This is a genomic window from Nocardia sp. NBC_00416 (assembly GCF_036032445.1).
GTDB lineage: Bacteria > Actinomycetota > Actinomycetes > Mycobacteriales > Mycobacteriaceae > Nocardia.
Genome location: NZ_CP107932.1, coordinates 2,501 through 117,843, shown reverse-complemented (window position 1 = coordinate 117,843; position 115,343 = coordinate 2,501). Strand labels below are relative to the sequence as shown.

Here is a 115,343-nt window from a genome sequence, read left to right as displayed (position 1 = left end):
CCTTCCCGGACACGATCTGGGCGAGCAGACCCAGCGCGGCGGTGAGGCCGGTGGAATTGTCGGCGGACGAATAGCCGGGCAACGTGGGCGGTCCGGCCGGGTCGCCGGTAAGGGCGGCGACTCCGGTGGATGCCTGCACCACGTAGTCGAACGCCGGGTCGTCGCCGTTGTCGAGCCCGAAGCCGGTGAGGGCGACGCAGACGAGACGGTCGTTGTGCCGGCGCAACGCCTCGTAGGTGAGTCCGAGCTTGCGGATGACCGACGGCTTCAGATTCACCAGCAGCGCATGCGAATCCGCGGCCAGCTCGCCGAGCCTGCGCTGTCCCGTGTCGGAGGTCAGGTCCAGGCAGACGCTGCGTTTACCGCGGTTGAGACTGGCGAAATAGTAATCGCCGACCTTGCGCGAGATATCCCCGCCGGGCGGTTCCAGTTTCACGACCTCGGCGCCGAGGTCGGCGAGCATCATGGTGGCATAGGGACCGGCCAGCATGGTGCCGACCTCCAACACCCGGATACCGGCCAACGGCCCCGCATTCACGGCAGCTCCTGCGTGGCGGGCTCATACGGCCCGCGGAGGCCGGAGCGAAGCCGGAGGTATCGCATCATGGCAGCTCCTTCGGGGCGGGTTCATGCGGCCCGCGGAGACCGGAGCGAAGCCGGAGGTATCGCATCATGGCAGCTCCTTCGAAGCGGGCTCATACGGTCCGCGGAGACCGGAGCGAAGCCGGAGGTATCGCATCATCGCAGGTCCTTCGCGATCTCCGCGATCATCTCGCGGGTCCGGCGCTTGGAGGCGACCAGTTCGTCACGATTGTCGCCGATCGGCAGCAGACGCACCGACAGGTCGGTCGCCCCGGCCTCGGCGTATCGGCGCAGACCGGCGGCGATCGCCTCCTCGTCACCGGCGATGCAGATATCCCCGATATCGCGGGCCTCGCCCTTTTCCAGCAGCCGCTGATAGTTGGGCGAGACCTCGGCCTCGCCGAGGATCCGGTTGGCCCGCTCCCGGGCGGTGTCGATGTCGGCGGCGGCGCACAGGCAGATGGGCAGACCCGCCACGATGCGCGGCGCGGCGCGCCCGGCGTCGGCGGCGGCCTTGGTGATCCGGGGGACCACATGGTCGGCGATGGCGCGTTCGTCGGCCATCCACAGGATCGTGCCGTCGGTGTGTTCACCCGCGATCCGCAGCATGACCGGTCCCAAGGCCGCGATCAGCACCGGCAAGGGCGCCACCGGGCCGACATCGAGCGGGTTGTGCACCGTGAAGCTCCCGTTCGACACCTGGATCGTGCCGGGACCGTTCAACGCGGGCCCGAGCACCTCGAGGTAGTCGCGGCTGTACGCGGCGGGCTTCTCGTACGGCAGCCCGAGCATGTCTTCCACGATCCAGTGATGCGACGGCCCGACCCCCAGCGCGAGCCGTCCCCCGGCCACCGCGTGCGCCGACAGGGCCTGCCGGGCCAGTGCGATCGGATGCTGTGCCTGCAACGGGACCACCGCGGTTCCGAGTTCGATCCGTTCGGTCACCGATCCCAGCAGCGCGACAGTGACCAGCGCGTCGAAATCCGTGGGGATCTGCGGAATCCAGGCAGTGTCCATCCCGGCCGCCTCGGCCCATTTGATGTCGTCGACCATCCGGGCGGCCTTGCGCGCGGTATCGCCACGCTCGGGCCCGATCATCACACCGATCCGCACGATTCCTCCACTCTCATGTTTCGGGTGGAGCCGCCGCCCACCGTCCTGGCGGCGGCTCCCGGCCCGGACGCCGGGCGTCCGGGAGTCAGGACGGCGCCGATGTTCCGGTGAGCGCCCGCATCTCGGTGACCAGCACGTCGAGCGCGGTGCCGGTCGGGAAGACCGCGGCCGCGCCGACGGCCCGCAGTTTCTCGATATCGCCTTGCGGGATGGTGCCGCCGACCACGACCGCGATATCGGCCGCGTCGGCTTCGCGCAGCGCGTCGACGACCCGTTTCGTCAGGGCGACATGGGCGCCGGACAGAATGCTCAGCCCGACCACCGCGACGTCTTCCTGGACGGCGATGGACACGATGTCCTCGATCCGCTGCCGGATACCGGTGTAGACGACTTCGAACCCGGCGTCGCGCAGGGTGCGGGCGACGATCTTCGCGCCACGATCGTGGCCGTCGAGGCCCGGTTTGGCGACCAGTACGCGCGCGGTCATCAGAACACCACCGGCTGCTGGAATTCGCCCCAGACCGCTTTGAGGGCGGCGGTCATCTCGCCCACCGTGCAGTAGGCGTTCGCGCAGTCGATCAAGCGATGCATGAGGTTGTCGTCTCCTTCGGCGCCGCGCGACAGCGCGGCCAAGGTGTCGCGCACGTCCGCGGAGTCCCGTTCCGCCTTCACCTTGGCCAGGCGTTTCAACTGGGTCTCGCGACCTTCGGAATCCATTTCGTAGGTGGCGATCTCGGGGGCGGGTTCGTCGGAGACGAACCGGTTCACGCCGACCACCGGTTTGACGCCGGATTCGATGTCCTGGTGCAGGGTGTACGCCTCGTCGGCGATCAGCCCCTGCAGGTATCCGTCCTCGATCGCCCGGACCATGCCGCCCCGGTTCTCCAGGTCGGCCATGATCTCCTTGATGGCCTCTTCGGTCTTGTCCGTGAGGGCTTCCACGAAATAGGAGCCGCCCAGCGGATCGGCCACCCGGGTGACGCCGGTCTCGTAGGCCAGGATCTGCTGGGTGCGCAGCGCCATGGTCGCCGATTCCTCACTCGGCAGCGCGAAGGGTTCGTCCCAGGCCGCGGTGAACATCGACTGCACGCCGCCGAGTACCGCGGCCATCGCCTCGTAGGCCACCCGCACCAGGTTGTTCTGCGCCTGCGGGGCGTAGAGCGAGGCGCCGCCGGCCACACAGCCGAAGCGGAACATCGAGGCTTTGTCGGTGGTCGCGCCGTAACGTTCGCGCACGATGGTCGCCCAGCGCCGCCGCCCGGCCCGGTATTTGGCGATCTCCTCGAAGAAATCTCCGTGGGTGTAGAAGAAGAACGAGATCTGCGGTGCGAACTGCTCGATACTCATCCGGCCGCGTTCGACGACCGTATCGCAGTAGGTGACCCCGTCGGCGAGAGTGAACGCCATCTCCTGGACTGCGGTCGCGCCGGCGTCGCGGAAATGCGCCCCGGCCACCGAGATGGCGTTGAAGCGCGGAACTTGCGCGGCGCAGAATTCGATGGTGTCGGCGATCAGCCGCAGCGAGGGCTGCGGCGGCCAGATCCAGGTGCCGCGTGAGGCGTATTCCTTGAGGATGTCGTTCTGGATGGTGCCGGTGAGCTTCTCCCGGGGCACGCCCTTCTTCTCCGCCGCCGCGACGTAGAAGGCGAGCAGGATCGCCGCCGTCCCGTTGATGGTGAAGCTGGTGCTGATCTTGTCCAGCGGGATTCCGTCGAACAGGATCTCGGCGTCGGCCAGGGTGTCGACCGCGACGCCGACCCGCCCGACTTCCTCCCCTACTTCGGGATCGTCGGAGTCGTATCCGCACTGGGTGGGCAGGTCCAGCGCCACCGACAGGCCGGTGCCGCCCTGTTCCAGTAGGTAGCGGTAGCGCCGGTTGGACTCTTCGGCCGTGCCGAAGCCCGAATACTGCCGGAAGGTCCACAGCCGTCCCCGGTATCCGGTGGCGTAGTTGCCCCGGGTGAACGGAAACGCGCCGGGCGCGGGTGGTTCGGTACGCCGGTCGTCGGGCCCGTAGACCGGATCGAGGGGGATACCCGAGGAGGTATGGACTGCGTCGTTCATCGTTGAATACGATACTTGCATAAAATGAGAATGCCAATACCGCTTCATGCGAACGCATAATCGACCAGGAGTGCCATGCCGACCGAACAGCAGATCTTCACCGACCGGACCCTCGTGGTATCCGGAGCCAGCCGCGGGATCGGACTGGCCGTCGCGCTCGCCGCCGCCCGCCGCGGCGCGAACGTCGTATTGCTGGCCAAGACGGCACAACCGCATCCGAAGCTCCCCGGCACCGTCCACACCGCCGTCGCGGAGATCGAGGCGGCCGGCGGCAAAGCCGCCGCCGTGGTCGGCGACGTCCGGGTGGAGGAGGACGTCCAACGCCTCGTCGATACCGCGATCGAGCGGTTCGGGCATATCGACTACTGCGTGAACAACGCGAGCGCCATCGCCACCGATCCCACCGAGCAGCTGTCGGCGAAGAAATTCGACCTGATGCAGCAGATCAACCTGCGCGGCACCTTCCTGCTGACCCGGGCCTGCCTGCCGCACCTACGGAAGGCGCCGAACCCGCATGTGCTGACCATCGCGCCCCCGCTGAACACCAGCCCCCGCTGGCTCGGCGCACACCCCTCCTACACGCTGTCGAAATACGGGATGACCCTGCTGACCCTCGGGTGGGCCGCCGAATTCGCCGACGCCGGCATCGCCGCGAACTGCCTGTGGCCGCAGACCTACATCGCGACCTCGGCCGTGGCGAACCTGCCGGACGGGACCGCAATGCTGGAATCTTCGCGCAGCCCGCAGATCATGGGGGACGCCGCCGCGGAAATCCTCTCGCGCGAGGCGAAGTACCACACCGGGACGTGCTATATCGACGCCCCGACGCTCATCGAATCCGGCCGCACCGATCTCTCGGAATACGGCGGCGGCGCGAACCCGATCCCCGATATGTTCCTGGACTGAGCCGGTGGGCCGCGACCACCGCGGCCGCGGCCCGTACGCGCTCAGGAATCGAGTTCGCCGACCTGCACCAGGGCCTTGCCCACCTTCTCCCCCGTGAACAGGCGGGCGTAGGCGTCGAGGGTGTGCTCCAGTCCGGAGGTCACCTCGAAGGCCATGCGGACCTTGCCCTCGTCGTACCAGGGCAGCATCCGGCGATTCAGGTCCGGGCCGCGGTGATAGAAGTCCGGCGAGAAGAAGCCGCGCATGGTCAGCCGCTTCATCAGGATCTGGTCGAAACGTCCCGGTCCGGGCCCGGACTCGTCGCGGTCGTAGTGGGTCAGCAGCCCGCAGACCGCGACCCGGCCGAACAGCGCCATTTCGCCCAGCACTTCGTCGAGGACCGCGCCGCCCACATTGTCGAAGTAGACGTCGACCCCCTGCGGACAAGCCTCACGCAACGCGGCGCCGAGCTCACCGGCATTACGGTCTATCGCGGCGTCGAACCCGAGTTCGTCGGTGAGCCAGGCGCATTTCTCCGGCGAACCGGTGATCCCGACGACCCGGCACCCGTGCGCCGCCGCGATCTGCCCCGCCAGCGCACCGGTCACCCCCGACGCCGCCGAGACGACGAACGTCTCCCCCGGGCGCGCCTCCCCGTATTCCAGGACACCCAGGTAGGCGGTCCAACCGTTGGCTCCGAAAACACCCAGGTGCTGGCGCGGGTCGTCGAGCGCACGGCTCACCCGTTCCACGTACACCTCGTCCGGCCGGGAGATCGAGAAATCCGCCCACTGACCGTAGGCCCGCACCAGATCGCCGGCCCGATAGTCGGGATGCCGGGAGGCCACCACCGAACCCAGCACCGTGCTGATGACCGGCGAACCCAACGGCGTCGGGGGTGAATAGGAATCCTCCCGCGGCCCCATCCACATCCGGGTTCCCGCGTCGAGCGAGAAGTAGATATTGCGGATCAGCACATCGCCGGCGGCGAGATCCGGTGTCTCGCCGTCGCGCAATTCGACCGCGTTCGCGTACTCGTTGCCGGCCGGCCGCCGGACCAGGACCCATTGCCGATTCTTCTCACCCATCACAACACCCTCGATCCGCGGCACCGGCGCCGCGAAAAGGAGACTATCCGGTACGCGGATCACCGGCATCCGGAGTGGGAGCGCTCGCCCGGCAATCCGGCCGCCGCGCCGACGCCACCCGACCCGAAGTGGCCAGCAAGATCATCCGGCTACGCCGGAAACAGCACTTCGGGCCGGCGGCGCGAGGTCTCCCAGCACCGCGGACGTGCGCGGGAGCCGATCAGAGCTTGCCGCCTCCGCCGATCAGCCAAGGATTGAAGGCGCACTGCAGCGGCTGAGCGGGATCCAGGGTGTTCAGGATTATCGACAGCACCCGCGGGGAGTACAACATCGTCAGGTGATCGGACAGGTCCTGCTCGCATCCGTCCTGGATCGTGACATTGCGGACCGTCGCCCCCGGCCCGGGTGTCAGGAAGGTCGAATCGTACGGGGTGGTGATCTCGTCGTAGCGGCTGCCGACGACCGTGTAGTCGACTCCCGGCACCGTGTCGCCACCGGCGTTGAGGTTGTTCACGAAGTTCGAGCCGACGGTCTGCTGGATGCCGGAGTGGCCCACGAAGATCTCGACCAGACCGAGCACGTCGATGCCGAAATTGTTGATCGCGCGCCCCAGCGCACCGATGCCGACCAGTGTGGTGCCGTGATTCGTGGCGCCGAAGGTCATCAGGTGGCGCACCTTCGGCGCGCCGCCCTCGAATTTCAGGTACTGCCGCGATACCGGGCCGCCCTGGGAGTGGGCGACGATGTTCACCTTCTGCGCGCCCGTAGCCGCCAGCACCCGGTCCACGAAGACCGCGATCTGCTTCGCCGAATCCTCGATGTATCCGGTGCCGTTGGCACCGGGCAGGACCGAACCGAGCCCACCGCCTTGGACGAGGTTGGACCTGCCGTAATTGAAGGTGAAGACGCAATGACCGGCGTCGTGGATGGGCTGGGAGACGAACGCGAAGTTGTCGTAGGCGTTCTCCCACGTGCCGTGGATCAGCACGACCGGCTCAGGATGTTCGGCGCTCGGTGTGCAGTGCCAGTCGTTGGCGCCCGGCGGGGCCACATCGGGATTCAGCAGACTGTGGCCGAACGCCGCGAGGAACGCAGTGGACGGCGGGCCGAACCCCACAGTGTCCGAGGAGTACCCGCCCGACAGACCCGAGCTGGACCCGGAGCCCCCGTAGCAGTCGCCGGAGCCGTTGCCCGAGCCCGCGCCACTGCCCGAGTTGCACGCGGAACCGGAACCCGCGCTACCGGTTTCGGCTATCGGCCGCGCCGCCGGATCTTTCAGCCCGTCGGCGATTACATCCGCCAGCTGCTGCTCGGTCGGAGCCGGAACGGGCTCGGCGTTGACTCCGGCACCGGGCAGCCCGACTACGAGAATCGCCGCACCGGCCACGACGGCGGCGCGCAGGGTCCCGCGGAGGGTAGTTCGCTTCATCAGTCACCTTTCCGAACAGGTGTGTCCCGGTCCGCCGGGCAATTGGGTGAATACGTCCCCACACCTGAAAACACCGATGACGCTAGAGCCGGTCACCCACCAATTCGGCGGGCCGCGGAATAGTTCGTGGAGGTCACTACGCGAGGTTTCCGCCACTCGGGATCCCCCACAGAAAGAGCCCGAAAGGGATCGTGCGTCGACCGGTTTTCGTGGCCGTACCCGGAAAATCGGAGCCGACCGCCGCCGGAACAGCCGAGGAATTCCGTCGACCCGCCGCGGGTAATCGAACCGATTCCGGGCGGACGCGGACCCCCCGAATGAGAGAGTGTGTGTGAATCGCGGTAACTGGTTCTATCTCGCCGAGGAGGTAGTGGATGGACGATCCGATCCCGTCGGGCCGCCTGGCGCGGGCCGGCATGCTGGGACGTCTGACAGCCGGGCAGACGGCACGTGGGGTGGGGACCCGGCTGGCGATGATCGGACAACCCGAACAGGCCCGCCGTGTACTCGCCGAGCGGTCGACGCTCCAGGCCGCACAGCAACTCGTCGCGGTCCTCGGCAGCATGAAAGGCGCGGCGATGAAGCTGGGGCAGATGCTGTCGGTGCTCGACACCGATCTCGTCCCGGAATCGCATCGAGAGCTGTTCCGGGCGAAACTGGCCGAACTGCGCGACCGGGCGCCGGTCGTGCCGTTCGCGGCGATGCGGGCGGTGCTCGAGCACGACCTCGGACCGATGGCACGGGTCTTCAACGACTTCGACGAGACACCGGTCGCGGCGGCCTCGATCGGTCAGGTGTATCGAGCGGTGTTGCGGGACGGACGCGCGGTCGCGGTCAAAGTGCAGTATCCCGGTGTCGCCGAGGCCGTCGACGCGGATATTCGCAATCTGCGCTTCTTCAGCAAACTCTGGAAATCGGCACTGCCGAGCGCGGCGGACGCCGCGGTACTCGACGAGATATCCGAGAACCTGACGCGCGAACTGGACTATCTGCGCGAAGCCCGTTCGCAGCACAGCGTCGCCGTGCGATACCGCGGACACCCGCTGATCACGGTCCCCGACGCCGTGGCAGCGCACTGCACACCGCACGTTCTGGTCACCGGATACGTCGAGGGGCATTCCTTCGAGCACATCCGGACGCTGCCCCAGGACGAGCGCGACCGGGTCGGGGAACTGATCTGCCGCTTCTACGTCAACTCGTTGTTCACCGACTACGAGTTCTGCGGCGACCCACACCCCGGCAATATCCTGCTCGCGGCCGACGGCAGAGTGGGTTTCGTCGACTTCGGGCTCTATCACCGGATGGACCCCGCTGACGCCGACTTCGAACGCCGGTGTCTGCGCGCCGCCGGCGAGCACCGAGCACAAGATCTCCACAACAATTGGACCGGGCGCGGGATCATCGATCCGGGCGCGGGCGTGAGCGCCCAGGAGTGCCTCGAATACGTGTGGGCCGCGGCAGGCTGGCACCTACTGGACGAAAACGTCACGATCACTCCCGAACTCGCCACCGGCGCACTGGTGCTGGCCGCAGATCCGCGAGCAACCCGGTTCCGGGGCATGCGCCGCCAGCTGCTGCCCGCCGAGCACGTGTTCTCCCGGCGGGCCGACCTGTTCACCTTCGCCGCGCTGGGACAGTTGGAGGCCGGCAACAACTGGCACCGCATCGCCCGCGAATGGCTCTACGACGAGCCGCCGACCACCGATATCGGGCGCGCGGAGGCGCACTGGCGGGCGAACAGCCGCGATCTCGGGCGGGCCGCCGGCAGCGGAACAGGATGAAGTGACCGGGAAGTGCCGCGGTCCGAACCGATATCATGAGCGCCGCGCGGGTGGCGACCAGCAGGCAGGAGTATCCGATGCCGTCGAAAGCGGTCGGCCATCGCCGGCGCCCGACTCAAGAGCGCGCCAAGGCCACCCGAGAACACATCCTCGACACGGCGGCACGATTGTTCGGCCAACGCGGCATCGCCGACACCTCCACCAACCGGATCGCCGCCGAAGCGGGCTTGAGTATCGGCACTGTCTACCGCTACTTCTCGGATCGTTCGGTCATGGTCGAGGAACTGCTACGACGACTGTTGGAGAACATCGAGCGTCGCATCACCCAGCAGGTCTCCGGGCTCCGGCAGAAGGACACCGAACGACTGTTCGCCGACATCCTGCACACCATCAGCGAGGAACTCGTCGAGAACGCCGACCTCGTCCGCGCGCTGGTCGGCGGCGTCCAGTTCTACAGCAGCGGCCTTCCCGAATTCGAGCCGCGCCTGCGCCTGCTCGTGAAGGTGGCGCTGATCCAGATCCTCGGTCCGGGCGACGATCACCGATACGACGTTATGACCTTCGTCATCATCAACACCGGATTCGCCGCGGTACTGCGGGCGTCCGCGGTCGGGGTCGGCAGCGACGACCGCCGCGAGGCGATCGACACGACCGCGCGCATGCTCGGCTGCTGGATCGACGCCGAAGCAAAGAGTCCCTAGCCATTCGGGCCCTCCCGCCACGCCGGGTCTCGGTACCTCGAACCCGTCCGGCCACCGCTGAACTGCGGACTGTCATCCGGCAGCGACCAGCCAGGCCACCGCACGGGCCCAGATCGGGCCGGTAAACCGTCGCAGGATCGAACCGCCGAGGTACTCGGCGGCGTTCTCCCGCGACCCGAGGCTTGGGAGACGGCACCGTCCACGGCGTGGTCCCGAAAGTGAGCGGTTGCAGGCTATTCCCGCACCCGGAACGGGATCGCCCTCTTCTTCATCGCAAAGGTCCAGTTCACAGCTAGTTATTTCCCTCGGACCACGGCATGTCAGGAACGAGTAGAAGGTGAGTTGATTTCATGTTTACGCTTGGCTTCTTCCGTGCGGTTCGCCATCGAGGCAGTGGCTTTCGAGGAAATCCACGGCCGGGAATCCGGCGTAGCGGCCGGGATGTCGGTCGGTGCGCCCACCAGCGCACGGCAGGCGAGGACCGAGGAAAGGAGTTCTCATGATCGTCGCCCTCACCCCCGGTGCCGACACACGAGACGGTGTCGAACCGGCCACTGTGACGCCGAGTAAGGCAATAGCGACTCGATTGGCTCGACTGGTCATGGAGCAAACGCGTCCCCCGGCCATTTCGGGCGCGGCCACCACCACGGTGGAGACCCGCGCCCGCCGGTGCGTAGAGTCGGCGGCGAAACTACTGCTCGACTCCGGCAACGCCGCGGCACTGGCACAGCTGACCGATGCCGCCGAGGTTTCGGCGCAGGAGGGTCTGCCTCTGGCCGCGATCCTGAACCGGGTCAACGAAATTCTGCGCGGCTGTGTCCATCGGCTCGCCGCGAACAGCGAGGACTACCGCAGCGTTCTGGTGGGCACGCGCTGCATCGTGGACATGCTCGACTCGGTCAGCGTCGCGCTGGCCCGTGCGACTGTGCGTGAGGTCAAGGCCACCGCCGGCGAGAGTCACACCGCCGTCCACCGGCTGACCTCCGCACTGCTGGCGGGACACCTCCATCACCCGCGGGTGATCGAGGCCGGAATCGGTCGGCACGACTCCTACGTGGTGCTGGCGCTGGCGATACCCCCGCATCCGGACGAGAACGATCCTGCCCTCGATGCCGCCGTCATCGCCCGCCGCACGCTGCGCCGAGTCCAGTCCGAGCTGGCGGAACGGCCTGGCCCACAGGCACTCCCCCTGCTCAGCCCGGTCGGCGGGACGCTGCTGCTCCCGGGTGAACCGGTCGACAACACGGAGATCGAAGACCTGGTCGCCGCCCTGTCACGGGCCGCCCGGATACCGGTCACGGCAGTGATGGTCACCACCACTGCCGAACACATACCTTCGTCGGTCGACAGCGCACACACCGTCCTGGACATGGTGCGACGCCTTTCCCGTGCCCCGGCCCTCTACACGTTCGCGGAGTTCGCGCTCGAATATCAGCTGACCCGGCCGGGTCCCGGAGGGCGAGCCCTGGAGACCCTGCTGGATCCGCTCGACGCGCACCCCGAGCTACTGGACACGCTGCGACAGCACATCGGCAACAACCTCGCCCGTAAAGTCACCGCACGTGAGATGAGCATCCATCCCAACACGGTCGACTATCGTCTCCGCCGCGTGGAACAGCTCACCGGCCTCGATCCGGCCCAGCTGTCCGGTAGCTGGCAGGTGCAATCGGCGCTCATCGCACGCTCGCTCCGGTCCGGCCGCAACCCGGCCGTACGCGGCGTCGCGTCGCCGCGTAGCGGCCGGCGGCGAGTAGGCCGGTGACCACGCGAACGGGTGGACCGCGCGAACCGTCCCGGCGAATACGCGCGATCCACCCGCTCTTCTGAAGGCGACCTCCCCTGGTCGCCTCAGCCGGTGAATGCCGGCATGCTCTCCCAACCGCGAACGGTGGAGGTCGGCGAAAGTCTGGCGTTCGACAGGTCGGCCTCCCAGTCCGGGAAGCGTTTCAAGATCTCCTCCAACGCGATCCGGCCCTCCAGCCGCGCCAGCGCCGACCCCATGCAGAAATGGGTGCCCACACTGAAGGCCAGATGCGGTTTGGCCTCCCGGTGGACATCGAAGACATCCCCGTCCGGAGCGAACTGCCGGTGGTCGCGGTTGGCGGCGCCGATCAGCATCATCATCGCGCTGCCCGCGGGCACGGTCTGCCCGTAGTACTCGATATCCCGGGTCACATACCGGGCGACATGCGGCGCCGGCGGTTCGTAGCGCAGCAACTCCTCGATCGCCGCCGGGATGAGCGACGGATTCCGCGCGAGCTCGCGCCGCTGGTCCGGATATTCGGACAGCACCTTGCCCGCCCAGCCGATCAGCCGGGTCGTGGTCTCGTTACCGGCCCCGGAGACGACATTGATATAGGTGAGCAGTTCATCACGGGTGAGATGGCGCACGGCGCCGGTCTCGTCCGCGAACTCGACACCGAGCAGCTCGGAGATGATGTCGTCGGACGGATTCTCGGTCCGCCAGTCGACATACTTCTCGAAGATCTCGCCGCTGACAATGCCGTCCTCCGCGGCCTTCATCGGCTTGCCCTCTTCGGTGCGCATCTGCTCGTTGGCGAAATCGCGGATGGCTTCCTGGTCCTCTTCGGGAATGCCGAGCAGCATCCCGATGGTGCGCATCGGCATCTGCGCGCCCAGGTCGGCGATGAAGTCGATGCGCCCGGTGCCGACCAGCGGATCGAGGCTGCGCCGACAGAACTCGCGGACCTTCTCCTCGAGCGCGGCGATCTTGCGCGGGGTGAACATCCGGGCCAGCAGTTTCCGGTGCACGGTGTGGATCGGCGGATCCTCGAAGATGAGCACGCCCGGCGGGATCTCGATATTCGCCTTGATGAGCTCGATGATCGCGCCGCGGGCCGAACTGAAGGTGTCCTTGTCGATCAGCGCGGCGTTGACATCGGCGAAGCGGCTGATCGCGTAGAAATCGTGGGTTTCGTTGTAGTAGAGCGGTCTTTCCGCACGAAGTCGCCCGAACATGGGGTACGGGTCGGCGTTGAGCTCGACATCGTAGGGATCGTAGTAGACGTCGCTGGGCGCAGTGGTGGTCACAGGTCGGTCTCCTCTCGGAAGTGATTCGACGCGGTCACCACGTCACCGGTAGGCGGTACAGGCCGTAGGCCAGCTTGTCGTGCTTGAATTCGACGTTTTCGACCGGAATCGCCAGGCGCATAGCGGGAATCCGGGTCAGCAGGGTTTTGAAGACGATCTGGAGTTCCACCCGGGCCAGCTGCTGGCCGACGCACTGGTGCGGACCGAAACCGAAGCCGACGTGCAGCCGGGCCGGGCGGGTCAGATCCAGCTTGTCCGGTTCCGGGAACTGATGCGGATCCCAGTTGGCGGGCGCGAGGTCGATGATCACACCCTCACCGGACTTGATGGTGTGCCCGCCGATCTCGATATCGTCGAGCGCGACCCGGCGCTGGCCGTTCTGGATGATGCTGAGATACCGGAGCAGTTCCTCGACCGCGCCTCCGACGACCTTGGGATCGTCGGTATCGCGCAACAGTGCCAGCTGGTCCGGGTTCTCGAGCAGCGCAAGCGTACCGAGCGAGATCATATTCGCGCTGGTCTCGTGACCCGCGATGAGCACCCCGGTGCCGATCTGGGCGGCTTCCTTCATGGAGATCTCACCGGCGGTGACCCGTTCGGCTAGTTCGGTGACCATATCCTCGGCCGGGTTCTCCATTTTGGACTTGATCAGATCGATCAGGTACCGGGCCAGCCCGACCCGTCCGTCGGCCGCTTCCTCCTTGGTGGCGTAGCGGGAGACACCGGTCGTCGCGTGCTGCTGGAAGAATTCGTGGTCCGCGTAGGGCACGCCCAGCATTTCGCTGATCACCAGCGACGGCACCGGCAGGGCCAGCGCCTCGACCAGGTCGGCGGGCTTGGGACCGGCCAGGACGGCGTCGATATGGTCGTCGGTGATCTGCTGGATCGCCGGACGCAGTGCGTCGACACGCTTCACCGTGAAGGGTTTGGTCATCATCCGGCGGAACCGGCTGTGTTCCTCGCCGTCGGTGTTGAACACCGACTTGGCACGGTGATTCACCAGATCGAGCATGCCCTCGTTCCAGTGCGGGAAGCCCGGATGATGGTCCTCGACGCTGATCCGCGGATCGGACATCAGCGATTTGAGTTCGGCGTAACCCGTGACCAGCCACGGTGTGCTGCCGTCCCAGATCCGGACACGGCTCAGCGGTCGCTCGGTGATCAACCCGAGGACCTCGGGCGGCGGCGCGAACGGGCAGCCGGGCGCGCGGTCCAGCGGGTAGGACAGGATGTCCCCGGTATCGGGTGCGTGGGTCGAGGTCTCGGACCCGGATGTATTCGACACAACTACTCCTCGTGGACGTGGATGGCCATGGCGGGGCACACAGCGGCGGCCTCGCGCACCTCGTCGGCGAGCTCGTCCGGCGGATTCTCGTCCAGCAGCACGACGATGCCGTCGTCCTCACGCTGATCGAACACCGCGTCCGCCGCCATCACGCAATGCCCGGCGGCAATGCATTTCCCTTGTTCGACAGTCACTTTCATGACGTTCTCTCCCTGATGGTGAAGATCGGGACCCGGTCGGCTCACGACGATCCCGCGGAGGCGGGGGCGGAACCGTTGGCCGCCGCATCGGGTCTGCGAGCGCGCAGCGGTTTACCGGCGGTGGTGCCGCCGTCGACGGTCAGCACCGTGCCGGTCAGATAGCGGGACCGGTCCCCGGCGAAGTAGACGGCCGCCTCGGCGACGTCCTCGGGGGTCCCCTCACGCGGCAACGGCCGGTCCTGGTTCATCATGTCCCGCATGACCCGGGTCATCCGTTCGGCCTTTTCCGGCGACATCGTGGTGGAGGCCTTGGCCAGCAGGTCGGTGGGGATATTGCCGGGCGCGATGCAGTTGACGCGAATCTCGTACTGCGCCAGTTCGATCGCCGCGGATTTGGTGAAGTGGATGACCGCGGCCTTGGAGGCGCGGTAGGTCATGACACCGCCGCCGGCCTGGACCCCGCCCACCGAGGAGAGGTTGATGATCGAACCGCCGCCGTGTTCGGCCATGTATTGCCCGGCGAACCGGGTGCCCGCCATGACACCGAGCACGTTCACCGACATCACCCGGTGGAAATCGGCGAGATCGTCGTGCAGGAGGCTCTTGTGCATCCGGCCGGAGATACCGGCGTTGTTGCACATGATGTGCAGTCCCCCGAAACGTTCCACGGCCAGATCCACGAGGCGGGAGATCTGGTCCGGTTCGCCGACATCGGTGACCTGGAACAGCACATTCGAACCGCAGCGTTGCACCACCGCCGCCCCGCCGTCGGCGTCGAGATCCCCGACGACCACCCGCGCGCCCTCGGCGACGAACCGTTCGACCATGGCGCTACCCAGTCCGGACGCGCCGCCGGTGACCACCGCGACCTTGCCCGCCAACTCGTTGCCCATGCGCTGCGTTTCCTTTCGTCCGACAATCCGTGCCCCGTGACCTGCTTCCGATCGTTCACTGCGAGGCCGTATCCCTTGTGCCCTGCGCGCTATCCCTCATCCGCTGCGCGCGTAGGCCTGTGCCGGACGCGATTGCCGGTCCAGGAAATCCAGGAGCAGTTCATTGACCGCTTCGGGGCGTTCGAGTTGCGGGCAGTGCCCGGCGGCGTCGACCACCGCGGAAGACGCCTCCGGGATACGGGCGGCGATCTCGGCGGCCCACCCCCGGGGCAGGAGTTTGTCGGCTCCGCCTTCGACCACCAGGGTCGGGACCCGGATACGTTCGAACGGCCGGTCGCCCGGTCCCGGGGGCGTGGGCGCACCGGGCCGACGGAACCGGGCCGACGCGAGCGCCTCCCAGGCGCCGGGCGCGACGGCCGAATCGAACCGGCGCCGCACGTAATCCTCGTCGGCCGGGTAGGCGGGCGAGGCGAACAGTGCGGTGACGATCTTGCGCATGGCTGGGAGGGTGGCGTCGAAATCGTAGAGAGCCTGCATATGCTCGCCTGCCTGGATCTGCCCGCCCCCGCAGATGGTCACCATGGCACGCACCGGCAGTACCGGATGCTCGGCGGTGGTATCGGCCAGCAGATTGACCGCGCCCATGGAATTGCCGACGAAATAGGCCGATTCGATGCCGAGCAGCGCGCAGAACCGCGCGATATGCCGGATACGCAGGCCCCGGCCGTCGGTGAAATCGACAACTTTCGCCGATTCGCCGAAGCCGAGCATATCCGGCGCGAGTACGCGGTAATGCCGTGCGAGGACGGCGATGGTGTGTTCCCAACCGATTTCGGCGCTCGCCCCGAATTCCCCGCCGTGCAGCAGCACGACCGGTTCCCCCGAGCCCGCCTCGAGAAAATGGGTCCGCAGCCCGTCGACCTCGATCATCCGATGCTCAAACCCGCTGGCCTGGCAGCTGGATTCGCTCATGCTCTACCCTCCCGTTTCGTCGTGATCGGCGAGGGGCCCCGATTCGGACGCGGAGGCCGCAGCGACGACGAAAGTATTGCAGTATCGGGCCTTTTGGCGGACGCTCCAACATCCGGACGCGGAGGCCGCAGCGAAGGCGGAGGAATCGCAGTATCGCATCATGGGCCGGTACCGATCGCCCGGGCACTGGTGAGCACCTGCGCGGCGAGTAGTTCGAGTTGTCCGATCACCCCGGTATCGACCAGGGCGCCGGTCTCGTCCCAGATCTTGTCCGCCGAATTGATCGCGACCCCGATGGGTGTGGGCCAGGCGCGCAGGGCGTGACCGATCCCGCGCAACTGGCCGAGAGTGCCGACAGCGGCCTGCCAGCCGTAGGCGCAGGTGATGCAGCCCCAGGGTTTGTTGTCCAGGTAGACCGTGGGATCGGTGCGCATATCTTCCACGTAGTCCAGCGCGTTCTTCACCAGACCGGAGATCGCGCCGTGGTAGCCGGGTGATCCGACGATCACCGCGTCGGCGGCGCGCAGCGCTTCCACCAGCGCGACCGCCTGCGGGGTGCGGGCGGGATCGTGCGGGTTGTACATGGGCAGAGTGATATCCGCGCCGCTGAACAGGGCCGTGCGTCCGCCCCGGCGCTCGACCTCGTCCAGGCAGTGCCGCAGTGCGCGTTCGGTCGAGGAGTTCGCCCGCAGGGTCCCGCCGAGTCCGACGACGAACGGCCGGGCTTCCGTGCCGAGTTCGGTGCGATCCACCATTGTGCTTCCCACGGTCATGACCGGCCTCCCTATTTGATGGCGATCGGGTTGATCGGCGAACCCACCGCGCCGACGACACGCAGCGGCGGGGCGATGAGCTGGAATTCGTAGACGCCGTCGGCGGCGCAGTCGGCGGCGAGAGCGGTGAAATCCCAGTACTCGCCGAGCATCAGCCCCATATCGCGGAGGCAGAGCATATGCATCGGCAAGAAGGTGCCCTCGACGGCGGATACCGGGTCCTCGACCATCAGGTTGTCCGCGGCGACCGCGGCGATCTCGTGCTCGTGCAGCCACTGGGCGCAGCGCCAGTCCAGCCCGGAATAGGGTTCGGCGCCGTTGCGGGCTTCGAGGAAGCGGTTCCACCAGCCGGTTCTGACCAGCACGATATCGCCGGATTCGATGGTCACGCCCTGCCGGGCGGCGACCTCGTCGAGTTCGTCGGGGGTGATCGGTTCGCCGGGGGCGAGATAGGTTTCCGCGCCCCGGTGTTTCACCACATCCAGCAGGACCCCGCGGCTGGTGATGCCCTTGCTGTCGACCTTGTCGATACCGCAGTAGAACGCGCCCTGGCTGGTGACCGAATTCGCGGGGAAACCGTTGTAGAGCTTGTCGTCGTAGTAGACGTGGGAGAAGGCGTCCCATTGGGTGGCCGCCTGTAACGGCATGATGATCATATCGTCGTTGAAGCGGAACGGATTGTCCTGGAAGAATCCGCTCAATTCGCCGGCGACGGAATTGCGCAGCCATTTCGGCCCGTATTCCACCAGCGTTTCGGCGTCACCGCCGTCGACAGTCATCACGTGGGTCGGATTCTGCCGGAACTGGAAGGCGCCCTGTGGTCCGGCGGAACCGAAATCGATACCCAGCGGGAACACTTTTCCGTGCCGCACCAGTCCCGCGGCCGCGGCGATCTTGGCGGGGGTGATGAAATTGAGGGTGCCGAGTTCATCGGCCGCGCCCCAGCGCCCCCAGTTGCGAACACTGTCGCCGACTTTGCGGAAATCGGTCAAAGACGCCACGGTGCGCCACCTTTCACAGTTCTCGGTTGTTCTCCGCCGGCATTCATTCGGGCCCCGGGGGTACGGCACCGGCCAGTTCGTTCGCCAGGCGGCCGGCGATATTCCCACCGTCGACCCACAGGACCTGGCCGGTGATATAGCCCGCGGCCCGGCTGTTCAGGAACAGCAGCGCCGACGCCTGTTCGACTGGATCGGCGGCCCGCCCCAGCGGTTTCGGGATCCCGTCGAGATAGTCCTGGCCGTAGGCGGTGCGCAGTTGGTCCAGGATGGGTGTTTCGGTGACACCGGGTCCGGTGCAGTTCATCCGGATACCGCGGGCCGCCAGTTCCACCGACTGCCGCACCGTGTAGAGGATGATCGCTTCTTTGGAGAGCCGGTAGCCGCCGTCGGCAGTCGATTCGGGATTTGCTGTGGCCCAGCGAATTCCGTCGGCCATGGATTCGGTCTCCAACAGGCCCTTGACCGCCCACCGGTTCTCCAGATACCCGGCGGCGGCCAGCGACGAGACACTGACCACCGCTGACCCCGGCGCCATCTCCGGCACCAGGGATTCGGTGAAATGCCGCAGTCCCAGGAAATTGATGGTGAGTACGCGCAGCGGGTCACCGATCCCCGACGAGACGCCGGCGATATTGAACAGCGCGTCCACCCCCGACCCGACCCTGCGCACGGCGCGGTCGATGGATTCGGGGTCGGCCTGATCCATTTCGTGGAACTCGTCGAGTTCGGTGCCGGGGCGGAGCAGATCGAGGCCGACGATCTCGGCGCCCAGATGTCTGAGCTGATTCACCACGCAGGCGCCGATGCCGGAGGCACACCCGGTCACCACCACGCGTTTCCCGTCGAAACGCCACCGTTGGTCGATCGTCTCCACCTCCGGCACCTCGCTCTCTGTCGCATCCGGCCGCGGGTTGGCACCCGCGGATCGGGTCAGCCCTGCTGTTCGTCTTTGAGCCGCTGCGCGGCCTGCACCCGGCCCTCATTGATCTCGGCCATCGCCTCGGGAATCTCACTGGCGGTGAATTTGCCGCCGCGACCGGTCGGCAGACCGCCGAACGAGTACTCCTCGTCGAATTCCGGGGAGGCCGGCGGACGCCGCCGCTTCTCCACCTTCTCGAGCACAGGCTCGAGCCGTTTGGCCTTGGCGGCCAAGGCTTTCTCGTCCCGTTCGATGAATTCGGGCAGGATCTCCCTGCCCATGATCTCGATCGATTCCATGGTGCCCTCGTGGCTGCGCGGATTGAGCAGCAGGATGATCTCGTCGACCCCGCTCTCCTCATAGCCGCGCAGGAACTCGCGCACGGTGTCCGGGCCGCCGATCGCACCGCGCCCGGGGCCGTAGGCCAAGGTCTCGTCCTCTTTCACCGCGTCCAGGTAGCGATCCCACACTCCGGTGCGGCCGGGGACGTGCATCCCGGTCATGTAGTAGTGCATGATCCCGAACGAGAAGAATCCGCCGCCCACGCCGAGCCGTTTCACGGCCTCCTCGTCGGTCCGCGCCACCATCATCGACAGATCGCCGCCGATGGCCAGGATGTTCGGATTGAGCTGCGGCACCGTCGGGGCCGCCTTCTCCTCGAACTCCTCGTAGTAGCCGCGCACCCGGTCGCCCAGCGGGCCGGGCCCGGTGTAGGCGAAGCTCAGCGCACCGATACCCTTCTGCGCCGCCATCTGTACCGAGGACGGCCGGGTACAGGCGACCCACAGCGGCGGATGCGGGGTCTGGCGGGGTTTGGGGATGATGTTGCGGGGCGGCATCTCGATGTGCTGGCCCTTGAACCCGGTGAACGGGGTCTCGGTCATACAGCGCAGGGTGACGTCGAGCGCCTCTTCCCACTGGCCGCGTTTATCGGCGGGGTCGATATTGAAACCGCCCAGCTCACCGACCGACGACGATTCACCGGTGCCGAATTCGACGCGGCCGCCGGAAAGATGGTCGAGGGTCGACACCCGTTCGGCGACGCGGGCCGGGTGGTTGATACCCGGCGGCAGGTGCATGACGCCGAAGCCGAGGCGGATGTTCTGCGTCCGCTGGCTGGCGGCGGCGAGGAACATCTCCGGCGCGGTGGAGTGGCAGTACTCCTCGAGAAAATGGTGTTCGGTGAGCCAGACGGTGGAGAAACCGGCTTTATCCGCAGCTTCTACCTCGGTCAGCCCATCCTGGAACATCTCGAATTCGTCGTCGTCGCTCCAGGGCCGCGGCAGGGCGAACTCGTAGAAGAGGGATATTTTCATCGATTACCTCCAGTGGTTTCGATCGTCACGTCATCTCCTGCGGCCGGCCTTCCCACCCCTTCGCCGGTCTCCCCCGCTGCTCCGGACCGTGTTCGCCCGGCGCAGTGCTCCGCGGCGATATATCCGAAGGTCATGGCCGGGCCGATGGTGGCGCCGGCGCCCGCGTAACTCCGGCCCATCACCGCGGCCGAGGCATTACCGACGGCGTACAGCCCGTCGACCGCCGACCCGTCGGCGCGCAGCACCCGGGCGTTCTCGTCGGTGCGCAGGCCGCCGGAGGTGCCGAGATCGCCGAGGACGATCCGGAACGCGTAATAGGGCGGTTTGCCGATCGGGAACAGATTCGGGTTGGGCAGCGTGGGGTCGCCGTAGTAGTTGTCGTACACGCTGTCGCCGCGCTGGAAATCGTCGTCGTGGCCGCCCAGCGCGAGTTCGTTGAACCGGGCCGCGGTGGCCTCGAGTTCGGCGGCGGGTACGTCGATCTTCCCGGCGAGCTCGGCGAAACTGCCGGCGGCCTTCACCACACCGGATTCCAGCCAGGCCTGCACCATCTCGAAACCGGTCGGCACCGGCGCGAACGGCACTTTCGGGATCGGCAGATGACCGCCGATCACGTATTTGTGCCAGGAGCGGTGATCGGTGATCAGCCAGCACGGGATATGCGTGACTCCGGTGCGCTGGCCCTCGATCATGGCGTGCCCGAAGTCCATATAGGGCGCGGCCTCGTTGATGAACCGCTTCCCCGCCCCGTTCACGATGAACTGCGCGGGCATCATGCGCTCGTTGAGCATGAACTGCATCCGCCCGTCGGGCCACTGGATGGCCGGGAACCACCAGGCCTCGTCCATCAGGTCGGTGGCCGCACCGGCGTCCTGTCCGGCCCGGATCCCGTCACCGAGAGCCACCGGGTTGCCGAAACTCCAGTCCTGGTCGACCTCCGGCAGTTCCTCTTTGCGCCAGGTCATATCGTGGTCGAACCCGCCGGTCGCCAGGATCACGCCGCGGCGCGCGCGGATCCGCACCGGTTTCCCGTCGCGGGTGATCACCGCCCCGGTCACCTGTCCGTCGGCGCCGGTGATCAGCGAAGTCATCGGCGAGCTCAGCCACAGCGGGATATCGCGTTCCTTCATGGCCAGGCGCAGCCGGGCGATCAGGGATTGGCCGATGGCGGCGATCCGGTCGCCGAACACATGGGCCCGGAACATCCGCCAGATCAGTTTCAGCATCACCGCCTTACCGCGCCAGTTCTGCCGGACCTGATAGAACATCCGAAGATCCTTGGGCCCCAGCCAGATCCCCTTCGGCGCCAGCGCGAGCGGTGTGAGGAGTTTCTCCTCCTCGTCGCCGAGTTCCCGCAGGTCGATGGGCGGCACATTGATGGTGCTGCCCTGCTCCGACCCGCCGTCGACTTCCGGGTAGTAATCGGCGTAGCCGGGTTTCCAGACGAATTCCAGCCAGCGGCTGCGTTCCTCGAGGAAGGCCATCATGTCCGGTGATCTCTCGACATAGGCCCGCAACCGTTCCTCGGCGACCAGCCCGCCGGTGATGGTGCGCAGATAGCCGATCACCGCGTCGGGGTCGAGGGCGAATCCGTCCCGCTGTTGCGCGGGGGCGTTCGGCACCCAGATACCGCCGCCGGAAAGCGCGGTGGATCCGCCGTAGTAGTCGGCCTTCTCCACCACGAGGGTGTCGAGCCCCAATGCTTCGGCGCGTAGCGCGGCACTCATCCCGCCGCCGCCGGAACCGATCACCAGTAGATCGACGGTTTCGTCGAAATCCGTCTCGTCGGTGCTCACTCATCGCCTCCTGTGGTCGATCGGCTCATCGGCCGGGCGGGCCGTACGGACGGCGAAGCCGGCGATGAGTTCTGGTGCGGGCCGGTAATAGCGGACGTCCGTCCGATAAGGCCCCTGCGCCCCGAGCGCCGCGAAAGCCGCCACCCAGGTCCTGACCTCGTGTGCCGAATTACCGGCGACCCTCGTGATCTCGTTGTTGTCCCAGTCGTCGACTGCGGCCAGGCCACCGGTATCCACCAGGTCGAGGAACGCCCGGTCCCATTCGGGGTTCAGCGCCTGTAGCGGACTGTCGCCGGTGGCGAAATCGCGGGCGGCGGCGATCACCGCGGTCTGGCGGGCGGCCCGCTGTTCGGTGGTCATCGGGCGGCCCTGCACGATCCGCTGCAATACCGGCTCGGGTGCGGTCGCCCGCTGCGGAACCGGTGGGTCGTGCGACAGACCGCCCGACCCGATGATCAGCACCCGCTTTCCGAGGGTCGCGAGGTGACGGCCGACCGCGGTACCCAGCGCCCGTACCCGGCGCAGCGGGCCCAGCGGGGTCGCCACGGAGTTCACGAAGATCGGGATCACCGGCCGGGCGGCGGCGTCGCCGAACAACCGCTGTAGCGGCTGCACGGTGCCGTGATCCACCGACATCTCTGCCGAGGTCGCGAGATCGATTCCGGCCTCGAGCAGCGCCTCCGCCAGCCCCAGCGCCTGATCCTCCGGAACGCTCAGCGGCCCGGCGTGGGTCCCGTAGTCCCCCACCGCGGTGGCCGCGGTGCCGAGACAGAAGGGCGGCATGAGCTTGTAGAAGAACCCGTTGTAGTGGTCCGGGGCGAACAGCACCACCAGTTCCGGATCGAAGTCCCGCACGAAATCCCGGGCCCGGTCGAGCGCCGCCCCGACCTCGGCCCGCAGTTCCGGACCCGGACCCGGCAGCTCAAGGAGCGGGCTGTGCGAGACGCAGCACACGGCCAGCGGCATCGGAACCTCCCGGGGAGAGTTCGAGGGTTGTGCGCACCGCGGCGCCGAGTTCGGGTGCGTGCTGGGCGATACAGGCGCCGGCGATGCATCGGTCCGGCCGCAGGAACAGCACCGAATCGAGCTGGCCGTCGAACCATTTCTTCAGTGCTCCGGTGTGATCACCGACCACCAGCACATCGGGGTCGTCGTGCCCGGTCCAGTGCAACTGGGTCGCGGGCCGCGCTTCCACGAAACGAGCGCCGAGACCCTTCCATCGGGCGAATTCCTCATCCCCCAGCAGTTTCCGGGGCTGGTTGTTCCAGCACAGCACCGCGAACCAGGGGCCCAGGGTTTCGTCGAGTAGCACGTCCGGCTGCGCCCGGGTCGCGACCCGCGGCTGGATGAACAGGGTGCCGACCGCCGAATTCGGTGACCTCGACCAGCCGTGCACCACCGCACCGCGGTCGTAGCGCGGCATGGGTTTGAACCGCATCCCGAGCACGTACCGCTTCAACGGCGGCACCAGGGCCAGTCCGCGTACCGCCACATCACGGACCGCGGCGACCCGGTGGTTCGTCGGCGAGATGACCCGCCCGACCGTGGTGGACAGGTCGATCATGGCCCGCGCGTGTTTGCGCCGCTCCTGGTCATAGGTGTCGAGCAGGCCGGCACCGGCGACTCCGGTCACCACCGCCGCCAGTTTCCAGGCCAGATTCGCCGCGTCCCGGATCCCACTGTTGTAGCCCTGGCCCTGCCAGACCGGCATGAGATGCGCGGCATCGCCGGCCAGCAGCAGCTGGCCTCTCCGGAATTCACCGGCGATCCGGGAATGGTGGGTGTAGACCCGCCGCCGGATCACATCCAGGCGTTCCGGATGCGGTACGAAGGGCGCGAGCAGCCGGGCCAGGAATTCCGCGGTCTCGGCTTCGGAGTCGGATTCGTCGTCGTGCAGCAGGAATTCGAACCGCCGGATCCCGTGGGCCAGCGAGATCGAGACATTCGGCCGCGCGGGATCGGCCCCGACCTCCACATTCGGATGTCCGAGCGGATCGCCGTCGATATCGACCACCAGCCAGCGGGTCGGGGAGGTGGTGCCCTCGAAACTCACGCCCATCGTGCGCCGGGTGGTACTGCGACCACCGTCGCAACCCACGACGTACCGGGCGCGCACCTGGTGCGGGCCGTTCGCGGTGTCGAGCTGCACCAGGACCTCGTCGCCGGTGTCGTCGCAGTCGCTCAGCGCGGTGGCCCAGCGGATATCCACACAGTCGAAGCGGTCCAGCCCGGCCAGCAGTTCGGCGTCCACCAGGGGCTGGATGAACCCGCTGCGCTTGGGCCAGCCGAACTGCTGCTCGGTGGGCGCGATCTCGGCCAGTAACCGGCGCTGCCCGTCGACGAACCGCATGATCTGGTTCGGGTTGGTATGCGGCAGGATCCGCTCGACCAGTCCGGTGGCCTGCATGGTGCGCAGTGATTCGTCGTCGATACCGACACCGCGCGGATAGTCGATGAGGCTGGGCCGTTCCTCCACCAGCAGGGTGTGCACGCCGTAGCGGCCCAGGGTGTTCGCGATGGTCAGCCCCACCGGTCCGGCGCCGACGATGACGACGTCGAAACTCTGCGGCCCGCTGCCGTTTCCGTGGTCCATATCAACCGCCCAGCAGGAATTCGAGATGGAGTGCGTCGAATGCCGCGGGTGATTCGTACTGGGGCCAGTGCCCGCAGTCCGGCAGCACCTCGAACCGGGCGCCCGGGATCATCGAGGCGATCCGTTTGCCCTCGGCCACATCGGCGGTGGGATCGTCGCTGGTCCACACCACGAGCGTCGGCGCGGTGATCCCGCCGTACTCCTCGGGGCCGAGCAGATTGCGTGCCCGGATCTGCGGATCCTGCAACGCCATGATGTCGCGCATGGCGTCGACGAAACCTGGCTGCCGGTACACCCGCTGCCGGCTGGCCACGATATCGGCGTAATCCCTGGATTTATCCGCCATCAGCCATGTGATGCGTGCCTGCACCGTCTCCCAGGTGGGATCGGTGGCCGCTGCCATGGACAGCGTGACGATCCGCTGCATGACCTCCGGGTCGGCCTGTGAACCGCCCGCTGTGTTGAGCACCAGTTTGTCGACCCGGCCCGGATGGTCGTAGGCGGTCCGGGCGGCGACCCAGCCGCCGAGCGATTCCCCGCTGATATGAGCGTGGGCGGCACCGATGGTGTCGAGAAACGAGATCAGATGACGCACATAGTGTTCGATCTCCAGCGGATGCCCGGGTTTATCGGTGTACCCGTGGCCGAGCATATCGATCGACCAGGTGGAGAAATGCTCGGCATGCGCCGCCAGATTCCGGACGTAGGCCTCGGCGTGCCCGCCCGACCCGTGCAGGAAGACCAGCGCCGGTCTGCTCCGGTCGCCGGCGTGCAGATAGCGAGTACGCACCCCCTCCACATCCAGGTATCCCTGACTGAACGCGACACCCTGCAGGTCGCACCACACACTCTCGTATTCCGACACTGCTACCTTCCGCTCTGTCCACTGGCCCGGCGCCGGTCCGCCCGGGCCCTCGGGCGCACGCGCCACCTCACTGCCCGCAAATGTTCAGTACTTCACCGATTCGCCGGTGGCCGCGTGATGACCTGCGCGCAACCCCCAGACCATTCCGGGGCCGATGGTTCCGCCGGCGCCGCCGTAGGCACGGCCGGTCACCCCGGCCATCGCATTACCGGCCGCGTAAAGCCCGGGGATGACGGCACCGCTGATATGCCGCACCCGGGCGTCGCGATCGGTGCGCGGCCCGCCCTTGGTACCCATGGCGCCGACGGTCACGGGCACCGCGTAGTAGGGGCCGGTGTCCAGTGGTCCGAGGGTGCGCCCGGCGACCGTCTCGGCGTCCGGGTCGCCCCAGTAGCCGTCGTATTCGCTGGCGCCGCGGCCGAAATCGGGATCGGCGCCGTCGGCGACCGCACGGTTCCAGCCGGCCACGGTGCGCCGCAGCCCTTGGGGGTCGATGCCGGTGCGCGCGCCCAATTCGTCGAGGTCGGCGGATTCGCAGAACCATTCGGGGGCCGCGCCACCGGGCTCGACACCCAGGAATCCGTACCGGCGCAGATGTTCGGCGTCGAACACCATCCAGCCGGGATTGTTCACATAGCCGCCGCGCGGATCCAGGTAGTGGAAAGCACCCGCCATGGAGTTGTATTCGGCGGCCTCGTTGACGAATCTCTTACCGGCCCGGTTCACGATGATGCTGCGCGGGCGGGTGCGTTCGAGCCGCACACTGCGGCTGCGCTGTTCGCCCTCGATGGTGTCGCCGGGCAGCTGCACCACCGGGACCCACCACGCCTCACCCATGTTCGCGAGGTCGGCGCCGTGCGCCATGGCCATCCGCAGACCGTCGCCGGTGTTGTTCGGCGGGGACACCGGTCCGGTCATCGGCCCGCGCAGGAATGCCTTGACCAGTCCGGGATCCCATTCGAATCCGCCGGTGGCCAGCACCACGCCGCGCCGGGCCCGGATCGCGCGCCGGTCACCGTCGAGTTCGACCAGAACCCCGGTCACCGCTCCGCCCTCGGCGATCAACTCCACACCCCGGGCTCCGGTACGCGGGGTGATCCCCGCGGCGAGGACACCTTCGAGCAGCCCGGCGACCAGCGCCTGTCCCGCTACGCAGACATCTGCGGTGGCATCGCCGAGCACGGCCCGCAACCGGGCCCGGGTCTCGGCGTCGAATCCGACATTGCTCCAGTCGAGCGGGAAGGTGGTGATCCGGTCGCGCCATTCTCCGAGGCGGGCCAGATCGTAGGCGGCGGGGCCCAGCGACCGGCCACCGGCGGGCTGTCCGCCGGGCAGTTCCGGTTTGTAGTCCGGGAACCCTTCGGCCACTTCGAATTCCACCGCGCTGTGCTCTTCGACGAAATCGAGCATCCGCGCACCCGTGCGCACGAACACCTCGACCAGCTCGTCATCCATCGAGTCCAGTGACTGCGCGGTCAGATAGGCCAGCGCGTCGGCGACGGTGAGTTCCCGATCCGCCCGCGCGTGGGCGGGGATCCAGGCCAATCCACCGGACACCGCACTGGTCCCACCGACGGTGGCCGCTTTCTCGAACAGCGTGACCGCCGCTCCCCCGACGGCGGCGGCGAGCACCGCGGTGAGCCCGGCGGCTCCGGTGCCCAGGACGACGACGTCGGTCTCCTCGTCCCAGCTGGTCGACGGATCGGGTTCGGCAGCCGATGGCTGATGCGATGGCACTGCGCTGTCCTTTCGGCGAGCAGGCGGAGAGGCGCCGGTCCCGGCGGGCTGCCGTGCCGAAGCACGGGCCGAGTCGGCGCGAGTAAAACGATAATCTCCCTTTTCGAGAATACTATTCTCGCTGGATGGATGCCGCAATACCCTCTCGGATCAAATGTTTCTGGATCTTGCCGCTGGGAGTCCGCGGGAACTCCGTGGCCTCGAATAACCGCTCCGGAAACTTCTGCCGCGCCACCCCGGCCCGCTCGAAGAAGGCCCGCACCTCCTCCCGGGAGGGCAGGACACAACCGGGCTGTACGCGCAGCACCGCGCCCACCACCTCACCGAAACGCTCGTCGGGCAGGGCGATCACCACCGATTCCGCCACCTGCGGCATCGCGTCCAGGACATCCTCGACCTCCCGGGCCCCCACGTTCTCGCCACCGCGGATCACCACATCGGCCTTACGATCGGTGATGGTCAGACAGCCGTCGGCATCCAGAACGCCGATATCACCGGTGTGATACCAGCCCTCGTCGTCGAAGGCCCGCGCCGTGAGCTCGGGATCGGTATAGCCGAGGCACAGATCCGGCCCGCGACTGAGGATCTCGCCGTCCTCGGCGAACCGGATCTCCACCCCGGGCATCGGACGGCCGTCGGTGGTGAGCCGCTCCCGCGCCGGTGCGTCGAGTTCGGAGGCGGTGACGGACGGATGCTCGGTACTGCCGTACGCGCGGAACGCGATCACCCCCAGCTCGGTCAGCATCCGCGTCACCGCGGACGGCACCGCCGAACCGCCCAGCCCCACATAGCGCATATGCGCGAGATGGCCCGGGGTGTAGTCGGGATGTTCGACCATGCTCGAAACGAAATACGGTGGGCCGCCGCCCACCACGAGCCCGTCGGATTTCATCAGCGCCAGCGCCCGGCCCGGATCCCATACATCGAGCAGGTGCACCGGCCGACCGTGCAGCACCGGGAGCAGGCACGCCCCGACCATCCCGATGAAATGCCCCACCGGGGTGGCGGTCAGCTGATCCCCACGGTCGGCCTTGTTCCGTTCCGCGAGCTGCAGTGATTCACAGCCGAGGGTTTGATGACTGTGCACCACGCCTTTGGGCGCGCTGGTGGTCCCGGAGGTGAAGGCGATGAGTGCGGGAGCGGTCGGGTCGGCGGGCAGCACACCCGGCATCGGCTCGTCGGCGAGCAGCTCGTCGAAATCCCGGCCCACCACACCGACGATCGGCACCTCGGCCGATACCGCGGGATCGTGGACACTGCGCCCGAACTCCGCCATGGTGATGAACACCTTCGGCCGGGCGACCCGCAAGATATGGCCGAGTTCGCTGCGACCGTAGAAGTGCACGATCGGCACCACTGCGGCACCCAGGAACGAGGCCGCCCAGAATGTCGCGGCCGCCTCCATCCAGTTCGGCAACTGGAACGCGAGCACATCACCCGGCCCGACCCCGCGAGCCCGCAACCCCGCCGCCAGCCGTCGCGCCACCCGCTCGACCTCGGCGAACGTACCCCGCCAGGGCCGGACGTCGGAGTAGACCCGGAACTCCGCGTCCGGCGCGGCGGCCAGACCGCGACTCAGCAGATCCCCCATGGTGTCGCGGGTCCACCAGCCCTCCGCCTCGTAGCGGGCGCGCAGCTGCTCGGGAACGACGCGGGTCACCGGACCCCACCTCGAATACGCCGGTCGGACATATCGGTTCACCCCTTCCGCGCCGGCGGGGTGCTCGGCACCCGTACGAGGCACCTCCGCGAGCGCGTCTGAGTTCGTACCGCCGACTGGTGAAAATAGAATTCTCTTACAGTGCGAACGATATATTCGCGAGGAGCTTCCGGCAGCCAGGATCCCGATATCGGTCGCCAACTGCCGAAATGCCACCGGAGCCCGAATTGATCAATCGACCAGGCTTCTTCCGAAACCTTGCCGCCGAGCCCACAGGTAGAGTACCGTTCTCGTATGCGAAAACGCAGTTCTTTTCGCATACGAGAACAGCCGTATGCCCGGAGCCGGTACCCGGCGGTGCTGGGTCGACACCGAAACGGGTCCGCGGCCGGATCGACGCGCGGCATTCGCCGCGCACCCTGCCCGGTGCCGACCGCCGCCCCCCGGCGACGGTCGGCGCACCGGGCAGGTGACTCCGAAAACAGATCGAAAGGGATTGCTGTGGGACGTGTTGAGGGCAAAGTCGCATTCATCACGGGCGCCGCGCGCGGTCAGGGCCGTAGCCACGCCGTCCGGCTGGCGGAGGAAGGCGCCGATATCATCGCCGTCGACATCTGCGAGAACATGTCGACCATCGGATACCCGCTGGCCACGCCCGAAGACCTCGAGGAAACCGTCCGCCTGGTCGAGAAGACCGGCCGCCGCATCATCGCGAGCAAAGCCGATGTCCGCGACGCCGTCGGCCTGAAAGCGGCGCTCGACGCCGGTGTCGCGGAGTTCGGCAAACTCGATATCGTGATCGCCCAGGCCGGTGTGGCCGGCATGAAGGGCCAGCCCGATATCCAGGCGTGGACCGATGTCATCAACACCAATCTGGTCGGCACCATCAACGCGATCCAGGTCGCACTGCCGCATCTCGGCGAGGGCGCGGCCATCGTGGCCACCGGTTCGACCGCGGCGATGGTGGACGTCAGCAAGATGGACAACCCCGGTTCGGATCTCGGCGGTATGGCCTACGTGCACTCCAAGCGGGCACTGTCCTACTACATCTTCGATATCGCCCGGCACCTCGCGCCCCGCGGTATCCGGGCCAACGCGGTCCACCCCACCAACTGCAACACCGATATGTTGCAGAGCGAGCCGATGTACCGCTCGTTCCGGCCCGATCTGGAGAACCCGACCCGCGCGGACGCGGAACCGGCCTTCCACGTCCAGCAGGCCATGAAGACACCGTGGATCGAACCGGTCGATATCTCCAACGCCATCCTGTATCTCGTTTCCGAGGAAGCCCGCTACGTCACCGGTATGCAGATGCGGGTCGACGGCGGCGGTTACCTGAAGTGGTACGACCACAAACTCTGACCCCACCCGGCCACGCCGGTGCGGGCGGCGCGCGAACGCAGGCGATCGATACGCGCGCCGCCGCACCGGTGGCGAGTCGGCACCCGACTCCCGGAGCGGCGCAGAGTTCCGGGCCCCCGGCGAAGGTTCGCCGCACCCAGTGACCAGCAAAGGGACTACAGACCGTGACATCAACGGATAACGACCAGCGCAAGCAGAACCGGTACCACTTCGATCGGCACACCCCCGAATACCGGGAGCAGTTCACCGAGATCACCCACGAGATGCAGGCGAAATGCCCGGTGGCGTGGTCGGATACCTACGACGGGCACTGGGTCGCCGCCGGTGGTAACGCAGTCTTCGAACTCGCCCGCTGCCCCGAGGTGTCGGTCGATCACGACGTGCACAACGAACGCCGCGGCTACCAGGGCATCTCGATTCCGAAGGCGCAGCGCGCCGCGATGGTGCGCGGCGGCATGCTGGAAATGGACGAGCCCGAACACCGCACCTACCGCTCGGTCCTCAACCCGTATCTGTCCCCCGCGGCGGTGAAACGCTGGCAGCCCTTCATCGACGAGATCGTGCGGGCCAGTCTCGACGAGAAGATCGAAACGGGCCGGATCGATTTCGTGGACGATCTGGCCAATATCGTCCCCGCGGTCCTGACCCTGGCGATGCTGGGGATTCCGCTGAAGAAGTGGTCGGTGTACAGCGATCCGGTGCACGCCTCGGTGTACACCCCGGAGAACTCCCCCGACGCCCCCCGGGTCGCCGAAATGCACCGGACCATGGGTATCGATATCCTCACCAGCCTGCACGAGGCCAAAACCGACCCGCGCCCGGGTCTGATCAAAGCCCTCACCGAACTGCGTATCGACGGCGAACCGGCCCCCGATATGGAACTGCTCGGGATGATCGGTCTCCTGATCGGCGGCGGTTTCGACACCACCACCGCGCTCACCGCGCATTCCCTGGAATGGCTGTCGGACAACCCGGATCAGCGCGCGGAACTCAGCCGCGACCGCGACGATCTGCTCGATCCCGCCACCGAGGAATTTCTGCGCTTCTTCACTCCTGCCCCAGGTGACGGCCGCACCATCGCCGACGACTGCACCTACCAGAACACCGAGTTCAAAGAAGGCGAACGATTGTGGCTGTCCTGGGCGATGGCCAACCGCGACCAGAGCATCTTCCCCGATGCCGACGAAATCGTCATGGACCGTAAGGGAAACCGGCACTTCAGCTTCGGGCTGGGTGTCCACCGGTGCATCGGCTCGAACGTGGCGCGCACGGTGTTCAAATCCATGCTGCTCGCGGTACTGGATCGGATGCCGGACTACAAGTGCGATCCGGCGGGCACTGTCCACTACGACACGATCGGCGTCATCCAGGGGATGCGTAATCTGCCGGCCACCTTCACCCCGGGCAAACGGCTGGGTCCCAGCCTGGACGAGACCCTGGAGCATCTGCAGCGGATCTGCGACGAACAGGGCCTGGCGGCACCGGTCACGGAGCGGCCCGATGCCGCAGTGATCGACTTCGAGTACTGACCGAGAAGCGCCGGCCGATACCGCGGGGTGCGGCCGGCACTTCCCTCTCCGACGAGGAACCGCGATGAAGGATCTGCCCGACGGCACCCGCACTCCGGTGATCGATACCAGCGTGCACATCTTTTTCCGCTCCAACGACGATATGCGCTCCCACCTGAACGAACCGTTCAAGAGTCGCGGTATCCCGGACGCGGAAATGGACTGGTACGGCGCACCGGGCGGTGAGTACGTCAAGGGTGCCCGCGGTCCGCACAAGGGGTACCCGGGATCGGATCCGGAATTCGTGGCGCAGCAACTCTTCGAAGAGCGCGGCGTCGACGTGGCGGTGCTGCATCCGATGACGCGGGGGATCCTGCCCGACCGCCACCTCACCACTGCGGTCCTGTCCGCGCACAACGACATGATGGTGTCGCGCTGGCTCGACAGCGGCACCTATCACGATCGGTTCCGCGGCACGCTGCGGGTCAACCCCGAGGATCTCAGCGGCGCACTCCGCGAAATCGATCGACTCGGCGACCATCCGCAGATCGTGCAGCTCGGTATCCCCCTGCAATCGCGGGAGGTGTACGGGAAACCCCAGTTCTGGCCGCTGTGGGAGGCCGCAGCGGCGGCGAACCTGCCGGTCGCCGCGCATATCGAGACCGGCGAAAGTATCGGGTTGCCGCCCACCCCGTCGGGGCACACCCGGACCTACGAGCAGTACTACGGGTTCGCCGGACTGAGCTATATCTACCACCTGATGAACATGATCGCGGAGGGCGTCTTCGAGCGGTACCCGGGCCTGAAATTCGTCTGGGCCGACGGCGGCGCCGATCTGCTGACACCGTTCACCTGGCGGATGGACACCTTCGGCCGCCCCCATCTCGAACAGACCCCGTGGGCGCCTCGGATGCCGAGCGACTACCTACCCGGACACGTCTATTTCGTCCACGCCACGATCGACGGCCCCGGCAATGCTCCCTTCGCGGCCGAATGGCTGGACTTCACCGGCAAGGACGACATGCTGATGTTCGGGTCCAGTTACCCGCACTGGCACAGCGGCGATACCGACACCCTGCCTGCGGCACTCAGCGCACAGCAGCGCGAAAAACTCTACTGGCGCAACGCCGCCGACTTGTACAGCATTGATATAGACGCGGTCACCGCGGTCGGCTGATGCTGCTGCTGCGGGGCGGGGCGATACCTCCGCCTTCGCTGCGGCCTCCGCCGAACATATGTAGCCCTACAAAGGAGGCGTGATGAGGCGATACCTCCGCCTTCGCTACGGCCTCCGCCGACCACATGCAGCCCCTACGAAGGAGGCGTTGTGACGCGATACCTCCGCCTTCGCTACGGCCTCCCCTGACCACATGCAGCCCCTACGAAGGAGGCGTTGTGACGCGATACCTCCGCCTTCGCTACGGCCTCCGCCGACCACATGCAGCCCCTACGAAGGAGGCGTGATGAGGCGATACCTCCGCCTTCGCTACGGCCTCCCCCGACCACATGCAGCCCCTACGAAGGAGGCGTTGTGACAGCAGCACAGGTGCGGGCGCGGGTTCCGTCTACGGAACTCGTTCCGGTACGGGTTGTCGATTCCGATGTCCATCCGGTCCCCCGGCGGGGTGATCTGGTGGACCATATTCCGGAACCGTGGCGTACCTCGTTCTTCCTCAGCCACCGGGTCGGCGACACCATCATCTACGACGCGCCCGACTACGCCCATTCCAAGGCGATGCGGGTGGACACCTTCCCCGCCAACGGCGAATTCCCCGGTAGCGACCCGGATATGGCGTTCCGGCAGCTCATCATGGAGGCCGGTTCCGATATCGTCATCCTCGAGCCGACGGTGAAGGCGACCCGGCTGCCCGAGGCGACCGCCGCGATGGCGACCGCGGTGAACCGGTGGCTGGACGCGCAGTGGCTGGACGCGCACAACAACTGGCACCGGCGCTGGCGCGGTTCGATCTGCGTGGCCATCGACGATCCACAGACCGCGGTCGCCGAAATCGAGCACTGGGCCGGCCACGAATACATGGCGCAGATCCTCATCAAGGCCGAACCGCGGCCGTCGTGGGGCGATGCCCGCTACGACCCGATCTGGGCCGCCGCGGTGAAACACGATATGCCGGTGAGCTGCCATCTGAGCCGTGGCGCCTACGAGACCATGCCCATGCCGCCGGTCGGTTTCCCCAGCTACAACCACGATTTCATGGTCACCTATTCGCTGCTGGCGGCGAATCAGATCATGAGCCTGATCTTCGACGGCGTCTTCGATCGTTTCCCGGCGCTGCGCATCGTCTTCGTGGAACACGCGTTCACCTGGATCCTGCCGCTCATGTGGCGGATGGACGCGATCTACGCGGCGCGCGGTTCGCATATGTCGATCAAGCGCAAACCGTCCGAGTACGTGAAGGAACACATCAGGTTCACCACTCAGCCGCTGGACTACCCGGAGGACAAGACCGAGCTCACCCGGGCGTTCGAATGGATGGAGGCGGACAAGATCCTGCTGTACTCCTCGGACTATCCGCACTGGACCTTCGACGACCCGCGCTGGCTGGTGAAACATCTGCCGACCGCGGCCCGGGAGAAGGTGATGTTCCGCAACGGCATCGAGACCTATCATCTGCCGGAGACTGTTCCGGAGCTGCCCGGACAGATACGGGTGCACTGATGGCGGAGGGAATCGAGACACCCGGTACGGGCGGCCCGATGCCGGAAAACCCCGCGGCGGGCACCGGCGCGCGGGCGGTGAACACCGGACTACGCGGGGCGGGCGCCGGCGAGCCGGTCCGGCTCGCGCAGGGCCGGGAACATGTGGTGGCCACGGTGGACGAGATACCGCCGGGTTCGTCGAAGGTGGTGCCGATCGGCCGGCACGGGGTCGGTGTGTACAACGTCAACGGCACCTTCTACGCCATCGCGAACTATTGCCCGCACGAGGGCGGGCCGCTGTGCGCGGGCCGGACCCGGGGACGCACGGTGGTCGACGACTCCGTGCCCGGCGACTCGGTGATGGTGCGGGACAACGAGTTCATCTACTGCCCCTGGCACCAGTGGGGTTTCGAGCTCGCCACCGGCACCACGGCGGTCAAGCCCGAATGGAGCATCCGCACCTACCCGGTGCGAGTGGTCGGCGACGACGTGCTGGTCACAGCCTGATCCGGCACATCCGGACAGGACGACGACGCGGCCGGTCCACCGGCCGGAAACGGGAGTGCCCAGCGGGTCCGCTCCCCGAACCTTCAGGAGTGTGCGATGCCCGCGATAACGGTCAACGGTGGAAAGGTCGTCTACGAGATACTCGGCACGGACGGCGAGCTCATCGTGCTCACCCCCGGCGGCCGCTACAGCAAGGACATTCCGGGACTCCGGCCGCTGGCCGAGGCGCTGGTCGACGGCGGCCATCGGGTCCTGCTGTGGGACAGGCCCAATTGCGGCGCGTCCGACGTCCAGTTCTTCGGGCAGACCGAATCGCATATGCGCGCCGAGACCCTGCGCGGACTGTTGACCGCACTCGATACCGGTCCGGTGATCCTGGCGGGCGGTTCCGGCGGCGCCCGGGATTCGATGCTCACCACCATGCTGTACCCGGAGCTGGTCACCGATCTGGTGCTGTGGAATATCGTCGGCGGCGTCTACGGCACATTCAACCTCGGCGCCTACTACGTCCTGCCCAGTCTCCAGACCGTACGCGCGCTCGGCGTCGAAGGCCTGCCGCGGATGAAGGAGTGGCGGGAGCTGATCGCGGCGAATCCGGACAACGAACAACGCTTGCGCGAACTGGATTCCGCGGAGTTCGTGAAATTGTCGCTGCGCTGGCTCAACGCCTACGTGCCGAAACCCGGCCAGACCATCCCCGGTGTGGACGACGAGATGTTCGAACGGATCCAGGTACCCACCCTGATCATCCGTGGCGGCGCACAGGATATGGACCATCCGAAACGGACCTCGCTCGAGGTGAGCTGCCTGATCGAGGGTTCGACCCTGATCGATCCGCCGTGGCCGGAGGACGCCTGGGAACGCGCCATGGAAGACCGCGCCCGGGGTCGGGTGCAGCAGTACAACATGTTCGACACCTGGGTCCTCGCCGCGCCGGAGATCCTGAAGTTCCTGGGCGGGCGATGAGCGAGCCGACCGTGTCCTCACACCGTACGGATGCGGACCTCGCAATTGGTCGACGCTTCCAGCGCGGTGTGGATCCGGCTCTCCGGCACCCGCTCCAGATCGGATTCGCGCAGGCACACCTGCAGAATGTCGTAGCCCTCTGTCCCCGGTACCCGAATGATCTCCCCGGTCACGCCGAACCCCGCGAGCACACCGTGGGCATCGGCGTCGGTTCCACGGCTCACATAGGTGACCACACCCGGCACGGCCGAGGTGCCGAACGCGCCCGCGCAGACCGCCACCACCCGCGCCGTATCGGCCTCGGCGTCAGCGGTGTCCAGCAGCACCTGCACCTCACGCCGGGTGCGGGGCGCGGCGGCGAGATCACGGTCCAGCACCTGGGCGCCCGATCCCGCCAGACCCGCCACGAGCTCGCCCATACCGTGTGCCAGCGATTCGACAGTGAGTTCACCGGCCGGGTCCACGTTCACCCGCAACACCGCAGTTCGCATGCGGATCAGCCTAACCGGCGCAACTGGGCGCGGCCCAGCCTCGCGGCCCGCGCACGGCCGCGGCGAAGGCGGCCGCGCACCCGATACCCGCGGCCGGACGCCGCGTCCACTCAGGAGGGACGATGCAAGACAGCTTCTCGTCGGCCGGGGGCCTCGCGGTGGTCCCGTACCCCGGTAGCGATCCACGCCTTCTCCTCGCCTCCGGCGCGGAGACCGCATACGAGTACCGTGACCGGGGCGGATACCGTCCGATCGGGTCGGTGACGGCACTGGCCGACGCGGTCGAGCGCAGCGGGTTACGCGGGCGGGGCGGCGCCGGCTTTCCGTTCGCGGTGAAAATGCGCAGTGTGCGCGACAGCGGCCGGGTGGGTGCGGGCGCGCCGGCGGGCTGGACGGAATCGGTGGTCGTGGCCAACGGCGAGGAGGGCGAACCCGCCTCGTTCAAGGACCGCTGGCTGCTGCGCAACCGCCCACATCTGGTGCTCGACGGGCTACGACTGGCCGCGGCGCTGGTGGAGTCGCGCCGCGGATACGTCTACGTCTCGGATCCGGAATCCGCGCGCTCGATCACGGCGGCCCTGGAAGAGCTCGGGGGGGCATCGGCCGAAGGCCCCGAGATCGCCGTGGTGCGGGTGGATCCCGGCTATGTCGCCGGTGAGGAGACAGCGGCCGTGCGGGCGATCAACGGCGGCCCGGCCAAACCCACCGATAAACCCCCGCGTCCCTTCGAATCAGGCGTCGCCGGGCTGCCGACACTGGTCAGCAATGTGGAGACGCTCGCGAATCTGCCGTTCCTGGACCGCTGGGGCGCCGACGCGTACCGAGCGGCGGGAACCGCACTGTCTCCCGGCACCTTCCTGTCCACCGTCACTGCCGGAGGACGCCCGCCCACCCTCTACGAGCTACCGCACGGCCTGCCCTTCGCAGACCTGCTCGCACTGCACGGGATCGCGGCGAAAGATTTGCGGGGCGCGCTGATCGGCGGCTACTTCACCGGCCTCCTCGACCGCACCGTCCTGAACCTCACCCTCGACCACGAGACGCTGCGCCGGGCAGGCGCGGGTCTGGGCTGCGGCGCCATCGCACTCATCACCGACGAATGCCCGGTCACGGTCGCCGCCGGGGTCCTGAACTATTTCGATCGGGAAAACGCGGGACAGTGCGGATCCTGTTTCAACGGCACCGCGGCCATGGCCGCGGTGGCCACCGCCCTGGCCGAAGGACGCGCCGGCGCCGATGATCTGCAACGCCTGCGCCGGTGGTCGGGAGTGCTCCGGGGGCGCGGCGCCTGCGGCACCCTCGACGCCGCCTGCAATACCGCGGCGAGCCTGCTGGACCGGTTCCCGCGCGAGGTAGCCGCTCATTTCGACAACCGGTGCCCGGACTGCGCGGCCGGGCCGGCGACCGGCGAGGCTCCCTATCGGGTGGAAACGGAGGCACTGCTGTGAGGATCAAACTGGACCGCACACTGTGCGACGGATTCGGGATCTGCGCCAAGCACGCACCCGAGCACTTCCCGCTCGACGACTGGGGTTACGCGTCGCTGGCCGGCGGTCCGGCCATCGCCCCCGGCGACGAGGACGCCGTGGCCCGGGCGCTGCTCGACTGCCCGGTGCACGCGATCACGGTGCTGGCCGAGACGAACCGGGCGAAGTCCGACGCGGCGACGGGCCAACCGCACGACCGGCATGACAGCCGGCGGTGCGGGGCGCCGCCGAGCGGGAATCCCCAATGATCATCGGCACATCGCGGCGATGAGTTCCGGGAAGGCCGGAAACTCCGCCCGCGCTCCCGCCACAATGTCCGCAGCGGGCCGGTCCCGTCCCGGTGCGTATCGCTCGGCGACGGCCCGGAACGCCTCGTTCGGCCGCGTCGCGCGACTCGGGTCGGCGAACGCCTCAGCGGGTCCCAGATCATGCGCGAACAGCCAGAGCAGATCACCGAGATCCGCTGCTACTATGCCGCATTCGCCCTCCGACCCGATATAGACAACGGGCTGTTCGGTCACCGGCGCATCGGGACGAACCAGCCAGAAGCCCGCATAGTCACCTGCGCCGGTCGCGCCGAAGAAGCGGAATTCGCCACCGTCTGCCTCGTCGTTGCCCGTCCACAGGCGGAACCACCGCGCGGTCCGCTCCGGCGCCTCGAACTGCTGGTAGGGCTCGAAGTCGCAACCGGAAGCCTCATCGGCGTCCTCGTCCCATTCCCACTCGAAGCCGAGGCCGGCCACCTCGGCCAGCGCAGCGGGCAGGACCAGATCTCCGGGCGTCGATGTCGTCATATCGGAAGATCGAACCAGCCCATGGTTGTGTCCTCGGAACCGGGGATCACCAACTCCGAGCCCGTCTGCCTGCACTGGACCGACAAGGCGTGCCGACACGATCCACGAACAGCGTACAAAGAAGTGGTCTCAGCTAGGCCGGGAGATCGAGGATGCCGTCGCGGCGACCATGACCAGGACCGCTCTAGCGGTCCCGATCGAGACCACGACCGCGGTCCCTGCCGGGCGCTTCCCTGGTCGAGCCGACCCGGGGGTGCTCCCGACGCGGAGACTCGTACCCCGGAGTCGGACGCACCCGAGTACCAGACGTTCCACACCCCGTTGATCGTTACGCCGCCTCCCCAGTCGATGCAGACCCTCGCGGCGTTCACCTTTACCGGGCCGGCGTAGGTGGTGAATTTGCCGTCGTCGTTGACGTAGTCGAGGAAGCTTCCTTCCGCGTTCTGTTTCGCGATGGCGGCAAGCACGCGGATCGCGGTGCCAGGGTTCTTCCTCCACGTGACCACGCAATTGGTGGAGCCGTTGTAGAGCAGGCGGATGGTGGCGACGCTCCCCAGGTCGTGGTGGTCGATTTCGTGGTAGCTGCCGCCACCGCACGCCGCGATCGGAGAGGACGCCGCATTCGCCGGGCCGGCCACGGTCAGCGATCCGGCGAGAACCACCGCTCCGGCGCTTTCGGTTTCGTCGGCTGCGCGGTAACTTCGCCCGCTACCGCACCTCGTCCCAGCCACAGGGCATTCCGCAGGTGATCAGCGTTTCGCTCTCGGTCGCGCCGTCCGCGTAGGTCCGCACAGTCGCCGAAGCCTCGGCCGGGTAGCCGCAGCGCGGGCAGGTGGAGAAGTGGTCCAGGACCGGATACACCGTGACGAGGACCGGCGCATCGGCACGCACTCGCAGCGGACGCTCGCCCACCGCCTCGGGGGAAGCGGTCAGACGGGATCGAACGACGAGATCAGCCATGAGTCTTCTACCTTCGACAGGGTCACGCGGACGCTGCTCGCCGCCAGCGCGGGGTCCGGTTTCTCGGCACTGGTGGTCGTCTGGTTGATGAACAGCAGCGCGACCGCCGAATCCGAGTGGAGTTCGGCCACCGCCGAGCGCACGATCGTCGCGGTGGTCTTCACCGACTTCTCTTTGGCGGCGGGTGCGATGACCTTTTCGGTGAACTGGTTGTAGTAGGTGAGGAAATCACCGGTCATCCGGGATTTCGCGGCGGCGAAATCGTTGTCCAGCGATTCGGGTGAATAAGACAGCAGGGCGACGGTGCCCTCGGTCGCGGCCGAGAGGACTTCGTTCTTCACCGCGTCACCGTGGTTGTCCGGACGGTATTGGAAGAGCAGCAGGGCGGCGGCCACCGCCACCGCGACCACGGCGACCAGGGTGAGCAGCACCGGCTCGCGGGAACGGCGGGCCGTCAGGAGAGAACTGGGGAATTTCACGGCACGAACTCCACTTTCGACATCTTCAATTCCGAACCGTCCCGGGTGACCGTGACGCTCAGCCGCCAGGCGCGCGGTTCCTGCTGTGCGCCTGCGGAATTGGTGATCCGGGAGGCGGCCGAGACCAGCACCACCGCCGATTCGTCGGTCATGGATTCGACGGCCGACGCCGTGATCTCGCCCTGGGTGGCGACCTTGGACTGTTCGACGACCTTGGCGAAGTCCTCGGCGCGGGTCTGGAAGTCGGTGCGGAACGCGCCGGTGGAGTGATCGAGTACCCGCTGCACATCGTCGGCGGCGCGACTGGAATCCATGCTGGTGAGCGCGATGACACCTTCCCGGGCGGCGTTGAGGTACTCGTCCTCGCGCGCCTGCTGGACGCCGACCTCGTGGTGGTTCCACATCGAGAACCCGCCCACCACGAGGGCCGCGACCACGACCAGCGCCGCCAGGACACGACCGAGAGTACGGCCGCGTGGACGACGGATCGTGGGCAGCGGCCGGCCGCGAACCAGCTTTCCGAGACGAACCCGAGGCTTGTCCTCGGCCGGTTCGGCGTCCGGGGTCGAGTTCGCATCCGACGCGGAGCCGGAACCGGCATCTGTCACGAGGGCGAGGCCGGCGTCTGTCACGGAGTCGGAGTCGGGGTCGGTCGCGAGGTCTGGGTCGGACACCGCGTCGCCGGACGCGCCGGGGTCGGCGGTTGTCGGCGGCGCCGGATCCACTGCGGGTCCCGTCTCGGGCGAAGCGTGATCGGAGGTCTTCGAAAGACTCTCGGCCACCGGTTTCGCTTCGCCGGAAGCGCGGGAGCCGGGCGGCTCGCCCACGCTTCCGGCCTCCCGGCGTAACCGGGCGGCCCGAGCTCGCGCCCGGGCTGCCGTGGCGGAAGCCTGCGCGGCGACCGCCTCGGCGTCCGCGGCCGCCGCCTCGGCGTCGGCTTCCTCCGCCGCCAAGATCAGCGGGTCGGTGGTGGCCTGGGTCATCTATCCCACCTCGATCACTCGTCTAGTCGCTAGCGGGCAGCGGCTTTGCTTCCTTGATGGTCAGCGGCGTGGTGCCGACACTCAGCGTGCCCGCACCGGCCTTGGTCACGAGAACTTCGGCGCCGCCGTCGTCGACGTAGCGTTTGCCGATCAGATTGCCGTCCGTGAAACCCTCCTGCGGGCTACCCGCCGGGGCCGCGGCGCCTCCATCGATGGGCACCATCGGCACCCCGCCGGCGCGGAGGTCGTCGAGGCTGTCGGCGGCCCGGACGATGATCACCTGGGTATCGCACACCTGGCTCCGTAGCCGGGTACCGGTTTTCACCATGAGCGTTGTTCCTTTCGAGGCGGCGCGGCTACGCGCCGGCGGTTTCGCTGGTCAACTCGGCGACGAGTTCGCGGCGCAGGATCTTCCCGGTGGGCGTGGCGGGCAGTTCCGCCCGGAACACCACCCGGTCCGGGGTGCGGGAGCCGCGCAGCCCGGAGCGCACATAGGCACGCAACTCCTCGGGATCGGGCGTGCTCGCGGGGTCGGCGAGGACCACGACCGCGACGATGATCTGCCCCCATCCGGCATCCTCGACCCCGACCACCGCGACATCGTGCACGGCCGGGTGTTCCACCAGGACGTCTTCGATCTCGGCCGGCGCGATGTTCTCGCCGCCGCGGATGATGGTGTCGTCACTGCGACCGTGGATGAACAGGTATCCGTCGGCGTCGAGGACCGCGAGGTCCTTGGTCGGGAACCAGCCCTCGGCGTCGAGCACCGAGCCGATGCCGGTGTAGCGGCCCGAGACCTGAGGTCCGCGCACGAACAGCTCACCCGCGGTACCGGCCGGTACCGGCGCGCCGCCCTCGTCCCGGATCTGCACTTCGATTCCCGGTACGGGCTGCCCGACCGAGCCGAGCCGCCTGGTCACCTTCTCGTCATCGGAGGCCAGTGCCGCCCGGTGATCGTCGGGGCCGAGCACCGCGATGGTGGAACTGGTCTCGGTGAGCCCGTAGGCGTTGACGAAGCCGACCTCGGGCAGCAGTTCGAGCGCGGTGCGCACCAGCGGCAGCGCCACTTTCGAGCCGCCGTAGGCCAGGGTGCGCAGCGTCGGCAGCCGCGCGCCGGTGGACTTCAGTCCGGTGACGATCCGGTCCAGCATGGTCGGGACGACGGTCGCCGTGGTGACCCGCTCCGTCGCCACCAGACGAATCCATTCCGCGGGGTCGAAGCTGCGCAGGTACACCACTTTCCGGCCGGCGTAGAGGTTCGACAGTGCCGCGCTCACCCCGGCCACATGGTAGGGCGGCACGCAGATGAGCGAGACGTCGTCGGGTTCGGCGGCGGCGAATTCCACGGTGCCGGTGATATAGCTGACGAGATTGTTATGCGAGAGTTCCACGGCCTTCGGCTGCGAGGTCGTGCCGGAGGTGAACAGGACGACGGCGGCGGAGTCGGGATCCGGTTCCGCCCCGGCCGGTTCCGTGGACCGGGCCCGATCCACGAATTCCACGGACTTCCACAGTTGGTCGGCCGTCCCGTCGACCGCGGCGGCGTAGTCGTCGTCGTGCACCACCAGCGGCGCGTCGAGCCGGGCGATGAGCTCGGCGAGTTTGTCGCCGCTGAGCCGGTAGTTCAACGGGGTGAACGGCACTCCGGCCCGGGCCGCGGCGAAGATCAGCAGCGGCAGCAGCGCGCCCCCGGTACCCACGTAGGCGACACTGCGCGCGCTCGAGGCCACGATCGCGCCCGCGCCGCCGTGGGCCAGCGCGTCCAGTTCCGCTCCGGTCCAGCGTGATTCACCGGATACGACGGCCACCCGGTCGGGATTGTTCGACGCCGCCATATCCAGCAGTAGCGAAATACTCATACGACTACTTCCTGAACACCGAGCGCCGCGATCGGGCGCCCAGCCAGTGGTGATATCGGTATTCTCGAAAATCGAGAATAGCATATCCGCTGCACCGCGCCCCGCGAATCGCCGACCGAGCGGTCTGCTCACCCCTCGCTCATCGAGCGGTTCCCGCAGCGCCTCCGGCTTTCCCGAGCACACCGAAGGCGCAGAGATTCCATACCTCCGCGGCGGTGATCGAATGAGCGCCGTCGTCGGTCCGAGCGCCCTGCGCCACGAACATCACGGTCTGCAGCGTCATCGCCGCCATCCGGCGCGGGCGCGCCCGCAGATGACCCGCGGCGGCGGCATCCCCCATGAGGTCGGCCAGCAGTTCGAACAGCGACGCGTGCGCCACCTGGATCTCGATCGGATCCGACATGAGCAGCTGCGGAGCGTATTCGGTGAACAGTGGGCGGTGCGCACCCGGGTCGGGGCGGCAGAACTCGAAGAGCAGTTCCACCGCCAGCCGTAGCCTGTCCAGCGGGTCGTCGTCGTTACCGGTGGCCTCCCGGATCTGAGCGGCCACCTTGGCGATCGCCTCCTCATAAAGGGCGAGCAGCAGTTCATGTTTGCCGTCGAAGAGCAGGTAGAAACTGCGCAGCGACTGCCCCGCGTTGTCGACCACCTCGTGCATGGTGAAATCGGTACTGCCCCGTTCGGTGATCAACGCCCGCGCCGCGTCCAGGAACCGCTGCACCTGAGTACTGCCGAACAGCTTGGTGGTGCGGACCGAGCGGGCGTCGATTCGTTGCTGCAGGGTCAGCCCACTGCCGGCACTCCGCATGGCCGTACCTCCCATCGCCGCGCCGGAGCGCGCTCGTCGTCCCGGCTGGTCGCCCACCTTCGGAAACTAGAATATCCCGTTGAGAGAATGATATTCTCATATTTCGCAAAAGGAGGTCCACCGTGCAGCTGACTTTCGACGAGGACGTGGAACGGTTCCGCGCCGAGTTCATCGCGTTCCTCGACGAGCATCTGCCGCCCGAGGCCACCGCGGTCGAACGACCGCGCTCGAGCTCGCATGTGCCGCAGTGGGCCCGGGAATGGCAGTCGACGCAATTCGACCACGGCTGGCTGGTCCCGGGTTATCCCCCCGAATTCGGCGGCCGCAACGCCACGGTTCTGCAGCAGTACGTACACCGCGAGGAACTGGGCGCGCGCAAGATCTACGAGAGCTGCAATCCCCAGGGACAGGGCATCATCGCCGCCTCCCTCATCACCTTCGGCACACCCGAACAGCAGCGGAAATGGGCGGTGCCGATCCTGCGCGGGGAGATGCCGGCGGCGCTCGGGATGAGCGAGCCCGGCGCCGGCTCGGACCTGGCCGGCCTGCGCACCCGCGCCGTCGCCGACGGCGACCATTTCGTGGTCAACGGCCAGAAGGTGTGGACCTCGGGCGCACACGACTCCGATGTGATCCTGACCTTCGTCCGCACCGACCCGGACGCTCCCAAACACCGCGGCATCTCGGTCCTGCTGATCCCCACCGACACACCCGGCGTGCGCCGCCGCCCGTTCGCCTCGGCCTGCGCCCCGGACGATCTCGATTTCAACGAGGTGTTCTTCGAGGACGCCCGCGTGCCGAGGGAAAATCTCGTCGGTGAGCTGAACAAGGGCTGGACTGTGGCCAACGGCTCGCTGGGCCATGAACGCACCCTGCTGTGGATGAGTTTCGCCCAGCGACTGCGCATGCTGGTCAAGGATTTCACCCCGCGCACCGAACTGGACAAGGACCGGTTCGCGACCGCGGTGATGGATCTGCAGGCACTGGAATTGCTGGGCTCGGCGGCGCTGGCCCGGGAAGCCCGCGGTGAAACGGATGTCGCGGCGCTATCGGTGCTGAAACTGCTGGGGTCCGAAGGTGTGCAGCGCGGGCTCGAGGCCGCGCTCGACGCCGCCGGGGCCGACGGCCTGACGCATCCGACGGTCACTTCCCGGCACAATCTGCTCAATCTCGAGGATCACGCACCGAGCTGGTTCGAGCGGTATCTACGCAGCTTCTCCGGCACCATCGCCGGCGGAACCTCCGAGATCCAGCGCAATATCATCGCCCAGCGCGTCCTCGGCCTGCCGCGGAGCTGAGCTCGCGACGTCGCGAGTTTCGGCCCCCGAGTGCGTTATTGCCTGGCTACAGTCGTGTGCTGTCCGGCAGGATCCACTCGGTGATCCGTATTTCCGCTGTTTCCGCGCTCAACGCGTGGCTCGACGAGCGCAACGACTTCGAGGGTGGCCACTTGGCGCGGGTCGAGCGGTCAGCAACCGGTGCGGCCACCCTCGAGTTCGAAGAATACGTCGAGCGAGGGTTGCGACCGGGAGATATCTCGGTGGTCGAGGTCTACGAGCTGGCGGCCGCGGCTCCGATCGAGTTCGAAGTGCCGGCCGCGCAGGGTCCCATATACAACTTGGAAGGCGTCGAAACCGACGATCTCGGTGGGCACATAGTCGTTCGGATCGACGAAGGGCGGGTTCGACTGATCGCCGACGAGGTGACGGTTCGGCATATCGCGACGAAGCGCCGACGCACCGAGCCGTGGGTGTCCGACGAGTTCACTGTCACAGTCGACGCCCGCCACGATGATCGGTTCTGGTCCGCCCGCGCCGGCGAGGTGCTGGGAACACCGGTCGTGTGGAGGGTCTTGGGTGGTCGAGCACCACGCGAGCCGGGACTGGACACAGACGGGTGTTTCTTGCAGACCCCGTCTCGATTGGCGGAGACGGACTACGGCGTCTTCTGTGTACGGCACGCTGGACGCGTGACCATGCGCCGTTACGGCGCGGCCGACGCGGACCTGTGGCGGGCGGTGCGACTGGTCGCCGCCGATTTCGACAGGATCACATCGGGCAATTGCGTCTTCGATTCGGCCGATTGGATGTCCTACCTGACCACGAACCAGCTCCCACCCGATGAAAGGTTGCGCGACGTCCGGCCGACCTGAACAGTCGAAGGGACCGGGCCGGCCCCGCGTCACCCGAGGTCGGCCCGCCACCGCCAGCACAGCGCATTCAGCCGTGTCGTCGCACATCCGGCCGAGAGCACCGGCTCGTTGCCCGACTTGCCACGACTGCGACCCGCAGATCGCCGGGCTCGGGTTGTCACGGTTCTTCCAGTAGGTGTGTTGCCGAGCGGTGAATCTTGTCGAGCGCGGTGAGAAGGCATCGGCGTTCGGATTCGGTGAGATCCGCGGTTACCCGGCTCTCCAGCGATTTTCTGTTGTCCTCGATCGTTTCCTGTAGGCCCCGCCCTTTGTCGGTGAGCCACAACCGGACGAGCCGGTTGTCGTTCGGGTCGCGGCGTCGCGTGAGCAATCCGGTCTCTGTCATGCGATTGGCCATCTTGACGATCGTCGGCGTCGTGACATTCAGTGCAGCGGCGACCTCGCCCGGTGTCCGGCCGTCGTCGTTCCACAGCACGCCGAGCACCAGATCCTGACCCGGATACAGCCCGTGCGGGCGCACACTCCGCTCCACGAGCGCCCGCAGCAGCTTCGAGGTACGGCTGTGCAGGTCGAGGAATTCGGGCATCGTAACCTCCTGAGCTGCGGTGAAACCTGTCACGCCAGCACGGTTGCCATTAAGTCGTTAGCCGTCTATCGTTTGTCATTAGCCAGCTAATGACTTGGAGTGATGATGATACTTGTCACCGGCGCCACCGGAAACATCGGTCGCGAACTCGTGCGCGAACTCGCCGCCGAGGAGGCCGAGTTCCGGATTTTCGTCCGCGATCCGCGACGCGCCGCCGACCTGCCGGAACGAGCCCACCGCGTGGTCGGCGACCTGGACGACCCGAGCACCTACGCCGCGGCGCTCGACGGCGTCGACCGCCTGTTCCTGCTCGTGCCCGGTATCGGTCTCGACCACACCCGCGACATGGTCGCGGCGGCGCGGGCAGCCGGGGTCGGCCTGATCGTGCTGCTGTCGTCGTACAACGTCATGGGCGATCCGCTGCCCGCAATGGGGCGCTGGCACCACGAACGCGAGACGATCGTCCGAGACTCGGGCATCCCGAATACGATTCTGCGGCCCGGTGGATTGATGACCAACGCCCTGGAATGGGCACAGGTCATCCGCACCGGCGGCGTCGTCGACGACCCCACCGGCCCCGGCAGATACGCGCCGGTCGATCCGGCGGATATCGCCGCGGTCGCCGCCGTCGCACTCACCGAAGACGGTCACCAGGGCAAGGAGTACTGCCTCACCGGCGACGAGATGTTCACGATCGCCGAACAGATCGCGGTTGTCGCGGCCGCGATCGGCCGTGACATCGAAGTCCGCGAAGCCGCGACACCCGAGCAAGCCGTCGCGTCCCGTTACCCCAACGGCGCTCCCCCGGCTCTCGCTGACGCGATCCTCGAAGGATTCACGCTGATGCGCCGCGACACCACCGGATTCCGCACCGACACCGTCGAGTGCATTCTCCGCCGCCCGGCCCACACTTTCGCGGACTGGTGCACCCGCAACATCGATGCGTTCCGCCCCGATCACGCCGTTCGCAACACCTGATATCCGGATCGCCCCGCCATGCGGTCAGCGTGGGAGCATCTCCTCCCAGGTGCGGTGGCTGCCGGACACCAGATCGGTCTGGCGGTACAGCCGGCCGTCCGATCCCATGTACTCGCCCGTGCTGGGGTCGTACTGGGCGAACGCGACGGTCGGCGCCCCACCCGGCGCGGGTGACGTATCGGCGGCCGGTGCGTTGCCCGGGGGCGGGGAGAACCGGGAGTCCGGCGGAACACCCTGCTCTTCCAGCTCCGGATCGCGCGGATACGGCCCCACCACGGGTTGTTCCGGCGCCACCGGGACGAAATCCTGGTCACTGTCGCAAATGGCGGCCGTCGGAGCTCTTTTGGCGGGATTGCCGGCGCACGGGATATTGCGTGCGCCGCGCACCGCGACTGCATGATTTTGCGGCAGTTTGCAGTACAGATTGTCCGGGGTATCGATGGTGGTGACATCTTGCGGCGACCGCCACTCCGACGGCGGCAGGAAGCCGACCGTACAGGCCGGTGGATCGGAGACACCGCTGACCCGGAAGTCACCGATACCCAGTCCGGACGCGTTCTTGGTCGGCTGCACCGCCTGGACCAGCGACACCGCCGGCGGGAGCAACACCAGCAGCTGTTCCAGGCCCGCGTTGTAGGTGACGGCGAGCCGGCCCACCGAGGTCAGGTTGGACAGCAGCACCGGAAGCGTGAGCTTTACCGAGTCGAGTAGCTCCGATACCTCGTCGGCGAAACCCGGCCCGGAGTGCAGCAGTGTCCGGATCTGCGGATCGTTCGCCACCAACTGCCCGGTCACATCGGCGGTGGAGCGGGTCCAGATCCGGATCGCGTCCGCCGACTGGACCTGGGAATCCAGCAGCGGGGCCGCGTCCTGCACCAGCGTCCGGGTCTGCTCACCGACACCGTTCATCGTCTCGGTCAGCTGCTCGGCCGAGGTGAGCAGCGAATCGAGATCGTTGCTCGCGCCGTTGACGCCCGCGAACATCTCGTCGAGCAGCCGGCGCAGATCGTCTTTCGGAATCGTGCCGACGAGCGCGCTGAGCCGATCCAGCATCGGGCCCACGGGCTGCGGGATCTCGGTATCGCGGCGCTCGACGGTGGCGCCGTCGTACAGGTAGGGCGGAGAATCGGTGCGCGGCAGCAGATCCACGTACTGCTCACCCACCGCCGAGACGCTGCGTACCTCGGCCGTCAGATCGGCCGGGATACGGTGAGCGCCGTCGATCGCCAGCTTCGCCCGCACGCCGTCCCCGGCCAGCTCGACGCTGGTCACCTTCCCCACCTGGATCCCGCGGTAGGTCACGTTGCCGAACCGGTAGAGCCCACCGGCCTCGGGAAGTTCCACCGTCACCTCGATGGTGCCGATACCGGCCAGGGTCGGCAGCTTCATATAGAACACCGACATCACGACCAAGCCGATCACCGACAGGACACTGAAGATGATCAGCTGAGCGCGGACGAAGCGGGACAGCAGCATCAGTTGCCTCCGATTCCGGGCGGCAGGGGTATCTGAGGTAGCGGAATCTGCGGCAACGGGAACGGCAGACCGGGCGCCGGTGCGGGAGGCGGAGCCGGTACGGGGGCCGGCTCCGGGGCAGGAGCAGGAGCGGGGGCGGGGGCCGGGACCGGGGGCGCGGCGACACCGAATCCGAGCGGATTCTTGGTCTGCTCCGCATATCCCGGGTCGCCGACGGCCGCCTGGATGACCGCGGTGGGATCACCCCACGGAGTGCCCAGCAGCAGTTCGCGACGCAATCGCGGGATCGTCAGATCCACCGTCGCGAACAGGTTGATGAAATCACCGCGCACCCCGTTGTCGACCAGGTACTGCCCGTACGGGAACACGGTCGCGAACGCGATCGCCTTGTTGATGTCGGGCCCGACCTCGGCCAGCGCCCGCAGCGTCGGTTCCAGATTGCGCAGATTGGTGAGCAGATCGTCGTGCACGGTGTTCAGGACACCGGAGGTGGTGTCGCTGAAGGTGCGCAACCGGTCGAGGGCGGTGACCAGATTCGGCCGCTCCGCGAGCAGCACGTCCAGTGCCGGCGGGATCTTGTGCAGGGCGTCGGTGAGCACGTCCCGCTGCGCGGCGAACGTGCCGCCGAGCCGGTTGAGACCGTCGATCGTGGCGACGATATCGGAGCGCTGGGCGTCGAGTGTGCCGAGGAAGACGTCGAGGCGGTCCAGTAGCGCGCGGATATCGGTCTCCCGGCCCTCGAACGCCGCGCCGAGGCTGCCGACGATATCCCCGATCTGCCCCAGACCGCCGCCGTTGACCACCACCGACAGCGAGGCCAGGGTCTGCTCGGTCGAGGGGTAGGTCGCGGTGTCGTCCAGTTCGATCCGGGCACCGGACTGCAGCTGCCCGCGCGGCTGCTGACCGGGCGGCGGATCCAGGGCCAGGTGCATCGAACCGAGCAGGCTGGTCTGCCCGACCCGGGCCTGCGCGTTCGCGGGCACCACGTCGCCGGGCTGGATGGATACTTCCACCAGCGCGTGCCAGTTCTCGACGTGGATATCACCGATACTGCCGACCACCACATCGTCGATCAGGACCGGCGAATTCGGCGTCAGCGTCCCGACATCGGCCATTTCCACGTACAGCGTCGTCGCGTCGGGACCACGGCCGATGGCGCCCGGCAACGGTAGCGAGTTCACCCCGTCCCAGGCGCACCCGGAAGCGGTCACCACCACGCACGCACAGCCCATGACAGCCCTGCGCAACTTTCGTCGACGTCCCGGTGTCGCCATGGGGTCACCGCCCGCCGGGGAAGAGGATATCGGCGAGGGTGGGCGCCGGGGGCGGGGGCGGGGCGGCGGGGTTCACCGCTTGCGCCGCCGGAACCAGGTCGGGTTCGCTGTAGATGACATTGTCCGGCGACGCCGACGGGCCGAGACCCGGATTCACCGGCACCGGCAGATAGTTGAAGTTCATCAGTCCGAGCACCGGCCCCAGATAGTCGCGGCATTTGCGCGCCGCTTCCGCGGCGCCGATGTTCTCCACGCTGGCGATGCCGCCGCAGACGAACTCGATCGGATTGGAGAAGTTGTTCAGCACGAAAACCCCTGCCTCGGTACCGGTATCGGGGTTGTAGATGTTGTAGAAGTTGGCCAGGCTGGTCGGGAAGATGTGCAGCAGCTCCTCGAGTTCGCCGCGATTGTCCACGAGGTTCTGGGTGACGTCGGCGAGCCGTCCCACCTGTTCACTGGCCTTGTCCCGGTTCTCCGAGACGAACCGCTGGACCTCCCCGACCGCGATGGAGAGATTGTTCAGCGCCGCGTCGAGATCGGAGCGGCTGTCGGCCAGCACACTGGTGAGCGTCGCGAGCCGGTTCTGGAACTGCACGATCTGCACATTGCTGTCGCGCAGCGCGGTGACGAAGACCTGGAGATTCTTGATGGTGTCGGCGATATCGCCGCTGCCGGCGGACAGGATCCGGCCCACTCCGGACAGCTGTGCCAGCACCTGCCGCAGTTTGTCGCCGTTGCCGGCGAGAGCGTCGGCGGCGCTGTCGATGAACCGGCCGGCGGGACCGGAGCTCTGGTCGCCGTCGGGTCCCAGTTCGGTGGCCAGCCGAGTGAGCTGTGTTTTGATCTCGTCCCATTCCACCGGTACCGCGGTGCGTTCCAGCGGGATCACCGCATCGTCCGGCAAGGTCTCGCCCTGCCCTCGGTAAGCGGGGGTGAGCTGCACATATCGGGAGTCGACGAGACTCTGCGCGACGATGACCGCACCTGCCTCGGCCGGAACCCGCACACCCCGGTCCAGGTGCAGTTCCATCTCCACCGTGGCGCCCCCGGGCCGGATATCGGCAATCGTGCCGACTTTCACCCCGGAGATCCGCACATCGTCACCCGGGTAGATGGCGGTGGCTGTGCTGAAGATCGCGCGGACCGTGAGGGGCGCGAGCAGTGTCCGATTCACCACGACGAACGCGGCGAGAACCACCGCGACCGCCAGCGCGCCCGCGGCCACCCGCCCGATCAGTTTCCGGTTCATCGTGGCGCTCCCGGTTGCGGTGCGGGTGGTTGCGGGATCGACCCGCCGAACGCGGCGTCCACGAACGGCCGGATCCATTGCGCCGGGATCAGGTTGGCGACGTAGGCGTTGTAGAACGGGCCGCCCGAGACGGCCTCGCCCTGGGTGAGCGATGCTTTGGCCAGGCCCGGAATGGCCTTGGCTATATTGTCCCGATTGCGTTGCAGGAGTTCGGCCACCGAGTTCAGCCGGTCCAGGGCCGGCCCCAGCTCGGCTTCGTTGTCGGCGACCAACTGGGTGAGCTGGTCGGCGACGGCCGCGGTGTTGGCCAATAGGGTCGCGATCGCCTGCCGACGCTCGTCGAGCACTCCGATCAGCGTATTGGCGTTGAGCAGCATGGTGTTCACCTGCCCGCTGCGGTCGGCGAGGATCCCGGTGACCTCCCGCGAGGCTTTGAGCAGGTCGCTGAGCGCGGTATTGCGGCTGTTGACGGATTTCGACAGTTCCGACAGCCCGTCGAACGCCGGACCCAGCTGCGGGGCGATCGTATCGAGGGTGGAGGAGAGCAGGTCCAGCGAACTGTTCAGCGAATCGGTGTCCATCGCGCCGGCATTGGTGGTGAGATCGCCGAGCGCGTCGGTCAGCGAGTACGGCGAGGAGGTGCGTTCGACGGGGATGGTGGCCAGCGGGCGCAGATTCTCCTCGCCCCGCGAGACCAGCGTCATTATCCGTTTACCCAGCAGCGAACCGGTTTTGATCTGCACGGTGCTGTCGGCGCCGACCGGGACCGAGCTCCGCACAGTGAACACCACCAGCGCGTCACCGTGCTCGAGTGCGACATCGGTGATCGTGCCGACCTGAACGCCCGACACGATCACCTCGTCCCCGGCTTCCAGTCCGCCCGCCTCTTCGAAAACGGCCTGATAGCGCACGGTCGTGCCCCAGGCGATCACCTGCTGCGACTGCAGCCCCAAAGAGATGACACAGACGATGAGCACGATCCCGACCAGGCCGTGCCGCAGCAGATGTCTTCCGCGGTATCGAAACATCTCAGGGAGCGCACCTTCCGTCGGTCTGTACGGCTGCGGGGATCTCGACGACCTGCCCGGACAGGTCATTGACCCGGATGGTCAGATCGCACAGGTAGTACTGGATGAAGTTGCCGTAGGCCCCGGTGCGCACCAGCTTCCGGAAGTTCTCCGGAGCTTTCTGCAGGGCCGTGTCGAGGGTCTGGCTGTCGTCGTCGATATTGGCGGCCAGCTGATTGACCTGATCGATCGCGCCGGCCAGCGGCGGGCGGCCCTGGGTGAGCAGATCCGCGACCGTGGCCGTACCCGATTCCAGCGAATCGATCGCGGCCGCGATCGGGTCGCGGTCGTTGCTCAGCTGGGTGATCAGCTGTTCGAGCCGGTCCACCAGGCCGGAGAACTCACCGCCCTCGGACGCCAGCGTCGTCATCACCGTGTTCAGGTTGTCGATCAGCTGTTCGATGATCTCGTTGTTGTCGGCCAAGGCGGCGGAGAACGAGGCGGTCCGGCCCAGGATGGAATTCACCGTGCCCTCCTTGCCCTGCACGATCTCCAGCAGCGACCAGGTCAGCGCGTTCACATCCCGGGCGTTGAGGCCCTGGATCACCGGTTTCAGACCGCCCAGCAGCAGATCCAGATCCAGTGCGCCGGCCGTGTTCTCCTGCGGGAGCTGCCCGCCGGCGGGCAGTTCGTTACCCGGGCGATCGGTGAGCGCGAGATAGCGGTCGCCGACGAGATTCAGATACCGCACCGCTACCTGGGTCCCGGTGGTCAACGGCAGGGAGCGGTCGGCGTCGAAATCCACCCGTACCCGCTTGTCCTGCTCCAGCGTGACACCGCGCACCGAGCCCACCACCACCCCGGAGACCCGCACCGTGTCGCCGGTGCGCAGACCGGACGAATCGGCGAAAACTGCCGAGTACTCAGTGGTGGAGCCGCTGCGGTACTCCCCGAACACGAGGATCAGGCCGGCCGAGAGCACCACCATCACCACGGCGAAAATCCCGAACTTCAGCAGCGGGGTGTTCCGGTTGCTCATCAGGGTGCTCCCTTCCCGGCCGCGGTCGGTCCGAACAGCGCTCGGGCCAGTGAGTCGGTATTCAAGGTGAGCTCGGGACGGAACGGACCGGCCTGCGGGTTGGCGCCCACATCGGTGACCACGAACGGCGGAAAGTCCTCGTAACCCACCGGCAGCATCGAGCACTGAGGTCCGCCCGAGGCCGCCACTTTCGGCAGATGGTCCGGATACTTATAGGGCTCCACACCCCAGAGGAAATTCGCCGACAACCCGATCCCCGGCACGTGCACGGGTGTCACCGACGCGAGATAGCCGAGTCCGTCCAGCGCGCAGGTGAGCGCCGGGTGGTACCGGTTGGTGAGGTCGGTGGTGGGCACCAGCGCGTCGAGGCTGCTCACCAGACCCGGCCCGTTGTCGCCGACTACCCGGTTACCGGTATCGGCGAGCCCGATCAAGCTCATGAGCAGCACATCGAGTTGCTGCTGCTCCGCCACCAGGGTCCGGCCCAGCTGGGTGGTGTTGCGCACGGTGTCCAGCAGAGCGGGCGCGGCGTCGGCGTAGGTCCCCGCGACCTGCGGCGCCATCGCGAGATCGGCGCGCAGCGCCGGTAATCCCGGTTCCAGCTCAGCCAGGAACGACTCCAGATCGACCATCATCTGGCCGACGCGGTCCCCGCGCCCGCGCATCGCGTTGGCCAGCGCGCCCAGGGTTTCGTTGAGCTTCTCGGGCTGGATCTCGCCCAGTACCTGGGTGAGTTGTTCGAACACCGTGTTGATCTCGACCGTCACACTCTGGACGTCGAACACCTGTCCCGGTTCGAGATGACCCGCCGACGGCCGCTCGGGCGGCACCAATTGGATGTATTTGGCGCCGAATACGGTGGTGGACGCGATATCGACGGTCACGTCGGCGGGAATACGCGCGAGGTTGCCGCGATCGATCGCCAACCGGATCTCGGCAGTACCGTCCGCGCGTTCGGCGATGGAGGACACCGCGCCGACGGTCACGCCGCGCAGTTTCACCTCCGCGTCCGGATACATCACCAGGCCGGCCCGCGGTGAATGCACCGTGACCCCGGCCGTATCGGCGAACCCGCCCCGGAAAAGGGTCACGGCCAGTAGCACGATCGCCGTCCCGGCGGCGATCGCGGCCAGGCCCGCCGCCGGTCGCGCGGCGCCGGCCAGGAACCGCAACCGGTCACGCCGACGCCGGGTTCCGGACCGAGCCCGCGGGCCGGTCGGCGGACCGCCCGCCCGCGCCTGAGTTTCGTTTGCCACCAGCGCCATCCCTACCCCGACAGCTCGAAGTTTCCGTTGGATCCGTAGACGGCGAGCGAGACCAGCAGCGTCACCGTGACCACCCCGATCAGTGATGTCCGCACCGCGTTGCCCACGGCCGTTCCCACCCCGGACGGTCCGCCGGCGGCGAAGAACCCGAAGTAGGTGTGGATGAGCAGAATGGTGATCGCCATGAGGATCGCCTGCAGGAACGACCACAGCAGATCGATCGGATTCAGGAACGTGGCGAAATAGTGGTCGTACAGCCCCGAGGACTGTCCCAGGATCACCACGGTGGTGAACCGGCTGGCGAGGAAGGAGGCGACCACCGCGATGGCGTACAGGGGCGTGATCGCGACCATTCCGGCCACGATCCGGGTGCCGACCAGATAGGCGATCGGCTCTATCGCAATGGATTCCAGCGCATCGATCTCCTCGTTGATGCGCATGGCGCCGAGCTGGGCCGTCACACCGGCCCCGAACGTCGCCGCCAGCCCGATACCCGCCATCACCGGCGCGGAGATCCGGACGTTGATGAACGCGGACAGGAACCCGGTGAGCGCCTCGATCCCGATGTCGCCGAGTGAGCTGTAGCCCTGAACCGCCAGGGTGCCGCCGGCGGCCAGCGTCAGGAAGCTGACGATCACCACGGTGCCGCCGAAGGCCGCCAATGTGCCCGCGCCCATGCTGATCTCCGCGATCAGCCGGATCGTCTCCCTCTTGTAGCGCCAGGCCGCCATCGGCGCGAAGGCCAGTGCCTTGACGTAGAAGATGGCGTGGTCGCCGACCCGGCCCAGCACATCCACCGGTTTTCGCAGTCTGCGGATCAAAATCGGATAGCGGGCCGTCAGTACCTCGGAGGCCGTCATCGGATACCTCCTCTCACCCGGTCGTCAATTGGATGCCGATGGCCGTGACCATCACATTGATCGCGAACAGCGACATGAACGCGTAGACCACTGTCTCGTTGACGGCGTTGCCGACAGCTTTGGCGCCGCCCGTGACGATCAGCCCGCGGTAGCAGGCGACCATCCCGGCGACGAACCCGAAGAGCAGGGCTTTCACCGAGGAGATGATGACCTCGTTGATCCCGGTGAGCAGGGTGATCCCGGCGACGAACGCGCCCGGATTCACGTCCTGCACGTACACCGAGAAGACGTAGCCGCCGACCACGCCGATGATGCAGACCAGGCTGTTGAGCAGCACCGCCACCAGCCCGGAGGCCAGCATCCGCGGTGTGACCAGCCGCTGTACCGGGTCGATCCCGAGTACCTCCATGGCCGCGATCTCCTCCCGGATGGTCCGGGAGCCCAGGTCCGCGCACATCGCGGTGGCGCCGGATCCGGCCACGATCAGCACCGTCACCATGGGGCCCACCTGGGTCACCGCACCGAATGCCGCACCGGCGCCGGAGAGATCGGCGGCGCCCAGCTCGCGCAGCAGGATATTGAGCGTGAAGCTCACCAGCACGGTGAACGGGATCGCCACCAGCAGGGTGGGCACCAGCGAGACCCGCACGATGAACCACGCCTGTTCGAGGAACTCCCGGGTCTGGAAGGGCCGGCGGAAGGCGAATCGCACCGCGTCGGCGGTCATGGCGAACAACCCGCCCACTGTCTGGAGAGGTCCTTCGAACCGGTCCTTGACCTGTATCCAGTACGGGGTGCGGGTGGTCATCCGAACCTCACGGCATCGAAAAATGGTGCCGCCGTGCCGATCAAGCGGTCCCTCGGCAGACCGGGGTCCCGCCCGGGCAACGCGGAATTCGGCATCGATGTGCTCCTGTCGAACGATCGACGGCTCGGTGGGCTGTGCCGGGCGGCGCGACTCCACCGAGACGGGGCGGCCGCTGGCGGGCCGCGGCGCGACGAGCGGTATCCGGGGGCGGCTACGGATCACGATCCGATGGCTGATGCCGTCTCAGCCGGTCTGCTTTCGTCTGACTCGGTACTGGAAATGTCATTCTCGATTTCCAATAGGATGACATCCGTATTGAGAGAATTCAATACTTGGCGACAAGTTTCCGGGAACGCCCAGGCAGATCGGGCAAACCACACCGGGACAGCAACGAAAAGCCCTCGAACAGGCATGATTCCCCCACGCATCGATCAGATAAACCCCCGCGACAACCCCGAGCCATCGCCGGAATTGTGAAATTCAACGTTTCAAATCGGGGCCGACTCTTCGGCCCCGACAGTGAATTCGCATTAATGCGTACGAGTCGCACCGAGAACTTCCCACCCCGGCATCGCCCTCACATCGGCGAAACTCGAAAAAAACAGCGGCGAATTCGCCACTCCGACCGCTCGCTCCGCCACGTCCGCCCGCGACGGTGACACTGTCCGGGCCAGCGCGTCACCGCGCCGACCCGGCTCGGCCACCGATATCGACCTACCTACTCACACGGCGTCGACCGGCGCGAGCGCGAGAAGGCTATCGGCGAAGATCAGACCGCGGGAACCAGATCCGCACAGAAGGGCGCGTATTCCATCGCGCCGCTGCGGAATATCTCGCTCGGCGTCACCGCGGTGGGCGACAGCCCGGCGGCGACCATCGCCTGCGCCTTGAACGCCCGCGCGGCACAACTCAGCCGGTGCAGCACCGGATCGACACCGTGATCCTGGCCGGCCGGCCAGCCGTCGCCCCAGACGACGACCTCGATTCCCCGATCCTCGAGGGCCCGCAGTACACCCTTGCGGGCCCGGCCGTCCCTACTACAGACATCGGCGTTCACCGCCAGCGCCTGCGGCAGCCGTCCGGGAACCTCGGTGGCCAGCACGGCGTCGAGTTCGCGCACCTCGGCGCCCAGTATCTTCAGCGGCCGGATATCGGAGGGCTGAGCGAGCAGTACCGTCACCTCCCACCCGGCGACGGATCGATCGAACAACCATCCGCCGGCGAACTGGACCGCGTCTGCCACGGTCGCCGCCACCACATCGAGCCGGTACCTCATCACATCTCCTTCGCCGCCAAGTCGCGGGCCAGCGACTCGGTGTAACCGTTGAATACGTCGGCCAGCGGGATCGAACGATCGAGCAGCCATGAGATCTCCATTCCGTTCAAGAAGGCGACGATTTCCACCGCACGCATCCGTGGATCGATATCGCGCCGGTACCGGCCGCTGTCCTGGCCTCTGCGAATCGCTTGGACGACGAGCTCGACAGCGGTATGCCACCGATCGAGCATCCGATCGTGCAGCGGCGCCTCGGGCGTCAGGTTTTCGACGAGCAGCACCACGAAGGTGCCGACCAGTTCCGGATGATCTTCCATCCGGGTGACCACCTTGCGGATCTCGACCAGGAGGTCGCCGCCGATATCGGCATCCTCGAGGTCCTGGGCGTCGCGTGCGTCGAGAACGGCGTGCAGCAACTGCTCTTTCGAGGAGAAGTGATGCAGCAACCCCGCGGAGGTCACCCCGGCCTCGCCGGCGATCTGCGCGAGAGTGGTGCTGCGCCAGCCGTTGCGGGTGAGGAGGCGCTGGGCTACGGCGAGAATCCGTTGCCGCCGATCCTCCCCCTTGGCAAGGAGTGAGGCATAGGGACGAGGAGCTGTCATGGTCCGAACCCCGATCTAACAAACCTAGTGAACACACAGTAGGTTGGTTTCGATCCTGTGACAAGGGTTACAGGGAAGTTGCCCGGCAATGGGTCTTCACGCGCAGATCGCGGATAGCGACGAACCCGAATCCACCCGTCCGGAACACTTCCGGCACCCGATGTGGAGCCCTGATGAAAATAGCATTCTCCCTGCCCCAGCCGCAGAATAACGGCGAAATCCGCAGGAGTCCGTAGAACGCCACTCTCGAATTGTGATAATGTCGTTTTCAGCTTGGCGGGTCACCACCCGAAACCCGGCCGCACGCACCGCCGATGCACAGGCTCGGAAAAAAATAGCCGGTCGGCATCACTCCGTGACGGCCGCAGCAGCCCGGGATCACGACCGCCGACGGCACATCGCGAATCAAACGATCTGGAGGGTCCCGATGCCGACTTCGCCCAGCAGTGCTCCGCTGTACCCCCCGCAGGGGTTCGGCCCGCCGAAGGACCGCCAGGGGCACGCCGAGGGCGCCCTCGGACTCCCCGCCGGCACCGAGGTCTTCTCGGCCGACAACCACATCTCGCTGGCCGACGACATCTTCTACGAACGTTTTCCCGAGGAACTCCGCGACAAAGCCCCCCGGGTGTGGTACGAGGAGGGCGCCTATCAGATCGGCCGCAAGGGAAAGTCGTTCCTGCCCGGCGATTTCAGCCGGGTGCTGATGCAGTACGACCCCCTCGAAGGTTCCGGTAGTACCAACCTCGAGGCGCGGGTCGCGGATCTGCGCGCCGACGGCATCGAGAAGGAGCTGGCGTTTCCCAATTCACTGCTGGCCCTGCTGTTCTACCCGGACAAGGCGGTCCGGGAACGCTGCTTCCGGATCTACAACGAATACATCGCCGCACTGCAGGAGCGGTCCGGCGGCACGCTGTACGGCGTCGGATTGATCAACTGGTGGGATCCCGAAGGCGCACGCCGGACCCTGTCCGAGCTGAAATCGCTGGGTCTCAAGACCTTTCTGCTGCCACTGTCGGCCGGTAAGGACGATGACGGCACCGTCATCGACTACGGCAGCACGTCGATGATCGGCGTCTGGGACGCCATCGAAGAATCGGGCGTGCCGGTCTCGCACCACATCGGCGAATCACCGCTTTCCGCACCGTGTGAAGTCAACAGCGTCGTGGTCGGGATGATGCACAATGTGGCGCCCTTCCGGGAGCTCTTCTCCAAGTACGTCTTCAGCGGGATCATCGACCGGCATCCGGGCCTGCAGATCGGCTGGTTCGAGGGCGGGATCAACTGGGTCGCCTCGGCGCTCCAGGACGCCGAACACATGAACGCGTCGTACCGGCACATGTACAACCGACCGCTGGAACACGAGGTGCGCCACTACTGGGCGAACCATATGCGAGCCTCGTTCATGGTCGACCCGCTGGGCCTGGCCATCATCGACCAGATCGGCGTGGACCGGGTGATGTGGTCGTCGGACTACCCGCACAACGAGAGCACCTTCGGCTACTCGGAGAAATCACTGGCCTCGGTCGTCGAGGCCGTCGGCCCCGCGGACGCCGCCCGCATCGTGAGCGGAAACATCAAGGAATTCCTGGGTGTATAGGCCGGGCAACGGCGAGAAGGACCAATTTCGATGACCGCTTTCCCCGCCGCGATCAGCGCGGCGACAGAGATACCCGACCTCCCGGACCGCGCCCGCATGCGCCGGGAGACCGGGGCACGCCTGCGTTCGGCCATGGCCGAACGAGGCGTGGACGCGGCGATCCTGCTGCTGAACAACAATGTCGTCTACGCGACCGGCGCGAACTGGCCGCTGGGCGATGCCGGGCTCGCCCATGTCGAGCGGCCGGTCGCGGTGGTGACGGTCGATGACGAATGGCCGCACCTGTTCCTGCCCTTCCGGGCCGGAGCCGCAGCCGAATCCGAGCTGCCCGCGGACCATCTGCATCCGCCGGTCTACCTCGAATTCGACGAAGGGGTAGCCGATTTCCGGCGCACACTGGCGGATCTGGTGCCCGCCGGCGCGACGTTCGCCGTCGACGAGTACACCGGCGCCATGCTGCGGGCCCGCAACCGGTTGTTCCCTGGCGACAAGCCGGTCGACGCCGCTACGGTCATCGGCCCCGCGAAACTGATCAAAACCCCCGACGAACTGTCCTGTATCCGCAAAGCCTGCCGGATCACCGAGGAAGCCATCGTCGATGTGCACACCGCGTTGGCCCCCGGACAGCGGCAGATCGACCTGTCCGCGGGCTTCGTACGGCGCGCGTTCGAACTCGGCGCCACCGCCACCATGCTCGACGCCATCTGGCAGGTCATGCCGGCGACCAAGGCCGACGGCGTCTGGACCAAGCACGGCGATCTCGCGCTACCGCTGCTCACCACCGAGCGAGAACTCGAAGCCGGTGATGTGCTGTGGACCGATGTCAGCATCACCTACAACGGCTACTGCTCGGATTTCGGTCGCACCTGGATAGTCGGGCAGGACCCGACACCCCGCCAGCAGGCGCAATACCGGCAGTGGCGGCACATCCTGGACGCGGTCCTCGCCCAGATCCGCCCCGGCGCCACCGCGGCGCAGCTCGGCGCCGCGGCCACCGAAGCGGCGGGCGGGCGCCGACCCTGGCTCCCGCATTTCTACATATCGCACGGCATCGGCGTGAGCGCCGCCGAGATGCCGATGATCGGCACCGACCTGGGCGCCGATTTCGACGAGAATTTCGTGCTCCGCCCCGGCATGGTGCTGGTCCTCGAACCCGTGGTGTGGGAGGACGGTACCGGCGGCTATCGCAGTGAGGAGATCGTGGTGGTAACCGACGGAGGCTGGATGCCTCTCACCGACTACACCTATGCCCCCTATGGCGACTGAGATCCTGCCGGACGATCGCGCGCTGCGGGTGGGCCGCCGCGAGCGCGTGCTGGCCCAGATGCACGCCCACGACCTCGATATCCTGATCGCCGGACGGCAGGCCAATGCCCGCTATCTGTCCGGTGCCCCACAGCTGTGGGTGGCCGGGACCCGGCCGTTCGGGCCGGTGGCCCTGATCGTGCGGAAGACCGGAGCGGTCCATCTGCACAGCACCTGGGACGAGGGTATCCCCGAGGACATCCCGCACGAGAACCTGTACGAGACCATGTGGGATCCCCGCAATCTCGTCGCGGTGCTGCGCGATATCGAGGGCGCGGCCGACGCCCGCCGGGTGGGGACCGACGCCCTGTCCCCCGCCTTCGCCGAGTTGCTGCCGATCGCGTTCCCCGGCGCCGAGATCGTCGACGGCGAACTCGCCTTCCGGACCGCGCGCCGGATCAAGACCGCGGCGGAGATCGAGACGATGCGTGCCGGACTGCGGGTCGCCGAACAGGGTCTCGCCGCCGGTCTGGCCGCGCTCGCGCCCGGAGTCACCGAACAGGCGCTGGCCGGGGTGCTGCTCGAGGCCTGCGCGGCGGGCGGTGTGAGCACCCCCGCCACCCAGGACGCGGCCTGGGTGACCGCCCGGGATCATCCGTGGCGGCGGGCCACCGAGGACCGGCGGGTTCAGGAGGGAGATCTGGTCGCCCTGTCCTCCGGCGTCCTCGGTGACGGTTACATCGGCGAGGTCGGGCGCACCTGGCCGGTCGGCCAGGCGTCTCCCGCGACCGAGAGACTCTATGGACGCTGGAACCGATTGTGGGACAACTTGATCCAGTCCTGCCGAGCCGGTGCGCCCGCGGCCGGACTGCTCGACGCCTATCTCACCGCGGGCGAGCCGCTGCCCGTGCTGCCGGTGGCTCGCGGGCTCGGCATGGGCTTCGATCCACCCGTCGTCACGCCGACGCTGCGCCGCACCGCCGAGTCCGAACTCCTGGAGCCCGGCATGGTGCTCGCGGTGACCGGTTATGTCTGGGCCGAAGGGGTCGGCGCCGTCTTCGGGCGGGACGCGGTGCTGATCGGCGAGAACGGTCCGCAGATCCTGACCTCGAGCCCACACCGGGAGCCGCGATGACCGCCCGGACCCCCGCCGGCGACGCCGAAGGCGCCGAGCGGGCGCCGGGTCGCGAACAACCGAGCGCCGAGGAGATCATCCGGTACACGAAGGACCCGGCGACCCGGATCGCGACCGTCACCTTCGACCGCCCCGATCAGCTCAACGCCCCCACTATGGCCGCCCGGCTGCGCTACGGCGATCTGATCCACCGGGCCAGTATCGACGACGACGTCAAAGTATTGGTGATCCGCGGCGCCGGTGACGATTTCGGCTCTGGGGCCGATCTCGGTGAGTTCATGGCCGTCCAGAACGACCCCGATCAGGGACCCCGGCTCAGCGAGTACAAGATCGGACCCGACGAGGTCCGGTATCCGCCCAAGGAATCGTTCCGGCACGGCGCCAGCATCAGCCAGTGGTACGCCAACGCCCAAGCGGGCTGCCGGAGCCTGCAGGAGTTCAAGAAGATCAGCATCGTCGAGGTCAAGGGCTACTGCTACGGCTGGCACTTCTACCAGGCCGCGGACGCCGATCTGGTGATCTCCTCCGACGATGCGCTGTTCGGGCACCCCTCGTTCCGCTATTACGGCTGGGGCCCGCGCATGTGGACCTGGGCCCAGACGATGGGGTTGCGCAAATTCCAGGAGATGGTGTTCACCGGCCGGGCGTTCACGGCGGCGGAGATGGCCGACTGCAACTTCCTCAACAGCGTCGTCACCCGCGACGAACTGGAGGCCGAGACCGATAAGTACGCCCTGGCGTGCGCCCGTAACCGGCCGACGGACACCGTGTTCATGCAGAAGGTCTTCTTCGAGATCATGAAACAGCAGCAGGGCGAGTACATGGGCAGCCTGCTCAGCGGCTTCTTCGAATCGATGGGCGGCCATATCCACGCCGACGACAACGATCTGATGCTGGACAACGCCTTCGACGACGGCCTGAACAACTCGGTCAAGGACAACGACAACCGGTTCCCACCGGATTTCCGATTGAGCAAATCGGGCCGCAAGAAGAAGGAATAGCGGGCACCACCGCGTTCCGCAGGGGGTTCGACCACACCGGCCCGGGCGTGCCGGTGTGCTGCACCCGCACCACAGTGCGGGTGCAGCGTGGTCTCCAGGGGCCGCCCACCGCCCGGAGTCGCCGCATCCGGGGTGTTCCGCAGAGGAGTCGAGACAGTGATGACAGCGAATCGGGCCGCGGGCCGGCATGGTTTCCCGGCGGGGCCGCCCCTGGCGGATTACGTCGTGGTCGATCTGTCGAGTGGGATCGCCGGCGCCTACTGCACCAAACTCCTCGCCGACGCCGGGGCCCGGGTGATCGCCGCCGAACCGCCGGGCGGCAATCCGCTGCGGCGCTGGTCGGCATCGGGTGCGGTCATCGAATCCGGTTCGGACGGCGCACTGTTCGCCTTCCTCGGCGGAACCAAGCACAGCATCGTGACCGATCCGGCGCTGACCGCGGACCGGGAGTTGCTCGACCGCCTGCTCGCCGAGGCCGACGCGGTGGTGTGGTCGCCCGGACCCGGCCCCGCCGACCTCCCGGAGTACAGTCCCGCCGTACTGCGCGACCGCCATCCGCATCTCGTCGTCACCGCGATCACGCCGTTCGGCCTCGACGGCCCCTGGGCTGGACGACCGGCCACCGAGTTCACCCTGCAGGCCTGGTCGGGCGGGATAGTCGGCCTGGGCCGGGGCGCTCCCGACCGTGCACCCCTGCACATCGGCGGTGACGTCGGCGAGTGGTTCGCCGGGGCTCACGCGGCGGCGAGCACGCTCACCGCCCGGCACCGGACGCTGACGACAGGGACCGGTGAACTCGTCGATCTGTCGGTTCTGGAAACTCAGATCCTGGGCCTGTCCTACTACCCGGTGTCCTTCTACGACACCGTGAACCGTCCGTTCCGCACCCAACGGCGGCTGAGCCGCCCCGGTGTCGCGACGGCCGCCGACGGACTGATCGCGGTCGGGTGCGGCACCGCCCAGCAATGGTTCGATCTGTGCGTCATGGTCGGGCATCCGGAATGGATCGACGAAGACCCCACTCCGGCCATCACCGAACGCGCGAACGAGAAGGCCGGCGAGATCGCCGCGTGGTTCGCCGCGCACAAGGTGGCCGAGATCCGCGATCTGGCCACGGCTTTCCGCATCCCGAACAGTCCCGTGGCCGACGGTGCGAATGTCACCGAACTGGATCAGCACCGTGCCCGCGACTTCTTCACTGTGAATCCGCGCGACGGTTTCGTCCAGCCCGGGCCACCGTTCCGGACCGTCCCCGCCGTACTACGCGATCCCGAACCAGCGCCCCGGCTCGGCGAGCACACCGACCACTACCGCGGCCGACGGCACTCCGCCGCACCGGATCGCCGCGATCGGCAGGCTCCCACCGGGTCCGCGCAACCGCTCCCGTTCCAGGGGCTGCGGGTGCTCGATATGACGACCTTCTGGGCGGGCCCCTCCTGCACCCATTTCCTGGCCCTGCAGGGCGCGGACGTGATCCATGTCGAATCGGCGCAGCGCCCCGACGGCACCCGGCTGATCGCGGGGGTACCGCTCGACGAGGACCGGTGGTGGGAGAAATCCGGGATCTTCTCCGGTCTCAATACGAACAAACGCGGTATCACCGTCGATTTCCGTGGCGCGCCGGGGCGCGAGATCCTGCGGCGGCTGGTCGCCTCCTGCGATGTCGTCGTGGAGAACTACACCCCGCGCGTCGTCGAACAACTGGGCCTGGATTACGACACTGTCCGCACCCTGCGCCCGGACGCGATCATGGTCAGGATGCCGGGGTTCGGTCTCGACGGCCCGTGGCGCGACAATCCGGCCTTCGCCTATGTGATCGAGGACGCCTCCGGTCTCACCACACGCACCGGGTATCCGGACCAGAACCCGGTCGAGCCCTACAGCCTCGGCGACCCGAACGCCGGGGTGCACGCACTGGTCGCCCTGCTGCTCGCCCTCGAACACCGTCGCCGCACCGGGGAGGGCATGCTGGTGGAGGCGGCCATGGTCGATGCCGCACTGAACATCACGGCCGAGCAGGTCATCGAATACTCGGCCTATGGCGCGCTGCTCGAACGCACCGGCAATCGGGGGCCGCACGCCGCGCCGCAGAACCTGTACCGCGCCGCCGGGCTCGACGAATTCGGCCGGCCCGACACCTGGATCGCGCTCGCCGTCACCACCGACGACCAGTGGGCGGCCCTCGTCGAGGTCCTGGGGGCTCCCGAGTGGGCGGCGGGGTCCCGGCTGCGCACCGTCGCGGGCCGACGGGCCGCGCACGACGAGATCGACGAACACCTTACGGCCTGGTTCGCCCAGCGCGCGGCCGGGGAGATCGTGGATCGGCTCTGGGGCGCCGGGATCCCGGTCGCCGAGGTTCTGCAACCGCATCGTCAGGCCGAGATCCCCCAGCTCGGCCATCGCGGATTCTTCGAACCGGTCGAACACCCGGTCAACCCGGCCGCCCGCCACAGTACGGTGGCGGCCCGTTTCTCCGCCGGCCCCGGCAAATACCACCGTGTCCACGCACCGCTACTCGGGCAGGACAACCACGCGGTGCTGACCGAACTCGGATACAGCGCAGCCGATATCACGGCGCTGGAGGACGGCGGGGTGGTGGGCGGGACACCGAAGTTCTGATCCGTTCGATCGCCCGTATCGACCGGGCCACGCGGTCCTGGCCGAGTACGAGGCCCGGCGCGCGGCGATCCGAGCCGCTCGATCCCGGGCGCGATCACATACCGGCGAGCCTGCGCACGATCGACAGCGGCAACACCTTCATGGCGTAGGCCAGCGGGACCCACGGCCACGCCGGGGTGTACGCCTTGAACCGGCGCTTCTCGATCGCCGACACCATCGAACGAACCCCGGTCTCCGTATCGACCAGGAAGGTGGGCGGATGGGCGGCCTTATCGTTCATCTCCGAGGCGATATAGCCCGGGAAGATGATCGAGACGTCCACCCCGGGAACCCGCTCGGCCGCGATGCCCTCGGCCATCGCGGCCACCCCGGCTTTACTCGCGGCGTAGCTCGTCATGGTCTTGGGCATGCCGCGAACGGCCGAGATGGAGGAGATCACCACCAGATGGCCGCCGCCCTGGGCACGGAAGATCTTCATGGCGGCTTCCATCTGAGCCATGGCGCCCACGAAGTTGGTGACGGCGGTCTGCCGGTTCGGACGGTCACCGCCCTTGCCGAACGGAACGCCCTTGCCCAGTCCGGCATTGACGATCACCCGGTCGAGACGACCCAGATCGGCGGCCAACTCATCGAAAACTCTTGGTACGGCGTCGAAATCGGTGACATCCAGCTCCGCGATCCGCACTCTGACCCGAGGATGGGCCACCGCGATCTCCTGCGCGAGTTCGTCGAGGCGCTGCGTCCGGCGAGCGCAGAGGGCCAGGTCGTAGCCGAGGGCGGCGAACTGGCGGGCCATTTCCGCGCCCAGGCCGGAACTCGCGCCGGTGATGAGGATCGAACCAGTGCCCACTGTGCTGAATCTCCTGCGGTCGGGCCGACGCCGGTGGCGGTGCGGCGGGTGTCCCGAGCCTATCGGCCGGACGGGCGCCCGTCCGGGGTCCGCCACAACACGCGGCGCACCGGACCCGATCGGCGTCGCGCTTCGGCCGGCGCGCCGATGACTCACCGCGGCGCACACCGTCTACACAATGGACCGCGACCCGAAGGAGCCGAGATGACCGCCACGGAAACCCGCACGCTGCCGGTACCGGGTGCGACACTGACCTACGATGTCCACGGCGACCTGCACGGAAGCGAGACCGGGCCGCTGCTGGTGATCGGCTCGCCGATGGACGCGAGCGGATTCGGCACCCTGGCGGATCATTTCACCGACCGTCCGGTGGTGACCTACGATCCGCGCGGTGTCGGACGCAGTGTCCGCGACGACGGCACCACCTCGGGCACCCCCGAGGAGCACGCTGGAGATCTCCGGCGCGTCATCGAAGCGCTGGGCGCGGGACCGGTCGATCTGTTCGGCAGTAGCGGCGGCGCGGTCAACGCCCTGGCGTTGATCGCACGACACGGTGAACTCGTGCGGACACTCATCGCGCACGAACCGCCCTCCGCCCAGTTCCTGTCCGACCGGGATCAGGTGCTCGCCGTCGCGGCCGATATCACCGGCACCTACCAGCGCGCCGGTCACGGCCCGGCGATGGCGAAATTCATCACCCTGATCTCCCGTACCGGACCGATCCCGCAGGACCATGCGGACGAACCGGCTCCGGATCCGGCACAGTTCGGGCTCCCCGCCGGCGACGACGGGTCCCGCGACGATCCGGTGCTGGGCCCGCATCTGCTGACCTGTTGCGGATACGAACACGACCGTACCGCCCTCGCTGCCGCACCGACCCGGATCGTGCTCGGCGTGGGCGCCGCCTCCGCCGGCCAGCTCTGCGCCCGCGCGACGGCTGCCCTGGCCGCCGCGCTGGGCGCCGAGGTGGTCACCTTCCCGGGTGGGCACGCCGGGTTCCTGGGCGGGGAATTCGGGATGCACGGCGAGCCGGACGGTTTCGCCGCCGTCCTCCGGAAAGTTCTGGACGCGAACTAGAGCCGCTCGGTGGCCCGTTCACGCACACGATCCGGAAACGACGGGCGATCGCGGCCCGCGCCGGCCGGCTGTCAGCGCGCGGCCCGGATCCGCTGCGTCGCCGGTGCCACGAACGGGGTCAACGCCTCCTGGACCTGCTGGCGCGACGGCCTGCTGTACCGGCGGCCCGGCAGCCCGTCTTCCGGGGCCCCGGCGGCCGCCCGGCACGGATCCGACTCCGCGACGGCGGGGTCGGTGGCGAACCGGTCCCCGGTGAGGTCGATCGCGGCCAACCGGTTTCCGGTGCGGGCCTCGTACACGGTGAGCCGGTAGGCCCTCCCGAACAGATTCAGCGTGCGGCCCACCGGCTGCCCGGGTGCGGGCGGGTACTGGCAGGTGCGGACGAGATCGCCGCGCCGCGCTTCGGCCACACAGGCGACCAACTGGACCGCGCCCGGGTCGATCGGGCGCCAGACCGCGGATGGCCCGATATCGGCGAACTCGGCGAGTTCGCCGCCGAGATACACCGGGCTGGGCCCGGCCCCCGAATACGGCGCGGCAGCCGGGTTCCCCTCCCCGCCGTCACACAGCGCGCTGTATTCGGCCACATCGAACCGGGCGAAACCGGACGCCGCGAATACCGTGGCCGCCACCGCGGCGAGCGCCACGGCGGCCGCACCCAGTGCCGCCGGATATCGCAGGTCCCGCCGCCGACGCCCGGCCTCTCCAGAGGTGCGCCCGCCGCCCGGCGCTCGGGGCGGGCGCGTCGTCGTCGGCACCGCGGCGCGGCGCGCCCGGTCCGGAATCGATCGGGCCTCCGCGACCCCGCGCCGCACTCGATCCGAGATCGCGCCCCCGAGTCGGTTCCCGCGTCCTTCGTGTCCGCGCCACGAGTGTTCGAGCCGCGGGCGTTCGGACCCCAGGGGTTCGCGCCGCGAGTGTTCGGACTCCGTGGGTCCGGACCGCGAGTGTTCGGACCCAGTGCGTTCGGGCCCCGTGGGTCCGGACGGCGAGTGTTCGGACCCAGTAGGTTCGGACCGCGAGTGTTCGGACCCAGTAGGTTCGGACCGCGAGTGTTCGGACCCAGTAGGTTCGGACCGCGAGCGTTCGGACCCAGTAGGTTCGGACCGCGAGCGTTCGGACCCAGTAGGTTCGGACCGCGAGCGTTCGGACCCAGTAGGTTCGGACCGCGAGCGTTCGGACCCCGTGCGTTCGGACCGCGAGACAGCGGACTCTGTGTGCTCGGCCCCACCCGGACCGGCCGGGCTTCCGGGCTCCGGACCGGTGCCCGCGGCCCGCACGGCGGCGGAATCGCGGGACACCTCCTGTCCCGGCGCTGTCCCGCCGCGTCCTTCCGCCACGCCGTCGCTCAGAACAGCTCCGGCCGAGCGTTCCCGCGTCGAAGGCGATCCCGCCGACCTCGCCCCCGTGCCCGGGGCACTCCCCCGATCCGATCGCGCATCCGGGACCTGCTGCTCCGGCGCCTCGAGATGATCATCGTCCGCTGTTCGCGACGACCGTCGATTCGCCGCCATCATCGCCGGGAGGGCTCGCAACCCGGGCCTTCCCTCGTGCCGTCCGCCACGGCCGCGTTCGTGAGCATCGTCCGCCGCGGCCTTCGTGCGGCGTGCCGCGAGCTCATCGCGCCGCGGTACCGCGCGCGCGTCGGCGCGCCCCGGCGACGTCTCTGCCCCGGGAGCGTCGTACGGATTCGACGCCGGCCCCGCACCGGGCTCCTCGGCCGCGACGCGGTCCGCGGAGACTCTCGGGCGAGACGAGGCGCCATCGGCGCCCGCGGCCCGACCGGCGAACCCATCATTCGGGATCGGCGGGGAACCCGGCCCATCGGTCGCGCCCGAAGCGCCGAAATCCGCCGCGGCGCCCTGGCCCGCCGGCCGATCATGCTCGACCCGCGGCAGATCGGGACCACCCGCGCCCGCGGACTCCCCACGCCCCGGGCGACCACTGTCCGAATTCTCAACGGCGCGTGGGTCCGGTGCGTCTCGATTCCCCTGCTCCCCGGACGGGGACGACCACCGCGCCGGCGATTGCGCCGATCCGGCCGATCGATCCGCCGACGGACCGGAGCCTTCCCCCGCACCATGCTGCCCCGCCGGCCGCTCGGACAGGCCGAACAGCGCCGGAACGGCACTCACCGACTTCCACACGCTCGCCCCGGGAGTGGTCGGCCCGGCCGCCGCGGCGGGGGCGGCCGCTGTCCGCTGTGACGCGGCGGCGAATCCCTCGTCCGCCAGGCCATCGGAATCGGGCAGGTCCCGCGCTGCTCCCAGGGCCTCGAAAGCCCGCGCGATATCGTCGGCACGCCAGCGGATCCCACTGGACGCCGACCGTTCGAAATACTCGGTGAAGCTCGCCGACTGCCCGATCCGGACCAGGATCGTCTCGGTCCCCGGCTCCGGCGGATGGGGGGTCCAGCTGATCCGGGAACCGGTTTTGGGGATGAGCACGACGAGTACGTCGATATGCTCGGACAGCCCGTGCCGACGGAACAGCGCGGCCAGTTCGCCGCGTTGTTTGCGGCCGCGCAGTATCGGATTCGGCGTGGACTTTCCGGTACGCAGATCCGCGGCGCTCTCCCCGATCCGCCAGCGACCGGTGGGCGCGGTCTCGAGCACACCGTGCTGGACCGACCCGAAGTCGGCCAGCACCACCAGGGTGCAGCCGTACGGGGTCCAGACCAGCAGATCCGGCGCCGGCGCGGACCGCCGCCGGGAGCGCTCGACCGGTGCGCCGAGCAGCGCGACGCCACCGAGACGGCCGCCGCCCGCGCCCCAATCGGTGATCAGCCGGCGCACGAAGCGCTGCACGCCGGACAATTCGGTGCTCTGCACGCGTACAATCACGGCGACCCCTACTTCGGTGACCACGAAAACCCGCGCACACCACAGGGGCGCCAGGGATCTCCGAAATTCCCTGGCGCACAATGCGATTGGATGCGCTGCCCTCCATGGTAGCAAGACGCGGGACAGCGGACGAGAGCGTGCGCCCGCATCCCGGCGCTCGCAGTCCGGCGAAGCGGCGACCGCGCACCTGTCCACGGACACGCCAGTTCCTCCCGACACCGCCCGGGCGCCCGTCTTGCGCGGTACGTTTGATACACCAGAGCCGGTCTGGTAGTGCGGCCAGCCATCGGTAGACGCGATGAGGCGAGCTGCGCGCGGTTGTCCGGGACCGCTTCGAGGAGAACGTCGTATGCCGCAGTATCAGCAATTCCACGAGGTCATTCCACTGTTCGCGGAAGGTGAGGTGCTACGGCTCGACGCGCTGCCGGTCGACTACGCGATCGTCGCCCTCTACTTCGTATTCGTCCTCGGCATCGGCCTGATGGCCCGCCAGCGGGTTTCGTCGAGTATGGACTTCTTCCTGTCGGGCCGCTCGCTCCCGGCCTGGGTCACCGGACTGGCGTTCATCTCCGCCAATCTGGGCGCGGTCGAGATCATGGGAATGTCGGCCAACGGGGCGGAATACGGTTTCCCCGCCTTCCACTACTTCTGGATCGGCGCGGTTCCGGCCATGCTGTTCCTCGGTGTCGTGATGATGCCCTTCTATTACGGCTCCAAGGTGCGCAGTGTGCCGGAGTTCATGCGCCGCCGCTTCGGCACCGGGGCACATCTGGTGAACGCGCTGAGTTTCGCGGTCGCCCAGGTCCTCATCGCCGGTGTGAACCTGTATCTGCTCGGCACCATCGTCAACGTCCTGCTGGGCTGGCCGCTGTGGGTATCGGTGATCGTGGCGGCAGTGATCGTGCTGTCCTACATCACCCTCGGCGGCCTTTCCGCGGCGATCTACAACGAGGTGCTGCAGTTCTTCGTCATCGTGGCCGCGTTGCTCCCGCTCACCCTGATCGGTCTGCACCGCGTCGGCGGCTGGTCCGGATTCCAGGACCGGGTGGCCGCCTCCCCCGGGGGCGCCGAGCAGCTGGATTCCTGGCCGGGCAACGCCCTTTCCGGGTTCGCCAACGATTTCCTGTCGATCCTCGGCATCGTGTTCGGCCTCGGTTTCGTGCTGTCGTTCGGCTACTGGACCACCAACTTCGTCGAGGTGCAGCGCGCCCTGGCGACGCATTCCATCGCCGCCGCGCGCCGCACTCCGATCATCGGCGCGTACCCGAAGATCTTCATCCCGCTGATCGTGATCATCCCCGGGATGATCAGCGCGGTGCTGGTGCCGCAGATGGCCGAGTACAAGCAGGCGGTCACCGCGAACCCGGATGTGGACAGCGACGTCACCTACAACCAGGCGCTGCTCTACCTGATGAAGGAAGTGCTGCCCAACGGGCTGCTGGGGGTGGGCCTGGCCGGGCTGCTGGCCGCGTTCATGGCGGGTATGGCGGCGAACGTCTCGGCGTTCAACACGGTCTTCAGTATCGATCTGTGGCAGCAGTACGTGGTCAAGGACAAATCCGACGGCTACTACCTGAGGGTCGGACGCCTGGCCACCGTCGGCGCCACCATCGCCGCCATCTTCACCGCGTTCATCGCGGGCGGTTTCAGCAACATCATGGACTACCTGCAGACGCTGTTCAGCTTCTTCAACGCACCCCTGTTCGCCACGTTCATCCTGGGCATGTTCTGGAAGCGGATGACTCCGACGGCCGGTTGGACCGGCCTGGTGTCCGGTACCGCGGTGGCGGTCACCATCTTCATCCTGAACGAGACGGAAGTCATCTCACTGTCCGGTCAAGGGGCCAGTTTCGTCGCCGCCGGCGCCGCCTTCGTGGTGGATATCCTGGTCAGTGTGATCGTCACCCTGGTGACCGTGCCGAGACCGGCGGCCGAACTGGTCGGCCTGGTGTATTCGGAGACCCCGCGCGCGCTGCGCACCGATCCCGAAGCCGCCACCCTGCCCTGGTATCAGCGCCCGGTACTGCTGGCGGGTATCGCGCTGGTGATCGTGATCGTCCTCAATATCGTCACCGGATAGGACAACCATCGTGCTCTTCGATATCCGCACCATCGTCGGCGGCCTGCTGGGCGTCTACGGCGTCGTCCTGGTGATCACCGGACTCGTCCACAACACCGCCGACGAAGAAGCCAAAACCGGCGGCATCAATGTCAATCTGTGGGCCGGGCTGGCCATGGTGGCGGTCGCCGTCGCCTTCCTGGCCTGGGCGCGGCTGCGCCCCGTCGCGGTGGACCGCCCGGCACCCGGACCCGATCCGGAGACCGAGAAGCATCTCGGCTGATCCCGCCCGGCATCCCGGTGACGCGAACATGCCCGCCCGGTAGTACCGGGCGGGCTGTCACGCCGTCAGTGCGTGGTCAGTCCGGCAGGCCGAAGGCGAAGCCGATGGCGATGAGCACACAACTGACTATCGACACGACCACGATGATCCACATCGGGCAAGCGTACGAAACCCGCTGCGCGCCGCGCTCCCCGGGTCGAACAAGGGGGCCGGCCGACGGTGTGCGGGTACGCGAGTGTCAGCGGGTCAGGGAACGACCTCGACCACATCGCCGGGGTTCAGATAGTGGTAGACCGCGACGGCGCCGGGCTCGGTCAGCCGGATGCAACCGTGCGATTTATGCTCCACCGGCCCGATATGGAACGCGATATCGCCGTTGAAGAACACCGCGTAGTGCATCGGAGCGTTGTGCATCGTGCTCCAGTGATACAGCTCTTTGAACGCCACGTGGAACACTCCGGGTGGAGTCTCGAAGCCCTGCATACCGTGCGACATGGGCGTCGGGCCGTAGGTGACCTTCCCGTTGTCCATCAACCAGACCTCATTGCTGGACAAACGCAGACATGCTCGGGCCGCCGGTGAACACGGCGCCTCGGTGGGGATGACGGCCGGCACACCGGGCACATTCGGCCCGTTCGGCCACAGTGGTTCGGCGAGCGCCGGCGCCATCGGCGCCAGCACCGCCGCCGCGATACCGGTGAGCACAGCCGTACGACGTATCCGTGGGAGGAACTGTCCGTTGCTCATCGTGCCGACCTCTTTTCCTCGATTTGCCGCCGCGCTTGGCGATGGATAGCAAATTCCGAGCAAAATCAGAGACCTACACGAAGGTACCCAAATTATCCGGACTGTGGGCCGCAAATTCCGAGAACGCGCCGAAATCGGACGCTGATCCCCAGGCTGAGCAGCGGCCAATCGCCGATCAGGCCACACTCCAGCTATCGGAGGCGGCGCCGCGCCGACGCTGGCGTCGCCGACGCTGGTAGAACACCTCCTCCACCGAGACATTGGGGACCTCTTCGACGATCCCGCCCAGCTGCGAGTCCAGTTGGAGTTCGGCGATCCGCCGGTGCAGTACGGCCCGCCGTTCCGGCGGGAGCTGCGCCCATACCGAGCCGATCCGCCGTTGTGAGGGATCATCGGCGACCGCCAGCAGCCGCAGCAGCTCCGGCCACAGATCGTCGGCATTGGCGACCGACGGGAGTTCGGCGATCTGCTCCACCGGCATCCGCACGACCAGGCCCACGATGTAACGCTGCACATCGGGGTGGCTGCGTTCGGCCAGCATCAGCAGTCCACGCCACGGGCCGGTCTGGAACGCGATGAGCAGAGATTCCACGATCGCGGTGAGGGCGGCGGTATTGGCGAAAATCGGATTCATCGCCATCCGCTGCAGACCCGGCTGGCTGAGCTTGGAGACGAACGTCATCAGTTCCGGCGCGGCGCCCTTCTGGATGACATGGGCGCCGAGCTTGCCGAGAGCCTCCGGCGTGGCGATCGAGAGCAGGACATCGCCGATCTCGGAGACCACGTCCTTGGACGCTCGTGACATCACCGAGATCGCCGCTTCCTTCAGTTCCGGCGAACCGGCCAGCACCGTCTCCATCATTCGCGGAATCCGTCTCGACCGGCCGTTCAGCAACTGGCGCAGTATGTTGCTGATCGCGGGCGCGGAGTACGCGTACGCGGCGGAGAAGATGATGCCCTCGTCGTCGAGGGTTCCACGCTCGACGGCCTCGACCATTTTCGGCGAGGCGAATTCGAGGAACGGACCGGCCGTGATGTGGTCCTTGCGGCGCAGGACTTCGTTCACGATGGCGACCAGCGGTTCGGCGGCCATGATGTCGCCCAGTTCACCGAGCGCCTTGGGATCCACATACGGTGTGCAATCCGCGGCGTACGCGGTTTTGAGCATGGTGAGCGTATCGGCGGCGGCGTCGGGGTATTCCACGCCGACGGCGCCGGCCGCGCGGCCGGTCATCATGGGCGGCACGATGCGCTGCACCAGTGGCAGCGAGACCGTGAGCGGAATGATCGGGATCAATCGCCCGATCCGTTTGAACATCTCTCCGTGATATTCGAAGATCCGGCCCGAAATCCGCTGCTCCAGTTCGTGCAGATGTTCGGCGCCGAGTCGTTCGAGATAGGAGATCCGTTCGACAGGCACGTGTAGCGTGCGCGCGAGCAGGATCATCTGCGCGCGGGTGACCAGATCACTCATCCCTCGAGCGCGTCCCCGAACATGATCCGGCGGGTGATCGTCCGGAACGGCGGCGGAAAGAACCGGATCATTCCGTTGACGGCCTCGATGAGCAGGTCCTTCTCCTGTTTCTGGGCGCCGCGGAACAATCCGAGCAAATCCTCGATCTCCTGATCGGAGAGCATTTCCGAGGCTGCGGTGGGTCCGTTCAGCTCGTGGACGAGTTCAGTTTTGGCACTCATTCTGCTCCTGTGTCTCAATCAGTGGCCGGCAGCCGCGAAACCACCGCCGACCCCAGGTATTACCCGCACGACGATATGCCGAATCCTCATGAACGTAAGGGCATTCACAACTGGTGTTATCTGCCTGCAATTTGTCCTTGTCTCACATCACCGGGGGGTGCCGGTGACGCTACCGCAGGGGCCGCGCCCGGTTCGCGGGCCGCCGCGTTCCCGCGGCCGAGCGGCAGTGTCCTACCGTGGCTCCCAGTTCAGTGCGGTAATCCGTACGACTATGCGGGCCGTGGCGGCTCGCCGGCCCGCGGCGGGTGAGAGCATTCACCGGCCCGCAGGCGGCCGTATCACCGGTGCCGAACCAGCTCGGCCGCCGCCGCGACGTCAGGCGTCCACGGCGAGTTGCCGCCGCAGGAACAGCAACTGATGAGCCACGGCGGGTTCGTACCAAGGATTGCCGGGCCAGATGCCGAAATGGTCACACGGATAGTGACGGACCTCCGCCCGCGCCGCGAAGGCGGCCTCGGCCGCGGCACGCGGCGGCGCACCGCGGTCGAAATCGGCGATCTGCACCAGCACCGGCAGGTTCAGCCCGGCCGCCGCCCGCGCGGGGCGGTAGCCGGGAAGCTGCATCAGCACACTCGCATCGATCTCATTGCGCCACGTAGGTCCGGCGAGCGCACGATAGGAGTCGTAGTACCCGTCCAGGGTGAGGGCCGCGAGTTCGCCGGGCCGGCCGGTCAGCGGGATCAGTCCGGATCCGCCGGTCACGCTGTCCCACCGAGCCCGGACCGCACCGAACGCACCGCGCAGTACCGCGACGGCCCCACCCTCTTTCGCCGCCAGCACACCCGCCGCCCGGCCGTCCACCAGTGGTGTCACCGAGACGATCGCCGCGATCGCGGCACGGGCCACGGACGAATCCCGCGATGTGGCGCTCGCGGCGGCGCCGGCGGCGAACACGTGGCCGCCGGACAGCGATACGCCCCAGAGCACCACCCGGCGCGGGTCCACACCCGGCAACCGGGCCGCGGCGAGCACGGCCGCCCGGTAGTCGGCGAGTTGTTCGGCCATCCGCACCCGCTGCCGCGGCAGCCCCCCACTGGCTCCGAAATACCGGAAGTCGAAGGCCAGGACATCGATTCCGGCCGCGGCATAGGCGCGCGCGTACGGTTCGAGACCGGAATCCTTGGTGCCCCCGAAACCGTGCGCCATCACCGCGATCGGCCGCCCGTCCGGCCCTTCGAGGTCGGGACCGACGGCCGGGAAGTGCCAGGCGTGGCACTGGTCGTCACCGGAACGGAAGGTCACCTCGGTGTATCCGGTCGCGGCGAGCGGGTCCGGAAGATCGCGCAGCGTCATGAGTCGTTCCTCGCAGTGATGGGTGCGGCGACAGCCGGGTCGGGGTCGCGGCCGTAGATCGACCGCAGCCAGATCGTGACCACGGAGTCGATATAGCGGTCCCGGTCCAGTTCGGCGCCGAAGGTGAGTCGTTCGAGCAGACGCTCGTTGAGCAGGAGCAGGACGTCGGCGACGGCCGTGGCGTCGCCGCCGGCCGGCGCCCGGCCCGCGGCGCGTTCGGCCTCGATCATGGCCGCGATGGAGGGGATGAACGCCTGACGGTCGGCCTCCCACATCTCCCGCATACTCGGGGACGAGCTACGCGCGGCCAGCACCGCGCTGTACAGGTGGCGGTGGCGGTCCCAGTATTCGACGAGCCCCCGGATGGTCCGTTCGATGCGCTCGGCGGGCGGACCAGATCCGACGAGAATGTCGTTGACAGCGAAGGCTTCGTCGTACATTTCCTCGAGCGCGGCAGCGACGGCGGCGGCCTTGTTCTCGAAGTAGAAATAGAACGCGGAGCGGGTGAGCCCGGCCCGGCGGGATATCTCGGCGATATTGATCGGTTCGAGCAGGCCGCCGTTATCGCGCAGCAGCTCGTCCAGCGCCGTCAACAGCGCACTGCGACGTCGGTCGCCGCGCTGCGGGGCGCGCCGATCGGTGCGGGGGCGGGCGGTCATCGGGCCCGGCCCACCGGCTTCGGCCCGTATTCCCGGGCCCGGCGCAGGCCGGCCGGCATCTCCGTGCGCCGCAGATCACGTTCGTACACCCAATAGTCCAGCTGCTGGGTATGCCGGGGCCGGTCCACGATGTGCCCGGTGAATCGCTGCTGGTCGGCGACGATGACCCGGCGCATCGTCTCCTCCGGCGGCGGCCGGTAGTGGCCTGCCGCGTAGGCGGCCACCAGGCGGGCCTGGCATTCGACGAAGGGGAAGAGCGTGGGGAACGGCTGCGCGAACCCTACGAACGCCAGATCATCGATCCCCGGTTCGAAGATGCGCTTGTACAGCGCGATCCGATTGTCCGGTGCGCTGATGAATTCCGGATCGAAGAAAGGAAAGGTGATGTTGTAGCCCGTGCAGTAGATGATGACATCGAAATCGTGCTGCGAACCGTCCACGAAATGCACCGTAGCCCCGTCCAATCGGCGGATATCCGGTTTGGCCACCACATCGCCGGAACCGAGCCGCAGCGGCAACTCCACCGACTGAGTGGGATGGGCCTCGAAGAATTTGTGGTTCGGCTCGGGCAGTCCGTATTTCACGGGATCGCCGGACACCAGGGGTGTGAATATCTGGGTGATCTTGCGCTGCCAGGACAGCGGGACATAGGGCACGGTGCGGAAATAACGGTCGGCCGGTGTTCCCGCGAAGTATTTAGGCACCACCCACGCACTCGAGCGCGTGGACAACCACACCTCGTTGTCCATGGCACGCGAGGACAGCTCGACGGTGATATCGGCGGCACTGTTGCCGATTCCGACGATCAGGATTCGTTTCCCGTAGAGATCCAGCGGTGTGCGCGGGTCGATGTAGGCATGCGAGTGGATGGACTCCCCGGTGAACTCACCGGGGAAATCGGGCAGCCGCGGGTCCCAGTGGTGGCCGTTCGCGACGACCAGCAGATCGAAGCGCCGCTCGTCACCGGCCCGGGTCTCGATCTCCCAGCCGCCCCCGGCCGCGGGACGAGCGTGGGCGACTCCGTTGCCGAATTCGATGGCGCGTTTCAGATCGAACGCCGCCGCATAGCCCTCGAGGTACTCCTTGATGAGGCTGTGGTGCGGAAAGTCGGGATAGGAGTCCGGCATCGGGTAGTCGCGGAACGAGAGCTGATACTTCGACGTATCGATGTGCAGTGACCGATAGGCACTGGAGTGTCCGTTCGGATTGCCGAAAGCCCAGTTACCGCCGATGCGGTCGGAGGATTCGAAACAGGTGTACGGAATTCCGTAGTCGCCCAACATCTTTCCGGTGGTCAAACCGCTGATGCCTGCTCCGATGACCGCGACGTTCGGCTTCGACATACGACCTCCTGGAACACTGCGCCGACAACGATCGGCCGCCTAGGTGACGCCGGTCACATGCGACCATAGAGTTCCGTTTGACAGGTGTCAATAAAAATCAACCCTTGTCAGCCCGCGGCCGGGGAGCCTATTTTGTGAGGCACGCCATAGTCGGCCGGACCGGGAGGAAATTCATGAGAGCCCTGCAACTCACCGAACCCGGCACTCTCGAGCTACGCGAGGTCCCCACCCCCGAACCCGGTCCGGGTGAACTCCTGATCCGCGTCGGCGCCTCCGGGATATGCCATTCCGACCTGCACGTTCTTCATCTCCCCTTCAAGGTCCGCGAGGAGCCGCTGACCCTGGGACACGAGATCGCGGGCACGATCGCCGCCCTGGGCGACCATGTCGAAGGCCGCGCGACCGGCGAACGCGGTGTGGTGTACCTGTGCTGGTCGTGCGGGAACTGTCCCGAATGCGCGAGCGGCAACGAGAACGTGTGCCGGGCGGCCGGGCGGGTCGCCATGCCGCCCTGCCCCGGACTCGGCCCCGACGGCGGAATGGCCGAATACGTGGCGGTGCCCGCGGCTTCGTTCGTCCCGATCGGCGAGATGGATTTCGTCGCCGCCGCGCCGCTGGCCGACGCCGCACTGACCAGCTATCACGCCATCCGCGGCGCCCGCGACCAGCTCTACCCCGGGGCGACCGCGGTGGTGATCGGCGCCGGCGGGCTCGGGCACGTCGGCATCCAGATCCTGCGAGCGCTCACCGCGGCGCGGGTGGTCGCCGTCGACACCGACCCGGACAAACTCGAACTGGCCGCGGAATGCGGTGCGCACGAGGGACTCACGGCCGACGCGGATACCGCGACCCGAATTCTCGACATGACCGGCGGCCGCGGTGCGGAGGCGGTCTTCGATTTCGTCGGAGTCGACGCGACGGCCACACTCTCGGTCGAGTCCGTGGGGCCCAACGGGGCCTATCGGATGATCGGGCTGGGCGACGGCGATCCGGGGATCACCGCGGGCCCCGCCGGCGGCCCCGGACTGCCCTGGGGCGCCACCGTGCGCAAATCCTACGGTGGCACCAAACGCGATCTCATCGACAGTATCGCGCTCGCCAGGGCAGGGCGGATCGCCGCGCACACCCAGCAGTTCGACCTCGCCGACGGCGCGCACGCCTACGCATTGCTCGAACAGGGCAGGATCCGGGGCCGCGCGGTACTGGTGCCCTGAGCGTCAGGCCGAGCCGGCCGCCCACATATTGCTGAGCAGGGTGTGACTGGGGGTGTCGGCCAGCGACTGCGAGGATTCGTAGATCCGGACGTAGGAGGTGGCGTGGATCCGCCATATCCCGTCCGCACCGCGGCGATAGCGGTCGGTGTAGTACCCGGCGCCGCGGATCAGCACTCCGAACTCGGTCGCGAGCACGGTGTCCTCGAAGAGCCAGCTGCCGGTCGCGGTATCACCGTCGACAGTGATCTCCGGATGGTTGGCGACATGGGTGGTGACGATGCCCGGTCCCATGTTCTCGCGCATGAATCCGACCACCGCGTCCCGGCCGTCGAGGGTCAGCTCCTCACCCATGGCGTGCGTACCGTAGCGCGCTTCGATCTCGGGGTCGAGGGTGGCGGCGAAATCGTCCCACTGCTTCAGATCCAGAGTCCGGAAGTACCGGTATTTGAGACCGCGGAGGAGTTCGAGTGCCTGCAGATCCATGGATTCACCTTGGCACGAGCGACCGGCTGCGGCAAGAACATGTTCTATTTTTGCCGGAGGACAGGCGTCCTCGGTCCGCGCACCGGCCGACGCCGCGGGCCACGGTTTGCCCGCAGCGAACGGTGGTACTGCGCCGCTACCGGACCACCGGTCCCCCCGACCGGACTGAGGTGGTCCCACCCATCGCACCCGAAGAGCGACGGAGACGACAATGCACAGTGCCGACATACTCACCGACGCGTTCGACCGGATCCGCGCAGTGGTCCACGAATCGGTCGACGGACTCGGCGAGGACGCCCTGAACCACCGCCTCGACCCCGCCGCCAATTCCATCGCCTGGCTGGTCTGGCATCTCACCCGGGTGCAGGACGAGCACGTGGCCGAACTCGCGGCCACCGACTCGCTGTGGACCGGTCGCGGCTGGTACGAGAGATTCGACCTGCCCGTCCACCGGCACGCCACCGGCTACGGCGATACGCCCGCCGAGGTGGCACTGGTCCGCGCCCCGGCCGAACTGCTGACCGGATACCACGACGCCGTCCACGCGCACACCGTCGGGTTCGTGGGCGCGTTGACCGATCAGGACCTGTCCACCGTCGTCGACACCGACTGGGACCCGCCCGTCACCATGGGGGTCCGCCTGGTGAGCGTCATCGGCGACGATCTCCAGCACGTGGGCCAGGCCGCCTTCATCCGCGGCCTGCTGTCGCGGTCCATGGACCGCCGCACCGATCAGGCGGCCGCCGGCTGACACCCGGCCACCGATCGCGACCGCTAGTCCCGCAGAGCCTGCTCGCGCAGCCAGCCGAGCGTGCGCGACAGTATCCGCGAGATATGCATCTGCGACACCCCCAACTGCTCGGCTATCTGGGACTGGGTCCGCGATTCGAAGAACCGCATCCGCAGTACCTGGCGCTCACGCTCGGAAAGTTCCCCCAGCAGCGGTTCGACGGCGAGATAGTCCTCCAGCCAACCGAACGACGGCTCCTCCGCACCCAGCGACTCCACCAGCGGCAGCGCCGTGCTCTCACTGTCCTCGCCGACCGGCGCGTCCAGCGAGGACGCCTGGTAGGCGTTACCGGCGATGAGCGCCTGCGTCACTTCCACCAGGTCGATCTCCAGTTCCGCGGCGATCTCCCGGGCCCGCGGCACCCGGCCGAGACGCTGCGACAGGATCTCGATGGTGGGTCCCAGATTCAGCTGTAGTTCTTTGACCCGGCGCGGCACCCGAACCGACCATGTGTTGTCCCGGAAATGCCGGCGCACTTCGCCCATGATCGTGGGCACCGCGAACGACAGGAACGACGATCCCCGCGATATGTCGAACCGGTCCACCGCGTTCACCAGTCCCAGGCGGGCCACCTGGAGCAGGTCGTCGTAGTTCTCCCCGCGGCCGGCGAACTTCCTGGCGATATGCTCGGCCAGCGGCAGACACCGCCGCATGATCTCCTCGCGCAGATCCGCCCGATCCGGGTCGCCCTCGGGCAGCGCGGCGAGTTTGCCGAACAACGGCTCGATATTGTCGTAGCTGTCGGTGCCACGATGGCGGCGCGAAGGCCCGGGGTCCCCCCTCGGTCCCTCATCCGCCATCGGCGCCTCCTCGGAACCAGCTGAACTCGACATCGGTCGGGTACCCGCCGCTCGCCACGTCGTAGGGGTGCTGCACCACGCTGACCGAGCGGGTCAGCGTCCGCACGATATGCCAGCCGAAGCCTTCCTGATCCCGGAGCGAATCGACCTCCGAGATCGAGGTTACGCGCACTGTCATGCGGTGCTCGTCGTAATCGAAATCGCACCCCAGGGCCGAACCGGGAACCGCGGCCGCGATCAGCGAGGTGGCCACTTCATCGAGGGCGAGCCGGATATCGGTCACCTCGTCCAGGCCGAAATCGGCAATCAGCGACACTGTCTCGGCCAGCGCGCGCAGCATCACCAGCTGCTCCTGCCGGGCCGGGATCCGCACGCCGACGGTCGTATCCGCCGATGTCGTATACACGGAGTCGGAGACTCTCTCCGTCATGCGCACCACCACCTCGTTCCTGCCGCCCGCCCCGCGGCGGGCGGGGGCGCCCGCCGGGCCTCGTTCTGCCCGTGATCTTCGGTGACGCCGCGGTTGTCTGTCCTCGGATGTCGGCCTGATTGTCACATGCGCACATACCCGTGTCCGAGTGTGCGAAACACCGACCGGCTCAGGCGCCGTCGATCCGCTCGTGCACGGTCAGCAGCAGATGGTCGAATTCCGTGCGCAAGGCGGGCGAGGCGTGTTCGACCGAACCGAGTTCGCCCACCAGCTGCGCGGCCAACGCCCGCAGTTTGGTGTTCGTCTCCTGTGAACGCCAGATCAGCACCCGGAACGCCTGGTCGGCGCTGATTCCGTAGACGAGCATCAGCGCGCCTTTGGCCTGTTCGATCACCGCGCGCGCGGCGTACAGCTCCGGCAGCGTGTCCTGCAACGTCTCCTGTCGTTGCTCCGCCAGTGTCTCGGTCAGATCCACGTAGTAACCGGCCGAGCCGACCAGCGAACCGTCCTCGTCGACCATGGCGTCGGCGACCACCAGGACCTGCCGGGTGTCGCCCGCGGTGTCGACGATTCGATGTCTGCTGCAGAAGGGCGCCGAATCGGCCACCGATTTCGCGAGTGCGCTCTCCACCCTGGCACGGTCATCGGGATGTTTGTGGCCGAGCAGCAACTCGGTACTGGGCGTCATCGGCTCGGGCGGATACCCGTGCATCCGCGCCACGGCCTCGGACCACTCCCAGCGTTGGCCGGCGAACCAGAATCGGAAGGCGCCGGCGCACTGCGACAAGCCGGCCGTCGCGATCGCGTCCAGCAAGTCGGCTTCGTCGGTGGTATCGCCGTTGTCCAGGGTCACAGCTCGAGTATCGACCGTTTCCGCTCGCTGCGCGAAATCACGTCATCGCGACAGCACGGCCGGGGCGACCGGCCGTGCTGGACACGCGGTAGCGATCAGGTTGTGAGCGCCGCGCGCAGGGACGGGAAGTAGCGGAACTGCGGACGCACACCCGCGACCTCCAGCGCACGCTCGACTTCCTTGCGCCCGCTGACCAAGCGCAGTTCGACCCCGGCACGCCAGACGTCGGCCTTGGCCTCGGCCAGCATGACCGCGGCCCGGATGCTCATGAACGTGGTAGCGCGCAGATCCAGCACCACCACGCGGAACAGGGCCGAACCGCTGCGAGCGAGCAGACCACGTAACTCGTCGTGCAGAACCGCGTCGAGTTCGCCCTCCACACGGGCGATCACACACCCGGGATTCTCGCTGCTGCGCCGGGACCATGTGTGACCGGCCGCGGCCCGCTGCCCCTGCTTACGATGTTGGCCGACCTGGTACGAAGCGGTGGTAACCGACATATCGATCCCGTCCGTGGAGTGAGGGATTTCCGGTTGGTGTGCGCACTGTGGGCAGATGCGAGCAAGGGCGCTGGACCCCGACCGTCGAGCCCGGACAACGGCATACCCGGTACCGGGATCGGCTGCATGTTTTCAACCTGGCCTCATTCTGGCACGGCCACGGGCCGGTGTACACCGCTCGCCGGCTCTGCGGCATCGGGCCCCCGAGGTCCGCCCCGACAGCCGCACCGCGTGGGTGGAGGACGGCCGACCGCCTGCGGCCACGGCGCGGCCCCGCGGCACAGCCGATGGACAGCGGCGGAGGTTTCCAGGACAATGGCTAGTCTGACCGCGGTCGCGCCGGTGTGTACTCCGCGGAGACCACCGGCGGATTCAGAAGTGATCTGTAATCGGCGATACCGTGCCCGCGCAGGGCGGAACCAATCGGAACGGTGCGGCCATGAGCAGTGTCGACTATCAGCAACTGGATAAACCTCCGCAGGTTTTCGGCTCCTCCGACGCCATCGGGGCGCGCCGGTTGCCGCTCGACACGTCGTACCCGGCCGGATCTCCGGCCGCGAACCCGCCGCCGCCCAGCGATCCGGACGTTCGATGCCGGCGAAAGGCGAATCCATGGTCGGAACTCTCTCCGCGAGCGACGGTGCTGTTCGAGCCCTGCGGTTGCCGGTCCCCCGGGGCCCGCTGTCGGCCGATCTGGTGGCGCTGCTGACCGGCGAACCCGGACACGCGGTACCCGAAGTCCCGGACGGCGCCGACCCCTACGGCGACGATTTCCAGCTGACCCTGCACACCTGTTATGAACTGCACTACCAGGGTTTCCAGGAAGTCGACCCGGAATGGGAGTGGGATCCCGGACTCCTGCGCCTGCGCGCGGAACTCGAGCGCCGGTTTCGCACGGCGCTACGGTCCGATGTGCCCGGCGGCGGGGATGTCGACGCCGAACTGGAGCGGCTGCTGACCGCGCCCGCGACCGGCGGTCTCCCGGGCTGGCTGAGCACCGAGGGAACCTGGTGGCAGCTGCGCGAATACTTCGTCCACCGGTCGGTCTATCACCACAAGGAGGCCGACCCCGTCGCCTGGGTGATCCCGCGCCTGCGCGGCCGGGCCAAAGCCGGACTGGTGGCGATCGAGTTCGACGAGTTCGGCGGCGGCCGGGCCGACCGGATACACGCCAGGCTCTATGCCGACCTGCTGCGCGGCGCCGGGCTGGCCGACGATTACCTGCACTACCTCGACATCGTCCCGGCGCCCATGCTCGCGCTGGTCGACATGATGTCGATGTTCGGGCTGCACCGGTCGCTGCGCGGGGCCCTCGTGGGGCATTTCGCGGCCGTGGAGATCTCCTCCTCACCGGCCTCTCAACTCCTGGCCGAGACGCTGCACCGTTTCTCGGCTCATCCGGACTGTCTGCGTTTCTACCGTGAACACGTGACGGCGGACGCCGTGCACGAACAGGTCGTACGCCGGGAGGTGCTCGGCGATCTGCTGGCCCGGGAACCCGGCCTGGCCGAATCGGTGGTCTTCGGGATACAGGCGACCGACTTCCTGGAAAGCCGGTGCGCCGAATCGATGCTGAGGTACTGGCAGGCCGGTGACAGCTCACTGCGGGCCACGGACCGGTGAGTCCGGTGCTGGTCCGCGGCCCGGGGGTGTACCGCCCGCAGTCGGATACCCGGCTGCTGGCCCGGGCGATGACGCAGGCGGCACTGCCGAGCGGCGCCCAGGTACTCGACGCCTGTACCGGAACCGGGGCGCTGGCGATCCATGCCGCGCGTTCCGGGGCCGCGGCGGTGACGGCGGTGGACATGTCCCGGGCCGCGCTGGCCTCGGCATGGTTCAACAGCATGCTCGCCGGGGTGCGGCTGGAACTGGTGTGCGGGGATGTCACGCGGGTCGTGCAGGGGCGCACGTTCGACGTGGTGGTGGCCAATCCGCCCTATGTCCCGAGCGAAGGCGTGCTGCCGGGTGGCGGGGCGGCCCGCGCCTGGGATGCCGGGTGGCACGGCCGCCTGCTGCTGGACCCCCTGTGCACGATGATGCCGGGTCTGCTCGGTATCGGCGGGACCGCGCTGATCGTTCATTCCGCTGTTTCCGGCATAGCTTCCAGCCTTGTCCGGTTGCGTGCGGGCGGGTTGAAGGCGTCGGTCGTCGCGCGCACCGTGATCCCTTTCGGACCGGTGATGCGCGGCCGCAGCGATTGGCTGCGTGCCCGCGGTTTGATCCGGCCCGGACAACAGCACGAGGAGTTGGTGGTCATCCGTGCCGACCGAACCTGCTGATCCGGACGAGCTGCTGGCCGCGATTCGGCGTCGCGCCCCGGCGCTGGGCGACGGCGTGGTCGACCGGGACGCGGAGCCGCCGGAACGCGCGTGCGCCGACAGCGCGACTGCCGAGCAACTGGACGCGGCCGGGGAGGCGCGGCGGATCATCTTCACCGCGGAGGGGCCGGCGCTGGTCGAGGGTCCGGTCGAACTCGTCACCGCCACCGGTGCGGTGCTCCGCGGCGACCGCTTCCTCGTCGCGATCTGTCTGTGCAAACGATCCGGGAGCTATCCCCTGTGCGATACCAGCCACCGGCGCGGGCCCCGGCGATCCGGCGGAAGCCGCTGAGAGCGCGGGGCGGACACCTCCGACTCGTCGCGGTTTTCGCGAGGGTCGCGGTGGGCCTTGCGGTCGCAGTCACAGGCTGATTGGCGGGACCGATTCGGGGTAGCCGCTGCACATGGCTCCCACCGAGCAGCAATTGCTGCACGCGCTGACCCGAGCCGCGAACGCCCTGACCCACCAGGGCATACCTTTCGCAGTGGCAGGAGGGTGCGCCGTATACGCGCGCGGCGGACCGCCCTCGGACCATGATGTCGATCTCTTCGTAAAACCCGCCGATTGCGCGCGCGCCCGCACCGAACTGGCCAAGGCGGGGCTGCGCGTCGCGGACGCCGCGGAGGACTGGCTCACCAAGGCCTACGACGGCGACACCCTCATCGATGTCATCCACCGGCCGAACAACCGGGAGGTCGACGACGCGCTGCTGGAACGGGCGGAGGTCATGCGGGTCGGCCCGACGCTGGCTCCGGTGGTGGACGGTACCGACCTGCTGGTCGACAAACTCCTGGTCTTCGACGCCCACCGGCTCGATTTGAGCCCGCTGCTGCGGATCTCGCGTGACCTGCGCGAACAAGTCGACTGGCCGTCGGTGCGCACGCAGACCGAGCATTCGCCCTACGCGCGCGCCTTTCTCGGACTCATCGACGACCTGCGGATCGCCGATACCCGCACAACCGCTCGGACCTCAGGGAAGGCCGGATAGATGTCGGAAATCCAGAAACGACCGGCGGAATACCTGGCCGCCGAACTGCATCGAGCGCTGACCGAGGACCCCCGTACGGCCGAGCAGGGCGTACGGGTCCGGATCCGCGGGGATGTAGTGGTACTCGACGGCGAGGTGCGTACCGCGCAGCGGCGGCGCGTGCTGGAGGACATCGTGCACGAGATCGCGCCGGAGGCCCCGATCCACAACGACGTACACGTGACCGCGGCGCCCGGCCCGGGCGAATGCGAGGACCTCGGTGAATGACACCGGGCGGAAGGGAGTACACCGATGCGGATCGCCGCTGTGGGGGATGTCCATCTGGGGACCGATTCGCGGGGGACACTGCGTCCCGCGTTACGCGGATTACCGGAGCACGCCGATGTGCTGCTGCTGGCCGGTGACCTGACCAAGCACGGGACCCTGCCGGAAGCGGAGGTGGTGGCCGCCGAGTTCGCGGATGTGGGAGTCCCTGTGGTCGCGGTCCTGGGCAATCACGACCATCACAGCGACGCTCAGGCCGAGATCACCGACCTGCTCGGGTCGACGGGGATCACGGTCCTGGAGGGCACCGCGACCACGATCGATATCGGCGGCCGGACGCTGGGAATCGCGGGCACGAAGGGATTCGGCGGCGGTTTCGCGGGCAAATGCGCGAGTGTGTTCGGTGAACGCCTCATGCGCGAATTCGCCGGGCACACAGTGGAACTGGCCGGGGGTCTGGACACCGCGCTGGCCGGCCTCGACACCGACGCCACCGTGGTCCTCACCCACTACTCGCCGGTCAGCGACACCCTCCACGGTGAGCCGCGGGAGATCTACCCTTTTCTGGGCTCCTATCTGCTCGGTGAACCCGTCGACACGCACGGGGTCGATCTCGCGCTGCACGGCCACGCGCACGCCGGAACCGAGCGCGGGACCACACCGGGCGGGATCCGGGTCCGCAATGTCGCACAGCCGGTCATCCGGTCGGCGTACGCGGTGTACGAACTGCACCCGAGGCCGGACAAGGAACCCGACCACAGCGAGACCGTACCGGCGGGATGAGAAGACGAGCGACGGCGACCACCTCCAGGTGGTCGCCGTCGCTCGTCATACGCCTGCCGCGGGCGCCGGGTCAGTGATCCCCGGCTGTCGGCGTCGCGCTCTCGTCGCCGCCCGAATCCTGCTGGGCGCGCTGGCGCTGTTCGGCGTTGGCGGCATCGAGACGTTCTTTGTCCGCCTCGGCCTCCTTCTCTGCGGCAGTCCGCTGCGCGGTGCCCTTGTCCTGCTGGGCCTTACCTTCAGCACGCAGGGAGTCGTTGTCGAGGACCGCCCCCGCGGCCTCCTTGACCTTTCCTTTCGCGCCTTCGACGACGCCTTCGATCCCTTCGCGTGCGGTGTCCTTGTCGGCCACGTCATACACCTCCGAATCGACGGTTGTTCGGGTCGGACACCGGTCGCATACCCGGGTGGTCCGGGCTCAATCCGTTCCCACCGCACAGTTCGGGTGTCCCCCCTCACAGCGGTGACCGGGCTACCGGGGTTCGCCGGGGTTACGGGGCGAACGCCGCCTCGATACCGTCGAACCAGGCCGATTCCTCGTACAGCCGGGCGCTGCGCCAGCCGTCCGGGGTGCGCACCAGGTCGTGGTTGTACCAACCCCCACAGGTGAACTGCTTACCCGGGGTGACGATCATCGGGTTGAAGAACATCGCCCGTACCTTCGCGGCGTCCCCGTCCAGTTCGACCGCGATATTCGAGATGAAATGCTGCGTGCGGGTGAACAGTTCCAGCTGTTGGGACAGCAGCGACACCACCGTTTCCAGATCCCCGGTGGGTCCACCGGCCGTGGTGTAGTCGATCTGCGCGTCAGCGGTGAACACCGTTCGGTACAGCGCCCAGTCCTTGCTGTCGACAGCGGTGGCGTAGCGGGTGAGCAGATCGGTGATCTCCAGGCGATCGGCGAGGGTCCGTGCATCCATCCCTCCATACAACCGCACGGGCCCGGCGCACCGGGCGCTATCGGCTCAGCGGCCGCCGAAGATCCTGCGCCACCGGCCGGCCCGCGGCCCGGTCGCCGAACCCGCCCGCCCGGTATCCGGCCTGCCGGTGGGCGCGGCAGCGGTCGCCGACCGAGCGGCCCGCCATTCCCGGACCACTTCGTCGGCGTCGACCGCAGCGAGGGGTACCGGTGGTCCGGCGGGCAGCCGCAGCCAGTCGACGATCCGCCGATTGAGGGCCGTGACCGTCGCGCGCACATCCGCTTCGGAGGTCGACTCACGCACCGTCTCCGGGAGCCGCTCCACATCGCGGCGCAACAGCAGCGAGGGTGGCAGCATGACGTCGCCGCTCACCCCTTCGCGCCGCAGATAGTCCCGTAGCCAGCCGTTTTCGTCGTGGTACGGGTGGCCCGCACCCGGAAGCGGCTTACCGGCGCCCGGCAGATTCTCGAACTCGCCACGTTCGGTGGCTTCGCGAATCTTGCGATCGACCCAGGATTCGACGTCGACTCCCGCGGGTTTGCGCTCGGACATCGCTGCTCCTCACCGACACCTGCACTCCACCGTAGCGGGCCTGTCCGGGCGCGAACACAGTCCCGGCCCGGATCCGATCAGGCCCCGTTGGTAGAGCTGCTGCGGGCGCGGCCGGAGCGGGCCCGGCGACGCTCCGCCTGCAGTTCGGCGAGTTCCTGTTCGAGGATATCGGCCACTCGGAACTGGCCGGTGTCGTAGCCGTCGGAGGAGCGCACGACATCCAAGAACTCGTCGGTCTCCTTGTCCCCGGACATCTTGCCCTTGCCGTCCGATGAGCCGTTCTTGGCTCCCTCGGCGCCGTTTCCGGTACCGCTGCCCGCGGCCGCGCGCTTGGCCTGGCCGAGGCCGGCGATCTTCTTGGTGACCGTGGCGGACGCAGGCTTGGCTACCGGGAGTTTATCGGTGGTTTCGGCGGGTTTGGACATGGCCGGATCATCGTCGAAAAGCGGCGAGTTCGCCGCCATTTCGTCCAGCAGGGAGCTGGTCCGGCCGATCAGGCCCGACGTCACCTCCGCCAAGTCCCCCGCCCGGCGTTTTCCCATATCACCGCCCTTGCTATCCGACCGGAAGGCCGAACCCGAGGAGGCGGTGGACGAGGGCTTCTTGGCTGTGGATTCCAGCGCGGCCGGTTTGGCCGGCTCCACGACCGGGCCCGAATGGGCCTCGCTCGCCGGGGTACCGAGACGCAGACTCACCCGGGGCAGGCTGTTGCGGATCTGTTCGGCCGGGTCGGGCAGCACCCTGACCTGTTCGGTCGCCCGCAGGATCGCCATCCCGTACCGGCTGCTCGCCGCATCGTGGATGAGCAGCGCGACACCGATCATCACCGGCGCGACCGCGTGCACAGCGGAGTCGTACCACTCACCGAGTCTCAGGTACGGGTAGGTGTTCAGCCCGATGGTCAGCGTGAGCAGGGCGATCTCGGCGGCGGCAGTCTGCTTCCGGTTGTTGATCACACCCCATTCGGCCACCTTGTTGGTGCCGATCATGATGATGATCAAGCAAGCACTGATCATGCCTTCCAGCAGGTAGCTGAACCAGAACAGCGGGTCGCTCGGGCCGGTGGGCGCGATGTTCTGCTGCACGTTGACGGCCGACCAGAGCATCCCGGAACCGACCACCCCGGCCAGTGCGCGCAGCGACCAGGCTCGATGCCGGTACAACGAGGCGAGCTTGGCGTGCGGGCTGGACTCCCGGCGTTGAGCGGCGATGGCTTTACGGGCGAGCAAGAGGTCGCGCATATCCGCCTTCTCGATCTGCTCGGTGGTCTGCCTCGCGCGATCGTTGTGCGAGGCGACCGATTGGATCTCCTTCCAGCGCTGCCCGCGCTCCTGTTCGCGGATCCGCTCGGCGAGTTCGCGTTCGGCGTGCAGCTCCGACTCCGACAGCGCCTCGGTGAGGGCGGGGTCGAACTGGTAGGCCAGCCGGCCGCGGGCGTGTTCGACGCGCTGGGCCAGTTGCGTGACATCGTCCTCGAGCGGCGGTTCGACAGTCATTACGGCTCCCGCCTCGGGTAATTCGATGGCAGACAAGTAGTCACGCCCGGGAACGGTACCGGGCTTTGCTCCGCGATGCATCGTCACGGTCCAAACAACCGAATTCCGTGGGCGTTCACAGGCTGTTCACGAGTTCCCGTGGCGGCGTCGCGGTTCCGTGTGGACCGGCGACGCCGACGGCCGGTTCAGAGTGCGTCGACAGTGCTCAGAACGGCTTTCACGGCGGGCACTGCCTCGGGCACCGGGGCCAGCGGATAGACATGGAAAGCCCCGGGCGCCTCGATGAAACACACTCCTGCCCCGGCACGTTCGGCGAAAAGCCGCGCGTCGGGATACAGGATGTCGTGGGTGCCGACGAAGATATCGATATCCGGCAGTCCGTCCACCGGACCGTTGATCGGGCTGAGCGCGGGCAGCCCCAGATCGTCCCCACCCGCCCAGACCCGGCCGGCCTTGAGCAGTCCGGGCCGCGCCAGCCACGGGTCCACGGCTTCCACCTGATCGATCTCCGGATTCGCCAGTCGCATATCGAGGCACGGCGCCAACAGGATCAGCCGCGCCGGGGCAGGCAGCCCGGCCGCCGGCAGCGACTGGGCCAGCAGCAACGCCAGGGTGCCGCCGGCCGAATCCCCGGCCAGGACCACCCGTCCCGCGTCCACGTCACCGAGCACCTGCCGGTAGACCGAGGTCAGAAACGGTTGCGCCGCCCGATAGGTGTACTGCGGCGCCAGCGGATAGATCGGCACCTCGACCCGGTGCCCCGCCGTGGCCAGCCGGTCGATGAACCGCCAGTGCCACCAGCTGATCTCGCGGAAGAAGCTGCCGCCGTGCACATAGATCACGACCTTGCCGGATTCCGGCGCCGTCCGGGATGCCACCGTGTAGCACGGGAAGCCGTCGACCGTACGGCTGGTGACCCGGTGCCGTCGCCACAGCCGCCCCGGCGGGGTATGGGCGCCGACGGGTTCGGCCATCGCGGCGCGGGCCTTCTCCGGGGTCGCCATCCCGCGTTTGCGCGTGACCCGCAGGAACACCGAGAGCGCCCGGGTGCGGCGACTGGCCATGAACGCCTCCTCACTCCGCACCCACAGCGGGCGCGAGACCTGGGCCGAATCGACCCGGCTCCCCGGAGCATATTCCGATGCGCCCGCCGCGGCGGGCGCTACCTTAACGCCAGATGAGATGGGACAGCCGGGCATATCGCTACCGGACACCCCCAGGCCTGTCCGCGGCGTCGGTCGGCACGGCGCGGACCTCGACGGCGACGCCGCCACCGCTCGCGCCGACGCAACGGTGGAGCGGCCCGCCGCCGGGTTTCCCCGTGCCGTACAGTTGCGTCCACTGTGCCAGCGAAATGTATTGCGCCGGAACGGGCTTCGCCGCTCCGACAAAGAACGACACCCGCCCGCGGCCGATGGTCGCCGGAGCTCACCCGCCACAGCGGCGGGTGAGCTGCCGGTTCACTTCCTCGCGCGCTTCTCCCGGACCCGCACCGAGATGCGCACCGGCGACCCGTCGAACCCGAACTCCTCGCGCAGCCGCCGCTCCAGGAACCGCCGGTACCCGGCCTCCAGGAAACCGGTGGTGAACAGCACGAACGTCGGCGGCCTGGTGGTCGCCTGGGTCGCGAACATCACGCGCGGCAACCTGCCACCGCGCATCGGCGGCGGGGTCGCGGCGACGACCTCTTTCAGCCAGGTGTTCAGCCGGCCGGTCGGAATGCGCTTGTCCCACGATTCGAGCGCGGTCTCCATCGCCGGTACCAGTTTCTGCACCGCCCGGCCGGTCTGCGCGGAGATATTGACCCGCTGGGCCCACGGCACCCGCACGAGATCGCGATCCACCTCGCGCTCGAGCTGCAGGCGCCGATCCTCGTCCACCAGATCCCATTTGTTGAACGCCAGTACCAGCGCCCGCCCGGAATCGGCCACGAGGCTGATCACCCGCAGATCCTGTTCGGTGAGAGGCTGGGAGGCGTCGATCAGCATGATCGCCACCTCGGAGGCCTCCAACGCCGATTTGGTGCGCAACGACGCGTAGTACTCGGTACCGCTGGCATTGGCGACCTTGCGCCGCAGACCGGCGGTGTCGACGAAACGCCACACCTTCTCGCCCAGTTCCACCAGCGAGTCCACCGGGTCGACGGTGGTGCCGGCGACATCGTGCACCACCGAGCGCTCGTCGCCGCTCAGCTTGTTCAGCAGGCTCGACTTGCCGACATTCGGTTTCCCGACCAGCGCCACCCGCCGCGGCCCGCCGGCGACCCCGCCGCCTTCGCGCGGGGTCTCCGGCAGCACGTCGAGCACATCGTCGAGCAGATCGCCGGTACCGCGGCCGTGGGCGGCCGAAACCATCCGCGGCTCGCCCAGCCCCAGCGACCACAGCGCGGCCGCGTCGGACTCCAGCCGCTGATCGTCGACCTTGTTGGCGACCAGGATGACCGGCGTCTTCGCCCGCCGCAGCACCTTCACGGCGGCCTCGTCGGTGGCCGTCGCGCCGACCACCGCATCGACGACCAGCACGATGGCGTCGGCGGTGTTCATCGCGAGCTCGGCCTGCCGTGCCACGGACTGCTGCAGGCCCTTGGCGTCCGGTTCCCAGCCGCCGGTGTCCTGCACCCAGAAACGCCGACCCGCCCACGTCGCCTCGTAGGAGACCCGGTCGCGGGTCACCCCCGGCACATCCTCGACCACCGCTTCACGGCGGCCGAGAATACGGTTCACCAGCGTCGACTTCCCGACATTCGGCCGGCCGACCACGGCCAGGGTGGGCATCGGCCGGTGATCGTCGGCCTCCGCATCACCCGCGAGGTCGGTGACCTCCCATTCCGATTCGTCGCTCCAAATGCCGTCTCCGGCGAGCACGTCGCTCATAGTGTCCCCGCTCATCCGGCAGCTCCCCGGCGTCGTACCGCATGGCGATCCCGCGGCCGGTCCAACTGCCGGCCGACCTCGCGATACAGCTCTTCGATGGTTTGGTCCATGGTCAGGTCGCTGGTGTCGACCTGGACCGCGTCCTCGGCTCGCCGCAGCGGCGATACCGCACGGGTCGAATCGAGGCGATCGCGGCGCTCCACGTCGGCGAGCACCCCGTCGTAGTCGTCACCGCGGCCCTCGGCGATGTTCTGCTGATTGCGCCGATGAGCGCGCGCCGGCGCGGACGCGGTCAAGTAGATCTTGGCATCGGCGTCGGGCAGCACGGTGGTGCCGATATCGCGGCCCTCGACCACGATGCGACCCGCGCTCACGGCGATCTCACGTTGCAGAGCCACCAACTGCTCGCGCACCTCGGGCACCGCCGAGACCGCCGAGACCGCCGCGGTGACCTCGGGCCCGCGGATCTCGTCACGGACGTCGTCGCCGCCGAGCTCGATCAGTTCCCGTTGCGGATCGGTACCGATCCGCAACGGCATATCGGTGACCTCCGCGACCACCGCCGCGCTGTCGGCCGGGTCGATCCCCGCCCGCAGCACCTGCAGGGTCGCGACCCGGTACATGGCGCCGGTGTCGAGGTAGCGGGCCGACAACCGGACCGCCAGCCGGCGCGAAACACTGGATTTCCCGGTACCCGAGGGCCCGTCCATCGCGACCACCAGCGACCGGTCGCGCGCCGCGTCCGCTACGACCCCCACCGGGGCTTCCACACCGTTCACAGCGACACCGCCTCGTAGAGTTTGCCGATTTCGTCGCGTCCCAGCACGCGCAGCGTGCCCGGACGTTGATCGTTCAGGATCACCGGACCGATATGGGTGCGCACGAGCCGGGTCACCGGATGCCCGACCGCGTCCAGCAGCCTGCGCACGATATGTTTACGCCCCTCGTGCAAAACCACCTTGACCAGGGAGCGTCCCCCGTCGGTCTCCAGAACCTGGAAGCTGTCCACCTCGGCCGGGCCGTCCTCGAGTTCCACACCTTCACGCAGGATCTTTCCGATCGAGCGGTGCACTTCGCCCTGGACGGTCGCCAGATAGGTCTTGGACACCTCGTAGGACGGATGCATCAGCCGGTGCGCGAGGTCACCGTCGTTGGTGAGCAGCAGCAGTCCCTCGGTGTCGGCGTCCAACCGGCCGACATGGAAGAGCCGCTGCCCGGCCGCGACCCGCTCGGCGACGATATCGCCGACACAGGGGCGGCCCAGATCGTCGGACATGGTGGACTGCCAGCCCTTGGGTTTGTTGAGTGCCAGATGGACCAACTCCGCGCGCACCACGACCCGGGTGCCGTCCACTCGCACCACGGCGTTCTCCGGGTCGATACGCAGGCCCTGCTCGCGCACGATGATGCCGTCCACCTCGACGCGACCCTGGTCGATCATCTCCTCGGCCGCCCGGCGCGATGCGACACCGGCCTTGGCCAGCACCTTCTGCAGACGTTCGCCCTCGCCCCACGGCATCTTCTCGTGGCCGGGTTCACCCTGCTCCACCACATACTGGCGGCGGGCGGGCTTGGCGTTGTTCAGCTGCGGAGAGCCGCCGCCGGAGCGCGCGGCCGGACTCTTACGGGCTGTGGCGCCGCCGCTGGGACGCCCACCGGTCCGTGCTCCGGCCGAGCCGCTCCGGCCCGCGGTGGCGGAACCCCCACGACTCCCCGCGGGCGAACCTCCACGACCTACTGGCGCAGAACCCCCACGACCCCCCGTGGCCGAACCTCCACGACCTACTGGCGCAGAACCTCCACGACTTCCCGTGGCCGAACCTCCACGACCTACTGGCGCGGAACCTCCACGACTTCCCGTGGCCGAACCTCCACGACCTACTGGCGCGGAACCCCCACGACCCCCCGTGGCCGAACCTCCACGACCTGCCGGCGCAGAACCTCCACGACTTCCCGCGGGCGAACCTCCACGGCCTACTGGCGCGGAACCCCCACGACTCCCTGCGGGCGAACCTCCACGACCTGCCGGCGCAGAACCACGACCGGTGGCCGGACGGGCGCCACGGCTGCCCGTCGGCGTGTCAGCGCTTCCGGTACGCCCGGGTCGCTGCACCTGTTCGCTGCGCGCCCCGCGCTCCGCACTGCGCGGTCCACCGGCGCGGCCGGTCCGGGGCGGCTCACTTCCGCTACGGCGGGCCTCCCCCGATCCACGGGGGGCGCCACGCCCGCGACCGGCCCGGGTGGGCTGGTCGCCGCGTTTCCTACGATCCGGTGTGCCATCTCGGCGAGCGGGTGTATTCACGATTTTCCTGTCAATCCTCGGCGCCGAGGTTCAGATCGTCCTCGGCGGGTTTGCGCAGCCTGGTGTAACGGGGATCCGTTTCCAGGCTGTCGTTGATCTCGTCGATCAGGTCGACGCCCGGCAGCAAGGGCGCCAGCGCCGGCAGATCGCTCAATGACGCCAATCCGATCCGTTCCAGGAACAGTTCGGTGGTGCCGTACAGCGTGCCGTTGGTTTCCGGGTCGGCGCCCGCCTCGGTGATCAGACCCCTGGCCAGCAGGGTGCGCATCACACCGTCGACGTTGACACCGCGCACCGCACTGACCCGTGCCCGGGTCACCGGCTGACGGTATGCCACCACCGCCAGCGTCTCCAGAGCCGCCCTGGTCAGCTTCGACCGGGCGCCGTCGAGCAACATACGCTCCACATACGGTGCGTACTCGCTGCGAGTATAGAAGCGCCACCCGTCTCCGGCGAAACGCAGATCGATTCCACTGCGCCGGGAGACCAGTTCCGCCGACATCTCCCGCAGTGTCCCCTCCACTCGCTGCGGGGACTCGTCCAGGGCCGCCGCCAGCTGCTCTACCGGCGCCGGAGTGTCCACAACGAGCAGTAGCGCCTCGAGCGCCGCCCGGAATTCGTCGTGGTCCAACGACTCGGGCGCGAATTCGGTCACAGCCTCGGTCTCACTCATGTTCTGTCCTCCGCGTACGAACACCGCCATCTACTCGGGTCGAGGTCGATCCCGCTCGTGCTGTGTGGTCCGGGCACGACCGAGACCGGCGATCGGTCGGCATACGGACGCGGAGGCCGGAGCGCAGGCGGAGGTATCGCATCATCCGTAGTCCTCTTCGATGGTCATCGGCGCGGCCGAGGCCTCCTCGTCCCCGATCCAGCGGACGGCGAGCGGGCCCAGCGGATCGGGCTGGTCGAATTCGATGGACCTGCCCCGGTACAGCTCGAGCAGCGCCAGGAATCGCGCCACGATCTGGATCGGCGCCGCGCAGTCGGCCACCAGGTCGGCGAAGGAGGTCCAAGTGCCCACGCCCCGGGCCTGGAGTCGTTCCAGCAAGAGCGTGGCATGCTCGGCCACCGACACCGTATGCGCGTGCAGATGGTCCAGGCCCACTGTCGGTATCGGCCGGGGCCGGAAGGCGGCCGCGGCGATCTCGGCCAGCTCGGCCGCATCCACACCGAGGTTGACCTCCGGCAGCAGACTCGCGAACCGCTCCTCCAGTCCGACGGCGCGCGGATAGCGGCGCAGCGCGGCCGCCTCGAGCTCCCCGAGCAGCTCGGCGACCTGCTTGAACGCCCGGTACTGCAGCAGCCGGGCGAACAGCAGATCCCGCGCCTCCAGCAGTTCCAGATCGTCGGGATCGGTCACCTCGCCCGAGGGCAGCAGACGCGCGGCCTTCAGATCCAGCAGGGTCGCGGCCACCACCAGGAACTCGGTGGTCTGGTCCAGGATCTTATCCGTGCGCAGTGAATTGCCCGGCCGGCTCAAACTCGCGGTCAGCGCCTTGGTGTAGGCGATGAACTCGTCGGTGACCTTGTGCAGCGCCACCTCCGTCACATCGAGACGGCGCTGCGAGATCAGCTGCAGCAGCAGGTCGAATGGGCCCTCGAAATTGCTCAGCCGCAGATGGAAACCGGTTTTCTCCGATGCCGTGCCCGCTTGATCCGCGGGCGGGGCGAGGGAGCTCGTCGTCGACGGTGCGGGCCGGGACGCCCCGCTCACCGACCGGACCGGTGGATGACTTCCCGTGCCATCGCCCGATACGCCTCGGCCCCACTGGATTTCGGCGCCCACGTGGTGATCGGCTCACCGGCCACGCTGGCATCCGGGAACCGGACGGTCCGCGCGATCGCGGTGTCGTACACCAGGTCCCCGAAGACCTCCACCACACGTGCCATCACCTGACGGGAGTGCAACAGCCGGGCATCGAACATGGTGACCACGATGCCGTACAGGCTCAGCCGCGGATTGAGCCGGTCCCGTACCTTCTCCACGGTGTCGTTGAGCAGCGCCAGCCCACGCAACGAGAAGTATTCGCATTCCATCGGAATGATCACACCGTCGGAGCAGGCGAGCGCGTTCACCGTGAGCAGCCCCAGCGAGGGCTGGCAATCGATGAGGATGTAGTCGTAGCGGTTGCGGATCGGTTCCAGCGCGCGTCCCAGCGACTGTTCGCGCCCGACCTCGTTCACCAGCTGGATCTCGGCCGCGGAGAGATCGATATTGCTCGGCAGCAGATCCAGATTCTCGACCTTGGTCTGCATGAGGACGTCGTCGGCGCCGATCGGAGACCCGATCAGCATGTTGTGCACGGTCTGATCCAGATCGTGGTGTGCCACACCCAGTCCCGCCGACAACGCTCCCTGCGGGTCGAGATCGACCAGCAGCACGCGGCGGCCGTACTCGGCCAGCGCCGCACCGAGATTTATGGTCGAGGTGGTCTTGCCGACCCCGCCCTTCTGGTTGCACATCGCCACGATGAGCGCATTGCCCTCGTGCGATGGATCGGGTGGATCGGGGACCATGCGCAGAGGGCGCCCGGTGGGCCCCAATGCGGCGTCGGCGGGGACGGGTTCGGGGCCCGCGCCCCACACGGACGCGGCGCGATCGTCGCTCTCAGCGCCCTTGGGCGAGTTCGCCGCTCCGGCTGTCGTCACGATCCGCTGCTCCTTATACGTTTCCTACCCGTCCGTCACCTCGTAGAGCGTAACGAGGCCGATCAAGGCACGGTCTCGCTTTCGCCACGGTCCGGCTAGACCTAGACGCTACCGGTTGACCACGCTTCAGCGCCGCGTGTAGGTACGGCGTGTTCCCCGCAAGTCCCGGACCTGCCGCTTTCGCCTGCCCCAGAGTGGCCCCGGCACCGAGACGCCACTGCCTCATCGGCCCGTATCCGGCGGAGCCCCATCGACACCCGGTACCCGCGACAGCGGCCGGTGCGGCCACCGCCGCGAGCGAATCGACGCGTCTCCGGCCACCGCCTACCCGTCCCGTCCAGTGCCACCACGGGACCGGAAGCACACTGATCCGCTTCCACCCCACCGAGATCCACGGACGCTCAACGGGCTCGCGGATGCGCGGTCGCCCACACCTCACGCAACGTCCCGATGGTGACCAGCGTGTAGACCTGGGTGGTGGTCACCGACGCGTGACCCAGGAGTTCCTGCACCACCCGCACGTCCGCGCCGCCGTCGAGCAGGTGGGTGGCGAAGGAATGCCGCAGCGTATGCGGTGACACGGTGGCCGTGATCCCCGCGTGCTCGGCGGCCCGCTGCAATACCTGCCAGGCGCTCTGCCTGGACAAACGGCCCCCGCGAATGTTCAGGAACACCGCGGCGGCGGCTCCCGGCGCCCGCCGCCCCGAGTGCGCGCGTGCCGCCAGTACCGGCCTGCCGCGCACCAGATAGGCGTCCACCGCGGCCAGTGCGGGCCGCCCGATCGGGACGATTCGCTGTTTACCGCCCTTGCCGCGGAGCACGACCGCTCGACTCTCCGGATCGAGATCGTCGAGATCGAGCCCGATGGTCTCCGAGATCCGCGCTCCGGTCGAGTACAGGAGTTCCAATAGCGCCCGGTCCCGCAGTCCGCGGGCCGCGCCCTCACCGCCCGATCCGGCTTCCGCACCCGCGGACTCCAGCAGGCGCAGCACCTGATCGATCGGCAGCGCCTTGGGCAGCCGCTGCCCCACCACCGGCGGTTTCACCGCGTGCGCGACATCCGCGCCGGTCATACCTTCGGCGGCCGCGAAACGATGCAGTCCCCGGACCGCGATCAACGCTCGTGCCACCGATCCCGGCGCCAGCGGCGAATGCTGGGCGTCCCCGGCCCGCAGCGCGACCGCGAACTCGCCGATATCGTTCTCGACGACCGATTCGAGGTCCGCGATCCCGCGCGCGTTCAGGAATTCCCGGTAGCGGGCCAGATCTCGCCGGTACGCGGACAGTGTGCTCGGCGCCGCGCCCCGTTCCACCGCGAGATGGTCCAGGAAGATATCGGCCTCCCGCACCGCGGGCCCCCGGTCAGTCCGCGGCTCGTCGCGCCGCCTGGCGACGCAACAGTGCGTCCGGCTGGCCCGGCCACGGCGCGTCGGCCGGACGCAACGGCAGATCCGCGGCCCCGGCCGCGCTCAGCGCCAACAGCCCGGCTACCGCGGTGGCGTTCACGATCGACCCCGACAGCGCCGCCCGTACGGCCTCCGCGACCGGCATCCGCACCAGCTCCAGGTCGGCCTCTTCGTGTTCGGGCGCCGGCCGCTCGGTCTCGGTGAGCCCGCGCGCCAGATACACCCGAAGCGCCTCGTCGGTGAACCCCGGCGACAATGCCACATCCACCAGTACCGACCATTCCCGCGCGGCCAGCCCGGTCTCCTCGGCGAGCTCGCGCTGCGCGGCCTGTAACGGATCCTCGCCGGCGATATCGATCAGCCCGGCCGGTAGCTCCAGCAGCCGCGCACCGAGCGGATGCCGGTACTGCCGGATCAGCACCACCCGGCCGTCGTCGTCGACGGCGGCCACCGCCACCGCCCCGTGATGCTCGACCACCTCACGTTCCGCGATCCGACCGTCCGGCATCTCGACCCGGTCCACCCGCAGCGCGAGGATCGCGCCGGAGTACACGACCCGGCTGTCGACGGTCCGGAAGGTGTGACTGCCCGGCACCGGGTCCGCGGCCGTCACGACACCCGCTCGGAGGTGCCGGCCAGCTCTTCCTCACCGGGAATATCGACCGGAAGCCGTTCGGCCAGCTTGTACCGCAGCGCGGCGGCGATGAGCTCGGCGAACAGCGGATGCGGGCGGGTCGGACGGCTCTTGAGTTCGGGATGGGCCTGGGTGCCGACGAAGAACGGGTGAATATCGGCGGGCAGTTCGACGAATTCCACCAGATGCCCGTCGGGAGAGGTGCCGCTGAACCGCAACCCGCTACTGGCGATCTTGTCGCGGTAGGCGTTGTTCACCTCGTACCGGTGCCGGTGCCGTTCGGAGACCTCGGTGGCGTGATAGGCCCGCGCCACCACCGACCCCTTCTCCAGGACCGCCGGGTAGGCGCCGAGCCGCATGGTGCCGCCCAGATCGGCTTCCCCGGCCACGGCCTGCTCCTGATCGGCCATGGTGGAGATCACCGGGTGCTCGGTCTCGGGTTCGAACTCGGCCGAGTTGGCGTCGGTGAGTCCCACCGAACGGGCCGCCTCGATGACCATGCACTGCAGTCCCAGGCACAGCCCGAGCAGCGGCAACCCGCGGGTCCGCGCGTGGTGGATCGCCCCGACCTTGCCCTCGATCCCGCGGATCCCGAACCCACCCGGGATCAGGATCGCGTCCACATCACGCAGCGCGGCCTGCGCACCGGCCGCCGTCTCGCAGTCGTCGGACTGCACCCAGCGCAGTTTCACCTTCGCCCGGTGGGCGAAGCCGCCCGCCCGCAGCGCCTCGGTGACCGACAGGTAGGCGTCGGGCAGGTCCACGTATTTGCCGACCAGCGCGACCTCCACCGTCTCCCGCGGCGCGTGCACGCGGTCCAGCAGATCACCCCAGACGGTCCAGTCGACGTCGCGGAAGGGCAGCCCGAGTTTGCGCACCACGTAGGCGTCGAGGCCCTCCCGGTGCAGCACCTTCGGGATGTCGTAGATCGACGGCGCGTCCGGTGTGGAGATGCACGCGTCGACCTCCACATCGCACATCAGCGCGATCTTGCTCTTCAGACCTGCCGGTACCTCGCGGTCACAGCGCAGGATGAGCGCGTCCGGCTGCATGCCGATACTGCGCAGCGCGGCCACCGAATGCTGGGTGGGCTTGGTCTTGAGTTCACCCGAGGGGGCCAGATACGGCACCAGCGACACGTGCAGGAAGAAGACGTTGTCGCGGCCGACATCGTGGCGGATCTGGCGAGCCGCCTCGAGGAACGGCTGGGATTCGATGTCACCGACGGTGCCGCCGATCTCGGTGATCACCACATCCGGCTCGTGCCCCTGCAGATCCGGTCCGCGCATCGCCAGGATGCGGGCCTTGATCTCGTCGGTGATATGCGGGATCACCTGGACGGTATCGCCCAGATACTCGCCGCGCCGTTCCTTGGCGATCACCGATGAGTACACCTGACCGGTGGTGACATTGGCATCCCGGGAGAGGTCCCGGTCGAGGAATCGCTCGTAGTGCCCCACGTCGAGATCGGTCTCGGCGCCGTCCTCGGTCACGAACACTTCTCCGTGCTGGAACGGATTCATGGTGCCGGGGTCGACGTTCAAATAGGGGTCGAGCTTCTGCATGGTGACCCGTAGCCCCCGCGCGGTCAGCAGCTGACCGAGACTGGAGGCGGTGAGGCCCTTACCGAGTGAAGAGGCGACGCCACCACTGACGAAGATATGTTTGGTGTCCGCCCGCGCCTGAATCCGTGTATGACCCACGGGTCTTCACGGTAACACGAAACCTGCGCGACGATCGACCGCCACCCCCGGTTAACCACCGGATCGCCGTATCCGTTTCCCATCGGCCGACGCCGAACGGCCGAACGGACCCGCACAACCATTGCCCTGCCGTCTCGGCCGCACCACCGGCCACTTCTCTCACATCTCGGGATATCCGCGCGAAGCCTGCGGTCCGATTCCGACGATTCCCCGGAAATGCTGCGCGATTGCGCGTCGACGACCCCCGGGCCGGATCGGCGAGTCGGCGAGTACCGCCCAGTGCCGTGGGCGCGGCAGTCGCGAGAACACCCCGATGTGCGCGCCGGCGTCGACGACGTAGTGCACCGGCACCTTGAACTCCACCGCCCGCCGAACCACCCGCCCGGCGGCACACAGGGGCCGCCACGACCCGGACCCGACAGTACGACCTACCCGGACCGGCCCAGCGTCTCCCGGCCCCACAACTCCGCCCGATTCCACATGTCCTGCGCCATGGTGAGCATCTCACCGCCGTGCCCGGCCGCCAGGACCGCCACGATCAGCACGACGAGCGCCGCCAGCACCAGCAATGCCACGATCGCACCGGAGACCCGGCTCCGGTACAGCGTGGCCACCGCGGTCGCGTCCATGATCGTTCCCCCGACCTTCAGCCGCGTCAGGAAGGTCGCCGGATTACTGTCCCGGCGGCCGCGGTCGAAGAACTCCTCGAGTGAGGCCGCCGCGCCCGCGGTGACGATCAGCGCCGCGCCGTGATGGTGCGCCAGCAGCAGTGCGAGATCCGCCGGTGTCCCGGATCCCGGGAAGGTGATCGCGCCGATACCCAGCTCCTTCACCCGGTCCAGCCCGTCGGCGTAACCGTCCAGCTCCGCCGGGACGATCAACTCGGCGCCGCAGGTGAGGGTTCTGACGGTGAGTTCGTCGGGGTTGGCGACGATCAGATCCAGCCGGTAGCCGGCCTGGCGTACGGCTTCCGCACCCTGTCCCACCCCGAACATGATCGGGGCGTACTCCTTGATGAACGGTTTGAGTTTCCGCAGATCCTCGACATGACCGGGACCGTCGCCCACCACGACCACCTGCCGGCCGTTCAGGTCGAGATCCGGCTCGGGCACCCCGATACCGTCCATCAGCAGCGACGATTCGGAACGGATGAATTCGAGCGCGTCACCCGCGAAGGACTCCAGATGCCCGGCCAGCCCGTTTCGCGCCTCCGACAGCCGTTCGGCGACCCCGCTCTCGTCCAGTTCGATGCACTCGACCAGCACCTCGGGGTCCTTGCGGGTGAAGCGATCGGCGTAGACGACGCCGCTCTCTATCCGCACCCGCGCCCCGTCCTTGATCCGGCCGAAGGCATCGGAGCTGACCGTGTCCAACAGCAGCACACCGCCGGCCACCAGGAGCTCGGGCCCGGGGTTGGGATAGCGGCCCGATATCGACGGCGAGGTGTTCACCACCGCGGCCACCCCGGCGGCGAGCAGCCGGTCGGCGGTGACCTGATCCAGGTCCATTTCGTCGAGGATCGCGATTTCACCTGGTCCGACCCGCGCGAGTAGTCGCCGCGTATCGCGGTCGACCCGGGCGATCCCGGTCCGGCCGGGCAGCGTATCGGAATTCTTCGACAGCAGCGCCAGCATCCTCATGCAGCGATGATCGCCGCAAACCCTCAACCTTCGATGGAGACACGCCGCATATCCGTCACCCACGGCAATCGATCAGTTACCCGGCTGCGACCGACCCGTTCTACGCGGCGCGGAAATCGGCGCCTACGCGCCGTATGCTGCCGGGCACAGCTATTCGAAGAGGAGACTCCATGGCCAGCACCACCGTCGATACCGTGATCGCCGCCCCGCGCGCGACCGTGTACCGGCTGTTCGCCGACCGCGAGAGCATCAGCCCGTTCCTGGCAGTGAACGTCACGCTCGTCAAACAGGGCACTACCGAACGAGAAGGCGTCGGCGCACAGCACAAGATCGGCGTCGGACCGGTCGGGGTGGTCGAGGAGATCACCGAACTGGTGCCGAACGAGCGGATGGAATACAAGATCGTCAAGGGCGCTCCGGTGAAAAGCCACACCGGCGTCATCACCTTCGCCGACGCGGACAACGGCACCCGGGTCTCCTACACGATGACCTCGGACCCTTCGCTCCCCGTTCCGGACAAGGTCCTCGAAGTCGGCCTCAAAGGCCTGATCAACCAGTTCATCTCGGCTGCCCGCAAAGCCGTTCGCTGACCGGCGGATCCGGGTGCGGCCGCCGACGTCGGCGGCCGCACCCGGATCCCACCGACCGCTTCGCGCGACCATCCGGTGTCCGGATCAGTACGCCGCCATCCGCTCGGCGCGCGCGGTGTTCAACAGTTCCCAGGCATGTGCGCGGCCCGTCTCGGTATCGTCGAGCCCGGCCAGCATCCGGGCGAGTTCCACGATCCGCTCGTCCTGGGTGAGCGCCCGCACTCCCGAATCCACCGTGCCCGCACCGTCATCGGATTTATTGACCACCAGATGGGTGTCGGCGAAGGCCGCCACCTGCGCCAGATGGGTCACCACGATCACCTGATGGGTGCGGGCCAGTCGCGCCAGCCGCCGTCCGATCTCGACCGCCGCCCGGCCTCCGACACCCGCGTCCACCTCGTCGAACACCATCGTCGCCCCGTGCTCGGCACCCGCCAGCACCACCTCGAGAGCCAGCATCACCCGGGAGAGCTCGCCGCCGGAGGCGCTCTTGCTCAAGGGCAGCGACTGCGCACCGGAATGCGCGGCCAGCCGGAACTCCACCTCGTCCACTCCGCCCGGCCCCGCGTGCAATTCGGTGCCGTCGATCAGCAGCGGCGCCGAATCCTGCGCCCCGGCCGGCATCGGCCGCACCTCGACGTCCAGCCGCGCCTTCCCCATGGCCAGTCCGCTCAGTTCCTCGCTCACCGCCGCCGCCAGGTCCCCCGCGGCCGCGGTCCGTGCCGCGGACAACTTCACCGCCGCGGCACGCACCCGCTCGGCGCCCGCCTCGACCTCCGCGCCCAGCGCCGCGAGCGTCTCCTCCGACACATCCAGCGAACCCAGCCGGGTCCGTGCTTCATCCGCCCAGGCGAGCACCCCGTCGATATCGGGCGCGTATTTGCGGGTCAGCGATTTCAATTCGGCCTGCCGCGACAGCATGGAATCCAGCGCCCCGGGATCGGACGGCAGATCCGACAGGTATCCGCTCAGCTCGGTGGTCAGATCCACCACCACCGCGATCGCCTCCGCAAGACGCGGCGACAGCGCGGCGAGCGCCGGGTCTTCCGCGCCCTCCACCCGGGAACGGGCCACACCCAGCGCGTCGAGCGCACCGATGCCCTCGCTGGGATTGTCGGCCGGCCCGGCCAGCGCTTCGTGCGCGGTAGCCGCCGCCTCACGCAGCGAATCCAGATCGCTGAGCCGCCGGATCTCCGCGACCAGCCGATCGTCCTCCCCCGATTCCGGCGCGACCCCGTCGATTTCGGCCAGGGACTGCGTGAGGCGTTCCGCTTCGGCCGCCATCTCCCGGCCGCGGGCAGTCCGTTCCAGCAGTGCGTTCCGGGCTTCCAGCCAGACACGACGGTGTTCGACGTAGTCCCGCAGCAGCGGCCCCACTGTCGCGTCGGCGAATTGGTCCAGGGCGTGCAACTGCTGCTCGGGCCGCTGTAATCGCAGCTGGTCGTTCTGCCCGTGCACGGTGAGCATGGGTGCGGTGAAGTCGGCCAGCACCGAAGCCGGGACACCGCGACCACCCAGATGCGCCCGCGAACGCCCGTCGCTGCCGACCGTGCGGATCGCGATCACCGTGCCGTCGTCGTCGGCGACGGCGGCCGCCGATTCCAGTACGGCCTCGGCGTCGGCGCGCGCGGCCGCGTTCACATCGTCGAGAGTGAACCGGCCCTCCACCACAGCGCGGTTCGCCCCGAGCCGGACGCGCCCGGCATCGGCGCGCGCCCCGCTCAGCAGGTGCAGGCTGGTGACCACCATCGTCTTGCCCGCTCCGGTTTCACCGGTGAGCACAGTCAGCCCTTCGTGGAATTGCGCGGTGGCCGTGGAAATAACGCCCAGTCCGTCAATTCTTATCTCTGTCAGCACGTGTGCCCTCCGTTCGCCGCCGACCCCGCCAACCCGTGACCGGCAGCTCGAACTTGCGCACCATCCGATCCGCGAACGGCGCGGAATCCAGCCGCACCCATCGCACCGGCTCGGCACCCCGGACCGCTTCGACCCGGCCGCCCCGCGGCAGTGCGAGGGTGCGCCTGCCATCCAGGAAAACTATCGCATCGTGGCCGGTGGCAACCGATTCGACCGCGATCCGCGAATCCGGGCTGGTCACCAGGGGGCGCGCGAACAGCGCGTGCGCGTTGCTCGGAATCACCAGCAGCGCTTCCAGTTCCGGCCACACCACCGGCCCGCCCGCGGAGAAAGCATACGCCGTGGATCCGGTAGGGGTCGCGACAAGAATTCCGTCACACCCGTAGGACGACACCGGGCGGCCGTCGACCTCGAGCACCACTTCCAGAACACCCATTCGGGCGGCGTTCTCGATACTGGCCTCGTTCAACGCCCAACCGTGTTCGATGACCTCGTCGTCGAGCCGGATATTGACGTCGAGGGTCATCCGCTCTTCGACGCGATAATCACGCCGCACCACTTGGGCGAGCGCCTCGTCCAGGTTCTCCGCTTCGGCCTCGGTGAGAAAGCCGATCCGCCCCAGATTGATACCGAGCACCGGCACCGTGACGTGCCGAGCCAGTTCCGCGGCGCGCAACAGGGTGCCGTCGCCACCGAGTGCCAGCACCATCTCGCAGCCCAGCGCGGCCTCCAGTTCGTGCTCGACCACCTGCACCGGGTAGCCCCCGGATTCGGTCACCGGCTCGAACCCCGAATCGAATCGAGTGCTGTAGGCCTCGTCGGCGAGGACCCGCAAACCGATTCCGGCCTCCGCGCAGATCTTCGCGACCCGATGCGCGGTCTCGCTGATCTCGGCCCGGCCGGGATGAGAGACCAGCAGTATCTCGCGCTTCCGAGGCACATCCGTCACTGTGGCCCCTCCTCGACCGCTCTACGTACCAGCGCCGCCACCTCGTCGGCGTCGTAGCGCCCCGATTCGTCGCGGCGCAGCCATAAGAAGTATTCGACATTCCCCGACGGGCCGGGCAGCGGACTGGCCACCACGCCCCGCGTGTGCAGCCCCAGGCCCGCGGCCGCGGCGGCGACCCCGCACACCGCGTCGGCGCGCAGTACCGGATCACGTACCACCCCGCCGGAGCCGACCCGGTCCTTACCGACCTCGAACTGCGGTTTCACCATCGGCAGCAGATCGGCGCCGGGCACCACGCATTGCGCCAACGCCGGCAGTACCAGCGCCAGCGCGATGAACGACAGATCGGCGACCACGATTTCGACCGGACCACCGATCTCGGCGGCGGTCAGATTGCGGACATTGGTCCGATCGTGCACCTGTACACGCTCATCGGTGCGCAATCGCCACACCAGTTGGCCGTAGCCGACATCGGCCGCCACCACTTCGCGCGCGCCACGGCTCAGCAGCACGTCGGTGAAACCACCGGTCGACGCCCCGGCATCCAGGCAGCGCCGGCCCGAGACGTCGATCCCCTGCGGTTCGAACGTCTCCAGCGCGCCCAGCAGTTTATGCGCCCCACGCGATGCCCAGGAGACCTCGTCGACCTGTTCCTTCACCAGCAACGGGGTTCCCGTCTCCACCGCCGTGGCGGGTTTGACCGCGACGGAACCGTTGATCAGCACCCGCCCGGCGCCGATCAATTCCACCGCGTGTTCCCGTGACCGCGCCAGACCACGGCGGACCAGCTCCGCGTCCACCCGCGCCCGCCTGGCCACCTCAGATCTTGTCCACCGTCGCCAGCGCCTGCACCAGCACCTCGTGTGCCTGGTCCAGGATGTGCGCACGGCGGGCCAGATCGACGCCGACAGTATCGTCCCCGGATGCTCCCGCCGCCGGCGCGGTGTCGAGTTCGGCGAGCAGTTCACGGACCTCGGCGCGAATCCGGTCCGGATCGGCGGGTTCAGCGTGCCCTGGCGCCCCGGGCAGATGTCGACCGGGCAGCGGCGCCGCGGGGCGGGCGGCGCCGGGATCGTTCGGGCGGGGAGTCGGGGTAGTCATCGTGAGGTCAACGCTATCGGATTTCCGAACGAGGCGCGCGGACCGTCAGGGCGCGGCCGGGGTGCGATCGCAGTTCCGCGCCGACCGCGGCAACCTCGATACGGCCGGGCACCGGCGGATGATTCAGCGCGTCCAAACTGTCGGCGATATACGTCGGCAGCAGTTCGTCGGGTAGACCGGCCAGTTCGTCCACAGTGCTGACACCGGTGAGCACCAGCAGCGAGTCGAGGGCCACGTGCTGCGCCCCCGCGATATCGGTATCGAGTCGATCGCCCACGACCAGCGCCGCTCGCGTGCCGGCCCGCACGAGCGCATCCTCGAGCAGTGGCGCAAACGGTTTGCCCGCCACCACAGGTTCCCGGTCCGACGCTGCCCGCAGGGCTGCCACCATCGCCCCGTTCCCCGGCGCGAGCCCGCGCTCGTTCGGCAACGTCCGGTCGGTATTGGCCGCTACCCAGAGCGCTCCCGCGCGCAGCGCGTAGGACGCCTCGGCCAGATCGGGCCACGCGGTCTGCGGTGAATGCCCTTGGACCACCGCCGCCACCGTTTCCGCCGCACGCCGTACCGGCTGCAGCCCGACCGCCTTGACCTCGGCGGCCAGGTCGTCGGTTCCGACGACCAGAACCTCCGCACCGTGTTCCAGTCGTTCGGCCAATAATCGGCTTGCCGCCTGCGCGCTGGTCACCACATCCGCCTCCGCGGCGAGATATCCGAGTTCGGCCAGATGCGCGGCCACCGAGCCGGCCGCCCGGCTCGCGTTGTTGGTGACGTACACCAGGTGCTGCCCTCCGCCCGCCAGCGCAGCGGGCGCACCCTCGATCACCGCGGGCCCGCGGTACAGGGTCCCGTCCAGATCCAGCAGCAGCGCCTCGTACCGATCCCTCAACCGTGGCATCCCACTCGATTCCCGCACATCCGGACCCTACGTCCTACCCCCGACGCCCCGAACACCCACTCACCACCGCGCCACACGGCCACACGGCCACACGGCCACACGGCCACACGGCCACACGGCCACACGGCCACACGGCCACACGGCCACACGGCCACACGGCCACACGGCCACACGGCCACACGGCCACACGGCCACACGGCCACACGGCCACACGGCCACACGGCCACACGGCCACACGGCCACACGGCCACACGGCCACACGGCCACACGGCCACACGGCCACACGGAGGATGATCCGGGAGCCGTCGGGCGACTCGTCGCAGTTCGGCGATGAATTCCGGTGGCGCGGGGCGTCCGAATTCTTCGGAACCGCATCGCACCGACACGGTCGCACGCCTCAGGGAGGAAACCTATGCCAGCCGACCCCACCGACCGGGCAACAGAACCCCGACTGCTCGAGGTCGCCGAAACGACCACCGCAGTCGTCCGCGGGAACGTGGCCCCGGCGGAAACGATCGCCTTCTTCGACACCTCGTTCGGTCTCTTGCCGTCGGCGATCGCCGCACAGAATGCCCTCATCACCGGGCCGGCGCTGTCCCGCTACGGAATCACGCAAGGACCGTCCACGGAGCTCGAGGTCGGCTTCCCGGTCGACCGCCGGATCAGTCCCGACGGAGTCGTCGTCCCCGGTCGGCTCCCGGCCGGCCGGATCGCCCGGGTGGTGCACCACGGCAGCTTCGACGCGCTCGGCTCCAGCTGGGAGCGGTTGCGTGCTTGGATCACCGACCGAGGTCTCGGTCCTGCGACGGAACGCTGGGAGGTCTACCTCACCGAGCCGAACCCGCAGATGGACCCGGCCGATCTGCGCACCGAACTCAACTGGGTGATTTCGCCGGCCTGACCGGCCGTCACGCCTCTCCGGTCAGCTCCGCCGCCCGCTCCTCGGCATCGGTCTCACCGTCGAGATCCGCAGCGGCCGCGTTGAAGAACCAGGTCAGCCCCTCATCGGTTCGGCCGGCCGCGACCAGGGCGTCCGCGTACGCGTAGAACAGCCGCGCCGGACCTGAACCGGTCCGTGCCGGATCGAGGTCGGAGGTCTGCAGGGTGACCACCGCCTGGTCGAATTGGCCCAGGTCCATCCGCGCACCCGCGACCACGATCCGGAGTTCGATCGCTTCGTCGCCGGTCAGCGCCCGGCCCTCGTCGCTGCGGCCGAGTTCGATGGCGCGCTCCGGTCGGCCGAGGCCGCGTTCGCAGTCCGCCATCACCGCCAGCAGTCCGGTACCACCGGCCATCCGCCGAGCGGCACGCAACTCCGACAGCGCCTCGGCCCATTCACCGGCGTGATAGGCGACTACTCCGGCGGTTTCCCGGACGACGGCGATCCGTCCTGCCCGCTGCCGGGCGGCCCGGGCGTGCGCAAGCGCCAATTGGGGATCATCGTCGAGCATCTGCACAGCCATCGCCAGATGCCTGGCCACGGTTTCCGCGTTGCCCTTGTCCAGGCTCAGCAGATCCCGCCTGATCGAGGTGTCCAGGTCACCGGCCTGGACTTCTTCGGGAAGGTCGGGCTCTTCAGGACGCGGCGGACGACGATCGACACCGCGGCCGCCGCCCTCCCCGCCGCGGCGCCGGGGACCGCCGGGACCGGCATCCTCGCCGCCGCGCTGGTATCCGCCTGATCCGTTGCCGGTTCCCGGGCCGCTGTGCTCCCGGCGCGGTCGATCGGATCCACGGTCGCCCCGGTCGTTCCCACCGCGTGGACCGAATCGCCGCTCATCCGTTGCGCCTCGCCCTTCCGCGCGCGCCCCGGCGGCGCCGCGGAATCCACGGCCCCGCTCCGGGTCGTCGGAAGCAGAACGGTTCTGTGGACGGAAATCACCACGCTCACGAGTTCCGTGCTCACGCTTGTCACCGTCCGCGCGGGACTGCGGCCGAGGGCCACGCGGACGGTTCTCGTCCCAGCTCCGCCGCGATGTGTCGGCGCCGCGACCGCCGGACCGCTCACCCCCGCGGTCACGTTCGGTGGAAGATCCCCCACGTTCTGGACGGCCACCCGTATCGGGCCGGGGACCGCGCGTCTTGTCGCCGCCGAAACCGCCGCCGCTTCCCGTCCGGCCGCGGGTATCACCACGATCCGACTCCCGGCCCCGCTGCGAATCTCCGCGCTTCTCGTCATCACGGCGGAAGCCGCCCCGGCCGCCCGCGCGGCCGGGATCGCGGTCGCCGGCGGATTCACCGGAAACGCGCCTGTCGTCCCCGGTGGCGTCGCCTCGACGGAAACCGGCATTCGGTCCGGAAGAATTGCGCCGGAACGGTTTCCGGCCATTGTTCTGTTCCGGCACGGCGGATCCCTCTCTCAGTGACACGGCTGGTCGACACGACTGCATCGATCGGGTGTGAACTTCTGCTCACAGCAAGTTTACGGGCCGCGGACCCGCGTCAGAAAATCCGACCGGACGAGGCGGGGTATCGGGCGATCGATCCCAACCGAAAAAATGAATTCTGGTCGAGAAACGCCGATAGGGGACCCAGATTCTGGGTCCCCTATCGCGAAAGTATGTTCCGGCGGTGTCCTACTCTCCCACACCCTGTCGAGTGCAGTACCATCGGCGCTGGCAGGCTTAGCTTCCGGGTTCGGAATGGGACCGGGCGTTTCCCTGCCGCTATAACCGCCGTAACTCTATGAAACTATCCACACACCCCAACCCCACCCTCACACATCACGGTCTCGATGACCACGAAAAACGTGTGAACGTGTAGTTCGGGTGTCTGTGTGTTGTTTCAGACACCGCACAGTGGACGCGTAGCAATCTTTGTTGGTAAGCCCTCGGCCTATTAGTACCGGTCACCTCCACGCATTACTGCGCTTCCAGTTCCGGCCTATCAACCCCATGGTCTGTAGGGGGCCTTAACCACTCAAGGTGGTGGGAAACCTCATCTTGGAACAGGCTTCCCGCTTAGATGCTTTCAGCGGTTATCCCTTCCGAACGTAGCCAACCAGCCGTGCCCCTGGCGGGACAACTGGCACACCAGAGGTTCGTCCGTCCCGGTCCTCTCGTACTAGGGACAGCCTTCCTCAAGTTTCCAACGCGCGCGGCGGATAGAGACCGAACTGTCTCACGACGTTCTAAACCCAGCTCGCGTGCCGCTTTAATGGGCGAACAGCCCAACCCTTGGGACCTACTCCAGCCCCAGGATGCGACGAGCCGACATCGAGGTGCCAAACCATCCCGTCGATATGGACTCTTGGGGAAGATCAGCCTGTTATCCCCGGGGTACCTTTTATCCGTTGAGCGACACCGCTTCCACTTGCCGGTGCCGGATCACTAGTCCCGACTTTCGTCCCTGCTCGACCTGTCAGTCTCACAGTCAAGCTCCCTTGTGCACTTGCACTCAACACCTGATTGCCAACCAGGCTGAGGGAACCTTTGGGCGCCTCCGTTACATTTTGGGAGGCAACCGCCCCAGTTAAACTACCCACCAGGCACTGTCCCTGAACCAGATCATGGTCCGAGGTTAGAGGTCCAATACGATCAGAGTGGTATTTCAAGGACGACTCACCGAGCACTGGCGTGCCCGTTTCACAGTCTCCCACCTATCCTACACAAACCGTACCGAACACCAATACCAAGCTATAGTGAAGGTCCCGGGGTCTTTTCGTCCTGCCGCGCGTAACGAGCATCTTTACTCGTAATGCAATTTCGCCGAGTCTGTGGTCGAGACAGCAGAGAAGTCGTTACGCCATTCGTGCAGGTCGGAACTTACCCGACAAGGAATTTCGCTACCTTAGGATGGTTATAGTTACCACCGCCGTTTACCGGGGCTTAAATTCTCAGCTTCGCGCCGAAGCGCTAACCGGTCCTCTTAACCTTCCGGCACCGGGCAGGCGTCAGTCCGTATACATCGTCTTACGACTTCGCACGGACCTGTGTTTTTAGTAAACAGTCGCTTCTCTCTGGTCTCTGCGGCCACACCCAGCTCCCACCGTAAAGGCGTTCACCGGACATGGCCCCCTTCTCCCGAAGTTACGGGGGCATTTTGCCGAGTTCCTTGACCACAGTTCTCTCGATCGCCTTAGTATTCTCTACCTGACCACCTGTGTCGGTTTGGGGTACGGGCCGTGTATCAACTCACTAGAGGCTTTTCTCGGCAGCATAGGATCACTGAATTCGCCTCAATCGGCTACGCATCACCTCTCAGGCTATATGCAACACGGATTTGCCTATGTTGCGCCCTACAGGCTTACACCAGTACAACCACTGACTGGCCCAGCTACCTTCCTGCGTCACCCCATCGCTTGACTACTACAGCCAGGGTCGTGTGCATCGCCATCCGGCCTCCCGAAGGAGGTCCATCCGGTCCTGGACACTTAGCACAACTGCCTCGCCATTGGGCGCGGATACACGGGTACGGGAATATCAACCCGTTGTCCATCGACTACGCCTGTCGGCCTCGCCTTAGGTCCCGACTAACCCTGGGCGGATTAACCTGGCCCAGGAACCCTTGGTCATTCGGCGGACGAGTTTCTCACTCGTCTTTCGCTACTCATGCCTGCATTCTCACTCGCGCAGCCTCCACAACTAGGTCACCCCGCTGCTTCCCTGGCTACACGACGCTCCCCTACCCAGCCACACCACTGCACACCGAACCGTAGTCCGATGCGGATGTATTGTGTGACTGCCGCGGCTTCGGCGGTGTACTTGAGCCCCGCTACATTGTCGGCGCAGGATCACTCGACCAGTGAGCTATTACGCACTCTTTCAAGGGTGGCTGCTTCTAAGCCAACCTCCTGGCTGTCTGCGCAATCCCACATCCTTTTCCACTTAGTACACGCTTAGGGGCCTTAGCCGGCGATCTGGGCTGTTTCCCTCTCGACTACGAAGCTTATCCCCCGCAGTCTCACTGCCGCGCTCTCACTCACCGGCATTCGGAGTTTGGCTGATTTCGGTAAGCTTGTGGGCCCCCTAGACCATCCAGTAGCTCTACCTCCGGTGAGAAACACGCGACGCTGCACCTAAATGCATTTCGGGGAGAACCAGCTATCACGGAGTTTGATTGGCCTTTCACCCCTACCCACAGCTCATCCCCTCAGTTTTCAACCTAAGTGGGTTCGGGCCTCCACGACGTCTTACCGTCGCTTCACCCTGGCCATGGGTAGATCACTCCGCTTCGGGTCTAGAACACGCGACTCAAACGCCCTATTCGGACTCGCTTTCGCTACGGCTACCCCACACGGGTTAACCTCGCCACATGCCACTAACTCGCAGGCTCATTCTTCAAAAGGCACGCCATCACCCCCAGCAGCAAGCTGCTCGAAGGCTCTAACGGATTGTAAGCGCACGGTTTCAGGTACTATTTCACTCCCCTCCCGGGGTACTTTTCACCTTTCCCTCACGGTACTAGTCCGCTATCGGTCACCAGGGAGTATTCAGGCTTACCGGGTGGTCCCGGCAGATTCACAGCAGATTTCACGGGCCCGCTGCTACTCGGGTACTCACTACAACAGAGAACATGTTTTCGCCTACCGGACTCTCACCGTCTACGGTTGGCCGTCCCAGACCAATTCAGCTAACACGCACTTTTCTGACTGTTGCTCGCCACGGCAGTGACAAGAAAATGAGCCCCACAACCCCAATCGGACAACGCCTGCCGGCTATCACATCCAACTGGTTTAGCCTCATCCGCTTTCGCTCGCCACTACTCAC

At 67.6% G+C, this 115,343-nt stretch carries 108 protein-coding genes, 2 rRNA genes and 1 pseudogene (2 of these 111 running past the window's edge); 33 read left to right on the top strand and 78 right to left on the bottom strand.

Annotation, left to right across the window (positions count from 1 at the left end):
* The 4 genes from OG804_RS00560 to OG804_RS00545 all read right to left on the bottom strand — a co-directional run.
* Positions 1–538, bottom strand: partial view of a CaiB/BaiF CoA transferase family protein gene (locus OG804_RS00560; RefSeq protein ID WP_328392703.1) — the 5' portion only. The gene continues 509 nt to the left of window position 1, outside the view; only the first 538 of its 1,047 coding nucleotides appear in the window; the start codon lies at positions 536–538; its stop codon lies off the left edge, out of view.
* Between the two features lie 200 nt (positions 539–738).
* Positions 739–1,695 carry a TIGR03564 family F420-dependent LLM class oxidoreductase gene (locus OG804_RS00555; RefSeq protein WP_328392701.1) on the bottom strand — a complete coding sequence of 319 codons (957 nt, stop codon included), beginning with the start codon at positions 1,693–1,695 and terminating at the stop codon, positions 739–741.
* A gap of 85 nt (positions 1,696–1,780) precedes the next feature.
* Positions 1,781–2,182 carry a cobalamin B12-binding domain-containing protein gene (locus OG804_RS00550; protein ID WP_328392699.1) on the bottom strand — a complete coding sequence of 134 codons (402 nt, stop codon included), beginning with the start codon at positions 2,180–2,182 and terminating at the stop codon, positions 1,781–1,783.
* Positions 2,182–3,759 (bottom strand): methylmalonyl-CoA mutase family protein, encoded by a 1,578-nt coding sequence (locus tag OG804_RS00545; protein ID WP_328392697.1) that lies wholly within the window; start codon positions 3,757–3,759, stop codon positions 2,182–2,184. The genes OG804_RS00550 and OG804_RS00545 overlap by 1 nt, the downstream gene beginning before the upstream one ends.
* Before the next feature lie 75 nt (positions 3,760–3,834).
* On the opposite strand from OG804_RS00545, the gene OG804_RS00540 reads away from it, so the two are divergent.
* Positions 3,835–4,665 carry an SDR family oxidoreductase gene (locus OG804_RS00540; RefSeq protein ID WP_328392696.1) on the top strand — a complete coding sequence of 277 codons (831 nt, stop codon included), beginning with the start codon at positions 3,835–3,837 and terminating at the stop codon, positions 4,663–4,665.
* Between the two features lie 41 nt (positions 4,666–4,706).
* Here the strand turns inward: OG804_RS00540 and OG804_RS00535 are convergent, their stop codons facing one another.
* Complete coding sequence (locus OG804_RS00535; RefSeq protein WP_328392695.1) at positions 4,707–5,732, bottom strand: NADP-dependent oxidoreductase; 1,026 nt, start codon at positions 5,730–5,732, stop codon at positions 4,707–4,709.
* Positions 5,733–5,952: 220 nt separating this feature from the next.
* Positions 5,953–7,161 (bottom strand): esterase/lipase family protein, encoded by a 1,209-nt coding sequence (locus tag OG804_RS00530; protein ID WP_328392693.1) that lies wholly within the window; start codon positions 7,159–7,161, stop codon positions 5,953–5,955.
* Positions 7,162–7,535: 374 nt separating this feature from the next.
* Between OG804_RS00530 and OG804_RS00525 the strand changes: the two genes are divergently transcribed.
* From OG804_RS00525 to OG804_RS00515, 3 genes are all read left to right on the top strand, one after another.
* Positions 7,536–8,942 carry an ABC1 kinase family protein gene (locus OG804_RS00525; protein ID WP_328392691.1) on the top strand — a complete coding sequence of 469 codons (1,407 nt, stop codon included), beginning with the start codon at positions 7,536–7,538 and terminating at the stop codon, positions 8,940–8,942.
* 77 nt (positions 8,943–9,019) lie between these two features.
* Positions 9,020–9,643: a TetR/AcrR family transcriptional regulator gene (locus tag OG804_RS00520; protein ID WP_328392689.1), complete on the top strand. Its 624-nt coding sequence runs from the start codon at positions 9,020–9,022 to the stop codon at positions 9,641–9,643.
* 499 nt (positions 9,644–10,142) lie between these two features.
* The gene (locus OG804_RS00515) at positions 10,143–11,405 is read left to right on the top strand and encodes a PucR family transcriptional regulator (RefSeq protein WP_328392687.1); all 1,263 of its coding nucleotides are present in this window, start codon (positions 10,143–10,145) and stop codon (positions 11,403–11,405) included.
* Positions 11,406–11,491: 86 nt separating this feature from the next.
* On the opposite strand, the gene OG804_RS00510 is transcribed toward OG804_RS00515, so the two are convergent.
* From OG804_RS00510 to OG804_RS00440, 15 genes are all read right to left on the bottom strand, one after another.
* Complete coding sequence (locus tag OG804_RS00510; protein WP_328392685.1) at positions 11,492–12,694, bottom strand: cytochrome P450; 1,203 nt, start codon at positions 12,692–12,694, stop codon at positions 11,492–11,494.
* A gap of 34 nt (positions 12,695–12,728) precedes the next feature.
* Positions 12,729–13,979 carry a cytochrome P450 gene (locus OG804_RS00505; protein WP_328392683.1) on the bottom strand — a complete coding sequence of 417 codons (1,251 nt, stop codon included), beginning with the start codon at positions 13,977–13,979 and terminating at the stop codon, positions 12,729–12,731.
* A gap of 2 nt (positions 13,980–13,981) precedes the next feature.
* Positions 13,982–14,179, bottom strand: a complete 198-nt coding sequence (locus tag OG804_RS00500) for a ferredoxin (RefSeq protein WP_030521171.1) — start codon at positions 14,177–14,179, stop codon at positions 13,982–13,984.
* Between the two features lie 41 nt (positions 14,180–14,220).
* Positions 14,221–15,072, bottom strand: a complete 852-nt coding sequence (locus OG804_RS00495) for an SDR family NAD(P)-dependent oxidoreductase (protein ID WP_328392680.1) — start codon at positions 15,070–15,072, stop codon at positions 14,221–14,223.
* A gap of 96 nt (positions 15,073–15,168) precedes the next feature.
* Positions 15,169–16,044 (bottom strand): alpha/beta fold hydrolase, encoded by an 876-nt coding sequence (locus OG804_RS00490; RefSeq protein ID WP_328392678.1) that lies wholly within the window; start codon positions 16,042–16,044, stop codon positions 15,169–15,171.
* A 158-nt stretch (positions 16,045–16,202) separates the two neighbouring features.
* Positions 16,203–16,817 (bottom strand): NADPH-dependent FMN reductase, encoded by a 615-nt coding sequence (locus OG804_RS00485; protein WP_328392675.1) that lies wholly within the window; start codon positions 16,815–16,817, stop codon positions 16,203–16,205.
* Positions 16,818–16,828: 11 nt separating this feature from the next.
* Positions 16,829–17,818: a cyclase family protein gene (locus OG804_RS00480; RefSeq protein ID WP_328392673.1), complete on the bottom strand. Its 990-nt coding sequence runs from the start codon at positions 17,816–17,818 to the stop codon at positions 16,829–16,831.
* A 43-nt stretch (positions 17,819–17,861) separates the two neighbouring features.
* Positions 17,862–18,692, bottom strand: coding sequence for a coniferyl-alcohol dehydrogenase (locus tag OG804_RS00475; RefSeq protein WP_328392671.1), 831 nt, complete (start codon positions 18,690–18,692; stop codon positions 17,862–17,864).
* A 56-nt stretch (positions 18,693–18,748) separates the two neighbouring features.
* Positions 18,749–20,053: an LLM class flavin-dependent oxidoreductase gene (locus tag OG804_RS00470; protein WP_328392668.1), complete on the bottom strand. Its 1,305-nt coding sequence runs from the start codon at positions 20,051–20,053 to the stop codon at positions 18,749–18,751.
* Positions 20,050–21,849 carry an FAD-binding protein gene (locus tag OG804_RS00465; protein ID WP_328392666.1) on the bottom strand — a complete coding sequence of 600 codons (1,800 nt, stop codon included), beginning with the start codon at positions 21,847–21,849 and terminating at the stop codon, positions 20,050–20,052. Before OG804_RS00465 ends, OG804_RS00470 begins: the two co-directional genes overlap by 4 nt.
* The gene (locus OG804_RS00460; RefSeq protein ID WP_328392664.1) at positions 21,850–22,815 is read right to left on the bottom strand and encodes a 3-carboxyethylcatechol 2,3-dioxygenase; all 966 of its coding nucleotides are present in this window, start codon (positions 22,813–22,815) and stop codon (positions 21,850–21,852) included. It abuts the gene before it with no gap.
* Positions 22,772–24,442 (bottom strand): bifunctional 3-(3-hydroxy-phenyl)propionate/3-hydroxycinnamic acid hydroxylase, encoded by a 1,671-nt coding sequence (locus OG804_RS00455; protein WP_328392662.1) that lies wholly within the window; start codon positions 24,440–24,442, stop codon positions 22,772–22,774. Before OG804_RS00455 ends, OG804_RS00460 begins: the two co-directional genes overlap by 44 nt.
* Before the next feature lies 1 nt (position 24,443).
* Complete coding sequence (locus OG804_RS00450) at positions 24,444–25,307, bottom strand: alpha/beta fold hydrolase (protein WP_328392660.1); 864 nt, start codon at positions 25,305–25,307, stop codon at positions 24,444–24,446.
* Between the two features lie 84 nt (positions 25,308–25,391).
* Complete coding sequence (locus tag OG804_RS00445) at positions 25,392–27,044, bottom strand: FAD-dependent oxidoreductase (RefSeq protein ID WP_442941707.1); 1,653 nt, start codon at positions 27,042–27,044, stop codon at positions 25,392–25,394.
* 112 nt (positions 27,045–27,156) lie between these two features.
* Entirely contained in the window at positions 27,157–28,704 is a 1,548-nt protein-coding gene (locus tag OG804_RS00440) for an AMP-binding protein (protein WP_328392658.1), read from the bottom strand.
* 501 nt (positions 28,705–29,205) lie between these two features.
* On the opposite strand from OG804_RS00440, the gene OG804_RS00435 reads away from it, so the two are divergent.
* The 6 genes from OG804_RS00435 (at position 29,206) to OG804_RS00410 (ending at position 35,705) form a co-directional block, all read left to right on the top strand.
* On the top strand, positions 29,206–30,066 hold the full coding sequence (locus OG804_RS00435) for a mycofactocin-coupled SDR family oxidoreductase (protein ID WP_328392656.1): 861 nt from the start codon (positions 29,206–29,208) through the stop codon (positions 30,064–30,066).
* A gap of 164 nt (positions 30,067–30,230) precedes the next feature.
* A complete protein-coding gene (locus tag OG804_RS00430; RefSeq protein WP_328392654.1) occupies positions 30,231–31,595 on the top strand; it encodes a cytochrome P450 in 1,365 nt (454 codons plus the stop codon).
* A 64-nt stretch (positions 31,596–31,659) separates the two neighbouring features.
* Positions 31,660–32,751: an amidohydrolase family protein gene (locus OG804_RS00425; protein WP_328392652.1), complete on the top strand. Its 1,092-nt coding sequence runs from the start codon at positions 31,660–31,662 to the stop codon at positions 32,749–32,751.
* A gap of 354 nt (positions 32,752–33,105) precedes the next feature.
* The gene (locus tag OG804_RS00420) at positions 33,106–34,251 is read left to right on the top strand and encodes an amidohydrolase family protein (RefSeq protein ID WP_328392650.1); all 1,146 of its coding nucleotides are present in this window, start codon (positions 33,106–33,108) and stop codon (positions 34,249–34,251) included.
* Complete coding sequence (locus OG804_RS00415; protein WP_328392648.1) at positions 34,251–34,739, top strand: Rieske (2Fe-2S) protein; 489 nt, start codon at positions 34,251–34,253, stop codon at positions 34,737–34,739. The genes OG804_RS00420 and OG804_RS00415 overlap by 1 nt, the downstream gene beginning before the upstream one ends.
* Positions 34,740–34,835: 96 nt before the next feature.
* Positions 34,836–35,705: an alpha/beta fold hydrolase gene (locus OG804_RS00410; protein WP_328392646.1), complete on the top strand. Its 870-nt coding sequence runs from the start codon at positions 34,836–34,838 to the stop codon at positions 35,703–35,705.
* A 17-nt stretch (positions 35,706–35,722) separates the two neighbouring features.
* Here OG804_RS00410 and OG804_RS00405 read toward each other — a convergent pair whose 3' ends face one another.
* Positions 35,723–36,196 (bottom strand): hypothetical protein, encoded by a 474-nt coding sequence (locus OG804_RS00405; RefSeq protein ID WP_328392644.1) that lies wholly within the window; start codon positions 36,194–36,196, stop codon positions 35,723–35,725.
* A 122-nt stretch (positions 36,197–36,318) separates the two neighbouring features.
* Between OG804_RS00405 and OG804_RS00400 the strand changes: the two genes are divergently transcribed.
* On the top strand, positions 36,319–37,644 hold the full coding sequence (locus OG804_RS00400) for an NADH-ubiquinone oxidoreductase-F iron-sulfur binding region domain-containing protein (RefSeq protein WP_328392642.1): 1,326 nt from the start codon (positions 36,319–36,321) through the stop codon (positions 37,642–37,644).
* Positions 37,641–37,931, top strand: coding sequence for a ferredoxin (locus OG804_RS00395; protein ID WP_328392640.1), 291 nt, complete (start codon positions 37,641–37,643; stop codon positions 37,929–37,931). Before OG804_RS00400 ends, OG804_RS00395 begins: the two co-directional genes overlap by 4 nt.
* Here OG804_RS00395 and OG804_RS00390 read toward each other — a convergent pair whose 3' ends face one another.
* The 8 genes from OG804_RS00390 to OG804_RS00355 form a co-directional block, all read right to left on the bottom strand.
* The gene (locus OG804_RS00390) at positions 37,932–38,477 is read right to left on the bottom strand and encodes a hypothetical protein (RefSeq protein ID WP_328392638.1); all 546 of its coding nucleotides are present in this window, start codon (positions 38,475–38,477) and stop codon (positions 37,932–37,934) included.
* Positions 38,474–39,139 (bottom strand): hypothetical protein, encoded by a 666-nt coding sequence (locus OG804_RS00385; protein ID WP_328392636.1) that lies wholly within the window; start codon positions 39,137–39,139, stop codon positions 38,474–38,476. The genes OG804_RS00390 and OG804_RS00385 overlap by 4 nt, the downstream gene beginning before the upstream one ends.
* Positions 39,140–39,185: 46 nt before the next feature.
* Entirely contained in the window at positions 39,186–39,437 is a 252-nt protein-coding gene (locus OG804_RS00380) for a hypothetical protein (protein ID WP_328392634.1), read from the bottom strand.
* A complete protein-coding gene (locus tag OG804_RS00375; RefSeq protein WP_442941706.1) occupies positions 39,407–39,916 on the bottom strand; it encodes a twin-arginine translocation pathway signal in 510 nt (169 codons plus the stop codon). The genes OG804_RS00380 and OG804_RS00375 overlap by 31 nt, the downstream gene beginning before the upstream one ends.
* Positions 39,913–40,899, bottom strand: coding sequence for a hypothetical protein (locus OG804_RS00370; RefSeq protein ID WP_328392632.1), 987 nt, complete (start codon positions 40,897–40,899; stop codon positions 39,913–39,915). The genes OG804_RS00375 and OG804_RS00370 overlap by 4 nt, the downstream gene beginning before the upstream one ends.
* 22 nt (positions 40,900–40,921) lie before the next feature.
* Positions 40,922–41,227, bottom strand: coding sequence for a hypothetical protein (locus tag OG804_RS00365; protein WP_328392630.1), 306 nt, complete (start codon positions 41,225–41,227; stop codon positions 40,922–40,924).
* A gap of 28 nt (positions 41,228–41,255) precedes the next feature.
* Positions 41,256–42,758: a class I adenylate-forming enzyme family protein gene (locus tag OG804_RS00360; protein ID WP_328392628.1), complete on the bottom strand. Its 1,503-nt coding sequence runs from the start codon at positions 42,756–42,758 to the stop codon at positions 41,256–41,258.
* Positions 42,759–42,897: 139 nt separating this feature from the next.
* Positions 42,898–43,566, bottom strand: coding sequence for a TetR/AcrR family transcriptional regulator (locus OG804_RS00355; RefSeq protein ID WP_328392626.1), 669 nt, complete (start codon positions 43,564–43,566; stop codon positions 42,898–42,900).
* A 122-nt stretch (positions 43,567–43,688) separates the two neighbouring features.
* On the opposite strand from OG804_RS00355, the gene OG804_RS00350 reads away from it, so the two are divergent.
* Both OG804_RS00350 and OG804_RS00345 read left to right on the top strand, forming a co-directional pair.
* A complete protein-coding gene (locus OG804_RS00350) occupies positions 43,689–44,864 on the top strand; it encodes an acyl-CoA dehydrogenase family protein (RefSeq protein ID WP_328392624.1) in 1,176 nt (391 codons plus the stop codon).
* An 80-nt stretch (positions 44,865–44,944) separates the two neighbouring features.
* A complete protein-coding gene (locus tag OG804_RS00345; protein ID WP_328392622.1) occupies positions 44,945–45,718 on the top strand; it encodes a hypothetical protein in 774 nt (257 codons plus the stop codon).
* 157 nt (positions 45,719–45,875) lie between these two features.
* Here the strand turns inward: OG804_RS00345 and OG804_RS00340 are convergent, their stop codons facing one another.
* Complete coding sequence (locus tag OG804_RS00340; protein ID WP_328392620.1) at positions 45,876–46,304, bottom strand: MarR family winged helix-turn-helix transcriptional regulator; 429 nt, start codon at positions 46,302–46,304, stop codon at positions 45,876–45,878.
* A 102-nt stretch (positions 46,305–46,406) separates the two neighbouring features.
* Here OG804_RS00340 and OG804_RS00335 point away from each other — a divergent pair, with 102 nt between their 5' ends.
* Positions 46,407–47,282 carry an NAD(P)H-binding protein gene (locus tag OG804_RS00335; protein WP_328392618.1) on the top strand — a complete coding sequence of 292 codons (876 nt, stop codon included), beginning with the start codon at positions 46,407–46,409 and terminating at the stop codon, positions 47,280–47,282.
* A 24-nt stretch (positions 47,283–47,306) separates the two neighbouring features.
* Here the strand turns inward: OG804_RS00335 and OG804_RS00330 are convergent, their stop codons facing one another.
* The 10 genes from OG804_RS00330 to OG804_RS00285 all read right to left on the bottom strand — a co-directional run bounded on the left by OG804_RS00330 (position 47,307) and on the right by OG804_RS00285 (position 58,138).
* Complete coding sequence (locus OG804_RS00330; protein ID WP_328398172.1) at positions 47,307–48,755, bottom strand: MCE family protein; 1,449 nt, start codon at positions 48,753–48,755, stop codon at positions 47,307–47,309.
* 2 nt (positions 48,756–48,757) lie between these two features.
* Complete coding sequence (locus OG804_RS00325; protein WP_328392616.1) at positions 48,758–50,032, bottom strand: MCE family protein; 1,275 nt, start codon at positions 50,030–50,032, stop codon at positions 48,758–48,760.
* 4 nt (positions 50,033–50,036) lie between these two features.
* A complete protein-coding gene (locus OG804_RS00320) occupies positions 50,037–51,281 on the bottom strand; it encodes an MCE family protein (RefSeq protein WP_328392614.1) in 1,245 nt (414 codons plus the stop codon).
* A complete protein-coding gene (locus OG804_RS00315) occupies positions 51,278–52,309 on the bottom strand; it encodes an MCE family protein (protein WP_328392612.1) in 1,032 nt (343 codons plus the stop codon). The genes OG804_RS00320 and OG804_RS00315 overlap by 4 nt, the downstream gene beginning before the upstream one ends.
* Before the next feature lies 1 nt (position 52,310).
* Positions 52,311–53,327, bottom strand: coding sequence for an MCE family protein (locus tag OG804_RS00310; RefSeq protein WP_328392610.1), 1,017 nt, complete (start codon positions 53,325–53,327; stop codon positions 52,311–52,313).
* Entirely contained in the window at positions 53,327–54,499 is a 1,173-nt protein-coding gene (locus OG804_RS00305; RefSeq protein WP_442941840.1) for an MCE family protein, read from the bottom strand. The genes OG804_RS00310 and OG804_RS00305 overlap by 1 nt, the downstream gene beginning before the upstream one ends.
* A gap of 95 nt (positions 54,500–54,594) precedes the next feature.
* Positions 54,595–55,452, bottom strand: coding sequence for an MlaE family ABC transporter permease (locus OG804_RS00300; RefSeq protein ID WP_328392605.1), 858 nt, complete (start codon positions 55,450–55,452; stop codon positions 54,595–54,597).
* A 13-nt stretch (positions 55,453–55,465) separates the two neighbouring features.
* Positions 55,466–56,260: an MlaE family ABC transporter permease gene (locus tag OG804_RS00295; protein WP_328392602.1), complete on the bottom strand. Its 795-nt coding sequence runs from the start codon at positions 56,258–56,260 to the stop codon at positions 55,466–55,468.
* 769 nt (positions 56,261–57,029) lie between these two features.
* Positions 57,030–57,536 carry a hypothetical protein gene (locus OG804_RS00290; RefSeq protein ID WP_328392600.1) on the bottom strand — a complete coding sequence of 169 codons (507 nt, stop codon included), beginning with the start codon at positions 57,534–57,536 and terminating at the stop codon, positions 57,030–57,032.
* Positions 57,536–58,138 carry a TetR/AcrR family transcriptional regulator gene (locus tag OG804_RS00285; protein ID WP_328392598.1) on the bottom strand — a complete coding sequence of 201 codons (603 nt, stop codon included), beginning with the start codon at positions 58,136–58,138 and terminating at the stop codon, positions 57,536–57,538. The genes OG804_RS00290 and OG804_RS00285 overlap by 1 nt, the downstream gene beginning before the upstream one ends.
* A gap of 427 nt (positions 58,139–58,565) precedes the next feature.
* Between OG804_RS00285 and OG804_RS00280 the strand changes: the two genes are divergently transcribed.
* The 5 genes from OG804_RS00280 (at position 58,566) to OG804_RS00260 (ending at position 65,735) form a co-directional block, all read left to right on the top strand.
* The gene (locus OG804_RS00280) at positions 58,566–59,735 is read left to right on the top strand and encodes an amidohydrolase family protein (protein ID WP_328392596.1); all 1,170 of its coding nucleotides are present in this window, start codon (positions 58,566–58,568) and stop codon (positions 59,733–59,735) included.
* Between the two features lie 30 nt (positions 59,736–59,765).
* Positions 59,766–61,001: a M24 family metallopeptidase gene (locus OG804_RS00275; protein WP_328392594.1), complete on the top strand. Its 1,236-nt coding sequence runs from the start codon at positions 59,766–59,768 to the stop codon at positions 60,999–61,001.
* Positions 60,991–62,115: a M24 family metallopeptidase gene (locus OG804_RS00270; protein WP_328392592.1), complete on the top strand. Its 1,125-nt coding sequence runs from the start codon at positions 60,991–60,993 to the stop codon at positions 62,113–62,115. The genes OG804_RS00275 and OG804_RS00270 overlap by 11 nt, the downstream gene beginning before the upstream one ends.
* Positions 62,112–63,116, top strand: coding sequence for an enoyl-CoA hydratase/isomerase family protein (locus OG804_RS00265; RefSeq protein ID WP_328392590.1), 1,005 nt, complete (start codon positions 62,112–62,114; stop codon positions 63,114–63,116). The genes OG804_RS00270 and OG804_RS00265 overlap by 4 nt, the downstream gene beginning before the upstream one ends.
* A 159-nt stretch (positions 63,117–63,275) precedes the next feature.
* Complete coding sequence (locus OG804_RS00260; RefSeq protein ID WP_328392588.1) at positions 63,276–65,735, top strand: CaiB/BaiF CoA transferase family protein; 2,460 nt, start codon at positions 63,276–63,278, stop codon at positions 65,733–65,735.
* A gap of 94 nt (positions 65,736–65,829) precedes the next feature.
* Here the strand turns inward: OG804_RS00260 and OG804_RS00255 are convergent, their stop codons facing one another.
* Positions 65,830–66,585: an SDR family oxidoreductase gene (locus tag OG804_RS00255; RefSeq protein WP_328392586.1), complete on the bottom strand. Its 756-nt coding sequence runs from the start codon at positions 66,583–66,585 to the stop codon at positions 65,830–65,832.
* Positions 66,586–66,789: 204 nt separating this feature from the next.
* Between OG804_RS00255 and OG804_RS00250 the strand changes: the two genes are divergently transcribed.
* Entirely contained in the window at positions 66,790–67,662 is an 873-nt protein-coding gene (locus OG804_RS00250) for an alpha/beta fold hydrolase (protein ID WP_328392584.1), read from the top strand.
* 71 nt (positions 67,663–67,733) lie between these two features.
* Here OG804_RS00250 and OG804_RS00245 read toward each other — a convergent pair whose 3' ends face one another.
* Positions 67,734–70,505, bottom strand: coding sequence for a hypothetical protein (locus tag OG804_RS00245; RefSeq protein WP_328392582.1), 2,772 nt, complete (start codon positions 70,503–70,505; stop codon positions 67,734–67,736).
* Between the two features lie 349 nt (positions 70,506–70,854).
* Here OG804_RS00245 and OG804_RS00240 point away from each other — a divergent pair, with 349 nt between their 5' ends.
* Positions 70,855–72,585: a sodium:solute symporter family protein gene (locus tag OG804_RS00240; protein WP_328392580.1), complete on the top strand. Its 1,731-nt coding sequence runs from the start codon at positions 70,855–70,857 to the stop codon at positions 72,583–72,585.
* A 10-nt stretch (positions 72,586–72,595) separates the two neighbouring features.
* Positions 72,596–72,847: a hypothetical protein gene (locus OG804_RS00235; RefSeq protein ID WP_328392578.1), complete on the top strand. Its 252-nt coding sequence runs from the start codon at positions 72,596–72,598 to the stop codon at positions 72,845–72,847.
* 246 nt (positions 72,848–73,093) lie between these two features.
* Here OG804_RS00235 and OG804_RS00230 read toward each other — a convergent pair whose 3' ends face one another.
* The 6 genes from OG804_RS00230 to OG804_RS00205 all read right to left on the bottom strand — a co-directional run bounded on the left by OG804_RS00230 (position 73,094) and on the right by OG804_RS00205 (position 78,644).
* A complete protein-coding gene (locus OG804_RS00230; RefSeq protein ID WP_328392576.1) occupies positions 73,094–73,594 on the bottom strand; it encodes a L,D-transpeptidase in 501 nt (166 codons plus the stop codon).
* Positions 73,595–73,769: 175 nt separating this feature from the next.
* Positions 73,770–75,068: a hypothetical protein gene (locus OG804_RS00225; RefSeq protein ID WP_328392574.1), complete on the bottom strand. Its 1,299-nt coding sequence runs from the start codon at positions 75,066–75,068 to the stop codon at positions 73,770–73,772.
* Positions 75,065–75,289, bottom strand: a complete 225-nt coding sequence (locus OG804_RS00220) for a hypothetical protein (protein WP_328392572.1) — start codon at positions 75,287–75,289, stop codon at positions 75,065–75,067. The genes OG804_RS00225 and OG804_RS00220 overlap by 4 nt, the downstream gene beginning before the upstream one ends.
* A 375-nt stretch (positions 75,290–75,664) precedes the next feature.
* On the bottom strand, positions 75,665–76,642 hold the full coding sequence (locus OG804_RS00215; RefSeq protein ID WP_328392570.1) for an alpha/beta hydrolase: 978 nt from the start codon (positions 76,640–76,642) through the stop codon (positions 75,665–75,667).
* Positions 76,639–77,301 carry a TetR/AcrR family transcriptional regulator gene (locus OG804_RS00210; protein ID WP_328392568.1) on the bottom strand — a complete coding sequence of 221 codons (663 nt, stop codon included), beginning with the start codon at positions 77,299–77,301 and terminating at the stop codon, positions 76,639–76,641. Before OG804_RS00210 ends, OG804_RS00215 begins: the two co-directional genes overlap by 4 nt.
* On the bottom strand, positions 77,298–78,644 hold the full coding sequence (locus OG804_RS00205) for a flavin-containing monooxygenase (protein ID WP_328392566.1): 1,347 nt from the start codon (positions 78,642–78,644) through the stop codon (positions 77,298–77,300). Before OG804_RS00205 ends, OG804_RS00210 begins: the two co-directional genes overlap by 4 nt.
* Before the next feature lie 173 nt (positions 78,645–78,817).
* On the opposite strand from OG804_RS00205, the gene OG804_RS00200 reads away from it, so the two are divergent.
* Positions 78,818–79,858: an NAD(P)-dependent alcohol dehydrogenase gene (locus tag OG804_RS00200; RefSeq protein WP_328392563.1), complete on the top strand. Its 1,041-nt coding sequence runs from the start codon at positions 78,818–78,820 to the stop codon at positions 79,856–79,858.
* Between the two features lie 3 nt (positions 79,859–79,861).
* Here OG804_RS00200 and OG804_RS00195 read toward each other — a convergent pair whose 3' ends face one another.
* The gene (locus tag OG804_RS00195) at positions 79,862–80,341 is read right to left on the bottom strand and encodes a nuclear transport factor 2 family protein (RefSeq protein ID WP_328392561.1); all 480 of its coding nucleotides are present in this window, start codon (positions 80,339–80,341) and stop codon (positions 79,862–79,864) included.
* Between the two features lie 211 nt (positions 80,342–80,552).
* Between OG804_RS00195 and OG804_RS00190 the strand changes: the two genes are divergently transcribed.
* Positions 80,553–81,092, top strand: a complete 540-nt coding sequence (locus tag OG804_RS00190) for a mycothiol transferase (protein WP_328392559.1) — start codon at positions 80,553–80,555, stop codon at positions 81,090–81,092.
* A 23-nt stretch (positions 81,093–81,115) separates the two neighbouring features.
* On the opposite strand, the gene OG804_RS00185 is transcribed toward OG804_RS00190, so the two are convergent.
* The 4 genes from OG804_RS00185 to OG804_RS00170 form a co-directional block, all read right to left on the bottom strand.
* Complete coding sequence (locus OG804_RS00185) at positions 81,116–81,931, bottom strand: SigB/SigF/SigG family RNA polymerase sigma factor (protein WP_328392557.1); 816 nt, start codon at positions 81,929–81,931, stop codon at positions 81,116–81,118.
* Positions 81,921–82,361, bottom strand: a complete 441-nt coding sequence (locus OG804_RS00180) for an ATP-binding protein (protein WP_328392555.1) — start codon at positions 82,359–82,361, stop codon at positions 81,921–81,923. Before OG804_RS00180 ends, OG804_RS00185 begins: the two co-directional genes overlap by 11 nt.
* A 169-nt stretch (positions 82,362–82,530) precedes the next feature.
* A complete protein-coding gene (locus tag OG804_RS00175) occupies positions 82,531–83,175 on the bottom strand; it encodes a PAS and ANTAR domain-containing protein (protein WP_328398170.1) in 645 nt (214 codons plus the stop codon).
* Positions 83,176–83,309: 134 nt separating this feature from the next.
* On the bottom strand, positions 83,310–83,714 hold the full coding sequence (locus OG804_RS00170; RefSeq protein ID WP_328392553.1) for an STAS domain-containing protein: 405 nt from the start codon (positions 83,712–83,714) through the stop codon (positions 83,310–83,312).
* A 612-nt stretch (positions 83,715–84,326) separates the two neighbouring features.
* Between OG804_RS00170 and OG804_RS00165 the strand changes: the two genes are divergently transcribed.
* The 6 genes from OG804_RS00165 to OG804_RS00140 all read left to right on the top strand — a co-directional run bounded on the left by OG804_RS00165 (position 84,327) and on the right by OG804_RS00140 (position 88,068).
* Positions 84,327–85,337, top strand: coding sequence for an iron-containing redox enzyme family protein (locus OG804_RS00165; protein WP_328392550.1), 1,011 nt, complete (start codon positions 84,327–84,329; stop codon positions 85,335–85,337).
* Entirely contained in the window at positions 85,334–85,993 is a 660-nt protein-coding gene (locus OG804_RS00160) for a class I SAM-dependent methyltransferase (RefSeq protein WP_328392548.1), read from the top strand. The genes OG804_RS00165 and OG804_RS00160 overlap by 4 nt, the downstream gene beginning before the upstream one ends.
* A complete protein-coding gene (locus OG804_RS32205) occupies positions 85,974–86,324 on the top strand; it encodes a CDGSH iron-sulfur domain-containing protein (RefSeq protein WP_442941703.1) in 351 nt (116 codons plus the stop codon). Before OG804_RS00160 ends, OG804_RS32205 begins: the two co-directional genes overlap by 20 nt.
* 112 nt (positions 86,325–86,436) lie before the next feature.
* A complete protein-coding gene (locus OG804_RS00150) occupies positions 86,437–87,021 on the top strand; it encodes a nucleotidyltransferase family protein (RefSeq protein WP_328392546.1) in 585 nt (194 codons plus the stop codon).
* Positions 87,022–87,288 (top strand): BON domain-containing protein, encoded by a 267-nt coding sequence (locus OG804_RS00145; RefSeq protein ID WP_328392544.1) that lies wholly within the window; start codon positions 87,022–87,024, stop codon positions 87,286–87,288.
* 24 nt (positions 87,289–87,312) lie between these two features.
* Positions 87,313–88,068: a metallophosphoesterase family protein gene (locus OG804_RS00140; protein ID WP_328392542.1), complete on the top strand. Its 756-nt coding sequence runs from the start codon at positions 87,313–87,315 to the stop codon at positions 88,066–88,068.
* Between the two features lie 70 nt (positions 88,069–88,138).
* On the opposite strand, the gene mbp1 is transcribed toward OG804_RS00140, so the two are convergent.
* From mbp1 to steA, 16 genes are all read right to left on the bottom strand, one after another.
* Positions 88,139–88,417: a microaggregate-binding protein 1 gene (gene mbp1, locus OG804_RS00135; RefSeq protein WP_328392540.1), complete on the bottom strand. Its 279-nt coding sequence runs from the start codon at positions 88,415–88,417 to the stop codon at positions 88,139–88,141.
* 139 nt (positions 88,418–88,556) lie between these two features.
* The gene (locus OG804_RS00130; RefSeq protein WP_328392538.1) at positions 88,557–88,985 is read right to left on the bottom strand and encodes a nuclear transport factor 2 family protein; all 429 of its coding nucleotides are present in this window, start codon (positions 88,983–88,985) and stop codon (positions 88,557–88,559) included.
* A 45-nt stretch (positions 88,986–89,030) separates the two neighbouring features.
* The gene (locus tag OG804_RS00125; protein WP_328392536.1) at positions 89,031–89,537 is read right to left on the bottom strand and encodes a J-domain-containing protein; all 507 of its coding nucleotides are present in this window, start codon (positions 89,535–89,537) and stop codon (positions 89,031–89,033) included.
* A 77-nt stretch (positions 89,538–89,614) separates the two neighbouring features.
* Positions 89,615–91,033: a hypothetical protein gene (locus OG804_RS00120; RefSeq protein ID WP_328392534.1), complete on the bottom strand. Its 1,419-nt coding sequence runs from the start codon at positions 91,031–91,033 to the stop codon at positions 89,615–89,617.
* A 185-nt stretch (positions 91,034–91,218) separates the two neighbouring features.
* Positions 91,219–92,097: an alpha/beta hydrolase gene (locus OG804_RS00115; protein WP_328392532.1), complete on the bottom strand. Its 879-nt coding sequence runs from the start codon at positions 92,095–92,097 to the stop codon at positions 91,219–91,221.
* A gap of 396 nt (positions 92,098–92,493) precedes the next feature.
* The gene (gene der / locus OG804_RS00110; RefSeq protein ID WP_328392530.1) at positions 92,494–93,921 is read right to left on the bottom strand and encodes a ribosome biogenesis GTPase Der; all 1,428 of its coding nucleotides are present in this window, start codon (positions 93,919–93,921) and stop codon (positions 92,494–92,496) included.
* Complete coding sequence (gene cmk / locus OG804_RS00105) at positions 93,918–94,616, bottom strand: (d)CMP kinase (RefSeq protein ID WP_328398166.1); 699 nt, start codon at positions 94,614–94,616, stop codon at positions 93,918–93,920. The genes der and cmk overlap by 4 nt, the downstream gene beginning before the upstream one ends.
* Positions 94,617–94,681: 65 nt before the next feature.
* On the bottom strand, positions 94,682–96,019 hold the full coding sequence (locus tag OG804_RS00100; RefSeq protein WP_442941701.1) for a pseudouridine synthase: 1,338 nt from the start codon (positions 96,017–96,019) through the stop codon (positions 94,682–94,684).
* Between the two features lie 199 nt (positions 96,020–96,218).
* A complete protein-coding gene (scpB, locus tag OG804_RS00095; RefSeq protein WP_328392528.1) occupies positions 96,219–96,881 on the bottom strand; it encodes an SMC-Scp complex subunit ScpB in 663 nt (220 codons plus the stop codon).
* A 141-nt stretch (positions 96,882–97,022) separates the two neighbouring features.
* Positions 97,023–97,925 (bottom strand): segregation and condensation protein A, encoded by a 903-nt coding sequence (locus OG804_RS00090; protein ID WP_442941700.1) that lies wholly within the window; start codon positions 97,923–97,925, stop codon positions 97,023–97,025.
* A complete protein-coding gene (locus OG804_RS00085) occupies positions 97,922–98,728 on the bottom strand; it encodes a ParA family protein (RefSeq protein WP_328398162.1) in 807 nt (268 codons plus the stop codon). The genes OG804_RS00090 and OG804_RS00085 overlap by 4 nt, the downstream gene beginning before the upstream one ends.
* Positions 98,729–99,261: 533 nt before the next feature.
* A complete protein-coding gene (locus OG804_RS00080) occupies positions 99,262–100,209 on the bottom strand; it encodes a site-specific tyrosine recombinase XerD (RefSeq protein WP_328392526.1) in 948 nt (315 codons plus the stop codon).
* A 13-nt stretch (positions 100,210–100,222) separates the two neighbouring features.
* Entirely contained in the window at positions 100,223–100,879 is a 657-nt protein-coding gene (locus OG804_RS00075) for an NUDIX domain-containing protein (protein ID WP_442941699.1), read from the bottom strand.
* Positions 100,876–102,603, bottom strand: coding sequence for a CTP synthase (locus OG804_RS00070; protein ID WP_328392524.1), 1,728 nt, complete (start codon positions 102,601–102,603; stop codon positions 100,876–100,878). Before OG804_RS00070 ends, OG804_RS00075 begins: the two co-directional genes overlap by 4 nt.
* 159 nt (positions 102,604–102,762) lie before the next feature.
* On the bottom strand, positions 102,763–102,966 hold the full coding sequence (locus OG804_RS00065; protein WP_328392522.1) for a hypothetical protein: 204 nt from the start codon (positions 102,964–102,966) through the stop codon (positions 102,763–102,765).
* 65 nt (positions 102,967–103,031) lie between these two features.
* Complete coding sequence (gene steA / locus OG804_RS00060; RefSeq protein ID WP_328392520.1) at positions 103,032–104,243, bottom strand: putative cytokinetic ring protein SteA; 1,212 nt, start codon at positions 104,241–104,243, stop codon at positions 103,032–103,034.
* Positions 104,244–104,413: 170 nt separating this feature from the next.
* Here steA and OG804_RS00055 point away from each other — a divergent pair, with 170 nt between their 5' ends.
* A complete protein-coding gene (locus OG804_RS00055) occupies positions 104,414–104,833 on the top strand; it encodes an SRPBCC family protein (protein ID WP_328392517.1) in 420 nt (139 codons plus the stop codon).
* 84 nt (positions 104,834–104,917) lie between these two features.
* On the opposite strand, the gene recN is transcribed toward OG804_RS00055, so the two are convergent.
* The 5 genes from recN to OG804_RS00030 are packed head-to-tail and all read right to left on the bottom strand — an operon-like array spanning position 104,918 to position 109,635.
* On the bottom strand, positions 104,918–106,690 hold the full coding sequence (gene recN / locus OG804_RS00050; protein WP_328392515.1) for a DNA repair protein RecN: 1,773 nt from the start codon (positions 106,688–106,690) through the stop codon (positions 104,918–104,920).
* Positions 106,668–107,639 carry an NAD kinase gene (locus tag OG804_RS00045; RefSeq protein ID WP_328392513.1) on the bottom strand — a complete coding sequence of 324 codons (972 nt, stop codon included), beginning with the start codon at positions 107,637–107,639 and terminating at the stop codon, positions 106,668–106,670. The genes recN and OG804_RS00045 overlap by 23 nt, the downstream gene beginning before the upstream one ends.
* Positions 107,636–108,457: a TlyA family RNA methyltransferase gene (locus OG804_RS00040; protein WP_328392511.1), complete on the bottom strand. Its 822-nt coding sequence runs from the start codon at positions 108,455–108,457 to the stop codon at positions 107,636–107,638. Before OG804_RS00040 ends, OG804_RS00045 begins: the two co-directional genes overlap by 4 nt.
* Position 108,458: 1 nt before the next feature.
* Positions 108,459–108,740 (bottom strand): hypothetical protein, encoded by a 282-nt coding sequence (locus OG804_RS00035; protein ID WP_328392509.1) that lies wholly within the window; start codon positions 108,738–108,740, stop codon positions 108,459–108,461.
* Positions 108,741–108,753: 13 nt separating this feature from the next.
* The gene (locus tag OG804_RS00030; protein ID WP_328398158.1) at positions 108,754–109,635 is read right to left on the bottom strand and encodes an HAD-IIA family hydrolase; all 882 of its coding nucleotides are present in this window, start codon (positions 109,633–109,635) and stop codon (positions 108,754–108,756) included.
* 412 nt (positions 109,636–110,047) lie between these two features.
* Here OG804_RS00030 and OG804_RS00025 point away from each other — a divergent pair, with 412 nt between their 5' ends.
* Complete coding sequence (locus OG804_RS00025) at positions 110,048–110,536, top strand: GyrI-like domain-containing protein (RefSeq protein ID WP_328392507.1); 489 nt, start codon at positions 110,048–110,050, stop codon at positions 110,534–110,536.
* A gap of 7 nt (positions 110,537–110,543) precedes the next feature.
* Here the strand turns inward: OG804_RS00025 and OG804_RS00020 are convergent.
* From OG804_RS00020 to OG804_RS00010, 3 genes and pseudogenes are all read right to left on the bottom strand, one after another.
* Positions 110,544–111,497: pseudogene (locus OG804_RS00020) on the bottom strand (hypothetical protein); the annotation flags it as partial.
* Between the two features lie 701 nt (positions 111,498–112,198).
* A 5S ribosomal RNA gene (gene rrf, locus OG804_RS00015) occupies positions 112,199–112,315 on the bottom strand.
* A 138-nt stretch (positions 112,316–112,453) separates the two neighbouring features.
* A 23S ribosomal RNA gene (locus tag OG804_RS00010) occupies positions 112,454–115,343 on the bottom strand (it continues 241 nt past the right edge of the window).

Excerpts from the sequence above, each read along its gene's own strand:
- OG804_RS00545 (WP_328392697.1), bottom strand. The coding sequence starts at position 3,759 with ATGAACGACGCAGTCCATACCTCCTCGGGTATCCCCCTCGATCCGGTC.
- OG804_RS00525 (WP_328392691.1), top strand. The coding sequence starts at position 7,536 with ATGGACGATCCGATCCCGTCGGGCCGCCTGGCGCGGGCCGGCATGCTG.
- OG804_RS00115 (WP_328392532.1), bottom strand. The coding sequence starts at position 92,097 with ATGGCCAGTCGCCGCACCCGGGCGCTCTCGGTGTTCCTGCGGGTCACG.
- OG804_RS00265 (WP_328392590.1), top strand. The coding sequence starts at position 62,112 with ATGACCGCCCGGACCCCCGCCGGCGACGCCGAAGGCGCCGAGCGGGCG.
- OG804_RS00250 (WP_328392584.1), top strand. The coding sequence starts at position 66,790 with ATGACCGCCACGGAAACCCGCACGCTGCCGGTACCGGGTGCGACACTG.
- OG804_RS00205 (WP_328392566.1), bottom strand. The coding sequence starts at position 78,644 with ATGTCGAAGCCGAACGTCGCGGTCATCGGAGCAGGCATCAGCGGTTTG.
- OG804_RS00125 (WP_328392536.1), bottom strand. The coding sequence starts at position 89,537 with ATGTCCGAGCGCAAACCCGCGGGAGTCGACGTCGAATCCTGGGTCGAT.
- OG804_RS00325 (WP_328392616.1), bottom strand. The coding sequence starts at position 50,032 with ATGGCGACACCGGGACGTCGACGAAAGTTGCGCAGGGCTGTCATGGGC.
- OG804_RS00460 (WP_328392664.1), bottom strand. The coding sequence starts at position 22,815 with ATGCCGCTGGCCGTGTGCTGCGTCTCGCACAGCCCGCTCCTTGAGCTG.
- OG804_RS00415 (WP_328392648.1), top strand. The coding sequence starts at position 34,251 with ATGGCGGAGGGAATCGAGACACCCGGTACGGGCGGCCCGATGCCGGAA.
- OG804_RS00120 (WP_328392534.1), bottom strand. The coding sequence starts at position 91,033 with ATGACTGTCGAACCGCCGCTCGAGGACGATGTCACGCAACTGGCCCAG.
- OG804_RS00470 (WP_328392668.1), bottom strand. The coding sequence starts at position 20,053 with ATGAAAATATCCCTCTTCTACGAGTTCGCCCTGCCGCGGCCCTGGAGC.
- OG804_RS00365 (WP_328392630.1), bottom strand. The coding sequence starts at position 41,227 with ATGGTGAAAACCGGTACCCGGCTACGGAGCCAGGTGTGCGATACCCAG.
- OG804_RS00085 (WP_328398162.1), bottom strand. The coding sequence starts at position 98,728 with ATGGTCCCCGATCCACCCGATCCATCGCACGAGGGCAATGCGCTCATC.
- OG804_RS00300 (WP_328392605.1), bottom strand. The coding sequence starts at position 55,452 with ATGACGGCCTCCGAGGTACTGACGGCCCGCTATCCGATTTTGATCCGC.
- OG804_RS00535 (WP_328392695.1), bottom strand. The coding sequence starts at position 5,732 with ATGGGTGAGAAGAATCGGCAATGGGTCCTGGTCCGGCGGCCGGCCGGC.
- OG804_RS00360 (WP_328392628.1), bottom strand. The coding sequence starts at position 42,758 with ATGAGTATTTCGCTACTGCTGGATATGGCGGCGTCGAACAATCCCGAC.
- OG804_RS00140 (WP_328392542.1), top strand. The coding sequence starts at position 87,313 with ATGCGGATCGCCGCTGTGGGGGATGTCCATCTGGGGACCGATTCGCGG.
- OG804_RS00515 (WP_328392687.1), top strand. The coding sequence starts at position 10,143 with ATGATCGTCGCCCTCACCCCCGGTGCCGACACACGAGACGGTGTCGAA.
- OG804_RS00270 (WP_328392592.1), top strand. The coding sequence starts at position 60,991 with ATGGCGACTGAGATCCTGCCGGACGATCGCGCGCTGCGGGTGGGCCGC.
- OG804_RS00035 (WP_328392509.1), bottom strand. The coding sequence starts at position 108,740 with ATGACTACCCCGACTCCCCGCCCGAACGATCCCGGCGCCGCCCGCCCC.
- OG804_RS00455 (WP_328392662.1), bottom strand. The coding sequence starts at position 24,442 with ATGGACCACGGAAACGGCAGCGGGCCGCAGAGTTTCGACGTCGTCATC.
- OG804_RS00530 (WP_328392693.1), bottom strand. The coding sequence starts at position 7,161 with ATGAAGCGAACTACCCTCCGCGGGACCCTGCGCGCCGCCGTCGTGGCC.
- OG804_RS00315 (WP_328392612.1), bottom strand. The coding sequence starts at position 52,309 with ATGTTTCGATACCGCGGAAGACATCTGCTGCGGCACGGCCTGGTCGGG.
- OG804_RS00180 (WP_328392555.1), bottom strand. The coding sequence starts at position 82,361 with ATGACGGAGAGAGTCTCCGACTCCGTGTATACGACATCGGCGGATACG.
- OG804_RS00370 (WP_328392632.1), bottom strand. The coding sequence starts at position 40,899 with ATGACCCAGGCCACCACCGACCCGCTGATCTTGGCGGCGGAGGAAGCC.
- OG804_RS00485 (WP_328392675.1), bottom strand. The coding sequence starts at position 16,817 with ATGACCGTGGGAAGCACAATGGTGGATCGCACCGAACTCGGCACGGAA.
- OG804_RS00145 (WP_328392544.1), top strand. The coding sequence starts at position 87,022 with ATGTCGGAAATCCAGAAACGACCGGCGGAATACCTGGCCGCCGAACTG.
- OG804_RS00260 (WP_328392588.1), top strand. The coding sequence starts at position 63,276 with ATGACAGCGAATCGGGCCGCGGGCCGGCATGGTTTCCCGGCGGGGCCG.
- OG804_RS00390 (WP_328392638.1), bottom strand. The coding sequence starts at position 38,477 with ATGACGACATCGACGCCCGGAGATCTGGTCCTGCCCGCTGCGCTGGCC.
- OG804_RS00490 (WP_328392678.1), bottom strand. The coding sequence starts at position 16,044 with ATGAGCGAATCCAGCTGCCAGGCCAGCGGGTTTGAGCATCGGATGATC.
- OG804_RS00495 (WP_328392680.1), bottom strand. The coding sequence starts at position 15,072 with ATGGGCAACGAGTTGGCGGGCAAGGTCGCGGTGGTCACCGGCGGCGCG.
- OG804_RS00055 (WP_328392517.1), top strand. The coding sequence starts at position 104,414 with ATGGCCAGCACCACCGTCGATACCGTGATCGCCGCCCCGCGCGCGACC.
- OG804_RS00190 (WP_328392559.1), top strand. The coding sequence starts at position 80,553 with ATGCACAGTGCCGACATACTCACCGACGCGTTCGACCGGATCCGCGCA.
- OG804_RS00540 (WP_328392696.1), top strand. The coding sequence starts at position 3,835 with ATGCCGACCGAACAGCAGATCTTCACCGACCGGACCCTCGTGGTATCC.
- OG804_RS00380 (WP_328392634.1), bottom strand. The coding sequence starts at position 39,437 with ATGGCTGATCTCGTCGTTCGATCCCGTCTGACCGCTTCCCCCGAGGCG.
- OG804_RS00220 (WP_328392572.1), bottom strand. The coding sequence starts at position 75,289 with ATGAGTGCCAAAACTGAACTCGTCCACGAGCTGAACGGACCCACCGCA.
- OG804_RS00165 (WP_328392550.1), top strand. The coding sequence starts at position 84,327 with ATGGTCGGAACTCTCTCCGCGAGCGACGGTGCTGTTCGAGCCCTGCGG.
- OG804_RS00240 (WP_328392580.1), top strand. The coding sequence starts at position 70,855 with ATGCCGCAGTATCAGCAATTCCACGAGGTCATTCCACTGTTCGCGGAA.
- OG804_RS00150 (WP_328392546.1), top strand. The coding sequence starts at position 86,437 with ATGGCTCCCACCGAGCAGCAATTGCTGCACGCGCTGACCCGAGCCGCG.
- OG804_RS00405 (WP_328392644.1), bottom strand. The coding sequence starts at position 36,196 with ATGCGAACTGCGGTGTTGCGGGTGAACGTGGACCCGGCCGGTGAACTC.
- OG804_RS00275 (WP_328392594.1), top strand. The coding sequence starts at position 59,766 with ATGACCGCTTTCCCCGCCGCGATCAGCGCGGCGACAGAGATACCCGAC.
- OG804_RS00025 (WP_328392507.1), top strand. The coding sequence starts at position 110,048 with ATGCCAGCCGACCCCACCGACCGGGCAACAGAACCCCGACTGCTCGAG.
- cmk (WP_328398166.1), bottom strand. The coding sequence starts at position 94,616 with ATGGACGGGCCCTCGGGTACCGGGAAATCCAGTGTTTCGCGCCGGCTG.
- OG804_RS00185 (WP_328392557.1), bottom strand. The coding sequence starts at position 81,931 with ATGGCGGATGAGGGACCGAGGGGGGACCCCGGGCCTTCGCGCCGCCAT.
- der (WP_328392530.1), bottom strand. The coding sequence starts at position 93,921 with ATGAGCGGGGACACTATGAGCGACGTGCTCGCCGGAGACGGCATTTGG.
- OG804_RS00425 (WP_328392652.1), top strand. The coding sequence starts at position 31,660 with ATGAAGGATCTGCCCGACGGCACCCGCACTCCGGTGATCGATACCAGC.
- OG804_RS00200 (WP_328392563.1), top strand. The coding sequence starts at position 78,818 with ATGAGAGCCCTGCAACTCACCGAACCCGGCACTCTCGAGCTACGCGAG.
- OG804_RS00335 (WP_328392618.1), top strand. The coding sequence starts at position 46,407 with ATGATGATACTTGTCACCGGCGCCACCGGAAACATCGGTCGCGAACTC.
- OG804_RS00230 (WP_328392576.1), bottom strand. The coding sequence starts at position 73,594 with ATGAGCAACGGACAGTTCCTCCCACGGATACGTCGTACGGCTGTGCTC.
- OG804_RS00130 (WP_328392538.1), bottom strand. The coding sequence starts at position 88,985 with ATGGATGCACGGACCCTCGCCGATCGCCTGGAGATCACCGATCTGCTC.
- scpB (WP_328392528.1), bottom strand. The coding sequence starts at position 96,881 with ATGAGTGAGACCGAGGCTGTGACCGAATTCGCGCCCGAGTCGTTGGAC.
- OG804_RS00340 (WP_328392620.1), bottom strand. The coding sequence starts at position 46,304 with ATGCCCGAATTCCTCGACCTGCACAGCCGTACCTCGAAGCTGCTGCGG.
- OG804_RS00210 (WP_328392568.1), bottom strand. The coding sequence starts at position 77,301 with ATGACCGCCCGCCCCCGCACCGATCGGCGCGCCCCGCAGCGCGGCGAC.
- OG804_RS00285 (WP_328392598.1), bottom strand. The coding sequence starts at position 58,138 with ATGACAGCTCCTCGTCCCTATGCCTCACTCCTTGCCAAGGGGGAGGAT.
- OG804_RS00170 (WP_328392553.1), bottom strand. The coding sequence starts at position 83,714 with ATGTCGGTTACCACCGCTTCGTACCAGGTCGGCCAACATCGTAAGCAG.
- OG804_RS00320 (WP_328392614.1), bottom strand. The coding sequence starts at position 51,281 with ATGAACCGGAAACTGATCGGGCGGGTGGCCGCGGGCGCGCTGGCGGTC.
- OG804_RS00030 (WP_328398158.1), bottom strand. The coding sequence starts at position 109,635 with ATGCCACGGTTGAGGGATCGGTACGAGGCGCTGCTGCTGGATCTGGAC.
- OG804_RS00295 (WP_328392602.1), bottom strand. The coding sequence starts at position 56,260 with ATGACCACCCGCACCCCGTACTGGATACAGGTCAAGGACCGGTTCGAA.
- OG804_RS00215 (WP_328392570.1), bottom strand. The coding sequence starts at position 76,642 with ATGACGCTGCGCGATCTTCCGGACCCGCTCGCCGCGACCGGATACACC.
- OG804_RS00280 (WP_328392596.1), top strand. The coding sequence starts at position 58,566 with ATGCCGACTTCGCCCAGCAGTGCTCCGCTGTACCCCCCGCAGGGGTTC.
- OG804_RS00520 (WP_328392689.1), top strand. The coding sequence starts at position 9,020 with ATGCCGTCGAAAGCGGTCGGCCATCGCCGGCGCCCGACTCAAGAGCGC.
- OG804_RS00500 (WP_030521171.1), bottom strand. The coding sequence starts at position 14,179 with ATGAAAGTGACTGTCGAACAAGGGAAATGCATTGCCGCCGGGCATTGC.
- OG804_RS00290 (WP_328392600.1), bottom strand. The coding sequence starts at position 57,536 with ATGAGGTACCGGCTCGATGTGGTGGCGGCGACCGTGGCAGACGCGGTC.
- steA (WP_328392520.1), bottom strand. The coding sequence starts at position 104,243 with ATGAGGATGCTGGCGCTGCTGTCGAAGAATTCCGATACGCTGCCCGGC.
- OG804_RS00225 (WP_328392574.1), bottom strand. The coding sequence starts at position 75,068 with ATGAGTGATCTGGTCACCCGCGCGCAGATGATCCTGCTCGCGCGCACG.
- OG804_RS00550 (WP_328392699.1), bottom strand. The coding sequence starts at position 2,182 with ATGACCGCGCGCGTACTGGTCGCCAAACCGGGCCTCGACGGCCACGAT.
- OG804_RS00355 (WP_328392626.1), bottom strand. The coding sequence starts at position 43,566 with ATGCGGAGTGCCGGCAGTGGGCTGACCCTGCAGCAACGAATCGACGCC.
- OG804_RS00410 (WP_328392646.1), top strand. The coding sequence starts at position 34,836 with ATGCCCGCGATAACGGTCAACGGTGGAAAGGTCGTCTACGAGATACTC.
- OG804_RS00400 (WP_328392642.1), top strand. The coding sequence starts at position 36,319 with ATGCAAGACAGCTTCTCGTCGGCCGGGGGCCTCGCGGTGGTCCCGTAC.
- OG804_RS00310 (WP_328392610.1), bottom strand. The coding sequence starts at position 53,327 with ATGAGCAACCGGAACACCCCGCTGCTGAAGTTCGGGATTTTCGCCGTG.
- OG804_RS00195 (WP_328392561.1), bottom strand. The coding sequence starts at position 80,341 with ATGGATCTGCAGGCACTCGAACTCCTCCGCGGTCTCAAATACCGGTAC.